The 115,343-nt window shown below is 40.5% G+C and carries 107 protein-coding genes, 1 tRNA gene and 1 pseudogene (2 of these 109 running past the window's edge); 82 read left to right on the top strand and 27 right to left on the bottom strand.

The genetic code is table 11. The features are described 5' to 3' along the window. The 10 genes from MKY15_RS02195 to MKY15_RS02150 all read left to right on the top strand — a co-directional run. Positions 1-1,379 carry the 3' portion of a peptide ABC transporter substrate-binding protein gene (locus MKY15_RS02195; protein WP_067211885.1) on the top strand. Its footprint begins 334 nt before the window's first position, so 1,379 of the gene's 1,713 nt are visible here — the last part of the coding sequence; its start codon lies beyond the left edge, outside the window; its stop codon occupies positions 1,377-1,379. A 170-nt stretch (positions 1,380-1,549) separates the two neighbouring features. Further along, positions 1,550-2,479, top strand: a complete 930-nt coding sequence (opp3b, locus tag MKY15_RS02190; RefSeq protein ID WP_067211883.1) for an oligopeptide ABC transporter permease — start codon at positions 1,550-1,552, stop codon at positions 2,477-2,479. Then, positions 2,479-3,498: an oligopeptide ABC transporter permease gene (opp3C, locus tag MKY15_RS02185; RefSeq protein WP_067211880.1), complete on the top strand. Its 1,020-nt coding sequence runs from the start codon at positions 2,479-2,481 to the stop codon at positions 3,496-3,498. Before opp3b ends, opp3C begins: the two co-directional genes overlap by 1 nt. A gap of 14 nt (positions 3,499-3,512) precedes the next feature. Beyond that, the gene (locus tag MKY15_RS02180) at positions 3,513-4,577 is read left to right on the top strand and encodes an ABC transporter ATP-binding protein (protein WP_067211878.1); all 1,065 of its coding nucleotides are present in this window, start codon (positions 3,513-3,515) and stop codon (positions 4,575-4,577) included. Further along, positions 4,577-5,500 (top strand): ATP-binding cassette domain-containing protein, encoded by a 924-nt coding sequence (locus tag MKY15_RS02175; protein WP_067211875.1) that lies wholly within the window; start codon positions 4,577-4,579, stop codon positions 5,498-5,500. The genes MKY15_RS02180 and MKY15_RS02175 overlap by 1 nt, the downstream gene beginning before the upstream one ends. Before the next feature lie 546 nt (positions 5,501-6,046). Further along, positions 6,047-6,442 (top strand): transcriptional regulator SpxA, encoded by a 396-nt coding sequence (gene spxA, locus MKY15_RS02170; protein ID WP_186669618.1) that lies wholly within the window; start codon positions 6,047-6,049, stop codon positions 6,440-6,442. 252 nt (positions 6,443-6,694) lie between these two features. After that, positions 6,695-7,363, top strand: coding sequence for an adaptor protein MecA (gene mecA, locus MKY15_RS02165; protein ID WP_067211867.1), 669 nt, complete (start codon positions 6,695-6,697; stop codon positions 7,361-7,363). 88 nt (positions 7,364-7,451) lie between these two features. Beyond that, a complete protein-coding gene (locus tag MKY15_RS02160) occupies positions 7,452-8,606 on the top strand; it encodes a competence protein CoiA family protein (RefSeq protein WP_342539693.1) in 1,155 nt (384 codons plus the stop codon). Between the two features lie 54 nt (positions 8,607-8,660). Continuing rightward, positions 8,661-10,478, top strand: coding sequence for an oligoendopeptidase F (gene pepF, locus MKY15_RS02155; protein WP_187045525.1), 1,818 nt, complete (start codon positions 8,661-8,663; stop codon positions 10,476-10,478). A 1,017-nt stretch (positions 10,479-11,495) separates the two neighbouring features. After that, complete coding sequence (locus MKY15_RS02150) at positions 11,496-12,317, top strand: nuclease-related domain-containing protein (RefSeq protein ID WP_342538834.1); 822 nt, start codon at positions 11,496-11,498, stop codon at positions 12,315-12,317. Positions 12,318-12,802: 485 nt separating this feature from the next. Here MKY15_RS02150 and MKY15_RS02145 read toward each other — a convergent pair whose 3' ends face one another. From MKY15_RS02145 to MKY15_RS02135, 3 genes are all read right to left on the bottom strand, one after another. After that, entirely contained in the window at positions 12,803-13,609 is an 807-nt protein-coding gene (locus MKY15_RS02145) for a DsbA family protein (RefSeq protein WP_338655632.1), read from the bottom strand. Beyond that, positions 13,606-13,998 (bottom strand): globin, encoded by a 393-nt coding sequence (locus tag MKY15_RS02140; protein ID WP_067211850.1) that lies wholly within the window; start codon positions 13,996-13,998, stop codon positions 13,606-13,608. The genes MKY15_RS02145 and MKY15_RS02140 overlap by 4 nt, the downstream gene beginning before the upstream one ends. 105 nt (positions 13,999-14,103) lie before the next feature. Next, positions 14,104-14,796 carry a lytic transglycosylase domain-containing protein gene (locus MKY15_RS02135; protein WP_067211849.1) on the bottom strand — a complete coding sequence of 231 codons (693 nt, stop codon included), beginning with the start codon at positions 14,794-14,796 and terminating at the stop codon, positions 14,104-14,106. 153 nt (positions 14,797-14,949) lie between these two features. On the opposite strand from MKY15_RS02135, the gene MKY15_RS02130 reads away from it, so the two are divergent. From MKY15_RS02130 to MKY15_RS02115, 4 genes are read left to right on the top strand one after another with little or no spacing between them, the layout of a single operon-like run. Next, positions 14,950-15,339 (top strand): hypothetical protein, encoded by a 390-nt coding sequence (locus MKY15_RS02130; RefSeq protein WP_342538833.1) that lies wholly within the window; start codon positions 14,950-14,952, stop codon positions 15,337-15,339. 18 nt (positions 15,340-15,357) lie between these two features. Further along, the gene (locus MKY15_RS02125) at positions 15,358-16,035 is read left to right on the top strand and encodes a GTP pyrophosphokinase family protein (RefSeq protein WP_338655637.1); all 678 of its coding nucleotides are present in this window, start codon (positions 15,358-15,360) and stop codon (positions 16,033-16,035) included. Continuing rightward, a complete protein-coding gene (locus MKY15_RS02120; RefSeq protein WP_067211841.1) occupies positions 16,032-16,832 on the top strand; it encodes an NAD kinase in 801 nt (266 codons plus the stop codon). The genes MKY15_RS02125 and MKY15_RS02120 overlap by 4 nt, the downstream gene beginning before the upstream one ends. Further along, positions 16,804-17,760, top strand: a complete 957-nt coding sequence (locus MKY15_RS02115; protein ID WP_342538832.1) for an RluA family pseudouridine synthase — start codon at positions 16,804-16,806, stop codon at positions 17,758-17,760. The genes MKY15_RS02120 and MKY15_RS02115 overlap by 29 nt, the downstream gene beginning before the upstream one ends. On the opposite strand, the gene prpE is transcribed toward MKY15_RS02115, so the two are convergent. After that, positions 17,744-18,484: a bis(5'-nucleosyl)-tetraphosphatase PrpE gene (gene prpE, locus MKY15_RS02110; RefSeq protein ID WP_338656793.1), complete on the bottom strand. Its 741-nt coding sequence runs from the start codon at positions 18,482-18,484 to the stop codon at positions 17,744-17,746. The genes MKY15_RS02115 and prpE overlap by 17 nt on opposite strands. 93 nt (positions 18,485-18,577) lie before the next feature. On the opposite strand from prpE, the gene mgtE reads away from it, so the two are divergent. Both mgtE and MKY15_RS02100 read left to right on the top strand, forming a co-directional pair. After that, positions 18,578-19,951, top strand: coding sequence for a magnesium transporter (mgtE, locus tag MKY15_RS02105; protein WP_231885702.1), 1,374 nt, complete (start codon positions 18,578-18,580; stop codon positions 19,949-19,951). 262 nt (positions 19,952-20,213) lie between these two features. Continuing rightward, a complete protein-coding gene (locus MKY15_RS02100) occupies positions 20,214-20,618 on the top strand; it encodes a hypothetical protein (RefSeq protein ID WP_340740483.1) in 405 nt (134 codons plus the stop codon). A gap of 218 nt (positions 20,619-20,836) precedes the next feature. Here MKY15_RS02100 and MKY15_RS02095 read toward each other — a convergent pair whose 3' ends face one another. Continuing rightward, positions 20,837-21,358, bottom strand: a complete 522-nt coding sequence (locus MKY15_RS02095) for a CotY/CotZ family spore coat protein (RefSeq protein ID WP_187045518.1) — start codon at positions 21,356-21,358, stop codon at positions 20,837-20,839. Between the two features lie 114 nt (positions 21,359-21,472). On the opposite strand from MKY15_RS02095, the gene MKY15_RS02090 reads away from it, so the two are divergent. The 7 genes from MKY15_RS02090 (at position 21,473) to MKY15_RS02060 (ending at position 24,583) form a co-directional block, all read left to right on the top strand. Further along, positions 21,473-21,880 (top strand): hypothetical protein, encoded by a 408-nt coding sequence (locus MKY15_RS02090; RefSeq protein WP_156476079.1) that lies wholly within the window; start codon positions 21,473-21,475, stop codon positions 21,878-21,880. Further along, on the top strand, positions 21,880-22,335 hold the full coding sequence (gene spoVAC / locus MKY15_RS02085) for a stage V sporulation protein AC (protein ID WP_067211830.1): 456 nt from the start codon (positions 21,880-21,882) through the stop codon (positions 22,333-22,335). Before MKY15_RS02090 ends, spoVAC begins: the two co-directional genes overlap by 1 nt. After that, entirely contained in the window at positions 22,329-23,330 is a 1,002-nt protein-coding gene (locus MKY15_RS02080) for a stage V sporulation protein AD (protein ID WP_187045516.1), read from the top strand. The genes spoVAC and MKY15_RS02080 overlap by 7 nt, the downstream gene beginning before the upstream one ends. Before the next feature lie 9 nt (positions 23,331-23,339). Then, a complete protein-coding gene (gene spoVAE / locus MKY15_RS02075; protein ID WP_067211825.1) occupies positions 23,340-23,702 on the top strand; it encodes a stage V sporulation protein AE in 363 nt (120 codons plus the stop codon). A 67-nt stretch (positions 23,703-23,769) separates the two neighbouring features. Beyond that, positions 23,770-23,922 carry a YjcZ family sporulation protein gene (locus MKY15_RS02070; RefSeq protein ID WP_082786662.1) on the top strand — a complete coding sequence of 51 codons (153 nt, stop codon included), beginning with the start codon at positions 23,770-23,772 and terminating at the stop codon, positions 23,920-23,922. 17 nt (positions 23,923-23,939) lie between these two features. Next, on the top strand, positions 23,940-24,194 hold the full coding sequence (locus tag MKY15_RS02065; RefSeq protein WP_067211824.1) for a stage VI sporulation protein F: 255 nt from the start codon (positions 23,940-23,942) through the stop codon (positions 24,192-24,194). An 89-nt stretch (positions 24,195-24,283) separates the two neighbouring features. Further along, positions 24,284-24,583, top strand: a complete 300-nt coding sequence (locus MKY15_RS02060; protein ID WP_338655648.1) for a hypothetical protein — start codon at positions 24,284-24,286, stop codon at positions 24,581-24,583. A gap of 183 nt (positions 24,584-24,766) precedes the next feature. Here MKY15_RS02060 and MKY15_RS02055 read toward each other — a convergent pair whose 3' ends face one another. The 3 genes from MKY15_RS02055 to MKY15_RS02045 form a co-directional block, all read right to left on the bottom strand. After that, positions 24,767-25,198, bottom strand: a complete 432-nt coding sequence (locus MKY15_RS02055; RefSeq protein ID WP_067211821.1) for a GNAT family N-acetyltransferase — start codon at positions 25,196-25,198, stop codon at positions 24,767-24,769. A gap of 3 nt (positions 25,199-25,201) precedes the next feature. Then, the gene (locus MKY15_RS02050) at positions 25,202-25,717 is read right to left on the bottom strand and encodes a YjcG family protein (RefSeq protein WP_067211818.1); all 516 of its coding nucleotides are present in this window, start codon (positions 25,715-25,717) and stop codon (positions 25,202-25,204) included. 84 nt (positions 25,718-25,801) lie between these two features. Next, the gene (locus tag MKY15_RS02045; RefSeq protein ID WP_082786660.1) at positions 25,802-26,524 is read right to left on the bottom strand and encodes an esterase family protein; all 723 of its coding nucleotides are present in this window, start codon (positions 26,522-26,524) and stop codon (positions 25,802-25,804) included. Between the two features lie 110 nt (positions 26,525-26,634). Between MKY15_RS02045 and MKY15_RS02040 the strand changes: the two genes are divergently transcribed. The 5 genes from MKY15_RS02040 to MKY15_RS02020 all read left to right on the top strand — a co-directional run bounded on the left by MKY15_RS02040 (position 26,635) and on the right by MKY15_RS02020 (position 32,122). Next, entirely contained in the window at positions 26,635-27,219 is a 585-nt protein-coding gene (locus MKY15_RS02040; protein ID WP_067211817.1) for a phosphatidylglycerophosphatase A, read from the top strand. A gap of 195 nt (positions 27,220-27,414) precedes the next feature. Beyond that, positions 27,415-28,410: a TAXI family TRAP transporter solute-binding subunit gene (locus tag MKY15_RS02035; RefSeq protein ID WP_187045513.1), complete on the top strand. Its 996-nt coding sequence runs from the start codon at positions 27,415-27,417 to the stop codon at positions 28,408-28,410. 96 nt (positions 28,411-28,506) lie between these two features. Further along, a complete protein-coding gene (locus MKY15_RS02030) occupies positions 28,507-29,046 on the top strand; it encodes a DUF1850 domain-containing protein (protein WP_338655653.1) in 540 nt (179 codons plus the stop codon). Positions 29,047-29,080: 34 nt separating this feature from the next. Next, complete coding sequence (locus MKY15_RS02025; protein WP_255428706.1) at positions 29,081-31,057, top strand: TRAP transporter permease; 1,977 nt, start codon at positions 29,081-29,083, stop codon at positions 31,055-31,057. A gap of 450 nt (positions 31,058-31,507) precedes the next feature. Beyond that, a complete protein-coding gene (locus tag MKY15_RS02020) occupies positions 31,508-32,122 on the top strand; it encodes an MEDS domain-containing protein (RefSeq protein WP_342538830.1) in 615 nt (204 codons plus the stop codon). 461 nt (positions 32,123-32,583) lie between these two features. Here the strand turns inward: MKY15_RS02020 and MKY15_RS02015 are convergent, their stop codons facing one another. Both MKY15_RS02015 and MKY15_RS02010 read right to left on the bottom strand, forming a co-directional pair. Beyond that, entirely contained in the window at positions 32,584-33,357 is a 774-nt protein-coding gene (locus tag MKY15_RS02015; RefSeq protein WP_067211806.1) for a YibE/F family protein, read from the bottom strand. Continuing rightward, positions 33,354-34,463 (bottom strand): YibE/F family protein, encoded by a 1,110-nt coding sequence (locus MKY15_RS02010; RefSeq protein ID WP_342539692.1) that lies wholly within the window; start codon positions 34,461-34,463, stop codon positions 33,354-33,356. The genes MKY15_RS02015 and MKY15_RS02010 overlap by 4 nt, the downstream gene beginning before the upstream one ends. Before the next feature lie 1,055 nt (positions 34,464-35,518). Between MKY15_RS02010 and MKY15_RS02005 the strand changes: the two genes are divergently transcribed. The 9 genes and pseudogenes from MKY15_RS02005 to MKY15_RS01965 all read left to right on the top strand — a co-directional run bounded on the left by MKY15_RS02005 (position 35,519) and on the right by MKY15_RS01965 (position 43,356). Further along, positions 35,519-36,166, top strand: coding sequence for an alpha/beta hydrolase (locus MKY15_RS02005; protein WP_342538829.1), 648 nt, complete (start codon positions 35,519-35,521; stop codon positions 36,164-36,166). A gap of 1,516 nt (positions 36,167-37,682) precedes the next feature. Beyond that, on the top strand, positions 37,683-38,108 hold the full coding sequence (gene fabZ / locus MKY15_RS02000; protein ID WP_342539691.1) for a 3-hydroxyacyl-ACP dehydratase FabZ: 426 nt from the start codon (positions 37,683-37,685) through the stop codon (positions 38,106-38,108). A 246-nt stretch (positions 38,109-38,354) separates the two neighbouring features. After that, positions 38,355-38,864, top strand: coding sequence for a sigma-70 family RNA polymerase sigma factor (locus MKY15_RS01995; protein ID WP_342538828.1), 510 nt, complete (start codon positions 38,355-38,357; stop codon positions 38,862-38,864). After that, positions 38,854-39,465: a zf-HC2 domain-containing protein gene (locus MKY15_RS01990; RefSeq protein ID WP_342538827.1), complete on the top strand. Its 612-nt coding sequence runs from the start codon at positions 38,854-38,856 to the stop codon at positions 39,463-39,465. The genes MKY15_RS01995 and MKY15_RS01990 overlap by 11 nt, the downstream gene beginning before the upstream one ends. Positions 39,466-39,765: 300 nt before the next feature. Further along, a pseudogene (locus MKY15_RS01985) lies at positions 39,766-40,967 on the top strand (IS110 family transposase). 363 nt (positions 40,968-41,330) lie between these two features. Further along, the gene (locus MKY15_RS01980; RefSeq protein ID WP_342538826.1) at positions 41,331-41,597 is read left to right on the top strand and encodes a hypothetical protein; all 267 of its coding nucleotides are present in this window, start codon (positions 41,331-41,333) and stop codon (positions 41,595-41,597) included. Positions 41,598-41,696: 99 nt separating this feature from the next. Further along, positions 41,697-42,341 (top strand): hypothetical protein, encoded by a 645-nt coding sequence (locus MKY15_RS01975; RefSeq protein ID WP_342538825.1) that lies wholly within the window; start codon positions 41,697-41,699, stop codon positions 42,339-42,341. 147 nt (positions 42,342-42,488) lie between these two features. Then, the gene (locus MKY15_RS01970) at positions 42,489-42,689 is read left to right on the top strand and encodes a hypothetical protein (protein ID WP_342538824.1); all 201 of its coding nucleotides are present in this window, start codon (positions 42,489-42,491) and stop codon (positions 42,687-42,689) included. Between the two features lie 145 nt (positions 42,690-42,834). Further along, on the top strand, positions 42,835-43,356 hold the full coding sequence (locus MKY15_RS01965; protein ID WP_342538823.1) for a hypothetical protein: 522 nt from the start codon (positions 42,835-42,837) through the stop codon (positions 43,354-43,356). A 265-nt stretch (positions 43,357-43,621) separates the two neighbouring features. Here the strand turns inward: MKY15_RS01965 and MKY15_RS01960 are convergent, their stop codons facing one another. Next, on the bottom strand, positions 43,622-43,681 hold the full coding sequence (locus tag MKY15_RS01960) for a hypothetical protein (protein WP_342539690.1): 60 nt from the start codon (positions 43,679-43,681) through the stop codon (positions 43,622-43,624). Between the two features lie 741 nt (positions 43,682-44,422). On the opposite strand from MKY15_RS01960, the gene MKY15_RS01955 reads away from it, so the two are divergent. The 5 genes from MKY15_RS01955 to MKY15_RS01935 all read left to right on the top strand — a co-directional run bounded on the left by MKY15_RS01955 (position 44,423) and on the right by MKY15_RS01935 (position 47,953). Continuing rightward, a complete protein-coding gene (locus MKY15_RS01955; RefSeq protein WP_067211747.1) occupies positions 44,423-44,917 on the top strand; it encodes an RNA polymerase sigma factor in 495 nt (164 codons plus the stop codon). Beyond that, a complete protein-coding gene (locus MKY15_RS01950) occupies positions 44,914-45,462 on the top strand; it encodes a zf-HC2 domain-containing protein (protein WP_342538822.1) in 549 nt (182 codons plus the stop codon). The genes MKY15_RS01955 and MKY15_RS01950 overlap by 4 nt, the downstream gene beginning before the upstream one ends. A 2-nt stretch (positions 45,463-45,464) precedes the next feature. After that, positions 45,465-46,148, top strand: a complete 684-nt coding sequence (locus tag MKY15_RS01945; protein WP_342538821.1) for a hypothetical protein — start codon at positions 45,465-45,467, stop codon at positions 46,146-46,148. A gap of 239 nt (positions 46,149-46,387) precedes the next feature. Further along, the gene (locus MKY15_RS01940) at positions 46,388-46,780 is read left to right on the top strand and encodes an RDD family protein (protein WP_187045498.1); all 393 of its coding nucleotides are present in this window, start codon (positions 46,388-46,390) and stop codon (positions 46,778-46,780) included. Between the two features lie 180 nt (positions 46,781-46,960). Further along, a complete protein-coding gene (locus MKY15_RS01935; protein WP_342538820.1) occupies positions 46,961-47,953 on the top strand; it encodes an S-layer homology domain-containing protein in 993 nt (330 codons plus the stop codon). Between the two features lie 508 nt (positions 47,954-48,461). Here the strand turns inward: MKY15_RS01935 and MKY15_RS01930 are convergent. Further along, positions 48,462-48,534 (bottom strand) — tRNA-Val (locus tag MKY15_RS01930). A 139-nt stretch (positions 48,535-48,673) separates the two neighbouring features. On the opposite strand from MKY15_RS01930, the gene MKY15_RS01925 reads away from it, so the two are divergent. Beyond that, positions 48,674-49,519, top strand: coding sequence for a DNA-3-methyladenine glycosylase (locus MKY15_RS01925; RefSeq protein ID WP_342539689.1), 846 nt, complete (start codon positions 48,674-48,676; stop codon positions 49,517-49,519). Positions 49,520-49,711: 192 nt separating this feature from the next. Here MKY15_RS01925 and MKY15_RS01920 read toward each other — a convergent pair whose 3' ends face one another. Next, complete coding sequence (locus tag MKY15_RS01920; protein ID WP_187045496.1) at positions 49,712-49,855, bottom strand: hypothetical protein; 144 nt, start codon at positions 49,853-49,855, stop codon at positions 49,712-49,714. Between the two features lie 144 nt (positions 49,856-49,999). On the opposite strand from MKY15_RS01920, the gene MKY15_RS01915 reads away from it, so the two are divergent. After that, the gene (locus MKY15_RS01915) at positions 50,000-50,938 is read left to right on the top strand and encodes a Gfo/Idh/MocA family oxidoreductase (protein WP_187045495.1); all 939 of its coding nucleotides are present in this window, start codon (positions 50,000-50,002) and stop codon (positions 50,936-50,938) included. 80 nt (positions 50,939-51,018) lie between these two features. Then, positions 51,019-52,407: an aldehyde dehydrogenase gene (locus MKY15_RS01910; protein WP_340740475.1), complete on the top strand. Its 1,389-nt coding sequence runs from the start codon at positions 51,019-51,021 to the stop codon at positions 52,405-52,407. A gap of 22 nt (positions 52,408-52,429) precedes the next feature. Here MKY15_RS01910 and MKY15_RS01905 read toward each other — a convergent pair whose 3' ends face one another. Next, on the bottom strand, positions 52,430-53,998 hold the full coding sequence (locus tag MKY15_RS01905) for an ATP-binding protein (protein ID WP_338655680.1): 1,569 nt from the start codon (positions 53,996-53,998) through the stop codon (positions 52,430-52,432). A 94-nt stretch (positions 53,999-54,092) separates the two neighbouring features. Here MKY15_RS01905 and MKY15_RS01900 point away from each other — a divergent pair, with 94 nt between their 5' ends. The 8 genes from MKY15_RS01900 to MKY15_RS01865 all read left to right on the top strand — a co-directional run bounded on the left by MKY15_RS01900 (position 54,093) and on the right by MKY15_RS01865 (position 66,348). Then, positions 54,093-55,145 (top strand): M42 family metallopeptidase, encoded by a 1,053-nt coding sequence (locus MKY15_RS01900; protein WP_187045492.1) that lies wholly within the window; start codon positions 54,093-54,095, stop codon positions 55,143-55,145. A gap of 13 nt (positions 55,146-55,158) precedes the next feature. Then, positions 55,159-56,649, top strand: a complete 1,491-nt coding sequence (locus MKY15_RS01895) for a UDP-N-acetylmuramoyl-L-alanyl-D-glutamate--2,6-diaminopimelate ligase (protein ID WP_067211703.1) — start codon at positions 55,159-55,161, stop codon at positions 56,647-56,649. Between the two features lie 199 nt (positions 56,650-56,848). Then, positions 56,849-58,423, top strand: coding sequence for a peptide chain release factor 3 (locus tag MKY15_RS01890; protein ID WP_067211702.1), 1,575 nt, complete (start codon positions 56,849-56,851; stop codon positions 58,421-58,423). Between the two features lie 385 nt (positions 58,424-58,808). Then, entirely contained in the window at positions 58,809-61,874 is a 3,066-nt protein-coding gene (locus tag MKY15_RS01885) for an efflux RND transporter permease subunit (protein WP_338655690.1), read from the top strand. A gap of 143 nt (positions 61,875-62,017) precedes the next feature. Continuing rightward, positions 62,018-62,311, top strand: a complete 294-nt coding sequence (locus tag MKY15_RS01880) for a hypothetical protein (protein ID WP_342538819.1) — start codon at positions 62,018-62,020, stop codon at positions 62,309-62,311. A 470-nt stretch (positions 62,312-62,781) separates the two neighbouring features. After that, a complete protein-coding gene (locus MKY15_RS01875; protein ID WP_342538818.1) occupies positions 62,782-63,870 on the top strand; it encodes an SDR family oxidoreductase in 1,089 nt (362 codons plus the stop codon). Positions 63,871-64,114: 244 nt separating this feature from the next. Continuing rightward, the gene (locus tag MKY15_RS01870; RefSeq protein ID WP_338655694.1) at positions 64,115-64,870 is read left to right on the top strand and encodes a TerC family protein; all 756 of its coding nucleotides are present in this window, start codon (positions 64,115-64,117) and stop codon (positions 64,868-64,870) included. A 128-nt stretch (positions 64,871-64,998) separates the two neighbouring features. Next, the gene (locus tag MKY15_RS01865) at positions 64,999-66,348 is read left to right on the top strand and encodes a potassium transporter TrkG (protein ID WP_067214027.1); all 1,350 of its coding nucleotides are present in this window, start codon (positions 64,999-65,001) and stop codon (positions 66,346-66,348) included. 314 nt (positions 66,349-66,662) lie between these two features. Here MKY15_RS01865 and MKY15_RS01860 read toward each other — a convergent pair whose 3' ends face one another. Continuing rightward, positions 66,663-68,423, bottom strand: a complete 1,761-nt coding sequence (locus tag MKY15_RS01860; RefSeq protein ID WP_340740470.1) for a radical SAM protein — start codon at positions 68,421-68,423, stop codon at positions 66,663-66,665. A gap of 192 nt (positions 68,424-68,615) precedes the next feature. Here MKY15_RS01860 and MKY15_RS01855 point away from each other — a divergent pair, with 192 nt between their 5' ends. Continuing rightward, positions 68,616-70,049: an ATP-binding protein gene (locus MKY15_RS01855; protein WP_067211685.1), complete on the top strand. Its 1,434-nt coding sequence runs from the start codon at positions 68,616-68,618 to the stop codon at positions 70,047-70,049. Positions 70,050-70,147: 98 nt separating this feature from the next. After that, the gene (locus MKY15_RS01850) at positions 70,148-70,591 is read left to right on the top strand and encodes a MarR family transcriptional regulator (RefSeq protein ID WP_067211682.1); all 444 of its coding nucleotides are present in this window, start codon (positions 70,148-70,150) and stop codon (positions 70,589-70,591) included. A gap of 868 nt (positions 70,592-71,459) precedes the next feature. Here MKY15_RS01850 and MKY15_RS01845 read toward each other — a convergent pair. Further along, a complete protein-coding gene (locus MKY15_RS01845) occupies positions 71,460-72,095 on the bottom strand; it encodes a hypothetical protein (RefSeq protein ID WP_342538817.1) in 636 nt (211 codons plus the stop codon). Between the two features lie 336 nt (positions 72,096-72,431). Here MKY15_RS01845 and MKY15_RS01840 point away from each other — a divergent pair, with 336 nt between their 5' ends. The 3 genes from MKY15_RS01840 to MKY15_RS01830 all read left to right on the top strand — a co-directional run bounded on the left by MKY15_RS01840 (position 72,432) and on the right by MKY15_RS01830 (position 74,450). After that, a complete protein-coding gene (locus MKY15_RS01840; RefSeq protein WP_082786654.1) occupies positions 72,432-72,584 on the top strand; it encodes an aspartyl-phosphate phosphatase Spo0E family protein in 153 nt (50 codons plus the stop codon). A gap of 358 nt (positions 72,585-72,942) precedes the next feature. Then, positions 72,943-73,806 (top strand): NAD(P)-dependent oxidoreductase, encoded by an 864-nt coding sequence (locus MKY15_RS01835; RefSeq protein WP_338655703.1) that lies wholly within the window; start codon positions 72,943-72,945, stop codon positions 73,804-73,806. Between the two features lie 185 nt (positions 73,807-73,991). Further along, positions 73,992-74,450, top strand: coding sequence for a chemotaxis protein CheW (locus tag MKY15_RS01830; RefSeq protein ID WP_067211674.1), 459 nt, complete (start codon positions 73,992-73,994; stop codon positions 74,448-74,450). Between the two features lie 233 nt (positions 74,451-74,683). Here MKY15_RS01830 and MKY15_RS01825 read toward each other — a convergent pair whose 3' ends face one another. Further along, positions 74,684-75,148: a YkyB family protein gene (locus MKY15_RS01825; RefSeq protein ID WP_082786653.1), complete on the bottom strand. Its 465-nt coding sequence runs from the start codon at positions 75,146-75,148 to the stop codon at positions 74,684-74,686. A gap of 283 nt (positions 75,149-75,431) precedes the next feature. Here MKY15_RS01825 and MKY15_RS01820 point away from each other — a divergent pair, with 283 nt between their 5' ends. The 14 genes from MKY15_RS01820 (at position 75,432) to MKY15_RS01755 (ending at position 94,215) form a co-directional block, all read left to right on the top strand. Further along, positions 75,432-77,474 (top strand): EAL domain-containing protein, encoded by a 2,043-nt coding sequence (locus MKY15_RS01820; protein ID WP_342538816.1) that lies wholly within the window; start codon positions 75,432-75,434, stop codon positions 77,472-77,474. A 667-nt stretch (positions 77,475-78,141) separates the two neighbouring features. Next, on the top strand, positions 78,142-78,900 hold the full coding sequence (gene fadH, locus MKY15_RS01815) for a 2,4-dienoyl-CoA reductase (protein ID WP_067211665.1): 759 nt from the start codon (positions 78,142-78,144) through the stop codon (positions 78,898-78,900). Positions 78,901-78,950: 50 nt separating this feature from the next. Then, on the top strand, positions 78,951-79,181 hold the full coding sequence (locus tag MKY15_RS01810) for a hypothetical protein (RefSeq protein ID WP_067211663.1): 231 nt from the start codon (positions 78,951-78,953) through the stop codon (positions 79,179-79,181). Positions 79,182-79,288: 107 nt separating this feature from the next. Further along, positions 79,289-79,729, top strand: coding sequence for a cyclic-di-AMP-binding protein CbpB (gene cbpB / locus MKY15_RS01805; protein WP_187045481.1), 441 nt, complete (start codon positions 79,289-79,291; stop codon positions 79,727-79,729). Positions 79,730-79,841: 112 nt separating this feature from the next. Further along, positions 79,842-81,287 (top strand): MDR family MFS transporter, encoded by a 1,446-nt coding sequence (locus MKY15_RS01800; protein WP_082786834.1) that lies wholly within the window; start codon positions 79,842-79,844, stop codon positions 81,285-81,287. After that, positions 81,268-82,161, top strand: coding sequence for a LysR family transcriptional regulator (locus MKY15_RS01795; RefSeq protein ID WP_067211655.1), 894 nt, complete (start codon positions 81,268-81,270; stop codon positions 82,159-82,161). The genes MKY15_RS01800 and MKY15_RS01795 overlap by 20 nt, the downstream gene beginning before the upstream one ends. A gap of 97 nt (positions 82,162-82,258) precedes the next feature. After that, positions 82,259-84,667, top strand: coding sequence for a hypothetical protein (locus MKY15_RS01790; RefSeq protein WP_342538815.1), 2,409 nt, complete (start codon positions 82,259-82,261; stop codon positions 84,665-84,667). Beyond that, positions 84,664-85,593, top strand: coding sequence for an ABC transporter ATP-binding protein (locus MKY15_RS01785; RefSeq protein ID WP_067211650.1), 930 nt, complete (start codon positions 84,664-84,666; stop codon positions 85,591-85,593). Before MKY15_RS01790 ends, MKY15_RS01785 begins: the two co-directional genes overlap by 4 nt. A gap of 1 nt (position 85,594) precedes the next feature. Beyond that, entirely contained in the window at positions 85,595-86,446 is an 852-nt protein-coding gene (locus tag MKY15_RS01780) for an ABC transporter permease subunit (protein WP_067211648.1), read from the top strand. A gap of 15 nt (positions 86,447-86,461) precedes the next feature. Beyond that, complete coding sequence (locus MKY15_RS01775) at positions 86,462-87,961, top strand: hypothetical protein (protein ID WP_342538814.1); 1,500 nt, start codon at positions 86,462-86,464, stop codon at positions 87,959-87,961. Between the two features lie 21 nt (positions 87,962-87,982). Continuing rightward, positions 87,983-88,990: a MoxR family ATPase gene (locus MKY15_RS01770; RefSeq protein ID WP_342538813.1), complete on the top strand. Its 1,008-nt coding sequence runs from the start codon at positions 87,983-87,985 to the stop codon at positions 88,988-88,990. Then, entirely contained in the window at positions 88,987-89,859 is an 873-nt protein-coding gene (locus tag MKY15_RS01765; RefSeq protein WP_187045477.1) for a DUF58 domain-containing protein, read from the top strand. The genes MKY15_RS01770 and MKY15_RS01765 overlap by 4 nt, the downstream gene beginning before the upstream one ends. 14 nt (positions 89,860-89,873) lie before the next feature. After that, positions 89,874-91,634 carry a BatA and WFA domain-containing protein gene (locus MKY15_RS01760; RefSeq protein WP_342538812.1) on the top strand — a complete coding sequence of 587 codons (1,761 nt, stop codon included), beginning with the start codon at positions 89,874-89,876 and terminating at the stop codon, positions 91,632-91,634. Further along, the gene (locus MKY15_RS01755; RefSeq protein ID WP_342538811.1) at positions 91,618-94,215 is read left to right on the top strand and encodes a VWA domain-containing protein; all 2,598 of its coding nucleotides are present in this window, start codon (positions 91,618-91,620) and stop codon (positions 94,213-94,215) included. Before MKY15_RS01760 ends, MKY15_RS01755 begins: the two co-directional genes overlap by 17 nt. 228 nt (positions 94,216-94,443) lie before the next feature. On the opposite strand, the gene MKY15_RS01750 is transcribed toward MKY15_RS01755, so the two are convergent. From MKY15_RS01750 to MKY15_RS01720, 7 genes are all read right to left on the bottom strand, one after another. Then, positions 94,444-95,637 (bottom strand): MFS transporter, encoded by a 1,194-nt coding sequence (locus MKY15_RS01750; RefSeq protein WP_187045474.1) that lies wholly within the window; start codon positions 95,635-95,637, stop codon positions 94,444-94,446. Positions 95,638-96,099: 462 nt separating this feature from the next. Continuing rightward, positions 96,100-97,173 carry an ABC transporter substrate-binding protein gene (locus tag MKY15_RS01745; RefSeq protein WP_342538810.1) on the bottom strand — a complete coding sequence of 358 codons (1,074 nt, stop codon included), beginning with the start codon at positions 97,171-97,173 and terminating at the stop codon, positions 96,100-96,102. Beyond that, a complete protein-coding gene (locus MKY15_RS01740; RefSeq protein ID WP_067211630.1) occupies positions 97,170-97,970 on the bottom strand; it encodes an ABC transporter permease in 801 nt (266 codons plus the stop codon). Before MKY15_RS01740 ends, MKY15_RS01745 begins: the two co-directional genes overlap by 4 nt. Then, a complete protein-coding gene (locus tag MKY15_RS01735; RefSeq protein ID WP_067211627.1) occupies positions 97,954-98,778 on the bottom strand; it encodes an ABC transporter permease in 825 nt (274 codons plus the stop codon). The genes MKY15_RS01740 and MKY15_RS01735 overlap by 17 nt, the downstream gene beginning before the upstream one ends. Then, positions 98,768-99,874, bottom strand: coding sequence for an ABC transporter ATP-binding protein (locus MKY15_RS01730; protein ID WP_342538809.1), 1,107 nt, complete (start codon positions 99,872-99,874; stop codon positions 98,768-98,770). The genes MKY15_RS01735 and MKY15_RS01730 overlap by 11 nt, the downstream gene beginning before the upstream one ends. 17 nt (positions 99,875-99,891) lie before the next feature. After that, complete coding sequence (locus MKY15_RS01725) at positions 99,892-100,434, bottom strand: XRE family transcriptional regulator (protein ID WP_067211624.1); 543 nt, start codon at positions 100,432-100,434, stop codon at positions 99,892-99,894. A 904-nt stretch (positions 100,435-101,338) separates the two neighbouring features. Beyond that, on the bottom strand, positions 101,339-102,796 hold the full coding sequence (locus MKY15_RS01720) for a hypothetical protein (RefSeq protein ID WP_342538808.1): 1,458 nt from the start codon (positions 102,794-102,796) through the stop codon (positions 101,339-101,341). Between the two features lie 72 nt (positions 102,797-102,868). On the opposite strand from MKY15_RS01720, the gene MKY15_RS01715 reads away from it, so the two are divergent. The 4 genes from MKY15_RS01715 (at position 102,869) to MKY15_RS01700 (ending at position 105,434) form a co-directional block, all read left to right on the top strand. Next, positions 102,869-103,192, top strand: coding sequence for a hypothetical protein (locus tag MKY15_RS01715; RefSeq protein WP_067211620.1), 324 nt, complete (start codon positions 102,869-102,871; stop codon positions 103,190-103,192). Positions 103,193-103,390: 198 nt separating this feature from the next. Beyond that, complete coding sequence (locus MKY15_RS01710; protein ID WP_067211617.1) at positions 103,391-103,933, top strand: peroxiredoxin; 543 nt, start codon at positions 103,391-103,393, stop codon at positions 103,931-103,933. 84 nt (positions 103,934-104,017) lie between these two features. Then, on the top strand, positions 104,018-104,470 hold the full coding sequence (locus MKY15_RS01705; protein ID WP_187045470.1) for a TlpA disulfide reductase family protein: 453 nt from the start codon (positions 104,018-104,020) through the stop codon (positions 104,468-104,470). 304 nt (positions 104,471-104,774) lie between these two features. Continuing rightward, a complete protein-coding gene (locus MKY15_RS01700) occupies positions 104,775-105,434 on the top strand; it encodes a TrkA family potassium uptake protein (RefSeq protein WP_067211613.1) in 660 nt (219 codons plus the stop codon). 752 nt (positions 105,435-106,186) lie between these two features. Here the strand turns inward: MKY15_RS01700 and MKY15_RS01695 are convergent. The 3 genes from MKY15_RS01695 to def form a co-directional block, all read right to left on the bottom strand. Next, positions 106,187-107,854 carry a ribonuclease J gene (locus MKY15_RS01695; RefSeq protein ID WP_187045469.1) on the bottom strand — a complete coding sequence of 556 codons (1,668 nt, stop codon included), beginning with the start codon at positions 107,852-107,854 and terminating at the stop codon, positions 106,187-106,189. 2 nt (positions 107,855-107,856) lie between these two features. Then, the gene (locus tag MKY15_RS01690; protein WP_067211608.1) at positions 107,857-108,066 is read right to left on the bottom strand and encodes a DNA-directed RNA polymerase subunit epsilon; all 210 of its coding nucleotides are present in this window, start codon (positions 108,064-108,066) and stop codon (positions 107,857-107,859) included. 462 nt (positions 108,067-108,528) lie between these two features. Beyond that, the gene (def, locus tag MKY15_RS01685; protein ID WP_067211605.1) at positions 108,529-109,086 is read right to left on the bottom strand and encodes a peptide deformylase; all 558 of its coding nucleotides are present in this window, start codon (positions 109,084-109,086) and stop codon (positions 108,529-108,531) included. Between the two features lie 136 nt (positions 109,087-109,222). Between def and MKY15_RS01680 the strand changes: the two genes are divergently transcribed. The 6 genes from MKY15_RS01680 to MKY15_RS01655 all read left to right on the top strand — a co-directional run. Beyond that, the gene (locus MKY15_RS01680) at positions 109,223-109,864 is read left to right on the top strand and encodes a YkyA family protein (protein WP_342538807.1); all 642 of its coding nucleotides are present in this window, start codon (positions 109,223-109,225) and stop codon (positions 109,862-109,864) included. 266 nt (positions 109,865-110,130) lie between these two features. Continuing rightward, positions 110,131-111,246: a pyruvate dehydrogenase (acetyl-transferring) E1 component subunit alpha gene (gene pdhA / locus MKY15_RS01675; protein ID WP_067211600.1), complete on the top strand. Its 1,116-nt coding sequence runs from the start codon at positions 110,131-110,133 to the stop codon at positions 111,244-111,246. 3 nt (positions 111,247-111,249) lie between these two features. After that, the gene (locus MKY15_RS01670) at positions 111,250-112,227 is read left to right on the top strand and encodes an alpha-ketoacid dehydrogenase subunit beta (RefSeq protein WP_187045468.1); all 978 of its coding nucleotides are present in this window, start codon (positions 111,250-111,252) and stop codon (positions 112,225-112,227) included. Between the two features lie 30 nt (positions 112,228-112,257). After that, positions 112,258-113,607: a dihydrolipoamide acetyltransferase family protein gene (locus tag MKY15_RS01665; RefSeq protein WP_342538806.1), complete on the top strand. Its 1,350-nt coding sequence runs from the start codon at positions 112,258-112,260 to the stop codon at positions 113,605-113,607. Positions 113,608-113,610: 3 nt separating this feature from the next. Continuing rightward, positions 113,611-115,023 (top strand): dihydrolipoyl dehydrogenase, encoded by a 1,413-nt coding sequence (lpdA, locus tag MKY15_RS01660; RefSeq protein WP_067211592.1) that lies wholly within the window; start codon positions 113,611-113,613, stop codon positions 115,021-115,023. A 191-nt stretch (positions 115,024-115,214) separates the two neighbouring features. Next, positions 115,215-115,343, top strand: partial view of a nitronate monooxygenase family protein gene (locus MKY15_RS01655; RefSeq protein WP_342538805.1) — the beginning only. The gene runs 828 nt beyond the window's last position; only the first 129 of its 957 coding nucleotides appear in the window; it begins with the start codon at positions 115,215-115,217; its stop codon lies off the right edge, out of view.

Raw genomic sequence — 115,343 nt, 5'->3', positions numbered from 1 at the left:
ATGGATTGACATACACATTCAAAATCCGTGATGCACAATGGTCTGATGGAACACCTGTAACTGCGCATGACTTTGTATATGCTTGGCAGCGCGCAGTCGATCCGGATACTGGTTCACCTTACGGACCATATTTGATGGCAGGCATGATTAAAAACGCAACTGAAATCGGTGAAGGAACTGCAGAAATTGCAGATCTTGGAATTAAAGCAGAAGACGATAAAACACTTATCGTTGAACTTGAACGTCCAGTTGCTTACTTCCTATCACTTATGTCTTTCGGTACATTCTACCCACTTAACGAAGAATTCGTAACTGCTCAGGGTGATAAATATGCAACTAACTCTGAAGCAATGATCTATAACGGTCCATTCTCATTAGCTGATTGGGATGGTACTGGTAACTGGAAATATGTTAAAAATGACAAGTATTGGGATGCTGATACTGTAAAACTTGAAGAAATCATTGTTGACGTCGTTAAAGAAACTGCAACAGGTGTAAAATTATATGAACAAGGCAAGAAAGACCGTGTACTACTTTCTGCTGAATATGCAATGCAATTTGCTGATGATCCAAATATCATCAATGAACTTGAAACATCTGTATTCTACTTTAAACTAAATCAAGAACGTAACGGTAAAGCTACACCACTTGCAAATGCTGACATTCGTAAAGCATTCGCAAGAGCCTTCAACAAAGAAGAGTTAGCAGATGCAATACTTGCTAATGGTTCTATTGCTGCTAACTTCCTAGTTGCAGATGACTTTACTTTTGATGCGGATGGTAAAGATTTCCGTGATTACAGCGGTGAATTCTCTGCATATAACGTTGAAGAAGCACAAGAATATTGGAAAAAAGGTCTGGCAGCACTTGGAACAGACAAAGTGGAAATTGAAATTCTCGGTGGCGACACTGAAAACGCTAAAAAACAACAAGAATGGTTCAAATCGGAATTTGAAAGAAACCTTCCAGGTTTGACAATCAAGCTGAAAGAAGTTCCTTTTGCTGTTCGTCTTGAACTTGATGATACAAGTGATTATGATGTTCAATCAGCAGGATGGGGCCCTGACTTCCAGGATCCAATCTCGTTCATGGAATTGTTCGTAACGGGAAGTCCACAAAACAAAATGAATTACTCTAACCCAGAGTATGACAAGCTTATTGAATCTACAAAAACTACAATTGCAACTGATCCAGTAGCTCGTTTTGAAGCATTTGCAAAAGCTGAAAAAATTCTTCTTGAAGATGATGCAGGTCTTGTACCTCAGTATCAACGCGGAAGAATGGTTCTTATGAACCCTGCTGTAAAAGGTCTTGCTACACATCCATTCGGTGGCGACTATAGCTACAAATGGACGTATATGGAAGCTGCAGAAAAGTAAGAAGTATAACTTGTTAGCTTAAAATCTTATAGAAAAGAGAGTATATGGGCATTTATGACCATGTACTCTCTTTTTCACTGAGGTTAAACTAACTAAAAATTCGTTGTATTATTTGCTAGAATTAATAGTTTTTTAATTAAATTCATCTATGAAATATAGGAGGTGCGAAAATGGCAAAGTATATCACTAAACGTGTGATTTATATGTTCCTATCACTATTCTTGATAGCATCGTTTACATTTGTTCTAATGAAACTGCTTCCAGGGTCCCCGTTAGCTTCCGCAGCAAAATTATCCGTTGAGCAAAGGGAAGTCGTTTATGAGAAGTATGGATTGAACGATCCGATTCCCGTACAGTACGCCCGCTATATGGGGAACCTTGCAAAAGGTGACTTTGGTGTATCGTTTCAATATAAAAATGCAGATGTCACAACACTTATTGTGAAAAAACTGAAATACTCGGCGATTTTAGGATCTCAGGCACTTATTTTCGGGACCTTAATTGGAATTATTCTCGGAATGATTGCCGCGTTGAAACAAAATACAGTTTGGGATTATGGTAGTACCATTATCGCAATTCTCGGTATCTCCATACCGTCCTTTGTTTTTGCAGTATTGCTGCAATATGTCTTTGCAGTATGGCTTGGAGTGCTACCAGTTGGCCTGTGGGAAGGTTGGAAGTCCAGTATACTACCTTCAATCGCACTTGCGATGGGACCTATTGCTATCGCGGCAAGATTCATCCGAACAGAAATGATAGAAGTATTAAGCTCAGACTATATTTTGCTAGCAAAAGCGAAAGGCGCAAATTGGTTTGAAATCGCTTTCAAACACGCATTCCGTAATGCGCTTATTCCGCTAATCACAGTCCTTGGACCAGTTGCAGCAGGACTATTAACAGGATCACTTGTAGTTGAGCAGATTTTCGCAATCCCAGGTATAGGTGAACAGTTCGTTAAATCAATTAACTCGAACGACTTCGCTGTCATCATGGGTACAACAATGTTCTTCTCGGTATTCCTAATTGTGATTATATTAATAGTGGATATTCTTTATGGGGTCATTGATCCGCGTATCCGTTTGTCTGGAGGTTCCAAGTAATGACTACTAACATGAAGAAACTACCAAAAGATTCGTTTGAGCGGATTACAATCGATAGCTCGCATGCCGAAAAAATATCGAAACCGAGTTTGAGTTTCTGGCAGGATGCTTGGCTTCGGATCCGTAAAAACAAAGCGGCTATCGTCAGTATGTTCATTCTTGTGTTTATTGTATTTATGGCATTTGCAGGTCCTTTCATGGTTGAACATGATCCAGAGGATGTAAAAGTTGCGCATGCAAGCTTACCGCCTAAAATTCCAGGGCTTGAAAAATTAGGTATTTTTGATGGCGAAGGTAAACTGGGTTCTAAAACAGTTAATCTGTATGAGTTAAAGAAAGTAGAAGTTAACTACTGGTTCGGAACGGACAGCTTAGGACGCGATTTGTTTTCACGTCTCTGGAAAGGAACGCAAATCTCACTGTTAATCGCATTCGTAGCCGCTATCATTGATGTTGTGATAGGCGTCATCTACGGCGGAATTTCCGGTTATTACGGAGGTCGAACCGATGATGTCATGCAACGAATTGTCGAAGTGCTAATTGGAGTTCCGACACTGGTCATCGTTATTCTTATGATTATGATCATGGATCCGGGCATATTGTCCATTATCATAGCCATATCGATAACAGGATGGATTGGAATGTCCCGTATTGTACGCGGACAAGTTCTTAAATACAAAACACAGGAATTCGTCTTGGCAGCTAAAACCTTAGGTGCAAGCGATACACGAATTATCAGCAAGCACTTACTGCCGAATATCATGGCGATTATTGTCATAAATATGATGTTCACAATTCCTACAGCAATTTTCTTTGAGGCATTTTTAAGCTTTATAGGACTTGGCCTTCAAGCGCCGAATGCTTCTCTTGGAACACTTATTAATGATGGTTATAAATTCATTGAGTATCAGCCACATATTTTGTTCTTCCCGGCGGTTGTCATAAGTTTACTTATGATTGCGTTCAACTTAATTGGGGATGGACTACGTGATGCACTTGATCCGAAAATGAAAGATTAAAGGAGGAAAGTGAAATGGAGAAAATTGTTGAAGTGAAAAACCTGGAGCTTTCCTTCCATACATTTGCAGGAGAAGTGAAAGCGATTCAAGGGGTTAATTTTGAAGTATTTAAAGGGGAGACGCTCGCTATAGTTGGTGAGTCAGGTTCAGGTAAATCGGTAACGACGAAATCGATTATGCGGCTCCTTCCGAAGTCTAGTACCGAGTACAAAAATGGTGAGATTTTATTCGGAGGAAGAGACCTTCTGAAGATTTCTGAAAAAGAAATGCAAAAAGTAAGAGGAAAAGACATTTCGATGATTTTCCAAGATCCGATGACTTCACTTAATCCGACAATGACGATTGGTAACCAGATTATGGAGCCACTGCTAAAACACCAAAAACTTAGTAAAACCGAAGCTCGGAAAAAGTCTATTGAATTGTTGACTCTGGTTGGGATGCCTAAGCCAGAAATGCGATTGAAACAATACCCTCACCAATTTTCTGGTGGACAGCGTCAACGTATCGTCATTGCTGTTGCCTTGGCATGTAATCCAAAGCTTCTCATTGCGGATGAGCCGACGACAGCCTTGGATGTTACAATTCAAGCGCAAATCTTAGAATTGATGAAAGACTTGCAAAAGAAAATTGATACGGCAATCATTTTCATCACACATGATCTTGGAGTCGTAGCAAACGTTGCAGACCGTGTTGCGGTCATGTACGGCGGCCGAATCGTCGAGGTGGGAACGGTTGATGAAGTCTTTTATAATCCGCAGCATCCGTATACGTGGGGGCTTCTAAGTTCAATGCCGTCACTGGATACATCTGAAGAGAAACTATATGCGATTCCAGGCACGCCACCCGATTTGTTGGATCCTCCGAAAGGAGATGCATTTGCACTGCGTAGTGAGTATGCGATGAAGATTGATTTGGAACAAGTTCCGCCACTCTTTAAAGTAAGTGAAACACATTATGCGGCGACGTGGCTACTCCATCCGGATGCACCTCAAGTGGATCCGCCGGTAGCGGTCATAGAGCGAATGAAGAGATTCCCTGGTAGCCGGTATTATGAAGGCAATGCAGGAGGTGTTCGATAATGGCTGAAAAATTACTTGAAATCAAAAACTTGAAACAGTATTTCAATGTGGGAACAAAGAATGAAGTGCGTGCTGTTGACGATATAACATTCGACATCTATAAAGGCGAAACGCTTGGTATTGTTGGTGAATCTGGTTGCGGTAAATCAACAACCGGTCGTACAATCATCCGTCTTTACGATGCGACAGGCGGGGAAGTCATTTATGATGGCGTCGATGTCCATGCGAAAAAATCGAAAAAAGAACTAAAAGCGTTCAACCGGAAAATGCAGATGATTTTCCAAGATCCATATGCATCATTAAATCCGCGTATGAAAGTGCTTGATATCATCGCTGAAGGCCTCGATATTCATGGTCTTGTTAAGAATACGAAAGAACGTACTGCACGTGTTCATGAGCTCCTTGAGACGGTAGGATTGAACCGTGAGCATGCTAATCGTTATCCGCATGAATTCTCTGGTGGTCAACGTCAGCGTCTTGGAATTGCACGTGCGCTTGCTGTAGAACCAGAATTCATTATCGCAGATGAACCGATTTCAGCTTTGGACGTATCTATTCAAGCGCAAGTCGTCAACTTGTTGAAAGAGCTTCAAGAAGAAAGAGGACTGACATATCTATTCATCGCACATGACTTGTCGATGGTGAAATATATCTCAGATCGAATTGGTGTTATGCATTTCGGTAAACTTGTCGAAATTGGACCAGCCGAAACGATCTATACGGCGCCTTTACATCCTTATACGCAATCGCTATTATCTGCGATTCCGTTGCCAGATCCAGCTTATGAGCGTAGCCGTGTACGAAAAAGCTACGATTCAACATCACATAAGTATCTTCAGGATGAAGAAGTAATCATGCGTGAAGTGACACCAGGGCATTTTGTCCTTTGCTCACAGCGCGAATTCGATTCTTTTGCAAAGTAAGTTTAAATAGAAGCAACTGGGCTGGTTTTCGATAAGAGAACCAGTCCTTTTGCGTGTTTGAATATAGATAATAGTAAGTATGCGGTGAAATTCATGGATTCAGGTAATAGGAATTCCCTAAATGTTAATTACAAACCAAAATAGATAAAGAATTTCAGTGGTGAGCCTTATGTTTCTGAATTTTTTTAAATTAATATGAAACCTTTGCCCGTATTTAGACGTACTATATAATGTAGACACTAAATTATTTTCAATTAGCAGCTACCCAAATGAGAAAGTTTTTTATTTGACAAAGCAGATGTTTAATTAATTCTTGCATCGGGTATAACAGTAGAGAGAACATGCACATACTGATGAAAGTCGCTTATGTTGCGGAACTGTGACAATAGTGTATGGGATAGCGAATAATTTTTAAAAAGTGTATTCATCGGTAATGAAAATGTGTATAATAGGGATTAGAAGCAGACAGTTTAAAATAATTCTAATCTAAACGTAAAAATATAAATCAAAACATTCGAGCCGACTGAAAGGGAGTGTCAGCATATGATGGTCACATTATTTACTTCACCTAGCTGTACATCATGCAGAAAAGCGAAAGCATGGTTAGAGGAACACGAGATTCCGTATACTGAACGTAACATTTTTTCGGAACCATTGAATATTGATGAAATAAAAGAAATACTTCGTATGACTGAAGATGGAACAGATGAAATTATTTCAACTCGTTCGAAAATATTCCAAAAATTAAACGTTGATGTGGAAAGCCTTCCATTACAACGCCTATATGAATTAATCCAAGAACATCCGGGTCTTTTAAGAAGACCAATTATTCTTGATGAGAAAAGACTTCAAGTGGGATACAATGAAGATGAAATTCGTCGATTCCTACCTAGAAAAGTAAGAGCCTATCAGCTGCTTGAAGCGCGGCGCATGGTAAACTAATCCGTAAAATAGTGTGAAGCTGATAGGGGTTGACATTGCAAAATGCCGTACACCTATCGGCTTTTTGTGTTTCTCTTGCTTTCCGGGTGGATGTTCTCTACAATGCTATTACTATCAAAATTATACGTCCTAAGGCGGAACCCTTTCAAAACGTAGAGGACGGTCATATAGTAAGTATAAGCATTGCAGGATTTTTTCACACATCGAAGGGAACCGGACAAATCCTGTTCCATAGGAAGGGAGAGAAAAGGGATGGAAATAGAGCGTATTAATGAAAATACAGTTAAGTTTTTTCTTTCATATATTGATATCGAAGAGCGTGGCTTCACTCGTGAGGAAGTTTGGTATAATCGCGACAAGAGCGAGGAACTCTTCTGGGAGATGATGGACGAAGTCAGTGACGAGTCTGAGTTTGAAGTCGAGGGGCCATTATGGATTCAAGTACATGCGATGAGCGGCGGCATTGAAGTGACGGTCACACGTGCGCAAATGTCTGAGGATGGTGAACCACTTGAATCACCATTCACTAACGATGATCCAAGAAAACTGTTCCAGCATGGCAAAATGTATGACGACGATGATGATGATGATGATACTATGCCAGGTATAGGGGATGCAGCATTTGAATGGCTTGACAATATGTTTGTCTTTAGCGAATTTGATGATCTTATTCCTCTAGCAGGGAAGATGAAAGATTATGAAGTGAAGACATCTCTATATTCATTTGAAAATAACTTTTATTTACACTTGTTATATGACGATGAAATTATGGATGATTCTCGCAAGACAGATCTGTTTAGCGTACTTTCAGAATTCGGTCAACCGTCAAACATGACGATTCATCGAATTGAAGAGTACGGCAAACTTATCATGGACTCAGATGTTTTCGTGACAATAGAGCGATACTTTGGGGCAAAATAAAGGACAGTAGAAACAGCTATCTTAAATGGTAGCTGTTTTTTTACTTGCTTTAGTATCTGAATATTTGTATTATTAATGCAGGGAGGAGCTGAATATTATTCTCACAGCAAAAACAGAGGAAGGAAAACTTGTTGTTCTTACACCGGAATTAGAAAGAGAACGGTTGCGCAAATGGCGAAAGTTGCGATCATTCTTTTGCCCACAATGTAATTTTCCGGTTCAGTTGAAAGTTGGAGATATTATCATCCCACATTTCGCACATTTGAAGGATTCTACCTGTCTTACTTTATTCTCTGAAGGTGAATCTTACAGCCATCTTCAAGGTAAGCAACAATTGTATGCTTTTTTTCAAAAACATGCCGAGCTTGTCGAACTTGAACCATTTTTAAGAATGTTATCTCAAAGACCTGATATCCTGATAACGACACAATCTGAATCGATAGCCGTAGAATTCCAGTGCAGTACGATTCCCATTACTGACGTAGAGGCTAGATCCGCAGGTTATCGTAGTATAGATATGAAACCCATCTGGATTTTGCATACCCCAGCAAAATTTAGTTCATTACCTGTAGGTGTCGGTACATTCGATTTTTCAAGATTCCACGAAAGCTTCTTGACACATACATCCCCTGAAGGCTATTTCTTACTCACATATAACCCCCAAACGGAACGATTCCATTATTTTACGAGTCTTATTCATGTCGCAGGTAAGCGCTATATTGGTATCCATCGTACTTTGCCATTATCGATGCAGATATTTCCATTTGCTCGGCCAAAAACCCCGACAGAGCAAGAAATTTACCGTTATGTAACCCTTTATTTATCCATACGCAATCAATTTATTCAATCCCGTATTTTATTGAATAAAAGGGGGGTGAACAATCCTTTTCTAAGAATGTGCTATGAACTGCGAGTGATGCCAACGAATCTTCCAAAATGGATTGGATTACCCGTCCTTTTCAGTGAGTCATTCCGCGAGCATGACTGTGAATGGCAATTAGCATTCCTTTATTATTTGAGAAGAAAGGGGATTAGTGTTAGAACTATATCCCGCAGTCAGGTTAGAAAATATGTCTCTCTGTTAGAAGAGCCATCGGAAGCAAAGGGAAAAGCGTGCATAGCATACCGCGATTTCCTTATTTCCGCGACTGTAGATTCTTGTCAAAACAGAACAGTTATTGACGAAGAAAAAATAATTCAACTAATTTCAGAAAGATTGCTTGCAAAGCGTTATGAAAATTGAGAAAATAGGATTGATTCGTTTCCCGAAGTAATGGGAGAAGGGGGATAAGTGACGATGGCTGAAACTAAGAACAAAGTATTAACTCGTGGTGAAGTAAAGGTAGAGGAGACTTGGCGTCTCGAAGACATATTTGCAACTGATGAAGCATGGGAAAAAGAATTCGCTGAAGTTGAGGAATTCTCCGGTAAAGCAGATTCTTACAAAGGGACACTTTCGGGTGGTGGAGATGCGCTTTACACTGCATTGACATACCGTGACACCCTCTCTGAAAGACTGCGCAGGCTTTACACGTATGCGCATTTGAAGACTGACCAGGATACGACAAACAGCTTCTATCAGGCGATGGATAGCCGTGTGAAATCACTTTACGTGAAAGTAGCAACTGCATTATCATTCTTCTTGCCAGAGCTTCTGGCTATTGATGAAACAGAATTGAACAAGCTGGTTACTGAGCATGAGGGACTAGCTCTTTATAAACAAGAATTCGAAGAAGTTAACACGCAGCGGCCACATGTGCTGCCTGCTGAACAAGAAGCTTTGCTTGCACAACTATCAGAAGTCACGGGCAATTCTTCAGAAACATTCAGTATGTTGAACAATGCTGATTTAACTTTCCCAATGGTGAAAGATGAAAAAGGTGAAGAAGTAGAATTATCACATGGCCGTTATGTAGGTTTTTTGGAAAGTGATGATCCGCGTGTTCGCGAGGATGCGTTCAAAGCAATGTATTCGAAATACAGCGAATTCCAAAATACTTTCGCATCCACGCTTTCAGGTAATGTAAAAGGCGATAACGTTAATGCACGTATCCGCAATTATTCATCTGCGCGCGAGGCTGCAATGTCAAATAATCATATCCCTGAACAGGTTTATGAAAATCTTGTTTCAACAATCAATAAAAACGTCCACTTGCTACAGCGCTATGTCGCGCTCCGTAAAAAAGTGTTCGGATTGGAAGAACTTCATATGTGGGATATGTATGCACCGCTTGTGAAAGATGCAGGCATGGAAGTTCCATATGACGAAGCTAAACAAACGATGCTTGATAGTTTCCACCCACTAGGTGAAGAGTATGTATCGATCGTAAAAGAGGGTCTTGAGAATCGTTGGGTAGACGTCCGTGAAAACAAAGGGAAGCGTTCAGGAGCTTATTCTTCAGGCGCCTATGGAACAAATCCATATGTCTTAATGAACTGGCAAGATAACGTCAGTAACTTGTTCACACTCGCGCATGAATTCGGCCATAGTGTTCATAGTTATTATTCACGGAAAAGCCAGCCATTCGTCTATAGCGGTTATTCCATTTTCGTAGCTGAAGTCGCGTCAACTGTGAATGAGGCTATTTTGAATGATCATCTTTTGAAAACGATTGATGATGAACAGAAACGAATTTATTTGCTGAATTATTGGCTTGACGGCTTCCGTGGTACTGTTTTCCGTCAAACCATGTTTGCTGAGTTCGAACACCTTATTCATCAGCTTGATCAGCAAGGTGTCGCGCTGACTGCTGAAAAATTGACAGAAGAGTACTATGCACTCAATAAGAAATATTTCGGTGAAGATCTAGTCGTCGACGAGGAAATAGGCTTGGAATGGGCAAGAATTCCACATTTCTACTATAACTATTATGTTTATCAGTATGCAACAGGTTATAGTGCAGCAGTCGCACTAAGCAATCAAATCTTGACAGAAGGAGAGCCGGCAGTTGAACGCTATGTGAATAACTTCTTGAAAGCCGGTTCTTCCGATTACCCAATCGAAGTACTGAAAAAAGCAGGCGTCGACATGACTAGTGCCGCTCCAATCGAAGAAGCATGCCGCGTCTTCGAAGAAAAACTGAACGAACTTGAATCACTTCTTTTGAAAAAATAAATTAAATTGACCTAGCAAAAAGCCTTATCCGCCATATTTCTGGTCGAGATAGGGCTTTTTCTTCTATACATATTACTATATAAATATAAAGTAAGGCGTATTGGTGAAATCATCATTGTGACAGTCATGTGAAAATCATTGTGAATTCTTGATGCTACTATTATTTTGTGATAAGGTAAGGATGTGAAATAAATCACATACCAAACATACACCCCTTTTGTTTGAACGTGAACATTTCTCCCATTCCCTTTGAATAAGAGCATTCCCTCCCCCCCAGGAGCGAATGCTCTTTTCTTTTGGTTTAACGGGGGAAAGCTGTGTGACGATTGTCATGGAAAAGTGCGGAACTGTCATGGCAAGTTGCGAAACTGTAAGGGGAAGCGAGTGAACTGTGATGACAATGCGTGAAACTGTGAGTGCATCCGCCGACTGTCATGGCAAGTTGCGAAACTGTAAGGGGAAGCGTGCGAACTGTGATGGCAATGCGTGAAACTGTGAGTGCATCCGCCGACTGTCATGGCAAGTTGCGAAACTGTAAGGGGAAGCGTGCGAACTGTGATGGCACCGCGTGAAACTGTGAGTGCATCGGAAACTGTCATGACAAGTTGCGGAACTGTGAGGGGAAGCGAGTGAACTGTGATGGCAATGTGTGAAACTGTGAGGGCACCGTAAAACTGTCATGGCAAGTTGCAGAATTGTGAGGGAAAGTGTGTGAACTGTGATGGCAATGCGTGAAACTGTGAGTGCAATTCGTAACTACCATTTCCAATGAGATAAAGGAAAGGTTGACAATAAGGCTATTGTCATATCTTCAACTATTCTGTATAATTAAATAGAATTATCAGATTAGTTGAAGGGGAGTGGAATCAAATACGCATTATTATTAATAGGAGTCAACCTGATTTGCTAGAGGGAATACCTCGTCTGATAGCCCGGTTACACCCTGACCATCGGAAATTACAGTTCTTAAAGGACTCTCTTTACCGAATAAGTGCTGGATATTCAGGTGAGTGTAATGTGGATACGTATATCGAGCGCACTCAAATAACCCATTTGACAAAGATATTTACCGATGTACATTTGCGAATTTCCCCGACATTCACATTTCAGATTGATACTTTGATTATTACGGAGCGCTATGTCTTAATTGTTGAAGTGAAAAATCTCAAAGATACAGTCCGTTTTGTGCAAAATCCCCCACATCTTGAGCAAATCTTTGAAACAGGTACAGAAGCAATCCTCGACTGCCCGATTCATCAAATTGAATCAAATAAATCGAATCTTGATGAATGGTTCCGTCAGCGTGGAATACATTTGAAGACATCTGGATTACTTGTTCTGGCTAACCAGAAGACAAAGGTGAAAGATGCACCTTCCGACTTTCCTATTATTTATAAGAAGCAAATCCCTTTCTATCTACAAAAACTACAGCCAGCTGAGACAATTCTTTCAACTGCACAAATACATGATTTAGCAAGAGAAATTCATGCTGAAAAGCAACACTTCAATCCATTTCCGTTATGTGCATACTATAATATCAATCACAGGGAGTTAAAGACAGGTTTGTTGTGCCGATATTGCAATAGGCAACTTCAGCGAGAAAATCGTGAGAAGTGGTCTTGTGAGCTTTGTGGGAAGAATACTGTTAACCCTTACAGCGATGGAATTAAAGATTGGTTCATGCTTGTTAAAAATTCAATTACAAACGAGGAATGCCGGAGTTTTTTAAAATTAAAAGGATCAAATGCAGCTCGTTACATTTTATCAAAATCGGGTCTTGTGAAAAAAGGAAGGTCCAAGGCGACGTTTTATATTTCGAGCAATAGAAAACAGAGATAATTCTGTGTTGGGTAGAGCCTTTCATAATAAGAAAGGCTCTTTTAATTGGAGTTTTAGGAAACTGTCATGGCAAGTTGCGAAACTGTAAGGGGAAGCGAGAGAACTGTGATGGCAACGCATGAAACTGTGAGTGCACCGGACAACTGTGATGGCAAGTTACAAAACTGTAAGGGGAAGTGTGTGAACTGTGATGGCAACGCGTGAAACTGTGAGTGCACCGGACAACTGTGATGGCAAGTTACAAAACTGTAAGGGGAAGTGTGCGAACTGTGATGGCAACGCATGAAACTGTGAGTGAACCGTAAAACTGTCATGGCAAGTTGTGGAACAGTAAGGGGAAACGTGCAAACTGTCATGGTAAAACGCACAAAACTGTAAGTGCAAACTACTGAACTATCATGGCTACATATACAACCCAAACCCCCTCAACAAAAAAAGCCACCTCACTCCCCGGAATCTCCAGGCAATGAAGTAGCTCACTTAATTCATATCATTTTTTTACGCCATAATGTCATGTCCTGGAAATGAATCCGTTCGACATGCTGTTGGAGAAGGCGTTTCTTGAGTTCGCGTTCTGCAGATTTTTCCGTGATGTTGTAGATACTAGCAATCTCTGTTGTGGAGAGTGTATCGAACCGTTGGAACAAATCCTCAAGTGGAGGGGGGATGTCCGGCAGAATCGGCCCGCCGACCAACTCTTCTAAAATTTGTTCGTAGACATCGTAGTCGTATAAGCCACTTACTTTTAATCCTTCATCTTCAATGTTTTCATTGAAAAAGACGAAAGTAGGTGCTTTGTCGACTTCCATTTCTTTGGCCATGTACAAATCGACTTGTAAAGAGCGCAAGACGTTTTTTGAAGAAAAGTCTCGGATAAATTCGTCGACATCAAGATTTAACTTTTTTGCGATTTCGACGAGTACGGAAAAAGACGATACATTCCTTGACTTCAAAAATGAATATTCAAGCATTTTTGATAAATATCGAAAACCGGCACGTTTGCCTTGAAACTCTGCAGTTTTAACAGCAATACTTGGGAAAGCTGGATGTGTTTTTTCACAAGCCAGCTCATCCTCATCTTTATGCAGACATTGAAGATTCATTTTAGGCAATGATGTGCGTAATGCAATGCGCAGTGTGAAATAGCGATCATATTCAACTTGTAATTTTCGGAGTAAAGGCGGGAGCGACGAACAATCTCCGCATAAAGGATCGATGAAAACATATAGCTCGATTGGCCTTATGCATGCGGAAGTACTGATTGGGTTCTCCAGTAATGTTTGTCGATTCACGTTTTCTCCTCCCCAGCCCTGTTCACCATATGATTGGCGGTCAAGACGAGGCGCTTATAATAGATATCACGTATATTTCCTTCAAGTTCGACTTCGTCCATTGCTTCTGCCATGCACGCTAGCCATGCTTCCGCTTGAACTGGTGTAATTGGGAATGGCATATGACGAGCTTTCATCATCGGATGACCATGTTCTTCAGTATATAAATTGGGACCACCTAAATATTGTGTTTGAAATTGTTTTTGTTTGCGTACTGTTTCTGTCAGGTCATCTGGGAAAATCGGATATAGGTCCGGGTGTACGGCCACTTTAGCGTAAAACAGGTCGATGAGTTCCGACAACTTTGTAGCACCGATCTCCTCATAAGGGATCAAAGGTTTTCGCATCATTATGTCAATCTCCTTTGCTCTGACTGTATTGATATTCTATCAACCCTGCACTCTTTTCACAAATAAAGCGCTCCGTTTATGAAACAGTAGGTTAGATTATCAATCTTATGCATTGAAATAGCCGAGCACTTTTTTTACGTATTGCTGTGTCTCTTTGAATGGGGGAATCCCATCATGTTTTTTTACGTTTCCGGGACCTGCATTATAAGCAGCAAGGGCAAGCTCGATATTACCGCCAAACTGATTAAGCATTTGTCTTAAGTATTTGGCTCCGCCCATCACGTTCTGGACAGGGTCGAAACTATCTTTTACGCCTAGGAACTTTGCCGTTCCGGGCATTAGCTGCATAAGGCCTTGTGCACCCGCGTGGCTGACAACACCGTTGTTGAAGTTCGATTCTTGTTTGATAACGGCAGAAATCAGTTTATCGGGCAAGTTATATTTGTTTGCAGCTTGGCTAATAATATCGCGATAGCTGTCATCCCCAATGGATGTATTTTTCATGGGAACAGTTGAACTTTGTTGCGCCGTGGAAAGGATAGCGCTGAGAGAAGAAGGTTCAAACACACCATTTTTTCCGTCATAGCGCAAGCTTTCTATATTATTGAGGCTTCCGAGTAGTGTAGATGAAACGGAAGATAAGGAATCCGTTATGGATGTGCCGCCTAACATCTCCTCTAATAGTGTGTTAAAGAGGGATGGGGATGTGTTATTTTGTTCAGTTTGTGTCTGAACAGCTCCGAGAGACTGGAGTGTATTTATTTCCATTAATGTACGAATTGTGTGCGTATCCATCATGATCTGTCCCTTCTGACGTTAAGCTGTTCGCTCGCGAAATAATAACTTAACATTAGTATACCAATTTATGTGGGGAAACGCATTTTCTAGACTGCAAGGCCGCGCAGCATATGATAGAATAAACGTAATGACGCATGAAGGGAAGAAGAAATTGTGAACATTAAAAATCGAATTGATAGTGGACTTCGAAATGATGAACAAATCCTCTTTTTAGCAGCAGAACAAGCAGGAAAGCCTCAAGGTATACCAGCTGGAAAGATGATAACAGATTCAGACAACTTGTCGTTTGTTTATCTTTTAGAAGTAGAAGCAGGGTACGAGCATCTTCATTTAACACAGGCTGTATGGCCACTTATGGTCGATGTATTGACGACGAATTTAGATCCGGTGCTTTCGTGGAAGGATGAAATAATTCCGCTTCCTGGATTCAAAGATGAACTGACAATGCTTATTTTTAATATTGAGGGTAATGATAATTACGGGGAAGCATTCTCCTCGGCAGTCGAGCAAGCATTCAGCTCGATACTTCAACATATGGAATAACAGCTGGGAGGGGTCCGGATGAGGCAGTGGAATCAATTTCTTGAACCTTATAAACAAGCAGTAGATGAACTGAAAGTGAAATTGAAGGGCTTGCGAGCTCAGTATGAATTGGAAGACGTACATACGCCCGTTGAATTCGTGACGGGCAGGGTGAAGCCGCTCGCGAGTATCTATGACAAAACACTTGAAAAAGGGATTCCATTCGAACCATCGGCAGAACTTGCCGCTGAACTGCCTGATATTGCGGGCCTTCGTCTGATGTGCCAGTTTGTCGATGATATTAGTACTGTTGTAGAAACGTTACGACAGCGGAATGACCTCGAAGTGATTGAAGAGCGCGACTATATCGCACATAATAAACCAAGTGGATACAGGTCTTATCACTTAATTATCAAATACCCTGTTCAGACGATTCATGGGGAGCAGACGATTTTTGCCGAGATTCAAATCCGTACGTTAGCAATGAATTTCTGGGCGTCGATTGAACACTCATTGAATTATAAATACGAAGGCGAAATGCCGGATGAAATTAGGCATCGACTAGAACGAGCAGCGGAAGCAGCCTTCCAGCTAGATGAAGAAATGTCGCAGATTCGTAATGAAATTCAGGATGCGCAACAATATTTCAGTGCATTCAAAGAAACAGCGACAAGACGCTATGGAGAGGCGAACGGGAAAGGAGGAGGGAAAATATGAAATTTGCAATACAGACACGAAACGATGCATTGTCGAACAAACTTATGGATGAAGCAAAGGAATATTTGACAGATTTCGGGCTTTTTTTCGATGAAGAAGAACCGGACATCGTTTTGTCAATTGGAGGAGATGGTACTTTACTCCACGCTTTTCATAAGTATAAGTACCGATTGAAAGATACAGCGTTTGTCGGAATTCATACAGGCCATCTAGGGTTTTACGCAGACTGGAAGCCGGCTGAAATTGAAAAGCTTGTTATTTCTATTGCTCGTAAAGAATTCGAAGTTTTCGAATACCCACTTCTTGATGTGAAGATTAACTACCGAAACGATAAGGATAGCGCATTGTACCTTGCACTGAATGAGTCGACGGTGAAATCTCCTGATGTGACGCTCGTCATGGATGTTGAACTGAATGGCAACCATTTTGAACGTTTTCGTGGCGACGGGTTATGTATGTCAACGCCTTCTGGGTCTACTGCATACAATAAGGCATTGGGCGGAGCAATTATTCATCCTTCTCTACCGTCCATGCAATTGACAGAAATGGCATCTATTAACAATCGGGTGTTCCGTACAGTTGGCGCACCACTAGTGCTACCCGCGCATCATAAATGTGCACTAACACCTGTAAAAGGACCAGATTTCATGGTAACAGTCGACCATTTGCAACTTCTACATAAAGATGTGAAGTCGATTGAATATCAAGTTTCAAAGGAAAAAGTACGTTTCGGAAGGTTCAGGCCGTTTCCATTTTGGAGACGTGTGCATGATTCATTCATTGACAGCGATGTCTAAGGGGGATGAGCTGGATCGCAGGTTTCGCCTCGTATTTCAGGTGGATGAAGGCGGTATACTGCTACGCGAATTCTTGCACGCAAAAGGGATATCTAAAAGAACGTTAACTGCGACTAAATATGATGGCGGAGATATCCGCGTGAATGGCTTTGAACGCAATGTGCGACATCCGTTGCAGTCAGGTGATGAAGTACTTATTATTTTTCCATCAGAAGAGCCAAGCCCAGGTTTACTTCCAGAAATAGGTGATTTAACAATTGTCTATGAAGACGAAGCGCTAATTATTGTCGATAAGCCAGCAGGGCAAAGTACTATCCCGTCGCGAGATCACCCCAATGGAACGATGGCGAATGCCGTTGCCGGAAAGTTTGCTAAGGAAAGACTTCCAGCCACAGTACATGTCGTCACGCGTCTTGACAAGGATACATCGGGTCTAATTTGTATTGCAAAAAACCGGCATATTCATCATCTGCTTAGTGAACAGATGACAAATTCCGGTTTTCATCGACAGTATATCGCCCTGGTTGAAGGACATGTTGAAAGGGACCAATTCAGCATTGTACAACCAATTGGTAGAAAAGATGGTAGCATTATTGAACGAATTGTGCGTGAAGATGGCCAATTCGCTCGGACAGATGTAGAAGTACTGGGTCGTTCGGACATAAAAGGTCAACAGTTAACAAAAATTGCACTAACCCTTTATACGGGCAGGACGCATCAAATACGTGTCCATATGAGGTGGGCAGGCCATCCGCTACATGGTGATGATTTATATGGCGGCTCCCATGGGGTGATTGGTCGGCAGGCTTTACACTGTGCGATGATTGGGTTTTTGCATCCACTTACAAGTGAAAAAGTTGAGTTTAGATGCGATATTCCGTTAGATATAAAGCGTCTAACCAACACTGATATCAAACAAACACAGTAAATTTCTCTGGCACAAATGGTTGTAAAGAAGGAACTGATACAATTTCCATTTCGGGATAGCGTAGGGCTGTAAGTTTACCGCCGAATACGCAACCTGTATCAACATTCGCAGAGTTATTTACAAAGCGTACTTCCTTTACAGGCGTATGACCATAGACTATGAAGGGAGTACCTTTGTAGTGCTTAGCCCAATCACGTCTAAGAGGTCTACCATCGGGTAACTTTTGGCCTGTGATATCTCCATAGAGAACGAATACCCGTATTTTTTCCGAATAGGGTGCACCAATCATTTCTTCACGGATGCCTGCGTGTGCAATGATAAGATTACCTTCATTAAGGGTATGGTATAACGGTAGAGCTTCGTAAAATTGACGGTATCTAGTCAAGAAGTGTTTACGCGCATCACTTGATAATGCATCGAGTTCAGCTACTGTTGTTTCAAGACCATGTGTGGGTTGAACCTGGTTACCCTTGGAGAAGCGATACAACTTATTGCAATGATTTCCCGGGGAATAATAAAGTGTATGCTCATCTTGGATTTTGAAAAGAAGATTCAACATTTTAATCGACTGAGGCCCTCTATCCATCGTATCTCCGACAAATACCAGACTTCTGCCATCGGGATGTAGGGGGATACCTGTAATCATCTCGTATCCTAATTTGTCAATCAAATGCATGAATTCATCATAACAACCGTGAATATCACCGACAATATCGTACTTCATATTTTCATCACCCTTTTTCACAATATGTATTCGTATATAATACCCTTATTCACTTTATTAATCCACGATAGAAGTAGAAAGGAAGGTGTAGCTGTGAACATAAAAGAAGAGCATAAAGAAGAAATTATTTTCGATGAAGAGAAGTTGAAAGAGACACTTATCCAGCACAACATTAAATCTTTCCGAAATGAGTACCTACGCCTTCATCCGTATGACAGAGCGATATTTTACGAGAAAATCGAACCGGAACTCCGGGAAATCATCTATCAATACTTATCACCAAAAGAACTTGCGGAAATATTTGAGACGAGTGAAATTAGCGACGATGAATACAAACAGTTCCTTCAGGAGATGGACACGACGTATGCGGCAGACATGATTTCGTTCATGTTTGTCGATAACGCGGTAGATGTCCTGAATGAACTCGACAAATCACAAGTTGTCAGCTATTTGACGCTAATGAATAAAGAAGCCGCTGCTGAGATCAAAGCATTACTTCATTATGAAGAATATACGGCCGGGTCGATCATGACAACGGAATTTGTTACAATTCCACAGAATTCGACAGTCCGTTCTGCGATGACAATTTTGCGCAATGAAGCACCGAAGGCAGAAACAATTTATTATATATTTGTCGTTGACGATAATAATCGCCTGACAGGTGTTATATCGCTACGCGATTTGATCATTGCACATGAAGATACACTGATTAGTTCTATAATGAGTGAACGAGTCGTAAGTGTTCTCGTTTCAGAAGATCAGGAAGATGTTGCCAAGATGATCAAGGACTATAATTTCCTTGCCGTCCCGGTTGTCGACTTCCAACAGCATATACTTGGGATTATTACAGTCGATGATATTATCGATGTACTCGATGAAGAAGCATCAGATGACTACTCCAAACTTGCTGGGGTTTCCAATATGGATACATTCGATAAAAACTCATTCTCAGCTATGAAAAAAAGACTTCCATGGTTGCTTATTTTATTAGTACTCGGAATGCTTACTGCTAATTTAATAGACTTATTTACAGAAACAATTTCGAAAGTGGCACTTCTAGCTGCATTCATTCCTCTTATTGCGGGTACTGCAGGGAATAGTGGAACGCAAGCACTTGCTGTCGCAGTGCGCGGTATTGCGACAGGAGATGTTGAGGACGAAAGTAAATTCAAGCTACTTATCCGTGAAGCAGGAACAGGATTGATGACAGGTTTTATCTGTGCACTATTTGTAGTTGGTCTAATTTACGTGTGGAAGAATGAATTCGTAATTGGTCTATTAGTAGGTGCTGCCATTTTTGTCTCAATTTTTGTCGCAACGATTTCAGGATCATTCATCCCATTGCTTATGCATAAGTTGAAAATCGACCCTGCAGTTGCGTCCGGTCCTTTCATCACAACATTAAATGATGTTATTAGCGTTATTATTTATCTTGGTCTTGCAACGGTTTTCATCAGTGATCTTTAGATCACTGGTGAAAACCTTTTTTATTTGGGTGGATGTCTAGACTCCAGGCGCCAGCCCCATGGGTCATAAGACGGTTTGCTGTAGAGGCTCTGTAGTACGCATCCTCGTGCCTGCAAGGATACAGGTAAGTAGTCGCTGCGACAGGACGTCGCGAATTTAGACTACCTTCCTTTTCATCTACGCCTGTCGGGGCTAATCAGCGTCATGCGCTTTTTTTTATGAACATCCGTAAAATGGGCGCATATACTGTGTTAAAAAGGATGTGCTTAACATTTATCAAAATAAACCGTTATTGTTTGTTGACGGGCCACCAGTCTTTATTAAAGTTGCGATTATAGTGGAGGAGAGCACGTCAGTATTTTTACTGAACAATGAAGAGGAATCGGTGGTGGAAAATGAGGAACAGATAAGTGTTACCGAAGTCGTGCCAGTGAATCCGGGCATTCAACGTAAAATTATTTACTTAAGTAATTCGTTCCGTCGCCAAGCTTATCAGCCACTTCAATTTGTTCTAGAGGAAGAAACACTATCTGGAACGATTGAGAAGATTGAAGAAGAAACAGTATGGATTGATCTGGAAGGTGTCAATCATGAAATAATAGCCGTGGAAATGGGGAAGATTGAAGAAGTATTATGGCGTGGTAAGCCGTTTGATGAAATTAAATAAGAAAACGGAGGTGCCTTTAACTTAAGGACTGAAGCGACTCAAGGGGCTAGGAGATGGAGTCTAGACACTGCTGCATGTGAAAAACCTATACTTTCTTATTATTGTAAAAAGGCAGGATGGGGAATCTCTCCGTCCTGCTTTTTTACAATGATGAAGAAAAATTAAAACAACCCAACAGATTGAAACTGTTGGGTTGTTTGGGCATTGCAGGGTATTAATTAATCTACGTCGCAAAAGTCGATAAACGTATCTTTGATACATTGGATTCCACAGAAACAAGTCAAGTCTACTGTGATGCATGAATCTGTCGCACCAAACCTAGTAACTTTACAAAGTTCTTCGAGATCTAGCTTGCCGTTTTTAATAATGTCCACCGGATTATTGTTACTGTCTAACGGTGCTAGTACTTGCAATGTTGCGCAGCAGCCGTCAAAGACGTTTTGGACTCTGAAAAAAGTAGAGAAGCAATTGTGTAGGTAATGTCTTCGGCTTTCCGGACGGAACATTGCTTTGAACGGATCACCATTCTTCGTCAATAGCATGAAAACGCGTGTATTAACACGGTTACGTGCAGGGCTGGATATGCTACCAAGCGGAGCCATGAAACAATCTGTTTCACATTCTACACAGTCATCGTCTGTTCCAGCATCCTGTAAACGTTTGATGAACCTGACAACCTCACATACACAGTCATCTTGGTGCTTTCTTTCATTATCTTCTTCATTTCTTCCACATCCCATTAATTCCACCTCCATTTCTCAATTCTTTATACTTTATGCGGCAAAGTTCATAGTGTTAGGGCGCTTAGGTGAATAATGAATAAAGTTTAGTATGAAAAGGCATACTGTATAAAAATGGAGGGGACGCGTATCCGTAAATTTAGCCTTGTGTTTTTCGCAGTTGTCTTACTATCCGGCTGTTCAGGTAGCGGATTCCGGATTGACAACAATTCCAGTGAGGATCATGCGAAAGCCGAAGAAGTATTGATAAATGACAAACGTCTCACATCAGCGGTCACTGTTTTTCATGAAAATGACTTGCTAACTGGCGTTACGCTTACAACCTTTTCGCGCTTCAAAAAAGAAAAGATTGAAAAGGAGCTCAAGAAAAAATTAGAAAATAGCTACCCAGAGTTGGACGTTACCGTTTCAGCAGACAGTAAAATATGGATGGAAACGAACAAGCTCATTGATTTGGATGACAAAAAGGATCAGGGGAAAAAGATTGAAAAATTGAAATCGCTTATAAAGGAAGAGACATGATGGACGAAAAAAAATATGCGAAGTTAGAGAAAGAGATTTCCCCTAAAACACCATTGATGCGGAATATCATTTTTGCATTTCTGACGGGAGGCACAATTTGTTTGGTAGGCCAATTTGTGTCGCTATTTTATATGACTTATTTTGATTTCACGGAACGGACGGCTAGTAACCCGACTGTTGCAACGATGATATTTTTTGCGATGCTGTTAACGGGTTTTGGATTGTATAAGAAAATTGCCCAATTTGGAGGAGCGGGGAGTGCGGTTCCAATTACAGGTTTCGGCAATGCTGTCATTTCTGCTGCAATTGAACACAAGACGGAAGGGTATGTTCTTGGAGTTGGCGGCAACATGTTCAAACTAGCGGGTTCAGTCATTCTCTTCGGCGTTTTTTCGGCATTTGTTGTTGCACTCATTAAGACGATACTTGTGAAATTTGGTGTCGTATCATGGTAGCGCGCGGACTGCTGACATTCAAAACGACCCCATCCATTGTGGCAACAGGTGTTACAGTTGGACCTTTGGAAAAGAAAAGTCTATTCGTCGATAAATTTGATAAAGTTTACGAGGATGAGCGCTGTGAAATGAAAACAAATGAGCATGGTCATGCAAAAATGATGGAAGATGCGTGCATGATTGCGTTAAGTAAAGTGGATTCTGTACCAAGCGACGCCGATTTCCTGTTAATTGGCGATCTTATTAACCAGATGACACCCTCAAATTTTGCGGCTACAACGGTTGGAATTCCCTATATTGGCCTATTTTCAGCTTGTGCAACGTCAGTATCTTCGCTTTTAATGGCTGCATTGCTGACAGAAACGGGCATGTCGACTTGCGCTATTGCTGGAGCATCTAGTCAGCATAATGCAGTTGAAAGACAATTCCGCTATCCGAATGAGTACGGTTCACAAAAGCCTGAGACATCTCAATGGACTGTCACAGCGGCGGGGGTAGCAGCTGTCGCACCTTATAAAAAAGGGTTTCCTTCTATAGAGTGTGGAACAATCGGATGCGCAATAGATCTCGGAATGACAGATCCACTGAATATGGGGGCGGCGATGGCACCGGCAGCGGCAGATACGCTTACCCGCCATTTAAAAGGTCACAATAAAGACGTGAAAGACTATGATGTGATCATGACAGGAGATCTTGGGAAAACTGGTTTTGAGTTATACAAAAAACTTGCGAGCAATCAAGGAATTGACGTGACTAAAAATTTCCGGGATGCAGGTAAAGAATTTTACGGTGCTGACGCATCATTTTTATCCGGGGCAAGTGGTGCAGGTTGTTCTGCCTCCGTTTTCTTCGCGGAAATAATTGATAAAATGAGCACGGGTGAATATAAACGGGTCCTTCTAATTGCGACGGGCGCGCTATTATCTCCGTTATCATTTCAACAAGGTGATACGATTCCGTGCATTGCGCATGCAATCGAATTAACAATGAAATGAGTGTGGATTATGGTTTCGATTTTCATTACAGCATTTATTGTAGGTGGTCTCATTTGCGTTGTGGGGCAGCTGTTGTTTGACGTAGCAAAACTGACACCGGCACATACATTGTGCATTTTGGTTGTTGCAGGTTCAGTGTTGGACGGGGTGGGTCTGTATGAGCCGTTTATCGATTTTGCTGGAGCGGGGGCAACGATACCAATTACTTCTTTCGGTAATGCCCTAACCCATGGTGCAATGGCAGAAGCCGAAAAACATGGACTGATTGGTGTTATGACAGGCATGTTTGAAGTGACTAGTTCAGGAATCAGTTCAGCGATCCTATTTGGATTCATTGCATCTGTTATTTTTAAATCGAAAGGAAAGGTTTAATAGTCATGCGCCCTCTTCCTTCTTCTCGTGTCTGCATAGGATACGAAGAAAGGAAGGGGGTATTATTATGTTTGGAGGATGTAATTCTTTCGGTGGCGGCGGATACGGCGGCGGAGGTTGTGGCGGTTATGAAAATGAAAAAGGCGGCGGTTCAACATTTTGCCTGATTGTGGTTCTATTCATCTTGCTTATCATTGTAGGCCGCACTTTTTGCGTATAAAAAGGGGGAGATAACAGATGAATGATTCATTTTTCCGGAAAATCGAATCAAAAACAGGCGTCCCGATGGAAGAAGTTTTTGCACTTGCAAATGCAATTCAATATGCAGATTTCAGTGATGAACGGCAAGTGAGGAAAATTATACGGAAAGTCGGAAGGCTCGCCAAAAAAGAAGTACCTCAACAGACGGAAGATGAGCTTGTTAACTCTATCGTCAAGAATGGCAAAGCGGTTAATATTAGTGATATTCAAGATATGCTTGGCCGACAATAAAATAAATTAATAAAAAAGCAGAATAATAGGTTTAATAATACTAACTTCTGGATATAGTAATAGTACTAGCAAAAATGGAGGTGTTAACGATGGGTTATATTTTACCAATTCAACCAATCCAATCTCAAATATATGCAAATCGATTGAGTATGGAAGCTTATAATTTTGCTTATATTGATCGGGTGAACAAAGTTAAGTTAAATTCAGACTTTTTGGATGAATTTAAAGAGTCCTCGCATCAAGAACGAGAAAGGGAGGAAGAAGAGGAGAAACCCATTGTAGCAGCACCTTTGGCATATCAAGGATTTGTCCGTCCCAATCCAGTTAATCTATCACCGGTGATCGCCAGAGTAGTAGGGAAAGGTATCGCGATAAATGCTTATGTCTAACTGATAATAAGAAAAAGGTTCGCATTGCTGTTATAAAGCAATGCGAACCTTTTTTATTTTAAAAAAGAAAGAATAAGTTTTTCTACTTAGGTAGGTGTCTAGCTCTAGGTGCCAACTGCTAGGAGGCCCACTGGATGTGGGGTCACGTAGCCATTGCCGCAGGACACGGCGTACTTAGGCTTTTCATATCATCCTTTTTTCCATTGCGCGATGCGGGATATCCGCATCCATAAATTCGGGTGAAGTAATGACATAGCCTAATTTTTCATAGAAAGGGACAGCATATGATTGTGCATTTAAAATAATCTTGTTCATACCCGTTGTTTTAGCATGTTCTTCAAGTGCATGCATGATAAGGTTTCCGAGATGTTTCCCGCGAAATTCCCCTAAAATGCAGACACGTTCAACTTTTCCGATTCCGTCGTTGATTTCCCTGATACGGCCTGCGCCGATTGGAGATTCTGATGAATAGACGACGAAATGTGCTGCAGTTTTATCGAAATGATCTAGTTCAAGGTCAAGTGGCACACCTTGTTCTTCCACGAACACTTTTCTTCTGACAGAAAATGCATCTTCTTGTTCAAGGTCAGAAGTTGCGAATCTTACTTCAAACAATTTTCAGTTATCCTCGTCAAGGCGGAATGTTTCATATACCGTCCATGAGCCGTCTTCAAGTTGATAAGTAAGGTGCAAACGATCAATTGTTTCAGTATGATCGACACCAATCATTTTCAGTTGACCAATGATATCATCGTGTTCGCCAGAAGAAAGTTTTTGAGCAATCGTCACGTGGGGAACGAATGCAAACTCAGGTTTTTCACCGAAGAAATCGTTGTTCAAGTCTTTATGCAAAGCAGCTAATTCATCGTTAAGGGTAGCCTTAAAATAAATTGTATTTGTGATAGGAGCGAATGTGCCCACTTTTGACACGTTTAATTCAAATGGTGTGTGTTTTTTAGTTACTTCTTTAATTGCCTTTGCAACTTCTTCAATTTCTTGATCGTTCGCTTCGAATACACCTTTAACCGTCAAATGCGGCGTGATTTGTGCATAATGCGGATCATATCTCTTTCTGTAAGCGTTTGCCAAGTCCTGAAGTTTCTTTGATGGGAAAGCAACGACACCGTATTTCATAATAAAAACCTCCTAGAATAATTGTTTTAGCTTTATAAATTTGATTATAGCAGAATACTTGAAAATATGTCCGTTTTGTCTGAATTAGTGACCAAAAACCATTTGAATGGCGCGGCGGACATCGGGTTGCCAATGCTTCCAGGTATGGTCTCCATTGAATTCATCATAGAAATAAGGGAAGCCTTTTCTTTCAAGTAATTCGTTTAATGTTCTGTTTGGCGTAAGGAAGTCTTGAACACCATCAACTTGCGTATTTACTTGGGTTTCTTCCTTTCCAATTACATGATAAATGGAGAATCGGGAAGGATCTTGTGAAGCTTCCACTTTTTCAAGCACAAAATCATTGACATAAGGGGAATGCAGAATCACTTTCCCGAATATATTGGGATACTTCGATGCAGTTAGAAGAGAAATCGTCGCCGCTAAGGAATCGCCGATAAGAGCCCTGCCTGCCCCAATCTGATATGTTGGATAATTGTCGTCGATATACGGAACAAGTTCATGAGCAAGGAAGCGGGTGTAGGCTTCACGTCGGTCCCCATCGGGATGATACATGCGCCTGCGTTCTTTGACACTCTTATAAGGAACACCAACTACAATGACGTTTTCAATTTCTTCGGCATCAATTAATTCGTCAACGACCCGTCCTATACGGCCGAACTGAAAATAATCTTTCCCATCAGATGCAATCAGCACTGAATATTTATAGAGAGGTGAAAAGTTGTGGGGCAAATGAATGAGCAACTGCATTTCCTCATCAAGTGCTTTACTGTAAATTGATATATCTTCTATTTTTCCGTATTTCACTCTGGTTGCCTCCTCAAATTGCGTGTATATTGAAATTGTATCATATCGTTAAGGTCAGGTATAATAGTTGTGTTCTGTTTATATACTAACTATAAAAGGGGTTGGCAGGAATGCATGATGATACAAAAATTGTACATTCAAAAGTTGTGACTGAAGCAACGAAAGCGGCTTTGAAACGGCGCGGTGTGACGTTGGAAGCAATCGCTGAAATCGTCTATGAACTACAATATCCGTATAATAATGGTCTTACAATGGCCCACTGCATTGAATCTATCGAAGGAGTCCTTCGAAAACGGGAACTTCAGCATGCGATCCTTGTGGGAATTGAATTAGATGAACTGGCAGAACAGGGAAAACTGTCCGCCCCATTACAACAAATCGTTGAGTCTGATGAAGGTCTATTCGGGGTTGATGAAACAATAGCACTGGGTGCCGTGTTTACATATGGTTCCATTGCAGTAACAACATTTGGTCATCTCGATAAAAATAAAATGGGCATCATTAACGAACTAGACACGAAAAAAGGTCAAGCTATTCATACATTTTTAGACGATCTCGTTGCCAGTGTTGCTGCTTGTGCAGCTTCAAGAATCGCACATAGAACTCGCGATCTTCAAGAAGCGGGCGAAACGTTTGAAGATATTACACCTGAGGAAACGATGCCTGAAACGAAAGTGAAAGGTGCACAAATTTAGTGAATAACTGCAAACACCTGAAAGGATTCTCCCTTTTAGGTGTTTTTTGAATTTGGTGAATAGTGTGTGAGAAAGCGCGTGTAAACGCTTGCAAAAAACTGATTAATTTTAAAGTTTATTGACAAAATAGAGAGACTTCATGGTAAGATGTATTTTAGGATTATGGAGAATTATTACACTTAAGGGGATGAAGGAATGAAGAAAAAGCGATTGCGATTGTTTACATTTATTATGATGATTGCATTACTAGTTCTATCAGCATGTAACTCAGGAGATACAGGGACATCGGAGAAAGATTCAGATGCTGGTAAAAGTAAAGAAGATTATAAGTTTCTAAGTATTTTAACTGGAGGAACACAAGGGACTTATTATCCACTCGGGGGATCATTCGCAGATTATATTTCAGAAGCGACTGGTATTAAAACAACAGCAGAAGTATCACAAGCATCTGCTGCGAATATGACATCACTTCAAGACGGTGATGCTGACATTGCATTCGTTCAAACAGATATTGCTTACTACGCATCTAAAGGTGAGCTTATGTTTGATGGCGATGTAATTGATAATGTTTCAGCTATTGGTGCATTATACCCTGAAACGGTTCAATTGATTACACTTGAAAAGAACGGTATTAAAACATATGAAGATTTGAAAGGGAAGAAAGTTTCCGTTGGTGCACCAGGTTCTGGAACGTATGCGAACGCGGAACAATTGCTAGAAATACATGGACTAACAATGGATGATATAAAGCCACAAAGTCTAGATTTTGGTGAATCACAAGAAAGTCTACAAGCGGGTCAAATTGATGCTGCATTCATCACAGCTGGTACACCTACGGGAGCGGTTGAAGGCTTGAACGCAGTTGCGTCAGTATTTGTTGTTCCAGTTGAAGATGCAAAAGCAGACGAATTGATCAAAAAGTATCCTTACTACGCTAAAGAAATGATTCCTTCAGGCACATATGGAATGGCAAATGAAACACCAGCAGTTTCCGTTGGGGCGATGCTTGTTATCCAAAATGAAGTTCCTGAAGAATTAGGCTATGAAATTACAAAAGCAATTTACGACAATGCGTCTAAATTGCAACATGCAAAAGGGAAATTGATACAAGCTGAAAAAGGTCTTGATGGAATCGGAATTCCGGTTCACCCAGGTGCACAGAAATACTTTGATGAAGTAATCAAAAAATAAGATGTAATGTTAGCGGGGCGGTGAAGCGTTGTTAAGCTTTAGCCGTCCCATTTTTGAAATTAATCTAATGAATTAGAAACGGAAGGAAGAGGCGAGATGTGTCACAAAAAAGCCGTTCCGTTTATTACTTTTTTCATTTGTTCAGTTGCTATTCTTTTTTTTATCCCAATAAAACCAGCGTTTACGTTTACTGAACATCGTGTGGAAAACCCTGACGTCTATTATGTCCCTTTAAAAAATACTAACAGCTTTCAAATCAGATACGTTCACTCCATTCATTTGACAGATGTCATTGAATTCTATGAAGTGACTGCTGATCGAAAAATACGTCTGTTATCGATGCAGTACGAGGATCTTGCAATTGGTTTGCCTGGCTATGCAGAAGAAGGAGAAACCCTAACTGTGCAGGATGGGGTGTATACGCTTACATATGATGATAATGTTATAGATTCATTTGTCATGCTGGTTGGAGATGTAGATGCAGAATTAGCTTTTCGATACTTAAGAAACGAACTAAATTTAAAGAAACAGTTGATAAGGGGAAAATCGTACACATTTCGTGTTGTGAACCTATCCTTCTATCAAATGCTGAAAGGAGTTCATATGAATGGGGAAAAAAACAAAGCGGAACGATGAGCTAGAGCTGGAAACGCAAACAGAAGAGTTTAAAATGTTGTCAGAAGAAGAACAACTGGAAATACTTCAAAAATATGACCCCGAATCGAATACACGTGATGTTACAGGCATATTTAAGAAAATTGTATTTTTTGGTTTACTAGCGTTTTCCATATTTCAATTATATACAGCAATTGGAACTCCTTTTACGGCGTACATTCAACGTTCAATTCACTTAGGATTTGCATTATCTTTAATTTTCATCCTGTTTCCGGCTAGGAAAAAAAGTAAGAGAGAACGAAATAAGGTACCATTTTACGATATGATTTTGGCGCTTCTGGCTATAGGGGTCGGACTTTATTGGCCGCTTCTAATCGGAGATCTTGTGTTACGTGTTGGTCGTGTATCAATACTTGATATAATCGTTGGGGTCCTAGCCATCCTCTTAACGATGGAGGCCGCGAGACGAGCGGTTGGTATGCCGATTACAATTATTTCGGCTGTGTTTTTAGTCTATGCATTTTTCGGACCATATTTCCCAGGATTCCTTGCACACCGTGGACAAGATCTGAAAAGTGTTGTTCAATTGATGTTTTTCACGACAGATGGAATTTTAGGTACGCCAATTAGTGTATCTTCCACATTCATTTTCGTGTTCCTGTTATTCGGAGCATTCCTTGTCAAAACGGGGGTCGGAGCTTATTTCAACGATCTTGCGGTTGTATTGGCGGGCCGTTTAGTCGGTGGACCGGCTAAGGTTGCCATCTTCTCAAGTGCTTTACAAGGTACAATTTCGGGAAGTTCGGTTGCCAACGTTGTTGGATCGGGTTCGTATACAATTCCGATGATGAAAAAACTTGGTTATAAAAAGGAATTTGCTGGCGGCGTTGAAGCGGCAGCGTCGACGGGCGGGCAAATTATGCCACCGATTATGGGAGCAGCCGCATTCCTTATGGTTGAATTCATAGGCGGCGTTACCTATTGGCAAATTGCAAAAGCCGCAGCGATTCCAGCACTCCTTTATTTCACTGGAGTTTGGATTATGACACACTTTGAAGCGAAGCGTGTCGGTCTAAAAGGAATGACGGAAGACCAAATTCCTGACCGTAAAAAGACATTAAAGAAAATATATTTACTCTTACCGATTATCGGTATTATCGTCTTTTTATTAATTGGTATTCCTACGATGAAAGCAGCATTGTTGGGAATCGTCTTAACGATTATTGTCAGCTCATTCGATAAGTCAACGCGTCTTGGATTTAAAGATATGATTGAAGCATTGGTTGATGGTGCGCGTACAGCGCTTGGTGTCGCGGCAGCGACAGCATGTGCCGGTATTATCGTAGGGGTTGTTGTGAAGACAGGTTTAGGCCTAAGTCTTGCGACTGGATTGATTTCAGCTGCAGGTGGAAACATCTTCCTCACACTGTTCTTTACAATGCTTGCTGCAATTGTTTTGGGCATGGGTTCACCGACAACAGCGAACTATGTCATAACGTCAACAATCGCTGCTCCTGCGATTATCACGCTTCTTATGCTTGATAACCCAGGCGCAACTGTTCCAATTGTTGTGGCTGTGTCCGCACATCTATTTGTATTCTATTTTGGTATTATCGCAGACATCACACCACCTGTTGCCCTTGCAGCATTCGCTGCAGCTGGTATCTCAGGCGGAGATCCTATTAAAACAGGTGTCGTTTCTGCGAAGCTCGCTGTTGCGGCATTTATCATACCGTACATGTTTGTATTCAATCCTGCGATGCTCATGATGGGAGCCTCTGTCCCAGAGATTTTATGGGTCGTTTTCACTGCCATTATTGGGATGATTGCGATTGGTGCAGGAATGATTGGCTTCTGGTATCGAAAATGTAATTGGATTGAGCGCCTGTTCGCTTTAGCGACAGGGATGCTTCTCATATACCCAGAAACTATTACTGACATTATCGGACTGGTTCTGTTCGCGGCAATGGTCGCACTCCAGTGGATGACACGGGAGAAAGAAGACGATAGCAAGGAAGTCACAGTAGCTTAATAGAATATGGAGATCCCTTTGCTATGAGTTTTCATATGCGAAGGGATTTTTAGTTTGGGGAATAGTCGCTTGATCATATCTCGTGGCTGACCGACCATATTATATCTGAACGTATTTAAAATCACCTCACCATTTATTACTCACTGTTCGAATATCTGTAACAATTTTAGAAGAGAGGGGAGGATGAAGTCTTATGAAGTATATAAAAATGAAGGGATGGATATTGTCGTTAGTAGCCTTATTACAATTTGGTGCACTTGTTTGTGTATCATAACAATAAGAGTTGATGATTTAAATTGAATTGAACTAATCGGTACGCCGTATGCATCGACAGCCGCACGTGTAGAGTAGGAAGGGGAATTTGGAGGATAACCTCAAAAGCTTACCTGTCTGTATAAAGAAGGAATTATCGGATTCTATGTCGAATTAATAATAAAGGAGGTAGTTACTGTGGTTGAAATTTCAAATGGTATTGCAAAAAGAGAAATGAAAAGAAAAATGAATCAGTTGTTCGAGGACGAAAAGAATGGTCACCTTCATGTACTATATAAGTATAATGGGATTGAAAATTACATTATACAGGTTTTGAGTTATGTACAAGATGGTATTGCAGCGGGAGATTACGTGATTCTCATTGAGAATTCTCGTCTTTATCCTATTATTCGCAAAGAACTAAGTACACGTTTAACGAAAGATCAAATGGAATTCATACACTATGTAAATAGCCTCGAATTCTATTGGTCAAGTGGCAGTTATCATCCACCTTCAATCGCTGATTACTTCAGTAAGACAATTCAGCCCTATGTCGAAAATAAAATCTCTTTCCGAGCATGGGCACATGTCGAGTGGGCTACAATGGAAGAGCCACTGCATCTTATAAAAGATTTAGAGGTAATAGTAGACGAAGCTGTAAATCTGCTGTCGTTTCCATTAATTTGTGCATACGAAGGAAATAAAATGCCCGACTACCTCAAAACGAGTTTGATGGAAACACATCCTTATGTTCTACTGGAAGATGATTTTATCGTCTCGGAAGAATACCAGTCATCGAATGTAGTAAAATGATATTTATTATTTAACAAACAGGCGCGTTCGTATTAGTTTAACAGCAGGAAATCATTTATTGACGGTTGTTTTTGAACAGAGGGCTTGTAAAATTAAAGGCGACCTATCGTTAATCATTAGACGGGTCATCTTTTTTTATTTAAAAAAATAACCAATAATAACGTGTCATTCGATGACTACTAATAATAAAAAACACAACCCAATAAAGGGTTGTGTTACTCTGTAACCCCTTATGCACAAGGGGTTAACGATATAGTCCCGACTGGAATCAATCCAGTCCTCTCCATGTCGATTTTGTAACCCCTAGATTATCAAGGGGTAGAACGTACTTTATCATACTGTGGACATTTAGTTGGTCGATTTTAGTTAGCCAATAGGCAATCGCTTTTCAAATTCTGATGATTGCCAAATCAAAAACCTTCCTAGTAAAGGGGCGCATCTAGACTTTGCTAGTTAGGTTCCTATTTAACTTTCTTTTTTTCCCTTGTCCTCACTAAATAATATGCATTAATCCAGGAAGCAATTGGTACAATCAGTGCGATACCAATACCCGCACTAAATATTGTAATCATTTCACTACCGAAAATCTTTGAATTTACGATTTCTCCTATAGAATAAGATAAGTCTTTAAACCACAAAAGCAATGCCATATAACCCCCAAAAAAGGCGAAAAACAACGTATTTGTATTTGACCCTAGAATATCCTTTCCAATATTTATCCCAGATTTGAATAAGTCTCTTCTACTAATAGTTGGATGTTGGTTAAATATCTCAAGCATAGGGGAAGTAATCGAAATGGCTACGTCCGTAATAGCTCCGATTGTACTCATAATAATGACTGAAGCTGCAATTTTAACAAAATCCACACCAATATAAAGAGAAAATATGGTCAGTTCATCGATTTCTTCTTCGCCAAACCCTTGAATCATCGTTAATTTCGTCACTTGATTGATAAAAATCAATAAAATGACAATTGTGATGGCAGTAGAAAGGAATGCAGTTTTTGTTTTACTGTTCACTTTATTGATGAAAAAAAGGTTAATACAACTAATGATCGTGCACCCAATAATCGTCAGGATAATTGGGTTTGCATTCGGATCTGCCATGATCAATGTGATAAGAAGGATGACACCAAAGTTTAAGAATAAGGAAATGAAGGACCGTGCTCCTTTTTTTCCGCCAATGACGATCATCAATATAAACAAAATGGCTGCTAGCCACACCAATACATTCATAATTTATGCCTCTTTCGATTCACAAAGAAGATAGAAGTGTATAAACCAATCGGAATTGCCAGTACAATCCCAATGCCACCTGCCAACGCTCGCGCTAATTCCAAAGAAAGGTTCATAGAAAGGGCAAATGACAGTGAAGTGTGGTTTTTTATATATAAAATAAGGACTGGAATGGATCCGCTAATGTACGCAAAGAACAAAATGTTAGTCATGGTACCCATAATGTCTTTTCCAATTTCTAAACCGGATTTCTTCAATGCTTTTGTCGATATATGATTGTCTTTCTCGTAAAGCCCGAAGATAGAGGAAGACATTGTAATGGCGACATCCATCACTGCACCTAAAGAACCGACGAAGAGACCAGCCATGAAAACCATTTCATAAGGGCGTGTCAGAAAGCTCATCTCCTCATATCGTAACCCGCTTCCAGCAGTGATCCATATGACCAGATAAGCAATCAGTAAGGAGAAAAATGTTCCTAAAAGTGTTGCGACAATCGCAGCATATGCTTTTTCGTTAAAACCGTTCACGAGTAACAAAGAGGTGACGGTAAATAAAATAACGGTTATCCCGCATATCCAAAGTAAACTGATAGATGAATTGTTTACATAAACATCTAGTGCAAAAGATAATAAGAGGGCATTGACTGCTAAACTGACGATCGAAAAAAATCCTTGTTTTTTCCCAATTAGAAGCAAAACAAATATAAACACCCACATGATCATAACAATGTATTTATCACGTTTAATATCTTTTATACTTCCGGTTAAATCGCCTGATGCCTTTGTTTGCTCATCAATTGAAACAAATAAATCGTTTCCTACTCGATATGCATGATCATAAGCACCTGAAGTTGAATACTCGTTCGTTATATGGATTTGTTGTCCTTTTTCTTGTCCATTTTTAATCTCGGCGATGATTTGCTGTGTGAACAACTGATCGCGATTGTTATACATATCAACAACTTGAACTGAATCTTCGAGATTGGTCTCGATAATTTTAGCAATTGGTCGATCGTAAAAAGAATAATTGTATTGAACAAACAGTATAGAACCAACAAAACAAACTGCTATAATGCTGTACAAAACAATATTTTTGAGTAGCATTTTTTTAAATTTGTTTATGACAACATTCAAAGAAAAACCTCCGACTAATAGTTAGTATCTATTGCATATAACAACAGTATACGGTCAATTGTATAGTGAGAAATAAAAGTAAAGTGTTATGAAACAAAAAAGTAAATAACGTTAAACTTAAATTTCAACAAAAAAGACTTGCCTGTCTCCCGGAATTTCTCTGCTTTAGTGTGTAGAATCAAATGCAGTGGAGGTCAAAAGGAATGCTAAGGATGTCTGAAGTCAATTGTATCAAATTAATGAGGAATCAAAAATCATTAACTACCAATAAAATCAAAAAACGTTAGGAATTAATTAGAGAACGGCAAAATAAGATACAGACGCAGAACAAATCCCTGCTGAGAATGAAAGAAAAAGTTCAGGGATGCGGCGTATTCAATCACTTGCCAGAAAAGAATCAGGAAAATCATTTACTCGGGATGAAAATGATATTCAATTAGTTAATTGGGTTCCGAAAAAAATGAAGAGACTGTATTCACTAATGAAATAGAACTATTATTGCAATGTATCTTAAGTCAAAGGGGATTAAGTTTTAAGGGTTTGAGGTTAGGTCTATTATTTACTGTTTTACATGCTTAAAAAAGACGCTATTATAGCAAATAATTGGTTGCTTTTAAATCCTGTTGGTGGCTATATTCTAGGAGCGATATTGCTAGGAGAACCTATATAAAAATCTCTATAATTGGAACAATACCGGTTTTATTCGGCCTAAATTTGTCAGAGGATTTTAGTGTAAAACCTTCTACAGCAGTAGTTACACAAGTTGCTAAAATGAGTAGTGAGTAATACAAGATGTAGTCTGAAAAATAGTATTGTACCAACGGTCAGTTTAGTTCAATAATGAATGGATGTTATACTTTAAAGGAATTATAAAAATTCGATGTTCTGTTATTTAATTAAATTCTGAGAATATGTTAGTGAGGTATTCAAAATAATGATGAAAATAGTACCCCCTAAGCCTTTTCTATAAAGGTGGAGAGAAAGCCGTTTTACTATTACATTCTTTTACAAGTAATACGATTGATATGAAAAAGTTAGGAAGGTATTTGCAAAAGAACAATTATTCTTGCTATGCACCATTATACAGTGGACATGATTTAACAGCAGAAGAACTACTCACACATAGACCGTCAGATTGGTGGCAAGATGTACTAAACGGTTACAAGTTGTTGAAGGACAAAGGTTTTGAAAAAATAGCTGTGATTGGTCTTTCTCTTGGTGGTGTGTTTGCATTAAAAGTTGGTCAAGAGTTGGAGATAAATGGTGTTGTGACAATGTCAGTTCCAATACATAGGGAAGCAACTTTTCTACAAAAACGTGTCTTTCATTATGCAAAAGGATACAAACAACTGGAAGGAAAAAATGAAGAACAAATAAATGTAGAAATGAAACGTCTTCAAAATATTTCTATCGATTCATTAGTTGAGTTCCAACAGGTAATTGATATAACGATGGATAAATTAGCACTTTTAACATCACCAATTCGCATATTATATGGTGAATTAGATGAGCCATTGTATAAAGAAAGTGCAGAGGTAATTTTTCAAAGCGTTGCGACGAATCAAAAAACAATGAAGGGGTATCCGAACTCTAAACATTTAATGACATTAGGAACGGATATGAATGACGTGAACAAAGATATACTTACATTTTTAAATGAATTAACTTGGTAATTTTAATGAATCTTCAACTAACAGTAGCTTTACTTCAAGAAGGAGTAAAGCTGTTTCCTTATTCAACTCCCCCCAATTACAAAAAAACAATAAAAAAAAGACCTCCAAGCACAAGGCCTGAACGTCTTTTTTATGGAAAAACCTTTGTTCCTAAAGGTTTTCTTCGGGTTTGGCACCCAATGGTCCCGACCGGGCTCGAACCAGCGACCCCTACCTTGTCGATTTTGTATCCCTTAGTTAAACTGGTTAAGCTGAATTAGTTGAGGTTAAATAAGTTTGATTTAATAAGGTTTTAGTGAACAGGTAAATCAATTCAGTAAAATAAGTTCGGTACAGGAAATTAATTATGCGGACAAATTGCGGACAAGAAAGTAAGCAGGTGGTCTGTATTACTTTTTTGAATAATTATTTATACTACAACAGTTTTCTTATTAGAAAATGTTACTCGTAATCCGGGTAGGGAATGATATTTCACATTACCAAATATGTTTAGACATTACGGGAATGTCGTAACTTAGAAAAACGGATTCACATGCTAATTATGGGCAATTCACTGGGGACGAAAAATCACGGCCAGAAAATATCTTCCCACCTCCGCTATGAATTTCCATGGAGGGTTTTCGACTGCTTCTTGTTGAGGTCAATCTGCATAATTATCCATGTAGACAGGCCTGGCGCTCACCAGAAAGCCCGTTAGTGGATTCAAGCATAAATAAAGTAAGGGGTCATAGAAGGGGAACTGAGGTGTTACAAGGGGTTACCTGTTGGAAACAACTGCCGAGAACCGGTGTTATGTCTACTAAAGATGCATGGCCTATACAAGCTTGTTTAGCGATCGAATTCCTTGTTCAACTAACTGGCAGGTTAGTTAAGTAAATAAATGGTATAATTTTTTTAGAGGGGTTCTTTAGTGAAAAATTATGGCCTACCTAGGTCAGCTTTTTTCCTTCTTGAACTAACGGGCCATTTTATCGAATATTATTTTTTTACAAATTTACTTAGCTAACGATCAGGTTTTGCAATAAAGTGATTAAACGATTTGGAGGTATTTGCATTGATAATATAATATTTATGGGAGCAGGGAATTTGTTAGGGATACTTTCCCTAGTACTGATTGTACTTTGCTTTTATTTCAGTCTGTCCTTCTTTCATTACTTAAAATTAGGCGATGAACGGCTTATTAAACAGTCTAAATTTGCAGCAATCTTATGTCTCGCCCTGAGTTTGTTAATACCTGCAATATTTAATTTTTATGTCAATTATCGAATGATGAAATAATACCCGTTAACATTTAAGATTTTCCATAATCGGGCGCGATTGTTTAATAAGCGTCTCTGTTCTTATTAAAATAACGAATACTTTAGTTGAACAATCGGCTGCCTTTCATGACAGCTTTTCCTATTGAACTAAAGGGGCAGGTTAGTTGAAGAAGATTTTTTTAGTATCAACTATTAAAACCAGATGATAAAATTAGTGAATAGGATTTTAATAAAATTTTTATGGGGGGGCAATAATGATTTTAGATACTCAAAAAATTAAGGAAATAATTAGACATCGTTATCCATTTCTTTTAGTGGATAAGATTTTGGAATTAGAAGAAGGAAAAAGAGCAATTGGTATTAAAAATGTGACTGCAAATGAGGATTTTTTTAACGGGCACTTCCCCAATTACCCAGTTATGCCAGGTGTATTAATTGTGGAGGCATTAGCTCAAGTAAGTGCTGTTGTGATGTTAACTAAAGAAGGAAACCAAGGACGATTAGGGCTATTAGCAGGTATAGATAATTGTCGTTTTAAACAGCAAGTAAAACCCGGAGACCAGCTCCGTCTTGAAGTTGAAATCACTCGATTAAAAGGTCCTATTGGGAAAGGCAAAGGTTTAGCTACTGTTGATGGGAAATTAGTTTGCGAAGTAGAAATAATATTTGCTTTTGGTGATTAAAAGAAAATATTAAAAATGTTACTCAAAATCTCTAACGAAAGGTTGTCTTATGCAGCTAACGGGTGCTTTAGTAAAAAATAGACAGGAAAAAATGAGCTTGGAAATGCTTCTCCAAGCTCATTTTTCTATACGAAATCAACAACCAACTTAAACATAGCCAATAAAAATTAAAATTCTTGTAACGAATAACACTTTAAAGCTATATATAAGTATCCATGCAAAAAAATGGTGGGAAGGAGGGAAAAGGTGGAGGATTTAAATGACATCTACGAATCTTATGCAGACGAAGTCAAACGTTTTCTTATTTGTTTAACGTCAAACGTAGATGTAGCTGAAGAGCTAACCCAAGAAACTTTTTATCAGGCGGTAAAGTCTATTCATCGATATAACGGTGAATGTAAAATGTCTGTATGGTTATGTCAGATTGCAAAACATACATACTATAATTACTTAAAAAAGGAGAGCCATTCTACTCATCTGAGTGTAGAAAACATTGTGCAAATGGGGATGGATATCACATCTCCAGAACAGCAGCCAGATGTTAAGCTTGTCAATCGCAATACACTTATTTCGATACATAAAGAAATACATCTGCTAAATGAACCTTATCGTGAACTATTTTTATTAAGAACATCCATTGATCTCAGCTTTAGAGAGATTGGCGAGATATTTGGTAAAAGTGAAAACTGGGCGAGGGTAACCTATTACCGTGCGAAATTAAAACTATCGGAAAGGATTGATCCATATGAATTGTAATATTATTAAAGATTTATTGCCATCATATATTGATGGTATTTGTAGCGAAGATACTGCAAAACTAGTTGAAGACCATTTAGAGCATTGTGAAGAGTGTAAGGCGTGTGTCAACAGTATGGAACGGCAAATTGCATATGTTCAACAAAATCCAAAAGAAGTTGTGAAAGCTATTGCACCTTTTAAAAAAATCAATAAAAAACGACGTATCCAAGTCATTACAGCTATTGTTATGACCATTTTTATCTTGACGGTAGGTTCTCTAGTTTATCAGAACGTAGGTGTTGTTCATTATTACTTTTCCCCAAAGGTGACCGCAATTGTGGTTGTAGAAGATACTTCGGAAGAGTGGCAAAGCATAAGTTTTAACGACAAAAATTATCTAATATATGATCGTATTTTCTGGAAGAAGATTATCGTAAATGACGCAAATAGTGAAAGTGATGTACTTCTAAGGGTAAAAGATGTAAATGGTAAAGTAGTAGTCGATGAAATTCGGGTAAAACCTGGAACAAACGTGAAATTGGATAGCTTAAAAAAGAACGAAAAATATTTCTTTGAAATAAAAGCATCACAAGGGAGATTTTTCATTAATGCGGTATGAGAATAATGGAGACCTAGATAGTTGCCAGTAGTATTTTATTGCACTAACGGGTGCTTCGTATTATAAGGTTAACCAGTTTTTACTGGTTGACCTTTTTTTAATTGGATTTAATATATCAGTAGCCAGGGTAGGACGTACGGGTGCGTGGGGCATTGATCCCGTCAAGTAAACTGTCCACCCCCTACTTGTAGAAACATGTTTGAGGCTGGTTGGGACGTAGATCTCGTATAACAAGCGAAGCTATGACACTACAAGAAGGATTAGGGGTACTGGCAAGTAGAAATTAGAGGAGGAATAAAAATGAATCCAGTAGTTGGCCTGGATGTGGCAAAAGGAGAAAGCCAAGTTCAGGCATTCTTAGATAAATCAAAACCGTTTGGAAAGAGCTTTTCTGTGAAGCATACCAGAGAGGAATTACATCGCTTTATTGGATTTTTAAAAGAGATAGAAAAGATGACAGGACAAATGCCTATGGTCATTCTAGAATCCACTGGTCATTATCATACCCCGTTGTTCAATTCATGGAGGAACATGATGTTATATATATCTTGCTTAACCCTATAATTTCTTATCAGGCTAAGAAGTCCAGTTTAAGAAAGGTGAAAACGGACGCAATCGATGCGTATCAGTTGTGTGTACTTTATTACAAAGAAGATTTTGAACCTCATAAAAACAGAGGGCTTCAGCTTTTAGACCTTCGAAATCTTTCAAGACAACAGGAGATCGTTACGAATATGTATGTAGAAGCAAAACTTCAGTTTCATACTATTTTAGATCAAGTATTTCCTGAATATCGGAAGGTTTTTGGTGATCTATATTCAAAGGTTTCTTTATTGATGTTAGAGGAATTTCCGACTTCAGAAGCCGTCTTATCAGCTGGGGAAAGTCAAATAGCCGTGCGTGTTGCAGAGTTCTGCCCTAGTCGTTCTGTCCAATGGGCAAGAGAAAAGGCAAAAAAAATAATGGATGCCGCAATGCGAAATCCATTTCAAAAAGTCGTGTATCAAAGTCACTTAATCAATCTTCAAATGTATATTGAGATGCTTTTTCAGTACCAAGGACACCTTTCAATTTTAGAGAATCGTATTGTGACCTTGGCAAATGAGCTAGAAGACTACAAGATTGTCCAATCGATTCCTGGAATAGGAGAAAAAATCGCTGCAACGATTATCTCCGAAATTGGTGAAATCGATCGGTTTAGTCATCCGAAAAAACTGGTTGCCTTTGCAGGAGTAGATCCCAGAGTTTACTCATCAGGAAAGTTCACAGCAACAACCAACCGTATTACTAAAAGAGGTTCAAGCAGACTGCGTCACGCCTTGTATCTAGCAGTATTATGTGGAATAAGAAGTTCAAGGAACAAAAAGCTTAAAGAATTCTATGATAAGAAAAAGTCAGAAGGAAAGCCTGCCAAAGTAGCGATTGTAGCCTGTATTAATAAATTACTTCATTGGATTTATGCATTATTAAACAGAAAAGAATCTTTCCTTGATATAGCTTAATTAACAGTTTTAATAATGAGAGAGAAAATCTTCCAAAAGGTTTTTGGAGGGCTGTTTGGCATGCTCAAAATAGTATAACATAGGGTTAATAATTATTTTAGAGAAAAATATTGACATCCTATTAGCTGGTTTAGTTGAACAATCGGCTGCCTTCACAGGGTGGCTTTTCTTATTGCGTAATGAAGGTAACTACTGCCGTGAACTGGGGTTATGTCAACTTGGTGTCTAAGTGCATACAAGCCTGTTCAGGTTTGATTCCATGAAGCTATTCCAATTTATTATTCAACTAAAGGGGCAGGTTAGTTCAATAAGGAAAAGACTAAATAGTGTGAAGAAATAGATGGAATAGAATGGGGCGAAAAAATGGAAAGGAAGTTTAGTAAGTATTCCATCATTTTAGTTGTCGTTGGAATTTTTGTTGCATATATGGCTTTTCCACCGATTAATATTACTATTTTGGGTTGGTGGGGAATATTCATTGGATTTGGTGTCTATTTAACAGGCATAATACTTGGTATCGTTTCTTTCTTTAAGAAAGAAAAAGGGTTTATGAAGTATATCTCGTTACTTTCCATTTCATTAGGTGTTTTATTTATTGCATTTCTCTATGCAATCGTCGGTAGAATTTAACGAAATTAATTTTATGACATAATTATACTAACGAAGCAGATTACTTCAATAAAGATCTTACGTTTTTATGGAGAATTTATAAGGGAAAGAGGGGAATTTGTGAACAAATTTTTAAAAGTTACACTTATTGTTGTCGGAGTGATTATATTAGGAATAGCTATACTTGTATTTTCTTTTCTTCAGAGTATGAAGCCAGATAAAGAAAAGGAAGAAAAGGTAAAAATCCAAGCGGAGGAATATTTAGAAGATAAATTTAATGATAACTTCGAGATATATGACATTTTGCATGGTTCTATGGAGCACTTTAATTTTGAATACGGTGCCAAGGTACGGGATAAGAAAAATAATATAACGTTTTATGTTTACTATAGCGAAGCTAAAGATAAAATGGTTGACACTTACACCGCTAATAAATGGGCAGGTGATTTAGAAAATGAAATACGCCCTTATATTAAAGGGAATTTCGGAGAAATCACTGACTTTGACGTCATTTATGATGACACAATAGGAGAAGAATTGGGTATTGAATCTGCTAATCCAGGGAGTTATAAAGATTTTAACGTTGCACCTATTATTCGTTTTAATATTCCCCGAAAAAAGAGAGAGGAAGATGAAAAACTCTTTAATGAGTTCATATCTTTTTTGAAAAGTGAAGACAAACTGGAACAGGGTACTGTTATTGTCGGTTATGTCGCTGAAAATGGTGTATGGCTGGAGGATGATGAGTGGAGTAGAGAATTTTAATAAGTAGTTGATTGAGATTACTCAACTAACGCTTGCTTTAGTTAAAGATCATGGGGGTGCTTGGGCAGCTCTTTTATCTTATTCAACTAAAAGGGCAGGTTAGTGAAAGAAGGTTATAAAGAAATAATTAATTGGGGGTAGAGATAAATGTTATGGGGAACTATTTTACTTTGGATTGTTGGATTATTAATTTTGTACGTAGTAATCTTTGCAGCAGTAAAGGATGGGATTGATAGGTCAGAGGTTGGTCAGTTAATAAAAACGAAGTATGGGGTTAGTGCTGAAATTGTTTCGGTTAGTGATGATGAGATTGAAAAGGAATTGGAAGACGAATTTAATAAAAAATAGTGGATGATAAATAGGTTTGAAAAAAGTAATTCAGTAAAACTAGTTGAACTAACGGGGCAGTTTAGTTGAAGAAGTGCTTGTAAAATCCTGATGTTAATCTAAGGATTTATCTGTTGAAGTTTGTTTTTTTGAGGGACATAAAATAGTGGAAATCTCATTTATAAATGTAAGCGAGGACTATGAAGAGGAAGTAAATTTAGGTATTAAAGCAAAGGAAATGCCTATAAGTATTTTCGAAATAAAGTGCGAGGACATTGAGCAGTACCATTACATTTTTAGAGGTGTAATATCCATTCTCGCTGATTATTCAACTAGGCTAATTACAATCATATCGGAACCTGTTCCATTAAAAATCCCCTTTGATTATAAGCAGACTGTTTTAAAAGGAAAAAAGATGATTCAAACTGACTTCATAGATTCCTCAGCAATTGGTTTTCTTGAAGTTTATTTTTCAGAAAGTGAGTATCGAAATTCTGATGATTTTCTTTGCATAGGTGAAGTCCAGTCATGGGAAGTAAAACCTAGACCTGAATTTACCCCACTATCTTTTATAGATTTAAAAGGATTATTTGCCTTTTCTGAAGACCTAAAAATAATTCAGTGTGTAGTATTTGAAGCAGGATTTCAAACTGGGTTTTTAGCGAAATTGAAAGATATCAAGTCCTAATACTTATTCAACTAACAGGTGCGTTAGTTGAGCATGAAGGCCGATCCTTTTATCGGCTTTTTTTACACCATAGCAGTGTCATAACCTTTAGGTTCTGACACTCTAAATTGATGGTACAAGAGAATGGGTTCCTAGGGTGTCATTTATTAGGATCATAAATATAGAAGCCGTTGAATTGGCAAGAGTGTATATTGTTTAATGCGAGCATTCTAGAAAGGATGCTCTTTTGAATTACCTGGATTGATTTTTAAAATCATGCCACAGATTATAAATCTGCTTTTATCGTATAAATTGTATTCCTCGAAATGCCAACTTCACGATGTATATCTACGATGTTCTTACTTTCAGAAAGTAGTTGGACAACCCGTTCATAAATAACTTTATCTTTTCCAGTAGCAGCTGTATGATATCTTTTCTTACCCTCCCCCGATACTTCCCTTGTTGCTTAGCGATCGCAATTCCTTCTTGTTGTGCAGTGCGGATTCGTTGGCGATCATCATCCACCATACATGAGAGTAGCGTAAAGACGATATCTGAAAACGGAAAAAGACAGAGTTAGAAGATTATTAACTTCAATTACCCATGTTCAAAATAGTCTCTTAAGAGAAAGAATACTTCAGGAGTTATAGGTAGAGAAGGAACTTACCAAAGGGTTTCTTCTTTTCTTTTAGTAACAGATAAAAGTAATAATAATTTCAAATAAATTATTCGTGAATGAATGAGTACCCTATAAAAATTACATACCTAGCTTTCTACCTTGTTTATTTCACTCCGAGTGAGTTGTTCGAAAGCCTTGTATTTCCTCGTCATTTCCCGCTTAAAATCGGTCTCTTTTGCGGTGGCCGCCTTCAGCGTACTTCATAAATGATAAAGAATCTCCTCATTTTCATTATCGATACTTGCCTTTGTCGGTTAAGCTTAGCAAATCGTGGATATTAAAATCGTGTAAGCAAAATAACAACAAGAATCATTTTGCCTTGGAAAATTTATATATATTTTTTGAAAAGTTGTAACGGAATTTGCGGTCAAGGTATTAATACTAAGAACAGTGAGAGTGAGGGCCGTCATGAATAAGCTTGAAGATGAATATGAAGAGATCCAACCGAAAATATATGCGTTTTTTTATGCCAAGACAGGAAATCGGGCGACCTCTCAGGATCTCTGTCACGATACCTTTTATGAAGCGTGTAAAAATATTGCATCTTTTAATGGCCATTCCACCTTGTCGACGTGGATGTTCTCAATTGCCAACAACTTATTAAAAAAGTATTACCGCAAAAATAAATATCAACAGAGCTTAATGGAAAAGCTCGCAATAATTCCGGAAGCTGAAATACAGTCAATAGAAGAGTTAACGGAAGTCAATGAAGATACAAAAATGCTGTTGCACCATATCTCGAAAATGGAGGATGCTGCGAGGGAAATTGTATTACTGCGCATATACGGCGAGCTGAGTTTTGCAGAAATCGGCGTGTTGATCGGTAAATCGGAAAACTACGCACGCGTAACTTTTCACCGGTTGAAATTAAGAATTCAAAAAGCGATGGAGGTGACTTTATGAATAAAGAATGTGCCATTGTACAAGATTTATTGCCTTTATATGAAGAAGAGTTATTGCAGGAGGAAACCAAACGATTTGTTGAAGAGCATCTGCAAAGCTGCCCAAAATGCCGCCATATCGCAGAACAGTCACAAATTCCGCTGCCTGTACAAGTAAAGCCGGGGAGTTCTTCTAAAAAAATGATCCGGAAAATAACCGTGCGTTTGACAACGATACAGATTTTCTTTGTGGCCATTGCCTTTATATTAGCAATGAGCACCACCATTATGAATGACAACAAGACCTTTATCCTGACCTATGCCATTTTAGGGGCCGTCACCTACCTGTTTTATCGTTCGGTCCTCGTTGCTGTATTGCTCGCTGGTGTACCGAACTTCATTTGGAATTGCCTGCTATATATGACAGATTGGTTCGGGGAATTTTATGCTGAAAGTTTTTCTGAAGCTCTTCAATTATCGTTGTTTTCCTTAATTGTCCACCTGCTGTTTACATTTATCGGAATTGTCATCGGCTTTTGCATTCTTAAAATAATGGAGGAAAATTAATCATGAAAAAGAAAATAATATACAGTGTAATTGCAATTTTATTAATTGCCGCCGTCGTGTTCGCTTACATACAAATGAGCGGAAATCCAATTGAGAAAAACAGGGCAAAAGAGAGCCTGGAAGCGTTTTTAGAACAAACTTATCCGGACATGGACTATGAGATCAAGCGGTCGGCAGAGTATGGATGGATCGATGGCACTTTTCGTTTTAAAGTAGTGGAAAAGGAACCGATAGGAGTTGAAACCACCTATATGTTCGATGTCTCCGCTTTCGAACCGTACGAAATTCTTGGCGATACAATCCACGTATCCAAAATCGACAAAGCGGCCTCAAAAAAATTAAATGCAGAGGCGGAGCAATATATTCTAGCGCTTCTACAGAAAAGAGTTCCAGAAATCAATGGAGTGTCCACAGATGTAGAAGTATACAGCAACGAAGTCGCGGAATGGACGCCCCAGCTGAAAACACCAAAGCCCATGCTCATTATGACGGAAATTGAAAAAGGCGACTTGACCAAAGAGCAAATGCTGCAGCAGAGCAAGGCGATCCAACAGCAGCTGAACGGCGAATCCATTGATTATTATATGGCTGAAGTCGGATACCACAGCATTGTAGACGGGGAAGAAATTTATGATTATGTGAGTTTTACGCCAAAACAAGAACTGACGATAGATGATGTGAATTAAAAATGAAGATACTTTATACAGTTTTATTTTGAATAGTTGAGAAAGAAAGATTTTCCGCTTCGGAGCAAAACCAATAAAAAAGAGCCTTTGAGGATCTTGAATAAAAATATACCAGCAAGGTTGTATGCTACATCACTTTGGTAGACATTACACCCGATATTTCCCACTTATCTATGAAACTCTTCTCGTTTCCATTCGTATATGTATCATTAAGAAAAAATAGAAAAGAGGGAATATTAATGAAATCCATTACGAAAAAACGTACAAAAGCGATTCTGATTGACCTTGCAATTTCAAAGGCTGTAACAGCATGTGTTGAGTATTTCTTGCGGAAAAAGGTGAAAAATGAAGCTTTTCATGCTCTAGTGACACCAACTCTCGTCGTCATGTGGTCATTGGAATATGCACAGCTGCGTAAATATGGTCAGACAATCGGTTATAAAACAATGGGACTAACCCTAGAAAATCAAGATGGCTCAGAACTAACATCTAATCAAATCATTAAACGGTTGGCTTATCGAGATACTTTGAGTACGCTTGATTACTTAAAAAATCGGCAAGCGTTTGAAGTACAAGATGGGGCAATTCTTCCTCATGACCAGGTTTCGGGTACGGTTGTTAGAGAGGTTTAACATGAAGTAAAAGGATGGTTTACAAGAGCAGGGCACCTAAGGAATTTCAATTCACATCGAAATCCCGATTGTTAAACTAAAGCACCCATTATTTTGAGCGAGATTATTCAGAACACTTTATGTTCATACCCAATTATTAATGTTACGATAAATTATGGAAATATATTTAGGAGGATTATCATGAGAAAAGTATTATCTATTTTGTTGACATTCGTATTATTGCTTTCACTAGCTCCGCAGACAAAGGCTAACAATGTTGGTTTTAAAGACGTGCCTAAAAGCCATCCGAATTACACAGAAATTATGTATCTACTGGAAAAGGGGGTTATTGAGCCTGCTGAAAAGTTTGGAGTTAATCAAAAAGTCACACGAGAAGAAGTTGCAATAACGGTTGCTAAGGCAATTGGACTTGATGGAAAGAAAACCAAAACGAAGTTTAAAGACGTACCGGAGAGTAGGCATTCTTCGGGTTATATTAATTCAGCAGTCAGGGCTGGAATTATTAATGGATATCCAGACGGTACATTTAAACCGACACAACAAGTAACAAGAGGTCATATGGCAGCCTTTATAGCAAATGCCTTTAAATTGACCAATCAAGCAGATATAAAATTTAAAGATGTTCCTAAAGGATTAACTTCATATGTTGCTGTCAGGAAGTTAGCAGCAGCCAATATAACCTCGGGCTATCCGGATGGTACATTTAAACCGAATGAGGGTCTATCTAGAGCACATATATCTGCATTTCTTGCGAGAGCGATGAATCCGGCTTTTCGCCGTGCTTCAGAGTCGTACTATGGTGAGTGGATTATTAATCAAGTTCAAGCTTATGGAGTAGGTACTTATAGTAGTGAGGATGCTGAAAGTTTATTAGGGAAAAGTTTAACTTTTACAGCTAATAAAGCAAGTTGTTTTGGAGATAAACCTTCAGATATAGTAAAGGTGGCTACCAATCCTATTTACACCGAAACGATTATTCCAGCAAGTGATTTCGTAGAAAAACATCGTATCCCTTTTGATCTTTTAGGTCTTAAAGCACCTATTACAGAAATTAATGTTTCGGATTCAAAAGGCCATGTTTCTACATTCTTCATAAAAGATGATAATACATTAATTATATCCGGTGGTGGCACATATTTTGAGCTTATTAGGAAAGTCTCAAAGAATAAGTAGGTAATGTGGTAGATTCTAAGAACAAAACAATTACAATAAATTAGGTAGAACTGTTTTTCTCAACAGATGAAAAGAGACTCAATGAGATAGGCATGAAAAGTGAAGATTTAACAACAGGTTTTTATATTTATAACGAAGATGAAATTGTGAAATTCTAGCTTATGATGATGCTATGCCTATGACACACTGCGAAGCAGTCGGAATCATGGCAATTTGGAATGAAGAGTTATGTGCAGAGTGTATGTGGCAACACAAGAGTTGTTGGTGGGTTTAATTAAAAATAGCTCGGTTCCTATTTTAGTGGAACCGAGCCTATTTTACTCATTAATCTTTTACTGTTGCTTATTTACTAATGGAAAGGATTGAGAATCTTCCTGAAGCTGCGGACAAATGGCGGACATTAGGTGTAAAAATCCAAAGAAAAAAAGACCTCCAAGCACAAGGCCTGAACGTCTTTTTTATGGAAAAACCTTTGTTCCTAAAGGTTTTCTTCGGGTTTGGCACCCAATGGTCCCGACTGGGCTCGAACCAGCGACCCCTACCTTGTCGAGGTAGTGCTCTCCCAGCTGAGCTACGGAACCGGGAATTAAATTGTGTTTCTGCTTACTGCACATTTATTATTATAGCGGGTCTGTAATAGAAGTCAACACCTTTAGGAAAAGTTTTTTAAAAAAGAGTATAATAGACACTAGAATGCTGTAAAAAAAGGGGGTGTTTCTTATCGACGTTCAATTTTCATTGCCTTATGTCTATGATTTCGATCGGGCAATTATTCGGTTGGCAGGGGACCCGGTGAATTCTGTGGATTTGCAAAGCCGCATAGTGCGCATTCCTATGGAAGAGGGAAATAATATCATGTTGCAAAGTACAGGCACGAAACAACTACCTGCATTTATAGTGGGAAATGCAATTGATGATAGTCAAATTGAAACGGTTAAATCAATCTTTCATTTTGATAAACCGTTGGATGCAATCGGGTTACATTTTGCGGGAACAGATCTTAGGCCGCTATTTCTTGAGTATGAAGGAACCCCGCTTGTTAAAAGTTTTTCATTATATGGAACACTAATGAAAAGCATCATTCACCAGCAGCTCAATTTGTCGTTCTCACATACGTTGACGCAACGTTTTGTAGAATCATTTGGGGAGATGGTCGATGACGTCTGGCGTTATCCATCCCCTGAGCGTATTGCGTCGCTTGACGTCTCAGTACTTCGAGACCTGCAGTTTAGCACGCGTAAGGCTGAATATGTCATTGGCTTGTCGCAATCGATTGCAGAGGGGACGCTTGACCTTGAGCAGTTCAGGAAAATGGATGACGATGAAGTAACTTCAAAACTTGTTGCTTACCGTGGTGTAGGACCTTGGACTGCACAAGGTTTCCTAATGTCTGGGCTCGGACGTCCAAATTTATTCCCACTGGCGGATATTGGTTTGCAAAACGCATTGAAGCAGGTGTGGAAGATGGATCGTAAGCCCACGCAAGATGAAATGCTTGCCCGTTTTCCAGAGTGGTCACCGTACTTAAGTTATGCAGCACATTATCTGTGGCACAGTATTGAGTGACATATATGGAAACTAAACAACGCTTGCCTAGAACTGCACAACATAAGCCTAAAACTAAACAACACACACTCAAAAGATCAACTCACCATTCGTACACATAAAAAAACAGCTTTCCCATTTTAAATACATGGAAAGGCTGTTTTTATGGTCCGTTGGAAATTGGTATCGTTGACAAGTTAGTTACAATAATTATCAGTGTGTAGGCACCTGTAGTTGCTTCTCTTCATCAAAATAAAGGAAATTTTCTTCTTCAAGTTCTACAAGACGTTCTTTATTAATCCCCAATGAAAGATTTCCTTCAAAGATCGTTTCCCACCAAGTATCAGTTGTTGTCATGTCCATTTCCTCCTTTAAATTCTTTGTTATTTGAACATTCTATTCCCTTCAATGCTATAATACAAAACGTCAAAGGGTGAAAAGGAATCGTTAGACCTATCCTTTTCCCTTTCATACAATTATTCGTGAAAAGGGGTTATTTCTATGAAGAAAACTACATTTGCCCTCGTTGGTACAGGTATTGTTGGCGAGCGAATCATCAATCAATTACGCAATAACGAATCTGCAACAATTATTGCCTTGTTTGATGAAAATGATGAACGACTTTCTGAAATGGCGGATACATACGGATTATTTGCGGCATCCTCTTATGAGGAGGTTTTGGCGATGAAACCTGACTGGATCTATATTGGAACTCCACCCGTATCGCATGCTGCGCTGAGTACGGCAGCGATTTCAAAAGGCTTGAATGTGCTTTGTGAAAAACCACTTGCACACGATGTGACAGATGGATTAGTTATGGCTTCGGCTGCAGAGAACAGTAAAATTCAAACGGCAATGCATTTTCCGCTCATGTATAGTTCGTCCGTTCGTCATATGATGAAACTTGTTAATGAAGGTGAAATTGGTCAAATCATTCGAATTGAACTACAAACTTATTTCCCGCATTGGCCACGTTTATGGCAACAAAATCCGTGGATCGCTTCGCGAAAACAAGGCGGCTTTACACGAGAAGTATTCCCGCATTACCTTCAACTTATGTACAGGATGTTTGGTCAACTTGCGATTACTTCCCACCAAACCGTTTATCCTGAAGATGAAACGCTTGCGGAAACGAGTGTCCTTACAATCGGAAAAACCGCGGATGACATTCCGGTCTTCTTGAATGGTGTTTCGGGAATCGGTCAACAAGAAGAACTGTCCTATACAGTATATGGAGATGAAGGTGTTCTGAAACTGCGCAATTGGTCGGAACTTAGCATGGCACAAAAAGACAGTCCTTTTGAGATATTGACTTCCTTCGATACAGTGAAAACGCTTACGGATGAGTGCATTGCGGCAGCTAACGGTGAAACTGCGCTACTTGTGTCATTTGATGAAGGACTTGAAATACAAAAATTGATTGATCACCTTTTGACCTGATAATGGAATAAAGTGCTAACTTTTGCATCCCGCAACAATTCTAACTATGATTGAAGGTATAAAGGGATGGAGGGAATAAGTTGAACTTTACTGCACAAGACGTGGAATCGATGATTGCTTCCCAACACGCATATTATTTTTCAGGCCAAACAAGGAGTTTTGCATTCCGTAAAGAAATGCTTTTGACATTGAAAGACGCAATTGTTGCGAATGAAGCTGAAATTACGGAAGCGTTACATAAAGATCTGCGTAAAAGTCCTTTCGAGTCTTATGTGACGGAAATCGGTTTCGTCCTTTCAAGCATTTCTTACATGATTAAGCATCTTGAAGGCTGGATGGAGGATGAGACGGTGAAGACACCTGTTCATCTACAACCTGCGAAAAGTTTCATTGTTCGTGAACCATACGGATCCGTATTAATCATTGGTCCATTTAACTATCCGTTTCAACTTGTGATGGAACCGCTTGTTGGAGCGATTGCAGGTGGAAATTGCGCAATTGTCAAACCGTCCGAGGTAGCTGCCCACACGGCACATATTATTAAAAAAATAGTGAAAGAAACATTCTCGCCAGACTATATCCGAGTCGTAGAAGGGGAGCGTGAAGAAACTTCCGCACTCATCCACGCTTCCTTCGATTATATATTTTTCACAGGCAGTGTAGCAGTTGGGAAAGTTATTATGAAGGCAGCAGCTGAACGGCTGACACCAATTACGCTTGAACTTGGCGGGAAAAGTCCTGCCCTTGTAGACCAGTCTGCCAATATTAAAAAAGCAGCTGAACGCATTGTCTGGGGGAAATTTGTTAATACAGGACAGACATGTGTCGCGCCGGATTATATACTTGTTCATGATTCTGTCAAAGAGAAACTTGTCAAAGAAATGCTTACTGCAATCCGTAAATTTTACGGGAAAGATGTTTCAAAAAGTCCGGACTACGGTAGAATTATCAGTGACAAACATTTCAATCGTCTAGTTGACATCATCAATAAAGACTGTGCACATGTGATAAGTGGTGGTGGTTCTGACCGCTCAGATTTATTCATTGAACCGACAGTGCTTGATACTATTTCATGGAATAGTGCTTCAATGGAAGAGGAGATATTCGGTCCAATCCTACCGGTTATGACGTATGAGAATCTCGGTGAAGCGATTCAAAGTATTCGTAAATTGCCAAAACCGCTCGCGGCGTATATGTTTACTGAAAACGGGCAAGCCGCGGATTATTTCATTGAAAACGTGCAGTTTGGCGGGGGATGTATTAACGATACAATTGCGCATGTTGGTAACGTTAATTTACCGTTTGGCGGAGTCGGTTCATCAGGTATGAGTGCATACCATGGAAAAGCAAGTTTCGATACGTTCACACATGCAAAATCCATGATGAAAAAAAGTACGTCCATTCCAATGACACTTGCATTTCCGCCATACGGCAATAAATTAAAAATAGTAAAACCGCTCATCCGTTAATGGGTGGCGGTTTTCTTTTCGTTTAAACTAGTGGAAGTATAATCGTTGTTTCGGTTCCATGATTTATTTTGCTGGTCACGGTTATCGTTCCGCCTTGATCGACGATGATTTTTTTTGTAATTAGCATGCCAAGGCCGGTACCTTCTGCTTTAGTCGTGTAAAATGGTTCAAATAGATTATCAATTGTTTCGGTATTCATCCCGGGACCGTTATCGCGGATGAAGATAGTAACTCTTTCGTCTTGGAATTTGACAACGATAGTGATTATGCCGTTTTTTACAAGCGCTTCACACGAATTTTTAAATAAGTTAATGAAGACTTGTTTCATACCATCTTCATTACCTCTAATGATTGCATTATTTTTAGGAATCTGAACATCGCAAAAAATTGACCGATTACTAAATTCCGTTTCGAATATCGATACTACATCTAAAAGTGACTTTTCAATGTAGAAATCAGTGAATTTTTTTAAATTCGGTTTTGATAGGACGAGAAACTCGCTGACTATCAAATCAATACGGTTTATTTCTGTATACATAATTTCGGTGTATGCGCGATATGGATTAGCGGGATCGTTGTTCATCATCTGTACGAATCCTGAAATGGATGTCATAGGATTACGTACTTCGTGGGCGACACTTGCTGCAATCTCACCGATTACTTTTAGTTTTTCTGTATCGATTTTTAGTTGTTCAGCTTGTAGCTTAAGTGTAATGTCGCGTGCAATGAATGACGTGGCGACTAACTTTTTTTCAGAATCGTAGATAGGGGCTAATGTCAGTTCAGCATCAAACACGGTACCATCTTTCCTCATCTCTTTGGTTAGCAGAAAATGATAACTTTCCCCGTTCAATAATTTTTTTGTCCTCTCTGCAATCGTTGCATCCTCGGACAAAGGGAAGAGTCGTGGCGAACGTCCCATGCATTCCTCGCGCTTCCAGCCGTATGTTTTTTCAAATGCGGGATTCATTGCGACAATGTTCTGATCTAAGTCGAACACAACAATTGCGTCTTCCGTATGTTCAAAAAAGAGATCGAGATAGCTTTCTCTGGATGTAAGTAAAACATCCAACTTCTTGTTTTCCTTGAAGATATTGTTCCATTCCGGTGTGATTCTGAAAGTGTACAGTACGCAAAGGAACACCGCCAAGCTGAAAATGAAAGCTATATTGGGGAGTAATTGAGTTTCATCCACTGATTTATAAATTGGACTGAATAAGTAAAATAAAACAAACACTTCTATACCCGTGATGGCCATAATCAGTATGTTTAACCAAGTGATATTGTAGATTGCCACTAAGGCGATAGGGAAGATAAGATAAAATAAGTGTACTAAATCAGGATTTACTAAGTTTGAAATAAGTATATATAAAAAGTACCCAATTATTAGGGGAATTCGAAAAGTAAGAGAATTCATCCCCGATTTATAAAGGACAAACAGTACAGTAACGATGAACAATCCGATAAAGCCTGAAATCATTGCGCTATGAAAATCTAAAAGAAGTGACGTGAAAATATGTACGGTGACGCTAGAGGCAAAAAAAAGTATAATAAACATATTGCGTGAATGGACGATTGTCGAATCTTTCATTGGGCACCTCACAACATTACTTTATACTTATCATACATGATTCGACATTGGGATTGAATTACATATTTCGACGCGAGAGAGAGGAGAAATAGAAATGACTACAACATTTGATGAAAAACGTATTGTTAAACTGCTAAAAAGGCTTGTAGAAACACCAAGTCCGTCAGGTTATACGGAAAAAGTGATGAAGTTAATAGCAAAGGAACTTGACGAAATTGGGGTAACACATAAGAAAACAAACAAAGGGGCAATCATTGCAACGATTGAAGGAGTGGATTCAACGCGACATCGTCTGCTTACAGCGCATACCGATACACTTGGGGCGATGGTGAAAGAAGTGAAAAGCAATGGTCGCCTGAAGTTGACAATGATTGGTGGTTTCAATTGGAACGCGGTTGAAGGAGAATACTGCCTCATTCATACGGCGTCAGGGAAAGAAGTCCGAGGAACAATTCTTATGCATCAGACTACAGTTCATGTTTATAAAAACGCAGGGACTGCAGAACGAAGCGTGGAAAATATCGAAGTGCGTATTGACGAGAAAGTAACTGATGCAGCTGGAACACGTGCACTAGGTATTGAAGTGGGCGATTTTGTATCATTTGATCCTCGTTTTGAAGCGACGGACAGCGGTTTCATTAAGTCACGTCATCTTGATGATAAAGCGAGTACTGCGCTGTTGCTTGAACTGATTCGTTCATTGAAAGAAGAAGGAGTCAAACTTCCGCATACGACGCATTTCTATATTTCTAACAATGAAGAAATCGGTTATGGTGGTAACTCTAATATTCCAGTTGAGACTGTTGAGTATATCGCGGTCGATATGGGAGCGATTGGTGACGGGCAAACTTCGGACGAATATACAGTGTCGATTTGTGCCAAAGATTCAAGCGGGCCATATCATTATGCGTTGACACAACATTTGACGGGCCTTTGCAAAGAAGGGTACATTCCGTTCAAACTTGATATTTACCCGTTTTACGGTTCAGATGCATCTGCTGCAATTCGAGCGGGCTTTGACGTGAAACATGCATTGTTTGGTCCAGGCATCGAATCATCGCATGCATTGGAACGGACACATATCGATTCGCTAAAAGCATCAGCACAGCTGCTTCGTGCATATGTAACTTCAGCAATGATGGACTGAACGGAGGGGTTTAATGGAAACGGAAAAGTTACTTTCAATGTTACCTGTCAAACGGGTAGCAGGAGCGGTTCCGCCGACTGTGACGGATATCGCGATTGATTCGCGCGCGGTCAATGCAGGAGGAATTTTCGTCTGTATCGAAGGATTTACGGTAGATGGCCATAATTACGTTGGGAAAGCCGTGGACAATGGAGCAAGGGTGATTGTTGCTTCGAAGCAAGTCGATGTCGATTTGGAAAAAGTCGCGGTGGTAATGGTTGAAAATACGTCACGGGCTATCAGCTTGTTGGCGTCCCGTTTTTACGATTATCCATCGAAGCGGATGACGATGATTGGGGTAACGGGTACGAACGGCAAGACGAGTGTCAGTGGCATCATCCAAGCGATTCTTCAGCGGGCGGGTGAGAAATCCGCCGTTACTGGAACAATCGGTTTCGATTTGGATGGAACCCTTTATGAGACTGAGAACACGACGGCTGATGTATTGACGACACAAGGGATGATTGCCCGTGCAGCGGATGAAGGATGTACAACAATGACGATGGAAGTATCGTCACATGGTCTAGTGGAAGGTCGTTTGGCTGGTACGGAATTTGACATCGCTGTTTTTACAAATCTAACGCATGATCATCTCGATTACCATGGGACAATGGACAATTATGGTCAGGCGAAAGGATTGTTGTTTTCTCAGCTAGGACAAGACTTGGAAAAGCGTAAATTTGCCGTTGTCAATGCAGACGATGAATGGAGCAACAAGCTACTGGAAATGACTTCTTATCCAGTTTTGACATACGGTATCCAAAATGAAGCCGTTTTTCGTGGATCGGATATTGAGCTACGGGCAAATGGTACGACATTCAGGCTTACTGCGCCCGATGGTGAATTCCGAGTTGACATGAGCCTCATTGGTGAATTTAGTGTCTATAATGCGCTCGCGGTCATCGCTACTTTGTATGCCAAAGGAATGATGACTGAAGATGTTATTAACTATCTAGGGAAGATTTCAGCCGTCAAAGGGCGTATGGAACAAGTACCGACAGAATTGCCGATTACAATGTATGTCGATTATGCGCATTCACCTGATGCCATTGAAAAAGCGATTGATGCAGTTCTTCCTTATAAGAAGGAAGGAAGTCGTCTAATATTCGTCATTGGTACGGGTGGCAACCGTGATCGGATAAAACGTCCGATTATGGCAGATAAAGCATCCGTCGCAGATTATGTAATCTTAACGACGGACGATCCGCGGGACGAGCCATATGAATCGATACTTGCAGAGTTGGAAGCGGGAATGAAGCATAATCAGTATGCATGTATTGGTGACCGGCCGGAAGCAGTGCGCCATGCGATAGCGGTTGCAGAGCGTGATGACATTATCATTTTCGCTGGTAAAGGGCATGAGGATTATCAAATTATCGGCTCTACGAAATACCCACACTCAGACGCGGAGATTGCGCTGGTAGAGGCAGAGAAGAAATTTGGTACAGGATTAGTTGGAAAATGAGTAGAGAGAGTTGTCCTGATTTTGGGATAGCTCTTTTTTTTGTGGAATGGATGACATCGTGGTTTTGCTGTTGTTGAAGAGTTTTGGGAATCTGACGTTCAGTTTTACCTGTGCTTCACTAATTCCGATAAAAAATTGTTGAAATCATCCTCCAATGTGTCTATGCTAAGGAAAGCAGAGCAGAAGGAGACAATATACAATGGACAAACCAATACATGAAGAAATTGCATCCCGCCGGACGTTTGCAATTATTTCTCACCCGGATGCCGGGAAAACGACAATCACAGAAAAACTACTCTATTTCGGTGGTGCAATCCGCGATGCCGGAACAGTAAAAGGTAAGAAATCAGGGAAATTCGCAACTTCTGACTGGATGGAAATTGAGAAGCAACGTGGAATTTCGGTAACATCATCCGTCATGCAATTCGATTACGATGGTAAGCGCGTTAACATCTTGGATACACCGGGACACGAAGATTTCAGTGAAGACACATATCGTACACTTATGGCCGTCGATGCGGCTGTCATGATGGTCGATTCAGCAAAAGGAATCGAGCCACAGACGATTAAATTATTCAAAGTATGCCGTATGCGTGGGATTCCAATCTTCACGTTCATTAATAAAATGGACCGTCAAGGGAAAGAACCGCTTGAACTGATGGAAGAATTGGAAGAAGTGCTTGGTATCCAGTCTTACGCGATGAACTGGCCAATTGGAATGGGTAAAGAGTTCCTTGGTATTTACGATCGTTTTAACAACCGTGTTGAACAGGTACGGGTCGACGATGACAAGCGTTTTCTTGCGATCAATGAAGACGGAGGGCTTGCAGAACCACATCCAATGATGGAAACATCATATTATAAGCAAGCACTTGAAGACGTTCTACTTCTTAACGAAGCAGGCAATGATTTTGATGAAGAGAAAATAGCAATAGGTGAACTGACACCTGTATTTTTCGGCAGTGCATTGACAAACTTTGGTGTGCAGACATTTTTGGAAACGTTTTTACAGTTTTCACCACCACCACAACCACGAATAACAAAAGATAAAACAGAAATCGATCCGTATTCGGAAGAGTTTTCAGGTTTTATCTTCAAAATTCAAGCGAATATGAATCCGATGCACCGTGATAGAATCGCATTCGTTCGTATTGTTTCAGGTGCATTCGAACGTGGAATGACTGTAACGGTTCCGCGTATTTCCAGGACATTCAAACTGACACAGACAACGCAGTTCCTTGCGGATGATCGTGAAATAGTGGAGGAAGCGGTAGCTGGTGATATTATTGGACTTCACGATACAGGTAACTACCAAATCGGGGATACAGTAATCGGTGGTAAATCAAACTTCCTATTCGATGCGTTACCACAGTTTACACCGGAACTCTTTGTTCGGGTAACAGCGAAAAACGTTATGAAGTCTAAACATTTCCATAAAGGAATTCTTCAGCTTGTGCAAGAGGGAGCAATTCAATATTACCGGACGCTCCATACTGAGGAAGTACTTTTAGGTGCAGTTGGTCAACTTCAATTTGAAGTGTTCGAGCACCGAATGAAGAATGAGTATAACGTCGAAGTGCGCATGGAGCACGTCGGTTCGAAAGTTGCGCGCTGGATTGTCAACGAAGGTGACGTCAAAGAATCGATGGCAGGGCAACGAGCAATGCTTGTAAAAGATCGCCACGACAAACGTGTATTCTTATTTGAAAACGATTTTGCAATGCGTTGGTTCCATGATAAGTATCCGGAAATCGAATTATATAGCCAATTATAATTTAAAAACCCGGCAAGACGGTCTATCCGTCCTGTCGGGTTTTCTTATCATTTACGAACAGTTGAAGGATATTAATTAAGTCCGTTACCAAAGCTTTAGGCGCTCCCGTTTGAAGTCGACACCATGTTTCATTATGATTAATGGAGTGAAGCTTTTTTAAAAGATAAGAAAATACCGATTTTTTCTACTTTGGTCGTTGTCTAGACTCCAGGCGCCAACCACTCGGAGGCTTACAGGATGTGAGTTACGCAGCGGGGAGGGATTGAACTACATACCTCCTTGTTGCGACAGGACGTCGCGTTCTTAGACTGACTTCCTTTATCACTTATGCCTGTCGGGGCTAGGCGGCGCCTTCCGCTTTTCCAATAAAGAAAGGAACGTGTCCATGAAAATTAGTGATTTTTCTATAAAAAGGCCCGTATTTACGATTGTCATTATGTTTCTTATCATCATTTTAGGGGCGGTATCATTCTTTCGTATTCCAGTGACGCTAATACCAGAATTGAACCCGCCGATTGCTGTCGTTGTGACAAGTTATCCAGGTGCATCTCCGGCAGAAGTGAGCGAGAAAATAACAAAACCACTCGAAGCGAGTCTTTCGACTGCGCCTGGATTGAAATCAATGCAATCCACCTCGCAGGAGGGCGCCAATTTCATCTTACTTATGTTTGACTGGTCAACGAAAATCGATGATGTCCAGCTCGATATTATGCAAAGGGTAGATCAAATTCCAGTCCCAGAAGGTGCCACAAAACCACGTTTTATGAAATTTGATCCGTCCCAGTTCCCGGTTATTCAATTGTCACTGCGTGCAACTGCGGATGATACAGATATCCGGAAAATTGCGGATCAGCTAGAAACTGAATTACGCCGGACGAAAGGCGTAGCAAGTGTTTCCGTTTCGGGTCAATTGATAGAAGAAGTACAAATCATTATGGATCAGAACAAACTCGTAGCGAATGGCCTTGAACAAGCCGATATCGTCAAGATGATTCAAGCAAACAATGTGTCTATGCCCGGTGAACCAATTAAAACGGTGGATGGCAAGCAACTTACAACCCGTATTGTCAGTACATTAACGACCATCTCCGACATTCGGAGTATCGCGATTGGTGCGAATCCGTTAAATGGCGCTACAGTAACAATTGCAGATGTGGCGGATGTTGCACTTGTCGAAGCAGAGTCTGCCACAGAAACGCGTGCAAATGACCAGCAGGCTGTTCTGATGTCCGTGTTGCAAGAATCTGGTGCAAATACAGCGGATGTGTCGACCGCCTTCAAAGAGGCTCTTGACAATCTGTTGGAAAAAGAAGAATTCAAAGGTGTCGAGTCAGATATTTTATTTGACCAAGGGGATTATGTAAAACTCGCCATAGGAAATATTGGACAGTCGCTTATTTTAGGCGGTATTTTCGCAATGCTTGTATTGTTCTTTTTCCTGCGTGGCATAAAAAGTCCAATTATTATTGGTATTGCCATTCCATATTCGGTCATTGTGACATTTGTTCTCATGTATTTTGCTGATTTCTCGCTTAATATTATGACTCTTGGTGCGCTTGCGCTTGGTATAGGGATGCTAGTTGATAACTCGATTGTCGTCATTGAAAATATTGAACGACATCTTGCTATGGGGAAGGATCCGCAAATTGCAGCCTCTGAAGGTTCGAAGGAAATTGGCGGTGCCATTATTGCGTCAACGTTAACAACGCTTGCCGTTTTTGTCCCAGTTATTTTCATCAGCGGATTAATCGGGCAGATTTTCACGGAATTTGCCTTGACAATTTCCTTTAGTTTATTCGCATCACTCGTTGTTGCATTGACGGTTGTACCCATGATGGCGAGTCGTATGCTAAAGAAACCGACGAAAAATATAGCAGCTAGGAGACGCCGCTCAAAAGGATTGAATAACTTTGAAAGATCGGTGAAGTGGGCACTGAAACATCGTTCTGTTGTCCTGTTAACTACACTAATTGTGCTGGTGTTAAGTAGTTTTGCTTTAACTAAGGTCGGAACCGAATTCTTGCCAGCGACTGATGAGGGATTTGTCAGCATTACAGTGAAGTTACCAAACGGTTCATCTTCAGATGCGACAGATGAAGTAGTAAAACGAATTGAAGCGCAATTGAAAGATGAGCATGATGTGGAAGTATACGTTAGTCTTGTTGGTGGAACGCAACAGGATATCGCGCAAGGTACATCTAAAGCTAATATTGCAGAAATATCCGTCAAACTTGTACCGCTTGCGGAAAGGGAACGCTCGATCTTTAAATTCGTAGATGATGTGCAACCCAAAGTATTGAAAACTGTAGGTGACGCTGCCAAAATAGGCTTCGTGATGCAGACTGCAGCGGGTTCAAGTCCGAATACGTTGACATTCTCATTGAAGGATACAGACGAAGAACGTCTGAACGAAGCAGTTACAAACTTGAACAATGAACTGGTTGAACTTGATTCCGTAACGGAAGTGACAAATAATCTTCAAAATACTGTTCAAGAAATCCAAATTGAAGTGGACCGCCAAAAAGCATCTAACAATGGACTGGCGCCTTATCAAATTGCACAAACAGTAAACAGTGTGACTCGTGGTTCATTAGCCACGCAGATTATCGGAAAAAACGACGAAGTGTTCGGTGTCTATGTGAAATACGATAAGAAGTTCCGTAACAGTATGGACCAGTTGAAAAAATTGGAACTCCGTACTCCAACAGGTACATTTGTGAGACTTGGGGAAGTTGCTAAAATCGAAATTGCGGAAGGACCCGTTTCTATCCAACGAGTCGATCAAGCACACTCGGTAACATTTACTATGAAGTATGAATCGTCTCAATCACTTGGTGATATGACGGCTAAAGTGAATGATACAATTGATAGGCTTAAGTTGCCGGAAGAAATTGACCTAACATTTGGCGGTGACAGAGAGTTATTCGAAAGTGCGATTGATGATATGGTCATGGCGATACTACTAGCCGTTGTACTTGTCTACATTGTCATGGCGGCACAGTTCGAATCATTTAAATACCCATTTGTCATTATGTTCTCTGTGCCCCTTATGATCATTGGAGTAGGGCTAGGCCTCTTCCTGACAAGTACGCCAATCAGTGTCACAGCAATAATCGGGATTCTCGTCCTCGTTGGTATCGTGGTCAACAACGGGATTGTCCTGGTTGATTATATTAATCAGCGAAAAGAAGCGGGGCTCAGCTCATATGATGCTATTATTGCCTCGGCCAGGGATCGTTTACGTCCGATCCTGATGACTGCACTGACGACTATTCTTGGCTTATTACCTCTTGCGCTGGGTATTGGTGAAGGAACAGAGATGAATCAGCCGATGGGAATTGCAGTTATCGGTGGATTACTTAGTTCGACCTTGTTCACGTTGTATATTGTACCAATCATTTATAGCTTATTTGATCGACAAACGAGAAAACGTGCAGTCGAAAGTAAATAACCGTAGAGCCTCCCTTTATTGGGAGGTTCTTTTAATTGTTGAGTTTTTCATGACGGTAATAAACTCAAAGTTAACAATCATAACACATGTGTTGATTAACCAAAAACAACCAGTAAATAACTTAATCAAACAGCAGGCGCTTCGTGTACAGTATATTTGGATTGCTTGGATTGAACGACCTCTATACGATTACCGAGATGTCTTTATGTGTAGGAATGCGACTTCGTCGCATCACAACACATTTTTTCGGTAATCGTATGGTGCTTATTCATCCGTCGCTATCCAAATGGATACGTACACAAAGTGCTAAAGCTTTTCGGGACGAAAAAATAGCGGGGCTGCTTATCTGGATAATAGCCGCCAAAGATGCAATTTTGGCGACTGAAGTCTTCTCCATAGTCTTGTCTTTTTTAGTTAAGGAAGAGTCACTTTCTTAAAGTTCATCGCATGATATGACGCGTACACTTTACTCAAAGTAAGCAAGAACACATTGTACAACGTGCAAGAGTGCCCGAAATTGTATCTTCGGGCACTTATAACCTTATAAAAGTCATCTATTCTTTTTTTCTAAAACAGCTGTATTTTTCACTTGAACGTTGTAGGAACGCCACAGGCAACTAGTCGTAACAGGATTACTGAAAAGAGTGTGGGTAGGAATGACGAAGTCATTTCTAACCACACTTGCCCCTCGGTAAAGTTGTCATGAATAGTTCGCCAAAAGCGGACTGGAAATGATCCGGTGAAACGGTGTTCTTCAAGCATTTCTTACCTGCTCTTTATGCAAGAAAATGGTTAATCAACAGACGTGCAATCATAACTATTCTAAGGGAACCAGTCGGGCAGTAAACAGAATATTCTTCTAACAGTCTAATTCAAATGTTATACTACAAAATAAGGGGGGGATTATATGCGAACTCATTTCTTTACCGGCTTTCCTGGATTTATAGCTACGCAATTGATAAAAGAATTGGTACGTGTTGGAGAAGTGAAGAAGGTTTACGTAGTCGTTCAATCTAGCCAAGCTGGTCTCGCAAAGGAAAAAGCTACATCTATTATGAGAGAAATGAATGTTACTTTTCCGTTTGAAATTTTGGTCGGGGATATTACGCAACCAGGACTTGGGATGGCGCAGCAGACGATTAATGATTTACGCGAGGAAAAGTTAACTGTGTGGCATCTCGCCGCCATATATGATCTCGCGGTAAAAGCTGAAATTGCTTGGAAGGTAAATGTTGAGGGGACGAGACAAGTTATTGAATTTGTCCGTACTCATCCTTCTATTGAGCGGATCGTGTATTTTAGTACAGCGTATGTTGCAGGAAAACGAGAGGGTAAGTTGCTTGAAACTGAGCTGATTCGTCCGACTTCTTTTAAAAATCATTATGAAGAAACCAAATTTGAAGCGGAACTACTTGTGGAAGAACTGAAGAAGGATGCAGCCGTGACTATTATCCGACCTGGAATTGTACGAGGCCACTCGAAAACTGGGGAGACAATTAAGTTTGACGGGCCATATTTCTTTATGAATATGATCGATAAATTGCGATGGATGCCAATTATTCCTTACGTGGGGAAAACGCAGGCATGCATAAATGTTGTGCCGATTGATTATATAATCGAGGCTTCAGTGTATTTATCTAATCACATAGGAGCTACTGGTAAAACGGTTCATTTAACGGATCCTACACCGCACCCGATTGAAGAGATTTACTGCGCAATGGTCGTTGAATTGACAGGCAAAAAGCCTAAGGGAAGATTGCCGCGGCTTCTTGCAGAAAGAGGCCTTGCCTCAATCCGCTTACAGCGTAGACTAGGCGTTGAGGCGGAAACACTGGATTATATGATGTGGGATGCCATATTCGATACGACAGTTGCAGAGGAGCTACTGCAAGGAAGCGGCATACACTGTGCTGATTTCCTAGCCTCGATTCCATCCATGACAGCATTTTATGAAAAGAATAAGAAAAATAGCGATTATCATATAAAAATCGGGTAATAATATTTACTTTTTGACCAACTATGGTATAATCAAACAAAAGAACCCGAACTTAATAACTTTTGACTTTATGTCAAGGGGGAGTAGCTATAGGGAAACCTATTTCATAGTCGTCAATACATGGCTTTTGCCATCGGTTATGATAGCTGGATTTTTGCAAAACTAAAATTCCGACTTAGCGAGACCTTTGCCTTTTATTAGGTGAGGGTCTCTTTTATTTTGCAAAAAAATAGGGGGAATCGATTTGGAAGCAATATTATTGGAATACGCATGGGTACTCGTTGTACTTATCGTGCTAGAAGGATTACTGGCAGCAGATAATGCCGTTGTTATGGCGGTCATGGTCAAGCATTTACCGCGTGAACAGCAAAGGAAAGCACTTTTTTACGGTTTATTAGGAGCGTTTGTCTTCCGCTTTGCAGCTTTGTTCATGATCACGTTCCTAGTGAATATTTGGCAAATTCAAGCGCTCGGAGCAATCTACTTATTGTTCATTTCCATTAAGAATATTATGGATCAGCGAAAAGGTGAGGATACACATCCTGATGCTAAAAAACGTAAGCAGTCTGGTTTTTGGATGACTGTTGTGAAAGTCGAACTTGCGGATATTGCATTTGCGCTCGATTCGATGTTGGCGGCGGTTGCACTTGCTGTAACGTTGCCTAAGCTTGGTAACTTCGATATAGGTGGCATTAACGGTGGACAATTCATCGTCATGTTATTGGGTGGTATTATTGGCTTAGTGATCATGCGATTTGCTGCACGTCAATTCGTTGTTCTTTTGCAAAAGTTTCCTACCTTGGAAACAGCAGCATTTCTTATTGTTGGATGGGTCGGTGTCAAATTGGCTGTGCTTACACTGTCACATCCAGGCTTGGGAATCCTCGATGAAAGCTTCCCACATTCAACTTTATGGCAAGTGACATTCTGGATTGTTCTTGTTGGAATAGCGCTAAGTGGCTACTTGGCTGGGGTTAGAAATAACAAAAAGAAAGCATAATATGAAAAGCAGCCATGTGATTGCATGGCTGCTTTTCTATTTTTATCAAATTCGTCCTTTCCTTTTTCATGCGACTTCTCTAAAATAGGTACGACACCATATTATTGGTGAAAGGAACGGTGAACTGGTTGAAATTCAATCGTGAGAATTTACGCAGGTTCACACCTGCACAAGTTATAGTGTTTTATTATTTTCTGGCCATCGCCTTTTCATTACTACTGATGAATTTGCCTGGAGTATACTTGCCTGGAGTAAAGATAAGTTTCATTGACAGCTTGTTTACAGCCGTAAGTGCCGTAAGTGTTACTGGACTGGCGCCCATCAGCATCGGAAGTACTTATTCGGTTTTTGGTATTTGTATGCTTATGCTTGTTTTGCAAATTGGTGGAATTGGAATTATGTCGATAGGGACATTTTTTTGGCTCCTCGTTAAGAAGCGAATTGGTTTGCGAGAAAGGCAACTAATCATGGTCGAACATAATCAATATAACCTTGCAGGGCTTGTTCATCTAATCAAGGAAATCATTAAAATAATATTATTAATTGAAATTATCGGTGGGCTTATATTTACAGCTTATATTATGCGGTTTTATGATACATTTAGCGAAGCACTTCTTAACGGGATGTTCATGTCTGTATCTGCGACAACGAACGCGGGCTTTACTATTGCAGAAACTTCACTCGCGCAGTATTTCAATGATTACTTCGTTCAGACATTAACGATGATTCTAATTATTCTCGGTGCCATCGGTTTTCCGGTTCTTATCGAAGTGAAAAGTTATTTTTCAAAAAAAGTGCCTCATTTTCGTTTTTCTTTATTCACAAAAATAACGACAGCGACATTTGGATTTTTACTTGTTTTCGGGGCAGTTATGATTTTCATTTTGGAATCTATGCATTCGTTCAAAGGGATGGCATGGCATGAGAAACTATTTACGGCGTTATTCCATTCAGTGTCATCCAGATCAGGAGGACTAACAACGTATGATGTGACGAAATTTAGCGAAGCGACGGACATTTTCATCAGTTCGCTGATGTTTATAGGTGCATCGCCAAGTTCGGTAGGCGGCGGAATTCGGACGACGACATTCGCGATTGCAGTGCTGTTTCTTATAAACTTTGCTCGCGGTAATCAAGTCATTAATGTCTTTAAAAGGCAAATAAAACTGATAGATGTGTTCCGTTCTTATGCTGTCATTATTTTGGCGTTGGTGATGGTTATGACCGCACTCCTTATTCTACTTATTACAGAACCTGGTGTGCCGGTCATTGCACTGCTGTTTGAAATAACATCAGCTTTCGGGACATGTGGTATGTCACTTGGTATCACATCGGATCTTTCTGTAACTGGGAAAGTGATTATTATGTTACTAATGTTCATTGGACGGGTCGGGCTTATTTCGTTCCTCTTTACATTAGGAGGAAAAACAAAGAAATTGAAATATCATTACCCGAAAGAAAGGGTTATTATTGGTTAATAAAAAGGCTGTCCCAAGTTTAAATTGGGACAGCCTTTTTCAAAAGATAAGAAAGTATATTTTTTTGACTTAGAATAGTGTCTAGACTCCAGCGCCTAGCCCCTCGAGTCGCTTCAGTCCTGAAGTTAAAGGCAAAGTACGCCTTTATCTTCAGGCCCTCCAGCGCTTTTCGGGTCTACCAGTCGCTTGCGCTTTTCTTATTGTCTAGCTCCAGGCGCCAGCCGCTCGGGTCATAAGCAATCCAGCTATGCGGCAACGACTGCATGTCGCGATCTTAGACTGCCTTCCCTTAGATCAACTTATGCCTGTCGCGTCTAGAAGGCGCCTTGCGCTTTTCCTGATTGTTCTAGGAACATAAAGAACGGGGTATCATCATGTCTGAAGACGGTGATAAGATAGCCAGCAGCCTTTTGTACAATACCAATTTCTACATCTTCAGGTTGAACAGCAATCGGTGTGATGAACGTTTGCTTACGGATATTTCGGTTATTCAAACGTAAAGAACTGAAACGTTCTCCTAATAAAGTTGGGTTTTCGAGCAATGCCTGTTCGATAGTAGAGCGTTCTTCAACTGGCATATCCTCAATCCACCAAACTTTGCGCGGTTGGAACTTATGGTGTGCAAGGTAATCAATTTTTAGTAGACTGCGTGTGATATCCATATCGGCACGTCCATCTTTCATTAGGAAGTCATTCAAGCGTATGAATAAGTCTTCCAACTGATGTCCGATTCTGGACCAACCTTGATTCTCCCAGTAGGAGCCGAATTGTTGGAAGAAATCGAATGGCGTTTCAAAGACTTCTGATACAAGATATTCCACCGTTCGCGGTAATCGGTTGTCGTTCCAATACTTTTCTAGAACATCCTCGGTCTGTTTGATTCGCAGGATATCATCAAACGTCAATACGTTATTTGAAAATATTTCATAAGGTGCTTCGTCGATAAACTGATAGCCATATTGTTCGGCTTGTATACGTAAGCCAGTTCCACGGAGTAACTTAAGGAAGCCTAGCTGCATCTCTTCTGGCCTCATTGCAAAAACCTCATTGAATGTTTTTCGGAAAGAATTATAATCTTCTTCGGGTAGGCCAGCAATCAAGTCCAAATGTTGGTCAATCTTCCCACCTTCTTTCACCATCATTACGGTACGGGAAAGTTTTTCGAAATTTTGGCGGCGCTGGACTAATTCATTTGTTAAATCGTTTGTTGATTGAACTCCAATTTCAAATCTGAATAGTCCTGCTGGCGCATTATCATTTAGAAATTGGATGACTTCAGGACGCATAATATCTCCCGTTATTTCAAACTGGAACACAGTGCCTGATACATGTTCATCAATCAAGAATTGGAACATTTCCATCGCATAGCTTCTGCTAATATTGAATGTGCGATCGACAAACTTGATTGTTTTTGCACCGTTGGCCATCAAATACCGGATATCCTCCTTAATGGCATCCCGGTTGAAATAGCGGACGCCTACTTCGATAGAGGATAGACAGAATTGACAGGAAAAAGGACAGCCGCGGCTTGTTTCAATATAGGTCACTCTTTTGCCCAGCTCGGGTATGTCCTCTGCAAATTGGAAAGGGGAAGGAAGTTCCCGTAAATCTAGTTTTGGCCCAGGCGCCGTAATCTTCAGTTGTTCCCTTTCTCTATAGGCAATCCCTTGGACAGCCGCTATGTCTTCCTTCCCCGCATAGACGTCAAGTAGATGTTTAAATGTTCGTTCTCCTTCTCCGATCACAATGACATCAATTTCGGGTACACGTTCTAACCAGTAATCGTAATCGTATGTTACTTCGGGGCCACCGGCGATAATTTTCACGTCAGGTTTTACTTTTTTTAGCATACGCATCACTTTTATTGTTTCTTCAATGTTCCAAATATATAAACTAAAACCGACAACATTCGGCATTTTTTGATATAAATCTGATACAATATTCATGGTCGGATCTTTAATTGTGTACTCTGCAATGACCGGACTGTACTCTGGCATTGCATAAGTTTTTAAGCAGCGAATGGCTAAATTTGTATGGATATATTTTGCGTTTAATGTTGATAGTACAATGTTCATAGCTCTACCCCTTTTCTCTCTAACGTTATTATCAAGTCAAGCATTCATCTTATTTAGGTAAAAAGGACCATTCCTATCACACCGTAAATATGGAATAATTTGAATAAGCTTATTATTGTATGAATTTAATCTTTCTGCATGAATCAGTGTTATTTTTCATATTGTTTAAAAATGGGATGTGGAGGAATACACTTGAAATATAAAAATATAAAGGTAATGAAGCATATCACTTTTCTACTGGATGATACAATCAGACCCGGTGCCGTTTTTGATCTTGACGGCAGTCTTTTACATGTAAATAATTCATTTTGCGAAGAATTTGTCAATGATGGAGAAGAAAATATTAAAGAATTTTTCATTAATCCTACTGTTAATCATTGGGACAATGTCTTTAGTAATCTTGGGGAAACTGAGAATAAAACGTTCGAAGTGCATATTCGGCTGTTTGGAAACAGAGTAGAAATTGTTAAGATGCATCTTGAGTATTTTGATGATGTTCAACAGGTGATTGCACTATTTGATGTTCCACAAAGTATTGTGGACAAGTCGGATAAAACCTATATACACGCTTTTCGTAATTCAGATAGCTTCATGGTTGTTATTGATCGTGATGGGATAATCTACGATGTCAATGATTTGCATACTTCCTTTTTTAACTTGCCGAAAGACTATTTTATTGGCAAAACAGTGGGAGCAATCGTTAAATTGTTTCCGGACAACTCTGAGTTAATATTTAATTATTTTAAAGACGTAAATCTGTATGGATTTGCTGAAATAACAACCAAGTATATAAGAAATGTGAATGATGTTAATTACTATCAGATAACAACACTATACGATAGCGAGTCACAAACGTACTTGGTAAGAATGAATGATCGAACAGAAGAAATGGCCATGGAAAAGCGTTTGGCCCATTCAAACTCATTATCGACGATTGGTGAACTGGCAGCAAGTATAGCGCATGAAATTAGAAATCCCATGACTACTTTGAAAGGGTTTGTCCAATTACTTAAGATTTCCGCAACTGCGGATACGATGAAATACCTTTCCGTTATTGATGAAGAAATCGATAGGATGGAGGCTATATTAAGCGAAATGCTTATCCTATCAAAGCCTGGATTGAATGAAAAAACGACATTCTCCTTGGGGGTGCTGGTTGCAGATATGATTCAGGTTGTCTATCCGAAAGCCTTGATGGATGGAATCACTATTACACAAAAAGAAAATATACTTAAAGATTCATTGATTGTCGGTGATTCTGATAAAATTAAACAAGTTCTTCTCAATCTGTTCAAAAATGCAATGGAAGCAATGACTCCTGGAGGGAATCTTTCAATTTTTGTAAATTTGGACAGCCCTGGAAAAGTTATTTTGGGGGTTTCAGATACCGGTAAAGGAATGGATAAACGTCAATTAAAGCAAGTCTTTTTGCCATTCTTCACCACCAAGTCAGACGGGTCGGGACTCGGATTACCATTTGTTTTGAAAAACATAGAAGAACATGGTGGAACGGTTATAGTTGAGAGTGAAGTCGGCATTGGAACAACCTTCATCGTAACATTTCCATCGGCATTGGGGCATGCCACGATGAAAGATACAGCTGAAAAAAGAGTGCTCTCTCTGTAAGTAAAGGTACGAAACGTCTTCTTGGTTTTTTGACATGAAGACGTGTTTGCCGTTATAATGAGGGCGACTATTGAGCGTAATTATAGAAGGGGCACTGCATTATGACAAAAGATACAGAACGGGCACTGAAATTATTTATTGTTCTTTCAAGGGCGAGTAAGGTGATTTTGGAGGAAGCGCATAAAACGAGTGAAAAGCATGGGCTTAATCCAACTGAATTCGCCGTTCTTGAATTGCTTCACCACAGGGGGAGACAGCCCATCCAGAAGATTGGGCAGAAAATCTTACTTCGAAGTGGTTCGATGACTTACGTTGTCGATAAGCTTGAAAAAAGAGGGTTATTGGAACGCGTCTTTTGTGAAGAAGATAAGCGGGTGACATATATGTCGATTACTCAGGACGGCGTCAATTTAATGACATCTATCTTCCCGGAGCATGCGAATAATATCGAATCTATCATGTCCTCCCTTTCCACTGAAGAACAAGACCAGGCAATTGAATTAGTACGGAAATTGGGGCTTTCGGTAAAGAACTTATCGTAAAACGCAGTAACTCGTCATACGAGTGCTGCGTTTTTTTAGTGCGTAGTAATATATATAATACTTTACCTTTGCATGTTGAATTAAAGAATCCCATTGAATGTACTGTGGACCTCAATAATGCAAGAGCTGTTATTCGGGTTGTGGATTGTAGATCGCTTGGCGCTTTGGGGATTCCTCTCATCGTTAGCCTAGATTAGCGCTTCGCGTCCAGTCTTACGGCTTCGGCGACCCCTTTGCCGCGCCTGCGCTAGGTTATTCATTATCAAGAGAAAAGTGATTTTGAGATGTATATGGCGAGATTGTAAGGTGATTACTAGTTGAACCTATATAAATTGAAATAAAGAATTCCATTGAACCGCTATGGCGCTAGGGGATGCCTCCCGCATAAGCCAGATGAGGTATTCTTTAACCTATCGGGAACAACCTCTTGACATTAACTGTATAATTTCTGCAAAGAACACAGAAATTATACAAACCGAACTCTTCGTTGTTCGGTTGGCTACCCCTGTTAAGGCGCCTTCGCTTAGTATATATACCGGATTCAACATATATAATCATAGTCAAGAAATCCGCAATCCAGGTTGCAGATTTCATCCCAGGTAATGAAATGCTCTTTCTGGCTTATCGCGGGAGGCATCCACAAAGCGTCGAAGCGGTATTGGTAGCAGCTCTGTTTCATTCCAAGTATCGAGACTTTTTCAGTGACTTCCCAAAAGCCCTTGTAAGCGCCTACGACGTATTCATTTGTTCAACATATATATGAATTGCCTTTGAAAGGCGATTCCCCTCCGCTGAGACTCGAACGCTTTTGTTACAATTAAAAAGAGCCAAACGGATGGTTATCCATTTGACTCTTGATAGTCGTCCATTATTTAGGAACTATTGTTTCAGCCATACGAAGGAATTGCTCGAAATATTCTTCTTTTGGAGAATCGTAGATTGTAAGTTTAACCACCATATTGTCACGTTCGAAAATAATTCCCGTAATAGATGCAGTTTCAGCTTTTATGGCCAGAACTTTTGCATTTTCAATGCCTTCAGCTGTAGGGATTGACTTCTCATCTAGTACTTCAATTGGCGCGCTACCATCCCCTGATGCTTCAAGTACAGCAATCATGTTTTCGGCTAAGTAGTCATATGTGCCGTCTTCCTTAGCTACCGTCTCGATGCGCATAAACACTGCTTCATTGTCTGCTGAAATTAGGCTGTCCTTACCGGGTTCTTCGCTTGATAATGAAAAGTCAGGCAGTACAGAAATAGCGTAACTTTGTTCATCGCTTTCCTTCAGGTCTGCATTTTTCATTATGTCCTCTTGAACCTCATCAACCTCATCAACTTCTGTATCCGGTTCCTTGCCTTCAGTGACTGTTTCTTTGTCTACGTTTTCAACCACATCCGCTGATCCATTTGTACTTTCTGGTTCCTTGTCGGTACTTGTACCACAAGCGGTAAGTAATAAAGTGGTCGCGATTGCTGCGTATAAAAGACTCCATCTGCTTTTCATCGTAAACCCCTCCTTGGTTAAATTTGACGTCTGAGACGCCGTAATGTTTCATTATATATAAGTTGAATAAATGAATACCTATATAAACTGAGTGAAGGCGCCTTACAAGCGATAGCCTGTTGCCGTAGCCAATTCAATGGGATTCTTTATTACAACAGATATAGAACTTAGTTTATTGAATCTTTTATAGTGTGCCTTAAAATTAGTATAACGTAAAGTCTTTTCTATTGCTGACCATTTGAAGTTGTCGGAATATGTCGTAAGTTAAACCACTTATTATGAGAGTATTCCTGTATAATAAAAGTTAGCTATGTGTTAATCCATGGAGGGATTATCTTGGAGTGGACTTTAGAAGAAGAAATTGAATTATTACGCGAAGAGATGATGAAAGCAGCGACTGAAAAAGGACTGACTGCTGCTGAAACGATAGAATTCAGCAGAAGGCTTGATAATCTCATGGATCAATACGCAGGGCTAAAAAAAGGCTGATAACGAAGTAATAGGGTATTGCTCCTATTACTATCTTTGAAGAAGGAAGCCACTTATAGAATTGCTCAAAAAAACAAGGGAAAATATTTTGCGAACAATGTTTAATAATCAAGAAAAGAGGGGAAATTAAGATAGAACACAGCAACATTCTCATTTCCCCCTTTTGAGGGCGGATCCCTATCACGGGGTTCCGTCCTCCTTTTTTTGATCAAAAATAGAAATGAATGATGGAAAAATACAAATACTTTGGTAGGATAAAAGATAATACGATTTTCAACCTCATTCAGCTGGGGCTAAGCCCTGCCGGATGAAGGCAATTTAAGTACGCCGATGTGCATTTGATAAAGGGGGAATTGAAATGGAAGTCAAAAAGATCGCATTTCTTGGGACAGGTGTTATGGGTGTAAGCGTCGTTAACCATCTTTTAGACAGTAATTATGAAGTGGCCATATATACACGCACAAAAGAAAAGGCAAGGTCTCTAATAGATGCAGGTGCTGTTTGGATGGATACAGTTGCTGCAGCGGTGAAGGATGCGGAATTAGTTTTCACGATGCTAGGTTATCCGGGGGATGTCGAAGAAGTTTACTTTGGAGAGGGTGGTATTTTCTCAACTGGTAAGGCAGGTCAGATTCTCATTGATATGACGACTTCTAGCCCAGCACTGGCGATACGTATTGCGAATGCTGGTGCTAAGTTGCAGATGGCGACAATTGACGCACCCGTTTCTGGGGGAGACATTGGCGCGAAGAATGGGACGTTGTCAATTATGTGTGGCGGGGAAGAAGAAGTATTCAATGCCATTACACCGGTTTTAGCGGTTTTTGGAAAACAAATTGTTTATCAGGGTCTGGCAGGCTCCGGGCAGCATGCAAAAATGTGCAATCAAATTGCCATCGCGACGAATATGATTGGGGTTTGCGAAGCGCTGGTCTATGCTGAAAAAGCAGGGTTGGATCCTGAAACTGTGCTGAAGTCTATATCGACAGGTGCGGCAGGCTCATGGTCATTGTCGAATTTGGCACCGCGAATGTTAGACGGGGATTTTGAACCTGGATTTTATGTTAAGCATTTCATGAAAGATATAAACATCGCGCTGGCAGAAGCTGAAGCGATGAATCTATCACTTCCAGGTCTGCAACTTGCAAGTGAAATGTATAAGAAACTTGTTGAAAAAGGATTTAGCGACCAAGGGACACAAGTCCTATATAAAAGTTATTAATAAAGCTAAATAATTATAGAAATAAGCCGAAAATAGAAGTAAGTGTTCAATTAAATTAATTAAGTGCTATATATGTTGACCAGGTGAATACTAAGTAAACCGAGCGAAGGCACCTTACGAAGGGTAGCCGAAGTGGATTCAATGGGATATCTATATACTATTATTAACATCTAGGAGCTGAGTAGGTGAATACAATCAAATCGGATGTAGTAACATATGAAGTCTTTGAATTTGTAGAGTTTCAAGTAGGAAATAGTAATTTTGGACTAGGCATTCAGCATGTACGTGAAATTATTCAACCCGTTCCGGTTACTGTATTACCGCATTCACACCCGTATATTGAGGGAATCATACAATTACGAGGAGAAGTACTTCCTGTCATCGATTTGAAGAAAGTAACAGGAAATGCAACTAATAATAATAGTGATGAATCCAAATATATCGTCGCTGAATTCGACGGGACAACAGTGGTCTTAGATGTGACGGCTGTTACCCAAATCCAGCGTATCAATTTTACGGATATTGAACCTGCTTCCGATATGTATACGGGAAATAAAGTACCTGTTTCGGGAGTTATCAAGCGTGATAACGGAATGATCCTTCTCGTTGATTTTGAAAAAGTAATCGCGGAGCAAATTAAGTAATAGAAGAAAAAACGGGCTATTCCCGCTGGTAGCCAGCAGGAATAGCCCGTTTTTAAAAAATAAGAAAGTATAAGTTTTTCACCAAGAGCAGCGGTACTCGAGCGACTTTCTTATTGTCTAGACTCCAGCGCCTAGCCCCTCGAGTCGCTTCAGTCCTTAAGTTAAAGGCAAAGTGCGCCTTTATCTTAAGGCCCTCCAGCGCTTGTCGGGTCTACCAAGGCGCTTGCGCTTTTCTATTTACCATCCAAATAAGATGAACGGAAGTTTTGTGAATCCTGAATGCTATGAATAGACTTTTTTGGTAGTGTTTTTTTCTTCTCGGGTATTATCGGGTGGGTGGGCCCCACATATTTAGAGAGAAGCTCGCGCGCAGTTTTCAAGCTCATCCGTTCTTGAGGGTTGCGAGAAGCTGGATCTTGTTGTCCGAGGTGTGGAAGAGTATTAAAGTCTTCTTTTTCTGGGATTGTATGAAAGAGGAATTCGTCACATCGGACGAGGACCGTGGAGTGTTGCTTGCTGAATTTTGGATTGTCGACAAAATGCAATCCGATTTTTTCGGCAATGCCCGAACTAAGCAACTTGTCTATCGCCATCTTTTTTAAGGCGTAAAGTTGTCTATTGTCAGGAGCTGTTTTGGCATGTCGATTTACCGTGTAGATGGCAATTGCCAATTGACGGATGGAATGCTTGTTTTTCAAAATTGGCCTCCTTCATTGGCAGATTGAATGGTTACATATATTTCATATAATACCAAGAATGAAAGAATTGTACAACTTCAGATCTAAAAGGTAGTGAAAACACTGATTCTTCCGAAGATGCATTATGCTGATATAATAATTATATTTATTTATTCGATACATACTTTTTCGATATAAGTACAATCTATTTATGATTAACTATAAAGTACTCGGGCGATTGATTCATATTTACCTGGATTAATCGATAAAAGTTTGGATAAATGCATAACAAACGGAGGCACACATGAGAAACGTTAAGATTAAAGACCGTTTAGAAAAAATTGTAGAATCATATATTTTGAACCACTCCTTTAAGATGACCATATTTGTTGAGAAAAATGAGCAAGGTAAATTTGATGTGCTTTACGCTAACTCATTGGCGACAAAATACTTTTCGACTGAAATCGAACAATCGGCTGCTTGTTTTTTTGGTGATTTATGGATTCCCATTAAGCGCAGGATGCGGAAATTACAAAATCAATCTGATTTTACAACTGAAATCCAATCGATACGAGGTGGGGCAGGCGTATTATTCGAATTGGATTTTCAACGTCATACCGAAGAGTTTGAACGAGAAATTATCATCATTGAATTGCGTGAACGGCTAGATACCGTAACTGTAAGGAAGTCGCAGTCGGAGTTACAACATAAATATAATTCCGTCATTGAACATAATCTTGACCCAATCATAACCATCGATCAAAACTTTAAAATTATTTACGCGAATCGAGCCGTTCATTTAGGTTTCGGCTATCGATTCAAAGAACTCTCTGGCCGTTCAATTTTGAATCTTTCCGGGGAGGATAACATAAAAGCATTTAAGCTCTTCTTGTCCCGGGCACTTGCAGGGGAATCCATTGAGATGGAAGATTCAACTATTTTTCATAAAAAAGGATATTTATTACCCGCGTATTTGAAGGCAATTCCCGTCTTGATTGATGGAGAGGTAGAAGAAGTTCAACTAATTGTACGGGATACATCTATTCATCAGAAAAATAATGAAAAACTTCTATTCCTGTCATATCATGATCATTTGACGGGTTTGTGGAATCGTCAGGCGATGAAAGAACACTTTACGGAGGATTCTCTAAACGCCTTGCGAAGAGAAACAAGACTGTCTTTCGTTCATTTAGGACTTGATCGATTCAAATTAATAAATGAATCACTTGGCCATAATGGTGCGGACGAAATATTAAAAATGGTTGCGGAACGATTAAAAATAATCTGTCCTGCATCCGCCAGGTTGTATCGTAATGGCAGCGATGAATTTATCGTCTCATTGCAAAATCATTCTGTGCTGAAGACAGAGAAGTTTGCACAACAGTTATTGAATGATTTTGGAAAACCATTTTATCATAATCATCAGGAGTATTTCATTTCTGCATCCATCGGAATTGCTGTTTATCCTGAAGATGGAAAAACACTTGAGAATCTACTAAGGAAGTCGGAACAAGCGCTAACCTTTGTGAAAGATCGTGGCCGCTCGCATTATCGTTTCTATCAAGAAGCGATGAATTCTACCTTCCCGGATGAAGCACTGATGGAATCGCATTTACGCAGGGCGATTGAGTTAAATGAATTGACGATTCACTATCAACCGCAAGTCGATTTGAAAACCGGGCATATTAGTAGTTTCGAAGCGCTTCTTAGATGGAATAATGGAAAATTTGGGTTTGTATCACCGGCGCAATTCATCCCCATTGCTGAAGATTCAGGGCTTATTCATGGAATTGGTGATTGGGTATTAAACCAAGTATGTAAACAGTTGAAAGAGTGGCAGGATAAGCAGTTCAAAGCTGTTAGGATAGCTGTGAATATATCGCCAAAGCAATTTAGAATGGAAAACTTTGTCGATAAATTGAAAGAGAAGATTTCTTACTACGACATCTTACCGTCTTCCCTTGAAGTGGAAATTACGGAGGGAGCATTGACGATAATAGATGAAACTTTAGCAACATTAAATGAACTAAAGAAAATCGGGATTTTCATCTCCGTCGATGATTTTGGAACGGGTTATTCATCACTTAGTTATTTGAAGCAATATCCAATCGATATCATTAAAATCGATCGTTCATTTATAAAAGATATTGAATTTGATGTGAAAAACAAAGCAATAGCGAAGACAATTATTAATCTAGCCCACAGTCTTGGGATGGAAGTAATTGCTGAAGGTGTAGAGAAGGATTTACAAGCTATGATTCTACTTGAAGCTAAATGCCAGAAGGCGCAAGGCTTTTTGTACAGTAAGGCAGTTCCTGTAGAGGAAATTGTAGAAAAGTATTTATGAAGTCAAGTCTCTTGATTAACCATTTTATTATATGAAGCGCCTGTAGGAAATGCATACAAGTTTACACACATGTACATTTCCGGCTCGCTTTGGACGAAATGATCACACCACATTCTTTGAGGAGGAATTGCTATTCATTCCTCCTTGGTCATCCTGTTACGACGATCTATCCGCCGCGTACCTACAGTGTTCAAGTGGAAAATGCAACTATATATTCGGCACTGCTTATTTGGGGTTAACTAGGTGGTGCGCCTCGCCTATAACGGACAAGTCTAGCGACAAAGCGGTGTTAGAAGAACAATCCATTTGTTTAGTGCCGACTATACACTTTGGAAAAATAAAGGAATATCACCTTTAATAAAGCCTTCTATACTTATTTTAGCAAAGACTTTACACAGCAAGAAATCCCGATAATTGTATAGTATTTGTTCGGTCCAAAGCGATCCGATGGTATCTGTACATAGAACGTCTAATGAATAGTAAGTAGTCATATTTGGGTTTACTTTGGTTAATTAAAACATGTGTTATTAAATAATCGTATAAACGGACAACTGAAAAAGTTCGGTGTCCGTTTTTCGTTGTGAGGTTACTTTTGTTCTCGTAACGAACTTGATAACATGTTACAATTATGAGTGAATATTCATTCATTATAAGAGGGGGAATTGTTGTGTTTGAGGGAAAAGTCATAATTGTAACAGGTGGATCGAATGGGATGGGGAAATACATGGCGAAGAAATTTGCCGATGAAGGTGCACAAGTCGTAATTACGGGTAGAGATATAGATAGGTTAAATGTGGCTCAAGAAGAAATTGGGGATCATGCACATCCATTCCAGATGGATGTGAGGAATGTTGAATCAGTTGCAGCGTTAGTCGCTTTCACGGATGAAAAGTTTGGCCGAATTGATGGATTAGTAAATAATGCGGCTGGAAATTTCATCGTTAAAGCAGAAGATTTATCACCAAACGGCTGGAAGTCTGTTATCGATATTGTACTAAATGGCACATTTTATTGCTCCAGCGCAGTTGGAAAGTACTGGATTGAGAAAGGTCAAAAAGGATCGATATTGAATATGCTTGCAACGTATGCATGGGATGCAGGCGCGGGTGTCATTCATTCCGCGGCAGCTAAAGCAGGTGTTATGTCGTTAACTCGAACTTTAGCAGTTGAATGGGGAAGTCAATATGGAATCCGTGTGAATGGTATTGCGCCGGGTCCGATTGAACGTACAGGCGGCGCAGAAAAGTTATGGGAGTCTAATGAAGCAGCTAAGCGCACACTTGAATCGATTCCTTTGGGTCGTCTTGGGAAGCCGGAAGAGATTGCAGAACTGGCGGCATTCATTATGTCAGATAAGGCGTCCTACATGAATGGAGAAATTGTGACGCTCGACGGCGGACAATGGCTTAATAAATCCCCGTTTTAAGGATAAATGTTGTCGTTTTGCACATCCTACTCTCAAAAGGAGAGATAAGTTTGGATGTATGGACAGTTCCATTTATTATCGTTGTTTTGGTCATTTGTATAATCAGCTTTATCGCCGTAAAGAAATGGAACAAGGTGACCGTTGTTGTTGATGGACAGGATGATCAGATTTCGGGTCCGATTGAAGAGCACCCATTTACATTGAATCCGATTATTTGGATTGTCCTTGTAGCTGTATTTTTCATTGGAATTGTCATTTTTTATTACGCTGCCTCTTCTTAACAGAAGGGGTTTTCTTTTTCATTTTCAAGGATAGAAAGTCCTTCTTATGATATGATAGATATGTAGTTTTAAGGTGAAAAGCATAGCTACAGAAGGAGTAGATTTACATGATTTCTATAAACAATAGGGATTTTCTTTTCACACCGATAGCGGATTTTATCATTTCGTCTGAAAAAGTTGCGCATGTTCAGGTTGGAAATAATGCAGAGCACGCCCTCCTTGTACTAACAAAAACAGGTTATTCAGCTATACCGGTCCTTGATGCGAAATATCGTTTAAAAGGGTTGCTCAGTATGGGGATGATTACTGATTCTATTTTGGGACTTGAACGTATTGAATATGAACGTCTTGACGATTTAAAAGTTGATGAAATTATGCAAACTGATTTGCCATCCATAAAAACGACGGATCGATTCCAAAAAGGGCTCGATTTATTAATTGACCATACATTTCTTTGTGTGACGGAAGAAGACGGCACATTTGCAGGCATATTAACACGAAGAGTAATAATGAAACAATTTAAAAGATATATTTACTCGGTTGAATAATTGTTTTGGTTAAATTGTGGGCTCCTAAATGGGGCCCTTTTCTGTTTAAAGGAGAATCTAGACTGTGAAAAATAATAAAATTACGAATCGCCCACTTGTGCTCATTTCTGTCATGTTGGCAATGTTTGTTGGTGCGGTGGAAGCGACGATTGTGACTACAGCAATGCCCTCAATTGCTTCGGACCTTGGTGGTTTTTCAAGATATAGTTGGATTTTTTCTTCTTATTTACTGATGAGTACAGTTACTGTACTCATTTATGGGAAATTGGCGGACTTATTTGGCCGAAAACCAATTTTGTTTATTGGATTGACGATATTTCTTATTGGGTCTATATTATGTGGTTTTGCAGTTTCGATGGAGCAGTTAATTGTATTTAGGTTACTTCAAGGCCTCGGTGCGGGTGCCGTAATGCCAATTGCTACTACGATTGTAGGCGATATATATACGACGGAAGAACGGGCGAAAGTCCAAGGGTATTTATCTAGTGTATGGGGAATTTCAGCTGTATCAGGTCCCGTTATTGGTGGGCTGATTGTTCACTATATGAATTGGAAGTTTGTTTTCTGGGTGAATGTGCCGCTTGGAATACTTGCAATGGTCGGTATCTATCTGTTTCTACATGAACCAAAGCGGGAGAAAAAGGTTTCGATTGATTATAAAGGTGCCTTCCTACTTACGTTATCGTTATCCACTATTTTATACTGGCTTGTTGAAGGTGGTCAGGCATTCGGTCGCTTGTCGTTTTACAGTATCACCCTCGTTATTGTAGGACTCGGGTCGTTAGCGTTATTTGTTAGGGTCGAACGACAAGCAATAGATCCAGTAATGCCATTTGCATTGTGGAAAACCCCCGTTATATTGTATGCGAATCTTGTTTCGTTAACGACAGGGGTCATATTGATTGGAGTTTCCTCTTATTTGCCGACATTCGTTACAGGTGTTATGGAACAGCCGGCGATAATTGCTGGATTCACCCTGACAGCAATGTCTATCGGATGGCCGATTGCATCCTCTGTTGCAGGTCATTTGTTAATCCGCTACGGTACGTTTCATGTATCTTTTGCAGGTGGGTTATCACTCATATTTGGAACAACCTTATTTGTCATGATGGACGCTGGGTCAGGACCTTGGTGGGCTGCGATTGCAAGCTTTTTTGTGGGCGTTGGCATGGGACTGACAAGTACATCGTTCACCGTCACAATCCAAGGGGCGGTTCCAAGAGAGAAGCGAGGATCAGCGACGGCTGCCAATATGTTCATGCGGAATTTCGGGAATACGGTAGGGGCGGCATTATTTGGCGCGATTTTAAATGGCATGTTAATGGCCCGGTTCAAAAAGGATGATTTGAATTATAGTTTAGATGATGTCAATTTACTTCTGACGGATGAAATGAGAAAAACGATACCTGCAACAAAAGTACAGCTGTTACAAAATGCGCTCGATGGCTCGTTGCAATGGGTGTATATTACTGTAGCCATTTTTGCTGTTATCAGCTTGCTCTTTATATTAAAAATTCCACGTGGAAAGGGGTATTTGAATGACAACGACAGAACTTGAAATCATTAAAGCATTAGCAGAAGAAGGGAATATGCGAAAAGCTGCAGAGCGACTTTTTTTATCGCAACCGGCACTTTCTCAGCGGCTACAATCAATTGAAAAGGAATGGGGAACGTTATTGTTCATCCGCTCGCAGAAAGGTCTTGAGCCGACGCCAGCGGGAGAATTGATCATCGGCTATGCACGTGAAGCGATTATAAAACGTGAAGAAACGTTTGAAATGATTGCATCGATGGCGGACAAAGTGCACGGCACATTGAAAATTGCATGTGCATCCATCGTAGGGCAGACGTGGTTGCCTCAAGTATTGAAAGAGTATGTTGAAATGTATCCAGATGCCAAAATATCGCTGATAACGGGATGGAGTTCAGAAATTGTCAAAGCACTATATGAAGGAGAAGCTCATGTTGGAATTGTTCGGGGCCAGGTAGATTGGAAGAGTAAAAAAACGTATTTATTCCGAGACCATCTCTATTTAGTAGACCGTGAAATTACGTCAATCGAAGAATTGAAAGATACGACTCGTCCATTTATTCAATTCAAGAGTGACTCGAATTACCATATGGAAATTCAGCGTTGGTGGCAGCGTCATTTCGACCAAAATCCGGGGCGTCAAATTACAGTCGATCAGATTGAGACTTGTAAGCAACTGGCGTTAAATGGGATTGGTTATGCGATATTACCGTCAATTACGTTGACCGGTGATGAAGATGTCAATAAAATGCCGCTTTTGAACAATGAAGAAGAATTTGAGTTGACCCGAGATACATGGTTAATCGGCTATGAATCTTCGTTTGCACTAAAACAAGTGGATGCATTTACACAAATTGTCCAAAGTCATGCTGAAAGATTACAAAAAGATTACAATTATTGAGAAATAAAGGAACTTTAGGTTGTCTCGTTCGTACTAATAGATGAGAACAATTAGTCTACTGATAGATTTCTATTCAGCATGACAGGAGGAAATTAGTATGTGGAAAAAGTTCGGGGTAGTGTTGGTTTTGTTTGTTGGAATGATTGTCTTCATTCCAGCTGTCAATGCTCTTGCAGCTCCAAATCTGAAAGTGAGTGTTTCGGCAGGCATCGACGGTAAAGCAAAGGAAGGAAAAGGTGCTCCAGTAGTAATTGTGATTGAGAACAGTGGAACTGCATTTAGCGGGGATCTTGTAATCGACGTTCCGAGTTACTTTACGACAGGAAGTGGGGAAGCTATCCCTGTTGATATCGGTGCAGGGGAGACCAAAACGATTTCGCTTGTCATCCCGAGTATGACTGATATGAACAATATGTATGGGGGAATGTCGAACACGAAAACAATTTACCTATACGAGGGCGGATGGGAAAAAGGGAAAGAAGTTGTACATAAAGGAGCACAAACATTAACGACGACCATGTTTTACGATGATTCGAAATTCATCGTAACGTTTACGGATAATCCGGATCGTCTTGGCGCTTTGAAAACTAGCCGAATTTTGAATGCTTCTACTAGCCAAATCATTAGTGCGTCGAAAATGGGTGAACCAAATTTCCCGGAAGAAGCGGCAGGATGGGGAGCGGCTGATTTTATCATCATCGATGAGTATCCGCTTGCCGATTTATCTGAAAAGAAACAGAATGCGTTGATAGGATGGGTTCGTTCAGGAGGCATCTTAGTAATCGGAGGTTCTGATAACGTGAAAGCGGAGACGGGTGTCTTTTCAGATCATTTGCCTTTGACGTTGAAAGCAAGTTCTAAAGCGAATCCTGAAGTTTTGAATAAGTGGGCGGGAACAAAAGGATTTGAAGGCACAATCCCTTCCTATTTAACAGCATTAAATCCGGGTGCATCGTCTCTACTTGAAGATGAAGGAAATGTCCTCGTTGCCTATTCCAAGTTGGGCAGGGGGCAAATCGTCCAAACGGCTTTTTCAGTCGGCGATGACCCAATTGCTAAAATGGTTGGAATGCCGGCGTTCTGGGGGACATTATTCGATGCGACGGGACATTCAAATCAATGGGGACAGAATCCTTATGACAGTCCGAATAATGCAATTGTCCATACGGTAGCTAGCACCAATGAATTGTTTCCTTCATTCAAAGTATCTACGCCATTAATTTTTGGAATAATTATATTTTATATTATTCTTATTATACCAGTGCTTTACTTTATCCTTAAACGGAAAGACAAACGAGAATATGCGTGGTGGATTATTCCATCCATTGCGATACTGGCGTCCATTGCCATATTTGCATACGGAGCGAAAGATCGAATTGGAAGAGCACAAATTCAACATTCCGCAATATTAAATGTTGAACAGGATGGTAGTTTGACAGGGTATTATGTGGAGTCAATCCTAACCAATAAAGCTGGGAACTTTACATTTACTGCACCTGTTGAAACAACGCTTGGTGCTTCGTTGCCAAATAATGATCCTTTCAGGTCTTCTCAAGCGACTATCCATAAACAAGCAATTGTTGAAAAGGACGCAGCAGGTACGACAATGCATCTTCGAAATATTGGCTATTGGAATGTAGGGACAGTGTACGGAGAAACCAGGATCGAAAAGCAAGGGAATTACGAAATCCAATTAAATGTAACGGATAAAAAATTGACGGGTTCAGTGACAAATGGATTTCCGTTTGCATTGAAGGATGTATCGATTTGGTCGGGAACAAAACTGATTCCAATCGGTGATCTTGGACCGGGGGAAACTGCCCAAGTGGATGAAACGCTAAAAACCTCTACGTTGCTTCCGAGAAAATCGATGTTCAATTCGTATATGAATCCTACACCAGTCAATATGGATGATTTAACGAAGATGAGGAAAGATAGCGTTCTCTCATTTGCCGGTGATTATATGAACAAGACTTCGAGTCCAGCCGTAATTGGTTATACAGATACACAGATTGTTCCTATTGAACTTCTTAAAGTAAAACCTTCAGTGTCAGCATTGACGATGCTCGTTCAAACAGCAATGGTAGACGTGACGTTGACTGATGTGTTTACAGTTGAACCAGAGATGATGGAGATGTCGATGCTGTCAGAGGATGGACAGTTTCAGCCTGATTCACAGGGATATGGTACGGATGAATATTACTTTAATGAGGCCGTGTACAATCAAACATGGCAATTACCAGCAGGGTTAATCGGAAAGAACATGAAATGGACATCGCTGGAACTATCGAAAATACAAAAAAAACTATATGATGTCAGCATATTAAATGTGCGATCGGGTCAATACGAGCAGTCAGAGTCTGGGAAATTGGTGAAGACGGAAAATGTAAACAACTATATAACGCCTGATGGAAAAATTGTTGTCCGAATCATTTTTCATGATGAAAAGAATGGTAATCAAGGCCGTGCTCCTATGCTGAAGCTGAATGGGGAGGTGTCGCAATGATAGAGATAAAAGGACTTACAAAGAAGTACGGCCAATTCAAAGCGCTTGATAATTTGAATTTGACGTTGAGTGAAGGAACAGTTTTTGGGTTTGTTGGTGCGAACGGCGCTGGGAAATCGACGACATTCCTCATTCTTGCGACCTTATTACAACCGACTGCGGGGGACGTTTTCATCGACGGAGTGAATATCCGGAAGAATCCGGAGGCAGTTCGTAAAATGATTGGCTATATGCCTGACTTTTTTGGTGTCTACGATCAGCTAAAGGCGGACGAGTACCTGGACTTTTACGGTGCGAGCTATGGCATTCCTGAAGCGGAGCGGCAAAAGCTTATTCCGCAATTGTTGGAACTCGTCAACCTGTCACATAAGCGTCATGCGTACGTAGATCTTTTGTCGCGGGGGATGAAGCAGCGGCTTTGCTTGGCGCGCAGTCTTATCCATGATCCTAAAGTGCTTATTCTTGACGAACCTGCATCTGGACTGGATCCGCGTGCACGTGTTGAGATGAGAGACATTCTAAAAACATTGAAAAAGATGGGCAAGACGATTTTAATTTCATCACATATTTTGCCTGAACTGGCGGAAATGTGTGATGAAATTGGGGTAATTGATAATGGTCGTCTCATCGCACACGGCTCTGTTGCCGAAATTCAAGATAAGCTGCGCGGAGAAAGAGTTATTACAGTCCGTTTGGCTGGATCGCTCGATAGCACAATCGCATTTTTCGAAGAAGATCCGTACGTGTCAAATATCGAACAGTTGGATGCTAATGATGGCGTCAGATTTTCATATAAAGGGACGGAAGAAGACCAGGTCCAATTGTTGAAGCAAGCGATCACGAATAATGTTCCAATCCTTTCATTCATGGAGCACGTGACCAATCTGGAGGATGTGTTCATGGAAATTACGAAAGGAGCCGATTAATATGAAGATGAATTTCAATAATCCGGTTCTCTTTAAAGAATTGAAACTAAGGTTCCGCTCACCAAAAAGTTTCGTTGGTATCCTATTCTACTTGATAGCAATGTGTATTTTTGTTTTTGGTTTCATCTTTGCGACAATGACGATGTCAGGGACGTCTTATTTCAGACCTAGTGAAAGTTTCATCTTGTTTGGGTTGTTAGCATTTATCCAACTAGGACTTGTGTTATTCATCACTCCGGGTTTGACGGCTGGAGCAATTAGTTCGGAAAGGGAAAAACAAACGCTGTCAATTTTATTGACGACATCACAAAGTTCATTTCAAATTATTTCAGGAAAGTTGTCGTCATCAATCGCATTCCTGTTGCTGCTCATTGTGGCGGGATTACCGGTCTATAGTTTAGTATTCCTATTCGGCGGTATCTCTCCATTGGACTTTGTTAAAGTGTTCTTTTTCTTATTTGTAACGCTTCTTGCAATCGGCAGTGTAGGTGTTATGTTCTCCACGCTTATTCGCCGGACGATTGTTTCGATGATTGCAACGTATGGAACAATGCTGTTTCTATCGGTCGTCACTGGGTTCATATTCTTGATTGTTATGCAAATGATAGAGTTCAATCACATGGGAACAGGTACGCCGCCAACTTCAATGCTTGGGCATATTCTGGCGTCAATTAATCCTGCAATCCTCTTCGCATCATTCCTTTCGACAGGAATGGGGGATAGCATTTCGGAAATGACGCAAGTGAAATTTCCGATTTGGATAGGCTATCTTATTTTCTATTTGTCACTAACGGTTATTTCACTATTTATTTCAGTAAAGAAATTGCGTGTTAATATGAAACGTTCAAAATAATAGGGAGGTGGGCGAATGGAAAAGAAATCAGTATTAAAGAAATATGTGCTGGCTACTCTGTACCGGCTACGTTTTGAAAAAGCCATCTATACGGTGCAGACTGGAATGTTTGCTGCCGCCCTTTTCGCGGTCCTTTTAGTTGTCGCTTCTCGACTATTTGTCCTTCCTTATTATGGACGTATCGCGCTTATCGGTGCAGTATTGCTACTCATTGCGACAATCGTTTTCATTATCTACAAAAGATATAACAACGCTGAAGCGGTAAGGCAGCTTGATGAATTTATGCCAGATAATCTTCTTATAACAGCGATGGATATCAAGGTCAATGAAACTCATCTTGCTCCTGCTATTATCATTGCAGCCGAGTCGAAAGTGGCGGTTGCTTTTGAGCAATTTAAAAAAAGGGAGAAACGGTATGTAAATCCAAAGATGCTAGGTGGATTCATTATTATATCTGCTTGTCTTGCCCTATTAATCACGTTTCCCTCTGAAGCGCAGTTAGAAGCGGGAGCGATTGAACAGGAAAAAAAGATTATTGAAGAGATGCAAAAAGATGTGCAGGAATTGATTAAAAAAGAAGAATTACCCGAAGTGAAAAAGGAATTGCAGGAACTCGCTGAAAAGCTTTTGGAAGCGGAAACGTCGGAAGAAGCGTTGAAAGAACTTGTTAAGAAACAGAAGGAATTACGATTAAAAGAACAGCGTCTAGCAGACAAAAAAGAGTTAGCTAAGACATCTGGTGATCCAACCAAATCGTTAAGCGAGGCGGAAGAAAAAGAACTTAGTGAGCTTATGGAACTTACGGATAAACTTGCGCAAAATGCAGGTGAAGCACATAGTGCGTTGAATGAAATCGGTAAAGCACCTGCATTACCCGCCCTTGCAAGCTCAGGGAGTAGCTCTTCAGCAACAGAGGGTGATACTAAAACTGGGACATCAGAAGGTGAAGGCCAAGGGGAAGGTCAAGGCGAAAGTGAAAGTGAAGGCGAGGGCGAAGGGGAAGGTCAAGGTCAAGGCCAAGGTCAAGGTCAAGGTCAAGGTCAAGGTCAAGGTCAAGGTCAAGGTCAAGGTCAAGGTCAAGGTCAAGGTCAAGGTCAAGGTCAAGGTCAAGGTCAAGGTCAAGGTCAAGGTCAAGGTCAAGGTCAAGGCCAAGGTCAAGGTCAAGGTCAAGGTCAAGGCCAAGGTCAAGGTCAAGGTCAAGGCCAAGGTCAAGGTCAAGGACAGGGCCAAGGAGGAACCGGTGCTGGCCAAGGTTCGGGAGGAAGGAGTCTTCTTTCAATCCCGAATGACCGTGTAGGGGAAAAAGGGAATTCGTCCGTTGTTGGAGGGGACCTTGGTGAAGGGAGTTTCATCGAGGAGCGAGAAACAGAAGGTCCAGTTGAAAAAGGAACAATTCGACCTTATAAAGAAGTTGTTGGAGATTATAAAGATTCTTACCTGAAGAGTACGGATAAGATGAAGTTGCCGCCAGATTTGCAGCACATCCTCTCTGATTACTTTTCCTCAATCGAATGAAGACAGAATGGGAGTGTACGTATGCCATTTACACCAGAGCAGTTTGAAGAAATGAGTGGGAAACTAGGATTAGTTAAAGAGGAAATCGGTAAATTCATCGTCGGACAACAGGAAGCGGTCGAGTTTTCTATCTATTCGATTTTGGCAGATGGGCACGCACTATTGGAAGGGTTGCCCGGACTTGGGAAGACAATGCTAATTAGAACGATTTCAGAAGTGCTCGATTTGTCATTTTCACGGATTCAATTTACGCCTGATTTAATGCCGGCCGATATAACGGGGACAAGCATTTTGGAACGAAATGAAGAAGGAATGCAGCGCTTCGCTTTTAAAGAAGGTCCGATTTTTAGCCAGATGGTATTGGCGGATGAAATTAACCGAGCTACTCCGAAAACACAAAGTGCCTTGCTTGAAGCGATGGGCGAAAAAACGGTGACGGTACTTGGAGAGACGAGACAAATGGCACGTCCGTTTTTCGTTCTTGCAACGCAGAATCCGATTGAGATGGAAGGAACTTATCCATTGCCGGAAGCACAGATGGACCGTTTTCTTTGTAAAATAATTTTACCGTATCCAGCGAAATCAGAACTGAAGGAAATTATTCTGCGTACAACGGGACCGCGACTTATCGAAATTCAAAAAGTAATGGATGCGGAAGAAATCGTAATGGCGCAAGAAATGGTCAAAGAAGTTGTTATTGCGGATGAAATGATTAATTACGCGGTCGATTTGGTTTCAGCAACCCACAACAACAACAACAACAACAACGGTTCAACCGATGACTGGGCAAAATATGTTCAGTACGGAAGCGGACCAAGGGGACTTCAGTCAATTATTAGACTCGCCAAAGCGCGTGCGCTTGTGTCAGGTCGTTATCATGTATCCATTGCGGATATTAAAACAGTTGCTAAACCTGCGTTACGTCATCGTATTCTCATCAATTATGAAGGGGAAGCAGAGGGCATTGACGTTGACGGACTGATCGTTAAATTGCTTGAAGAAGTACGTCAAGGAGCATCGGTGCAATGAACGGTGAACTGTTTCCTAATGGGTTAGCGAAAAGGCTTGGTGCATTGTCAATTGTTTCTCGGTCGGGCCGTCTAGGACATCATAAAGGGACGCATCGTTCAAGGAAGACCGGTTCTTCCCTTGATTTCTCTGATTTCAGGGAATACCATCCCGGTGATGATTTGCGCCATATCGACTGGAATGTCTATGCACGAACGGACAAGCCTTACATTAAGCAGTTTCTTGATGAACAAGAGATGCGTATCCATATTTTACTCGATCCGACGAAGTCAATGGGGGCAGATGGAAAGTGGAATTATGCCCGTCAGCTGGCAATTGCGCTCGGGCAATTAGCGCTTAAAAGTGGAGATACACTATCGTTTTCCACGTGGACTGATGAGCAGGATACCTTTTTTAGAAAGAAAGGCGCTGCGCATCGTGCTTCAGTGACGAAATTCATTTCAGCGATTGAGGATCCGGGATCAACAGAAAATTTCACGGACCGAGCACTTGCGTCTATTCCAAAAGCAGTAACGGTGTTGTTCATCCTGACAGATGGACTTGAAGAGGTCGAAAAGTGGGAACATCTTTTCCGCCGTCTGCCAGGAATTTGCGGTGACGTACGTGTTGTAACGATTCATTCGAAAGTGGAAGAAGCTCCAAATTACGAGGGGGATATTCGATTTGTCGACATCGAGAGTGGTGACGGCATCGAAGTGACTATGACGAGGCGTACGGTTCAAGATTACCTGGAAAAGAAATCGGTACATGAAGCACAAATGATAGCGCTTGCCCGCAAATTCGGTATTCAACTTATTCGTGCAGAAGTTGCTGAAGGGGTCATGGAAACCGTAACTAAAAAAATGCGCCATGCAGGATGGGTGCGATAGATGGAGGCGGCTAAGTGGGATTTGATAAGTTAGTGAATGGTTGGACGGTGGTTTTTCCTTTGGCCGTCCTTCTCTATTACTTTTTCCGAAAACGCTACGAAACGACAACGATATCATCGACATTGTTCTGGGAACAATCGATGCGGGAAACAAGGGTGTCTCCTTACTTGAAAAACTTGCAGCGGAATGCCTTGTTTTATCTGCAAATGGCGGCACTTCTGCTAATAGTATTTATTTTACTAGGGCCTTATCTTACTAAAGAAGAGGCGGTCGGTGGTCATACTATTCTTATTGTGGACACGTCTGCGACTATGCTAGCTAGCAATGAAGGAACTTCACTATTTGCGCGAAATCAGGAAGCAATGAAGGAACTAGTCGCGAGTCGTCCGGGAGAACCAATCACAATTATGACGACTGGGAAAGAGCCCATTGTCGTCATACGGGAGGAAACAGACGGCGAAGCAATCATGACCGCTATCGATAAATTAACCGTTACATACGAACACGAATATATGGAACGGGCCATTGAGTTTGCAAAGTCAATCACTACAACAGGTGCTGCTATTCATATTTATACGGATTCGCTAGATCAAGCAACTTTTTCTGAAGGAGAAAGTGCCATCGCGTGGACGATTCATGGGGATGAAAATCCTAAAATCAATGTCTCCATCGATAAATTCGGAGCGGTCAAGACACCTGAAGGAACGGAAGCTATTATAAGAATTACCAATGATTCAGATGATACTCAAATCGGAGCCGTACATATTAAAGATCTACTAACCGGTAACTTATTGATAGCTGAAACTTTTTCTATTGAAGGCGAGGAAGAAGTACTTTTATCGTTCAAGGAATTACCCGAAAGTAAATTATTACGTGCCGAAATCGTTGTAGAGGACGATTATGAAGTCGATAATACGGCCTACATATTGTTAGGTAATGAGACGGGGGAGGCTGTTGTCGACGGGCACTTGCATGAGTTGGTCAAGAGAGCATTTGAAGCTGTCGGATTAACCGTTACGACCGGTTCCACGACTGAAATGCTTGCTGCGCAGGAAGAGTCCATTATCGTGACAAATGATGTTTCATTCCTGAAAAAAGGAACGAAGCCGGTGATAATTGTCGGAAGGAACGATAAATCCACTGAACCAGTTGCAGGCGCTGTACAAAACACCTCAGATCCATTGTTTACGGTTGCAAATATTAGTGACGTCTACGTAAGTGCCTTGTATCCGTCGTTTAAATCGTATACGACAATCGCGACTGTGGGCGATAAGCCGTTCATCCAAAAATCGAAGCGCGGCGACATTGTCATACTTGCAGATATTGAGCTGACTGATTGGCCACTTCATCCGTCCTTCCCACTATTTGTTTGGAGTACAGTTGAATTGTTGCGTTCTGAAACGGATTCTTTAGGGTTATTTGTACCGAATGAGCGCAAAGCGGTTCTTTCGGGTAGAACAGAGAATGGACTGGAAATCTACACGATAGATGATGAATATGTCACAACAATTACGGATGGTTCGAGTTTCATCGCGCCAACACGTCCAGGTATTTATAAAGCATTGGACGGAGGAGTAGAAAAGATGTTTGCTGTTCAGCTTGAGAAATCTGAAAAAGAGCTTGTACAGGGTTCATCGTACCAAATCGGGCATTCTGAAAATGTGAAAGGGAATGAAGAAGGGAAAAATAGGATTGGCTGGCTATTCCTCGTGCCACTTTTGCTTCTTCTACTTATTGAATGGGAGGTGCAAAGAAGACGTGGATATCCGAATTGATCAGCCTGTATGGCTTTTATTGTTCATTCCAATTGCGCTTTATATGGGGTATACATGGAAATCATCGGGCATGCGGCTTATTGGAAAAGGAACCATTCTATTTGTTCTAAGATGTACTGCGATTGCTGCTCTCATCTTTGCACTGGCAACTCCTTTTATAACGCTGCGAGCTGATAAAGAACAAATATTGTTTGTTGTAGACCGCTCTGTTTCAATTGAAAGTGCCGGAAATTCAGCGGATAAATGGATTGCAGAAAGTCTGAAAGGCCGTCAAGTGAATCAGTCAGTGGGTATGTATTCATTCGCAGAGACGTTCCGAACAGATTCACAGTTGACAGATGCAGACGTAGAGCTTCCGATAATTGGGCAGATGGAATCAAGAGATGCAACCGATATTGCGAAAGCGATTGACCTTGCTGCAGCAGTGGCTAAAAATGATAGTGCGACACGGATCGTATTACTGTCTGATGGTTTGGAAACAGTGGGCAAGGTTGAAGAATTATTGCCTAAATATAGTGAAGGCCGTATGATCATTGACACTGTTTTACTTGAACGACCAGGAAGTGCGGACGCTTCGATCTCGATTTTTGATACGCCTCTGACTGCTTACGAAGGCGAGAAGCAGTTGCTACAAGTTGAAGTGGAATCATCTACTCGAACTACTGGTGAACTGCTCATTTATCAAAATGATAAGGAAATCATCAAAGAGCCGGTGAAACTTGAGCCAGGTAAGAACACTTTTTCATTTCGGACATCGGCAACTGGAGGCGGGTTGCTGAAATACGAAGCTAAACTCCTTGTATCGGATGACAGCTTTTTAGAAAACAACCGAATGCTGTCCGTCACAATGATGGAACGTTCCCCGAGTGTGCTCGTTGTTCAGACGAGCCGTAATCCATCAGCAATCCCAGCACTGCTGGATAAAAACGTGATGAGCGTAGATGTTGTTGATGCGGAACAATTACCAGAAACGCTGTCGGGTTATTTAGGCTACGGTGCTATCATTTTTGATAATGTGCCAGGGCACGTCGTTGGTGAGGATAAGATGACGGTCATTGAACAGGCTGTGAAAAACTTTGGTACAGGTTTCATGATGGTCGGAGGGGACGAAAGTTTCGGGCTTGGCGGATACTTCAAGTCTCCGATTGAACGGCTTCTTCCAGTTGAGATGGAAGTGAAAGGAAAAGAATCGCTTCCTTCGCTCGGGCTAATGATTGTTATGGACAGATCGGGAAGTATGTCCGGTTCGAAAATCATCTTGGCAAGAGAAGCAGCTGCCCGATCGGTAGAGCTTCTCCGTGATGATGACACGTTTGGTTTTACTGCATTTGATGATCAAGTATGGGAAGTCATTCCAATCGGTAAGCTAGAAGATAAGAAGGACGCAGTCGAACAAATCCTTTCCGTTCCGGCAGGCGGGGGGACGGATATTTTTCCGGGCATGCAAAAAGCCTATGATGATCTTGCGGATTTGAAGCTACAAAGAAAACATATTATTTTGATGACAGATGGCCAATCACCGATGCCTTCGGATTACGAAGAAGTGATTGCGGAAGGTAGAAAAAATAACATTACGATGTCGACGGTTGCTATCGGTTCAGATGCCGACTGGTCGCTTTTAGAAGATCTTGCGGAGAATGGTGGCGGACGGTTTTACGATGTCGTCGATGAGTCGACAGTACCGGCAATACTGGCCCGAGAAACGTCGATGATGACGCGAACATATATCGAGGATAATCCATTTTATATGACGCTAGGCGGTGTTCCTGAATGGTCGTCTTTGTTTAGAGAAGGGGTTCCGCAAATGAATGCCTATATTGCAACGACAGCGAAAACTACAGCGACGATTGCAGGGATTAGCCATAAAGAAGACCCAGTCATTGCTGAATGGATGTATGGACTCGGAAGGACTGTTGCATTCACATCTGACTCAACAGGGAAGTGGACGGGTGATTTAGCAAGATGGGACGGTTACCCAGAGTTTTGGAATACTGCAGTGGCACGATTGCTGCCGTCATATGAAGAAGTCCCTTACATCATCACCCATGAACGAGGTGGCACCTATACGGTAACAGATAGTTCTCGTAAGGCGGCATTCCTCGACATAGCCGTCGTGGATGAAGCAGGACAAGAAGTACCATTCACCTCAGAGCCACTTGCTCCCGGTAAAGTACGGGTAACTGTAGATGCCAAACCGGGTCTTGTATTTTTCGGTGTATCGGATGATAAAGGTGGATTGTTCGAAGCTGGCCTTTCAGTACCGTATAGCGATGAATATAAACCGGCAGTACCGAACGCAGCACTGATGACTAAAATTGCCGAACGGACAGGCGGAAAAGTGTTAGAAGAACCGACAGAGGCATTCCGTGATCACCCCTTTAAAAGTGGTGAAAAGATACGGATTGCAGAATGGCTAATCTTAGTAGCGATGATTTTGTTCTTTATCGATATTACGTTGCGTCGTTTCGGTATGTTCAAAGGGCTTACGAAGAAACCTCTAGTACGCGAACCAGTTGTCAAGGAGACATCGACAGCAGGGGAGAGTATTGCTGAATTATTGAAGGCGAAGAAGAAACGATGATTTGAAAGATTCCAAACCTGTAGAGGCTGTTATCTGCAAAGATTTTTACCGGTGGCGGTCATAATCTAAGTCATGCCGGTCATAACAAGTCTCATGGCGGTCATAACTGCATCCATGGCGAGCATAACAAGCTGCATGGCGGTTATAACGTAAAGGCCGGTTATTGTTACATGAAGAAGCCCCATCACACTGGAATCTTTCAAGTGTGATGGGGCTTCTTTCATATGTTTATAGACCTGTAAGTAAATCTCCGTTTCGTTTTGCCCAATAGGATGCAATGACAAAACAGACCAGTAGGATGACTGTACCGATAATATATGGGTAAATAATATTGATATCAAACAGGATACCCGCAAGTGCAGGTCCAACCATGTTACCTAGAGACATGTATGCAGTCATCATACCAGCTGCAAAACCTTGTTCTTCGCCCGCCAGCTTCGAAATAAGTGTGTTAACGGCAGGTCGAAGGAGAGATGTAGCAGTGAAGAAAATCGTTGCTACGAAAAGAATCATAAAGAAAGAATTGACGAATACAATGCCAATCATTGCAAAAGCCGCGATGATAAGATTGACTTGAATGACGCGCATTTCCCCAAATCGATTGAACAGTTTGTTGATGACAAATGTCTGAGCGATGACTCCGACAAATCCTCCAACTGTAATGATGACGGCGATTTGGGCAGGTGTATAGCCGTATTTATGGTCTACATAAAGTGAAATTGTAGATTGGAAATTAGCCAAACCGAATGAAAAGACAAACATGACAATTAGCATGACGAAGTAAGGGGTTGTAGTTGAGCGCTTCATCTGCATGACAAGATTTTCCCTCTTTTTTTCAATTCCAGGATTGTCTGCACTACGAGGCGCCGGATTTGGTAAAGCAAAAATGGAAATAACCGCTGCCGTTAAGGCTGCTGCTGTCGCGATGTAAAAAGGGAATTGTAAGCTAACTTTTGCAAGGAATCCGCCGATTGCAGGTCCAATCATGAATCCTAGCGACATGGAAGCACCGAGAAGGCCCATTCCTCTGCCTCGCTGTTCGTATGTTGTGATATCAGCAACAAATGCCATCATAGGCGGTATGAGGAATGCAGAGCCAAGGCCAGAAAAGAATCGTGAGGCATACAGCATCCATAATTGGGTTGAGGTTCCGAATGCAAGTTGCGATAGACCAAAAATAATCAATCCTATAATAATCAGCTTTTTCCGTCCGTGCTTATCAGATAGATCGCCGGCAATCGGAGAAAAGATAAATTGTGAAAATGAGAACATGGCAACTAGAAAACCAAGAGCTTGACCAGCAACGCCAAACGTGCCCAGGTATTCAGGCATAATTGGGATTATAAGACCGATGCCTGCCATGGCGATGAACATATTGAACATTAAAACGTATAAGGCAAAATTATTAGATTTGACTGCCATAATTACCCCAACTTTCCAAACTGTTTCGTGTCACTAAAGTATAATACCATAAATCGCATGGGAATAGCTTTTAATGAGACTTCTGTACAGAAAGTAAAGACGCCCTTCGTGTGTATGAAGGGCGTCTTTATCATATCTATATAGGTTGAAATAAAGAAACCCATTGAATTAGCTACGGCGCTAGGGGATGCCTTCCGCCATAAGCTAGCCTAGTTATGCGGAAAAGAACGCCGCTGGGCCTGCAGGGTGTAGGTCATGCAACTAGGAGGGATTGTGAACTACATCCCTCCTAGTTGCGACAGGGCGTCGCGAACTTAGACTGCCTTCCTCATTTCGTTACATTGTCTAGTCTCAGGCGGCCAGATGCTCGGGTCATAAGCCAGCCTGGCTATGCGGAAAAGAACGCCGCTCCGCCATTCTGTCTTATGCCTGTCGCATCTAAACGGCCGCATCGACATTTCGTTACTTCATATCCATTTTGAATTCCAGGAACAATTCATTATAATGGCCCAGCATTTCAAGACCGAGATTTCTATATACTTCAAGATGATCACGTGTTTCTTCATCGGGATAGAAACGTTCATCTTCTGTCACTTCAGCATCCATCAGGTCGAGAGCTGCCAAATTTGGTGTGGAATAGCCGACGTAATCGGCATTTTGTGCGGCAACTTCGGCATCGAGCATGAAGTTGATAAACGCATGTGCACCATCGATATTTCGTGAAGTTCGGGGAATAACCATATTATCGAACCAAAGATTGGAGCCTTCTTCAGGGACGATATAATCGATATCCTCGTTCTCATACATCATATCGGCGGCTTGGCCGGACCAAGTAAGTGAGATAGCAGCTTCTCCATTAATCATCAGTTGTGTCACTTCATCCCCGATGACGGCTTTGATATTAGGGCTAAGTGTTTTTAACTTATCTGTCGCTTCACGCAATTCGTCCATATCGGTAGAGTTCAATGAATAACCTAATGAGTTTAGCCCCATTCCGATTGTTTCACGCGCGCTATCGACAAGAATAACTTGCTGTGTAAGAGTGGGGTTCCATAAATCATCCCATTCTTCAAATGTCTGTCCCTCTAAAAGTGAAGAATTGTATGCAATGCCGACCGTCCCCCAAAAGTAGGGTAGCGAATAGTTATTGTCAGGATCGAAAGGTAAATCGAGAAAATAGGAATCGATATTTTTGATGTTTGGAATCTTACTGTAGTCGAGTGGCAACAGTAAATCTTTTTCCTTCATCATTTCAATCATATATTCAGAAGGCATTGTAATGTCGTAGGATGTTCCACCCTGTTCAATTTTCCCCATCATTCCTTCATTTGAATCAAACGTTTCGTACGTAACCTTAATGCCTGTTTCTTTCTCGAACTGTTTAAGTAAATCGGGGTCGATGTATTCGCCCCAGTTATACACAGTAATGGAATCCTTGCTGGCACTTCCTCCGCTTTCATTTAACTTGCTATTGATGAGTAGTAAAATAGCGGAAATAATAATAATCACTACCGCACCACGTAAAATATCTTTCATTTTTTCACCCCCGAAAGCGGTGTTTTGGTTTTGCGGCTAACAGCGTAATAGCCTAAAACAAGTACAACCGTCACTAAGAAAATAAGTCCCGATAATGCATTGATTGTCAACGTAATACCAGCGCGTGCCATTGAATAGATTTCAACAGACAGCGTGGAGAATCCGTTTCCAGTGACGAAGAATGTTACGGCAAAATCATCGAGAGAATACGTCAATGCGAGGAAGAATCCTGCAAGTATTCCCGGTTTAATAAATGGAATAATAACGCGTGTCAAGACATCGCGTTTTGAAGCCCCAAGATCGAGTGCGGCATCGATTAGCGTTGGACTCATTTCCTGTAGCTTAGGCAGTACCATAATGACAACGATCGGGATACTGAATGCGATATGCGAAATAAGTACGGAAGCGAATCCAAGCTTGACGCCAATCATTGTGAATAAAATAAGGAAAGATGCACCGATGATAACGTCCGGGCTGACAATCAAGATGTTATTGAGTGACAACACGGCATTGCGCATCGCTTTATTGCGCATGAAAACAATAGACAATGCACCGAGCACACCGATTGCAGTAGAAACGAGTGCAGACAATAACGCGACGACAATTGTATTGATTAAAATGACAATCAGCCGAGTATCTTCAAAAACTGCAGAGTAGTGTTCAAGCGTAAACGACTCAAAATTAGACATGTTGCCGCCTGAATTGAACGAGTAAAAAATCAAGTAGAAGATCGGAGCATATAAAATAATGAATACGACTACCAAATAGATTTTAGGAAGCTTACTTAACTTTTCCATTGATTGTCGTCCCCCTATCGCTACTGCTCGTAATCAACATGATGATAAACATAAATAAAATTAGGAATACGGCGATGGTTGAACCCATTCCCCAGTTTTGCGTGACAAGAAACTGTTGTTCAATTGCGGTTCCAAGTGTAATGACTTTGTTACCTGCAATCAGTCGAGTAATCATGAACAGCGATAGGGCAGGGATGAAAACAACTTGAATTCCCGATTTAACACCGTTTAATGTTAAAGGCCATATGACACGCCTGAATGTCGTCCATGAATTAGCACCTAGATCACGTGACGCGTCGATAAGCGCCGGATTTAGTTTATCAAGTGAATTGAAAATCGGTAAGATCATGAACGGGATGAAAATATAAACGGATACGAAAACGAAACTAAAATCAGTGAATAGAATTTGCTGACTGCCAATACCAACCGTTTCTAACAATGCATTTATTGGACCATAAAGTCCGAAAAGGCCAATGAAAGCATATGTTTTTAGAAGAAGATTAATCCAAGATGGAATAATAATGAGCAAAAGCCAAAGTTGCTTATGCTTCGTTTTCGTCAGGAAATAAGCAGTTGGATAGGCAAACAGTAACGTGAACAATGTAATGAGAAACGCATACCAGAATGAACTGATAGTCAGTTTCAAATAGACAGAAGAGAAAAAGTTTATATAGTTGTCAAAAGTGAAATGACCTGCTAAGTCAAAAAATGAATAGTAAATGATAAGTGCAATCGGCGCTATGACAAAAAGTAGAATCCAAGCTGTATACGGAATCGTGTACAACGGGCGTAGTGGTTTATTGTTCATTATCCGCTACCCCGTATGCCTCAAGTCTTGCATCGAATTCCTCTTCAGATTCGTTTAAGCGCATGACATGAATGTCTTCCGGATCAAAATCAAGTCCGACCGTTACACCGACTTCCGCTTTTTTAGTTGAATGCACAAGCCATTCATTGCCATCAGCATCATAAGTAGAAAGCTCATAGTGAACGCCGCGGAATAATTGTGTATCTACTGTCACGTTCAATTTCCCTTTATCGACAGTTGTGAGTTCCAAATCTTCCGGACGAATGACGATATCAACTTTCTCATTTGGATTTAACCCTTTGTCTACACATTCAAATGTCTTACCAGTAAATTGAACTACAAAATCTTCAATCATCATGCCTGGAACGATATTAGATTCGCCAATGAAATCAGCGACAAACCGGTTGATAGGTTCATCATAAATATCGAGTGGAGTTCCTGATTGTTGAATTTCTCCTGCATCCAAGACAAAAATTTCATCGGACATCGCGAGTGCTTCTTCTTGGTCATGTGTAACGAATACGAAAGTTTTACCTAATCGTTGCTGTAATTCCCGGAGTTCGTATTGCATTTCAGAACGCAGTTTCAAATCGAGTGCTGATAGCGGTTCGTCGAGTAATATAACTTCTGGGTCGTTGATGATTGCACGTGCGATGGCGACACGTTGACGTTGCCCACCGGACATTTCTGCGATTTCCCGATTTTCATAGCCTTCCAAGTTGACGAATTTCAGTGCTTCAATAACGCGACGTTTGACTTCGACTTGTTTCACTTTCTTAATACGTAGCCCAAATGCAACATTTTCAAAAACATTCAAATGCGGAAACAACGCATAATCTTGAAAAACCGTGTTTACTTGTCGTTCATTGGCAGGTACGTTGTTGATCTTTTTCCCATTGAAGAAAATTGTCCCATCCGTGGGTTCGATAAAACCTGCGATGAGACGAAGAATTGTCGTTTTGCCGCAACCTGATGGACCAAGTAATGTGTAAAACTTTCCACGTTCCATTTCAAAGGAAACACTGTTCAATACAGTTGTATCGTGGTTATATTTTTTTGTAACATTTTCGAATCGAATAATTGGCTGAGTCGTCATGCTGACACTCCTTTTCTTTATAAGTAAGATTCTGTCGCGACGAGCAGTATTTCGCTCGTTCCGTTAGATGCATTTGATAAACAGTGATGCTCGGATGCATCATAGTAGACTGCATCTCCTTTTGAAGCGATGTGTTGTGTATTCCCAATGATCACGGCGACTTTTCCTTTCAAAACATATATAAATGTTTCTGCAAGAGATGGCTCGAATTTTTTAAATTCGCCCTGTGCGTGAAATGTGATGTGGACAGGTTCCATATCATTCTCATTTGATCTGGGCACTAACCACCGAATACTATATTTCATTTCATCATCGCTGTAGATCGTCTGATTATCAGTCGAGTAGACAACTTGTACATTTTTCTTGGGTTCGTCAAAAAAGTCTTTAGGTGTCGTTCCTAACACTTCTAATAATGCAAAAAGCGTTTCAATCGAAGGGGAATTCAAATTTCGTTCCAACTGTGAAATATGCCCTTTCGTTAAATCAGTCCGTTCTCCAAGTTCTTCCTGAGTGAGCCCCTTTTTTAAGCGTAGGCTTTTAATCCTGCTTCCAATCTCCATGGACATCCCCCTAATCGTAATGGAGTTTAGTAATACTATACTTGAAGTTTACTGAAAACCCTTCTAATTATACAAAATATCAAGCGAAAATCAAGGGTTACTTTAATATAACTCAGCAGAAGTATCTCGCTTCTATAAATGACATGATTGATAATACATGTGTTGGTTAATCAAACAAACTTAAATAAACACAATGGAGGGCACTGAAAAAGTACGATTTCCTTCAATCCCGTTGATTTCCGTTCCGAGCGGACTCTTTCCGCGGGCACGGCTTCAGCCTCCTCGTCACTGCGTTCCTGCGGGGTCTTCAGCTCGCGCTGTTCCCGCTGGAGTTGCCGCTCTTCACTACAATCAACTAGTTCTTACTATCAAAAAAGAACTTTTTCAGTGGCTTCACATAAAGCGCTAAAGTTTTTGGGAACGAGTAAATAACCAGTTACTTATCCATCAAAGGGCAGCCAAAGATGCAATTTTGGCTGCTTACTCCTTCTTTATAGCATTTCCTTTTCGAATGTAAGGCAGTGTCACTTTCTATATAGCGTCACACTGTTACTTGTATGATCTTTGCTAAAATAAGCAAAGAGACTTTATTAAAAGCGATGGAGTGCCCGAAATTTTATCTTCGGGCACTTGCAACCTTTATAGAAAGGTAGTTATTCTTTAATCTTCCAAAGTAGTTGCATTTTTCACTTGAACATTGTGGTTGCGCGGCGGCCACATCTAACCCGCGGTAAAGGTATTGTGATCATTTCGTCCAAAGCGAGTCGGAAATGTACACGTGTAAATGTGAATTTTTATGCTTTTCTGAAAGATGATTCATGTGAGAAAATGGTTAATCAACAAACTTGGATTGATAATAAATAAAACCGGATTAGCCTCCTGTTAAGAAAAGAGGGTCCGGTCATTATTTCATACGGGAATTTGATTTCTTTCGGCGCAGTTTACTCATCATCATTTTGCCAAATGTAGTAACAACTAAATAAGCAGAAAGACCAATGCCACTCAGTGCAGTGACAAGTGAGATCCATTCAAAAAACGTGTAGCTGGAAAATTGCCTCCAGCCAAAAGGGGATTCCCAGTCTTCAATTACGAGATTCATACCATAAATTCCTGAAATGACGGTGAAAATAGTGAGAATGAAAAGAAGCATGTTCATCTTGTCGGAAGCTTGATTTTCTTGGCTTTTGTACAGTTCGTGCAAAGTTGTATTCACTTCTTTGTAAAGACAATCAATATTGAATGCTTGTCGGAACATAAGCGAGAGCTCTTTTCCTTCCGAACGTGTACTTACTTCCTGAGAATAATAGCCGGCTGAAAATAGCGTGATGAACTTAATCAGTGATTTTACATACTCCTCATCTTTTTCCCATTCGATTTGACTATATTCGAAAGACATTCGAAGTAACATTATCTTATAAAAGTAATGGAGAAGAAAGTTATAATAATGAGTACCCATGTATTGTGAAAGTTCCCTGCTCATATCCTTAGGAAGGCAGTTTGTAACAGTTACAAATGCATGCTCAGTTGTAACTGTATACGTGTTTGGGGCCCATCTATCATGAAGTGACTGATTCAGAGAACGCTGAATATAGTTTGGATTATTAGCGGATATGAATAGCTGGCCATTAGGTAATCTACCGTCCAAAGCACCCATTCGATACAATTGATCATCTGTGATGAGAGAATCTTGCTGGCAGAAAAGGAAAGCGGTTGTATACATCCTCTCATCTTCAAAGTAAGGCAGAGAGCCGGAATAGCCGTTCGACTTATCATCATGCAATATGAATTTTTCCAAAAAAGGACATAGATATTCAAAAAGTAGATGTCGAATAGATAAGTGATTTCCATTTTCGGGGCAGATAATTACCATCCCTTGTTCCTCTACTAACTGAGGTTCGACTGCTCTGAAATGATGCATGAAATCAAGAACGTCTGCTAGTTCATGGTCCTGGTTATCTAATTGAACTTTGACAGTTAAAAAAGCAATGTCGAAAGGGCCGAGTATTATATCGACGCTTTGGATAACGAAAGACATATTTATAGTTCTAAGTTTGTATTCAAAGCGTTTCATGATAGACTTTGTAAATCTGTGAAATCCATTTTCGTCTAACGAAGTGGGAAAGAGTTTGTCTTCGATATAGGGTAGAAAATACTGTTTAAGTTCTTTGCCAGTAACAGAGATTTCATCTTCGTTAACGCTACCTTCACTTAAAGACTTGTCTATCTGAAAAAAAGCGTAGTCATTTGCCTTAAGTGTTAGCGCAAGGTCATCCTTTCCCATACTGTCATATCTTATAGGAAGAGTAAATGACATATGCGAATGATGAATATCCAGTTTATTAATTGGAATTGTTAACTGCATTTTCACTCATCCTTCATCAATTGAAATTTTGGCTTTTCATGGTACAATATAGCGAATAAAGGAGGGCTTTGATTGGGAAAAAAGAAAGTAATTTATTTGGACCCGGATGACCGTAAATGGACAATGGAAGACCTCGGACTTAGTTGGGAATCGATTGGTAATCTGTTGGAAGATAAAAAAGAAATCGAAGGCATCTTTCTTATGAAAAATGGAAAGATCCGCAATATAGTAGAACTGCCCAATCACTGCAAAATCTGCCTTGATCCATTAGATTATAATGACGAACACGATTCCATATTTTGCCCATCGTGCGACGAATGGCGTGAGAGCTCTTGTAGTGATCCAACTTGTGAATATTGCCTAGCACGGCCTGCGAAACCGTCTAATTGTAAATAACACTTACAACTCTTTTCCCTCAATTGGGAGAAGAGTAAACATAATGACTGTATATACGTCATGGAATTGCCACATATTGAATAGGGCGCTGTTTGGACAAGGCGCTCCGTTTGAAATAGGGCGATTTTTTTGTTAGTCTTGATAAGGATTGTGCAGGCGGTTGTCCTGGCACAAAAGAATTAGTGGAGGGGTTATTTAATGATTAACCGTATGGTAGGTAAGCAAGCACCAGATTTCGCATTGGATGCGGTACTAGCAGATAAGTCTTTTGGAAAAGTAAGCCTTCAAGAAAATATGAAAAACGATAAATGGACAGTATTATTCTTTTATCCAATGGACTTCACATTCGTGTGTCCAACGGAAATTACAGCAATGTCTGATCGTTATGATGAATTCGAAGATTTGGATACAGAAATTATCGGTCTATCTACGGATACAATCCACACGCACCTTGCGTGGATCAACACAGACCGTAAAGATAATGGCTTAGAGCAGTTGAAATATCCACTAGCAGCAGATACTAACCACCAAGTTTCACGCGACTATGGTGTGTTGATTGAAGAAGAAGGTATCGCACTACGCGGCCTGTTCATCATCAACCCTGAAGGTGAACTTCAATACCAAACAGTATTCCACAACAATATTGGCCGTGATGTTGACGAAACATTGCGTGTGCTTCAAGCTCTTCAAACTGGCGGACTTTGCCCGGCTAACTGGAGACCTGGTCAGAAGACACTATAAGTAACAGTTGAATTTTTACCAAATGAAGTCCCCGTGCATATATTAGCAGTGGGGATTTTTTTGAAAAACGAAGGAGGAAAAAGCATGAAACTACGTGATCAATTACCTGAACTTACAGGTGCAACAGCATGGTTGAATGGAGAAAGAACAAAAGAGGAATTGGTCGGTGAAAAACCAACTCTAATCCATTTCTGGTCTGTTAGCTGTCACTTATGTAAGGAAGCAATGCCTGAAGTCAATGAATTTAGAGACAAATACAAAGAAGATTTAAACGTCATCGCAGTTCATATGCCACGTTCTGAAGACGATTTAGATCTAGTTGAAATCAAATCAGTAGCAGCTGAACACGACATTACTCAACCGATTTTTGTCGATAGTGAAGCGACACTAACGGATAAATTCGATAACCAATATGTTCCGGCTTATTATGTGTTTGATAAAGACGGCCAGTTACGTCACTTCCAAGCAGGCGGCGGGGGCATGAAAATGCTTGAAAAGCGCGTTAACCGCGTACTAGATGAAATGAAAAAAGAGTAAAGAATCAGCCCGATTGCGCATTCGCGACATCGGGCATTTTTAATTGTTTAGGAAATAGTAAAACCACGTACTGTTGTAGATAAGTTGTATTATAGAGATTTTACATCTAGGCCCAAGACCCACACGATGTTGGTCATGCAGTGGGGAGGGATTGAATAGCATCTCTTCCTTATTGCGACAGGATGTACTAGTGAGGACGTCGCCACAGGACGTGGCGCCTTTAGACGATAGATGGATATTTGAGCGTGCTAATTCAGTGTGATACACTAATCGAATCCAGTAAGTGGATAGGGGAGGGTGCTCTATGAAAAAGGAATTTGCGGTAATTGGCTTGGGTCGTTTTGGTGGGAGTATTGTAAGAGAACTAATTGAGCTCGATGCTGATGTTATGGCTATCGATATTTCATCAGAAAGAGTGGATGAGTATGCTCACATTGCTACACAAGCTGTAGCGGCCGATACGACTGATGAGTCTGTTCTCAGGTCAATAGGCATCCGCAACTTCGAACATGTAGTCGTTGCAATTGGAGAAAATATCCAAGCAAGTATTTTGACAACACTTATGTTGAAGGAAATTGGTGTGAAAAAAATAACAGTGAAAGCTCAAAATGATTCCCATGAAAAAGTGTTGCGTAAAATTGGGGCAGACCAGGTAGTACACCCTGAACGCGATATGGGGATTAGAATTGCGAACAATATGGTATCGAATAATATACTCGATTATCTTGAACTGTCAGATGAGTATTCCATTGCGGAAATAAAGGCGAATGATAAACTCGTTGGATCAACATTAATAGATTTGGACATTAGGGCCAAATATGGTGTCAATATTGTTGCCATCAAACGAGGTAAGCATATACTTGTATCTCCTCAAGCAATTGAAAAAATCCGACTTGAAGATATCCTGATTGTCATTGGATCGGATGAGGAAATCCATAAGTTTGAAAAGAAAGCACTGCATTAATGAATCACGTCTGTTGATTAATCATTTACTTGCATGAAATACTGGTGAGTAGGGCTTGAAGACCTTCATTTTCACTGCACTATTTTCGGCCCGCTTTCGACTAACTATTCATGATAGATTTACTGAGGGGTCCGAGTGTGGTAGAAGTGACTTCGTCACTTCTACCACACTCTTTTCAGTAATACTATTGGGAATAGTTGCCTGTCGCGTACCTACAATGTTCAAGTGAAAAATGCAGTCGTTTGGAAGAAAAGAATAGATTATATTCTATGGAGAGTGTCAGTGCCCGGAGATGCAATTTCGGGCACTCTATTACGTTGTACAATGCGTTCCTTGCTTACTTTTAGCAAAGAGTATGCATGTAATCATGTGAACCTTTATAGAAAGTATCAGCCGCCAAAATTGCATCTTTGGCGGCTTTTATCCAGCTAAGAAGCACAAGCTATTCTTTCGTCCCAAAAAGCTTCAGCAATACGTGTACTTATCCATTTGGAGCGCGACGGATGAAGGACCACCATACGATTACCGAAAAGACTGTGTAGGGATGCGACAAAGTCGCATCCCTACACAGTCAGACATCCCGTTAATTGTTTAGAAGTCATTCAATCCAAAGCAATCGGAAAATGCAACTATACACGTAGCGCCCAGTAGGTAATCATGTTATTCACTAGTTACTATTAGGTTTATCAACAGATGTGTTAATGAATAAAAAAACCGTAAACGCTTATAGGCGTTTACGGTTTTTAGCTTTGTTAAACTTCCATGATAACAGGAAGCACCATTGGTTTACGTTTCGTTTTATCGTATAAATACGGTCCGAGAACATCAATGATTTCACTTTTCAATGCATCGAAATCTGAGGGCGAGCTTGCAAGCTTGCGCTGCATCTGTTTGGATAACATCTGTTGTGCTTCGTGAATCATTGCACCAGATTCACGCATATAAACGAATCCACGAGAAATGATATCTGGTCCTGAAACGACACGATTGCGTTTTAGATCTACAGTTGCTACAACAATTACAAGACCATCTTCAGACAAAATTCTGCGATCACGCAGAACGACGCTGCCGATATCCCCGATTCCGCTTCCGTCAATATAGACATCACCAGAAGGAATCCGACCAGCAAGGTGCGCTTCATCTTGTGTAAGAGCGAGTACATCGCCATTCCCCATGATGAATGTGTTCTCTCGAGGAACATCACAAGAGACAGCAAGATCAGTATGGATTTTCAACATTCTATACTCACCGTGAATCGGCATGAAGAATTTTGGTTTGATCAATCTGATCATCAATTTTTGTTCTTCCTGCGAACCGTGACCGGAAGTATGGATATTATTTAAAGAACCATGGAGCACATCAGCACCTGCACGGAATAGTGCATTAATAGCTTTATTGATGCTAAGTGTATTGCCTGGAATCGGTGAAGACGAGAAAATTACCGTATCGCCAGGATGGATTTGAACTTGTCTATGCGTACCGTTTGCAATACGAGAAAGTGCAGCCATCGGTTCACCTTGACTACCTGTACAAAGAATTAATACTTTGTTGGCCGGCAGCTTATTCAATGATTGGGTATCGACAAATAATTCTTTCGGTGCATCGATGTAACCAAGTTCTCGACCGATTGTAATGGCATTGTCCATACTGCGGCCAAATACCGCAATTTTACGACCCAATACCTGGGCAGACTCAATTACTTGTTGCAGTCTATGAATATTTGATGCGAATGTCGCGAATATAATACGGCCTTCAACTTTTCTGAAAATCTCATTCAAGCTGTCGCCGACTTTTCGTTCAGACATTGTGAAGTTAGGGATTTCAGCATTTGTACTATCTGATAACAGACAAAGTACGCCTTCGCTACCGATTTTCGCCATCTTCGTCAAGTTTGCTGGTTCCCCAACTGGTGTGAAGTCGAATTTGAAGTCACCCGTGTGAACAATATTACCGGAAGGTGTTTTAACTACAACACCGAATGCATCTGGAATACTATGTGTAGTCCGGAAAAATGATACCGCTGTCTTACGAAACTTGAAAACGTCATCTTCACCAAAAGGAATCAACTTCGTAGTCCGTAACAGACCATGCTCTTCTAGTTTGTTACGCAAAAGTCCAAGTGCAAGTTTTCCGCCATATACTGGCACGTTAATTTTACGAAGAAGATAAGGAATACCACCAATATGATCCTCATGGCCATGTGTAATGAATAGGCCTTTAATCTTGTCCACATTACGTTCAAGGTATGTGTAATCTGGAATGACATAGTCGATACCGAGTAATGCGTCATCAGGGAACTTAATACCAGCATCAATTAGAATAATTTCGTCTTGAAATTGTACACCATATGTGTTTTTACCGATTTCACCTAGTCCGCCTAAAGCGAAAACGGCAGTTTCATTGTTTTTGATAGATTTCATACTTAAACCTCTTCAAGCTCGAAATAGGGTGCAGCCTGTTCGTATTCAAGATGAACACCTTCAAGAAGTTGGATAAATTCGATGTTAAAAGCACGATCTTTCAACTTCGCACGGACTGACCTTTCCGAGTCCGCCTCGATGTACATGCTTTTCGTATTTTCACGGACTGGTATTTGAAGCAAGTTATCTTGATAATAGATTTTATAAATCATCGTTTGCTCTCCTTTTTACGTTCGTTTGAACTGATTCTCTTTATATTAGCATGACACCTCTTTAAAATAAAGAAAAGCCCACCAATTTGATGGCGGACTTAACATAATTAAGCGATAGTTTTTTTTCCGAGTATGCCATTTAGCCGTTTCAACCATTTTCGTTTTAGGCGTTTGTACATGGCGACATCACTCCTCGAAATCATTATACTATATTCAGAACATTGTGTCAAGCGGGATTTTCGGCATAGCCGAAATATCCATCCGTTATTTAAAAGCGTAGTCGAAAGATCCAAGTAATCACCAGTAACATGGGGGGAGGGGGTTGTATCAGCTACTGCCCTTCAAATTGAGACAGTAGCTGGTACCACACACTTGGCACCATACTACAAACTGAACAAACTCTAGGAGCATGTAGGATATAAAGATTCCGTTCAACTTCGCTCTGTTTACACAGAAAACATTTCAATCGCGAACAAGTGGGGTGGCACCGGGAATATCCTTAAAAGGTACTTCTTTATCAATATGGTCATAGAACATGACACCATTCAAGTGATCAAGTTCGTGTTGAAAAGCAATAGCGGCAAGTCCTTTCAATCTTTTTTTGAATTCATGGCCATCGGGATCATAGGCTTTAATTGTAATCCGTGCATAACGAGGTACATATCCTTCTACATCGCGATCTACTGACAGGCAGCCTTCACCTGAAGGAAGATAGGTTTTTTCGATAGAGTGACTGACGATTTTTGGATTAACAGCAATAAAACTAATTGCTTGTTGAACATCATCTGTAATATGGAGTGCAAATATTCTTTTCGATTTATCCAATTGTGGTGCGGCTAGGCCGATTCCAGGGCGGAGGTCGAACTTTTCACTCAGTTCGGAATCTTGACTATTTATAACGTACCCCATCAAATCCTCGCAAAGTTTCCGGTCAACATCGGACAATGGGAAACTTAATTCTTCGGCTCGTTTGCGGAGAGCAGGGTGTCCTTCCCTAACAATATGTTCCATTAAAATCATCGTGCAATCTTCCTTTCGGTTTTACTCTATTCAATAGTATAAACGAATGTGAATAGGGGTGGAAGAAATTGAACGCGAAGTTGAATAGTGAAATATAAAACGTTATAGTGTAGAGGGAAATTGGAGGTCGGCAATTTTGAAGAAATCTATCATTGGATACATATTAGCGGTAACTTTGGTGCTCTCAGGGTGTAGTTCTGACTCGACGATTAAAACGCAACTGTCAGCTACTATAACAAAGATGAATAATGCCGAACAAGCATATAAGGATGCGCAAGCTGAATTGACGGAGCTTGAAAAATCGGAACAGGAATTATTCAATCAGACGATGGAGTTGACGCACCAACAGTTAGGTGAGCTGAAAATAAAGGTAGCTGAGCTTGAAGAATTGCTGGGACAACGACTTACTCATATAGAAGGAGAAGAAAAGTCCATAAGTAAAGCAAGCAAATCCGTGGACGAACTCGATGCAATCATTGAACAAACAGATGGAACTGTTGAAAAAAGTATAGAAGAACTGAAAGAAGCTGTAACTAACCGATATGAGCTCCATTCAGCCTTTGTTGTTGAATATAAAAAACTTACCAGTCTTCAAGAGGAGTTATACGGAATGCTTGTTGCTGAGGAAGTTGAACTAAAGGAACTTAAGGATAAGGTCGGCGAAGTGAATGAACAGAATGAGTTAGTCCATACAGCAGTTATCTCTTTTAATGATGCGACGGTCAAAGTGAATGTGTTAAAGGACGACACTTTCTCTAATTTACAGAAAGAAGAATAAGCAGTAGTGAGGCAGTAGAGTTAATTCTATGCTTTTTTCTATAAATATAAAGTGCGGGAAAATGGTATTCTATTATAATACAGACGTCTTATTGTGCTAATACAGTTTGGTAATGACAATCAATTCTAATAGCTATTATCTGCAAAGGTACATGCGATTACTATGTTTGACCATTCAGTTCTGATTAGATATACTGTGAAGGGAATAGATTGTACCAATCAATACACTAATGGTTCATAATACAGTTATAAAGGAGAGTTGCCGAAATGGCTGCCAAAAAAGACAAGCAGTTCGATCCGGTGGAAACACTTCACGCGATTGAAGAAAAGTTTGAAATGTTCCAGATCTTGAACGAAGAAGGCGAAATCGTTAATAAGGATGCAGATCCGAATTTATCCGATGAAGAACTCATTGAGTTAATGACTCGTATGGTATATACACGTATTTTGGATCAACGTTCAATTTCGTTGAACCGTCAAGGACGTCTAGGATTCTATGCACCGACAGCGGGGCAGGAAGCTTCACAACTTGCTTCACAATTTGCACTTGAGAAAGAGGATTTCATCCTTCCAGGTTATCGTGACGTTCCACAAATGTTATTCCACGGATTACCGTTATCAACGGCATTTTTATGGTCACGCGGCCATTTCCAAGGTGGTAATATTCCAGAAGGCGTCAACGTATTCCCGCCACAAATCATTATCGGTGCACAATATATTCAAGCAGCAGGCATTGCACTTGGCTTCCAAAAACGAGGAACGAAAGCAGTTGCTATGACATACACAGGTGACGGTGGTACATCGCAGGGTGACTTCTATGAAGGGATTAACTTTGCAGGAGCATATCGTTCTCCAGCAATCTTCATCATTCAGAATAACCAATTTGCTATTTCGACTCCACGTGACATGCAAACAGCTGCAAAAACGCTTGCACAAAAAGGTATTGCAGCAGGTATACCAAGTGTTCTTGTTGACGGTATGGACCCTCTTGCGGTGTATGCGGTTACACGTGACGCACGCGAGCGCGCAATCAATGGCGATGGACCAACACTAATCGAGGCGCTTTGCTACCGCTACGGGCCACATACTATGGCAGGAGACGATCCTACGCGTTACCGTACTTCAGAAACAGACAGCGAGTGGGAAAAACGCGATCCGTTAATCCGTTTCCGTACATACCTAGAAGCAAAAGGTATCTGGAATGAAGAACAAGAAAACGTAGTAATTGAACGCGCTAAAGAAGAAATTAAAGAAGCAATCAAAATAGCTGATGCAGCTCCTAAACAAAAAGTAAGCGATTTTATCAACATCATGTACAAAGGCGACCTGCCATACAACTTGCAGGAACAGCTAGCCATTTACACAGAGAAGGAGTCGAAGTAACCGATGGCACAAATGACGATGATTCAAGCAATAACTGATGCTCTACGTACGGAGCTGAAAAATGATGAAAACGTCCTCGTCTTCGGTGAAGACGTTGGAAATAACGGAGGAGTCTTCCGTGCAACTGAAGGCTTGCAAAAAGAATTTGGCGAAGTGCGTGTATTCGATACACCGCTTGCAGAATCTGGTATTGGTGGACTAGCAATCGGGTTGGCATTCACAGGCTACCGTCCAGTTATGGAAATTCAGTTCTTTGGTTTCCTTTATGAAGTAATTGACTCAGTTAGTGGTCAACTTGCGCGCATGAGTTTCCGTAGTGCAGGTCGTTTCAATGCACCTGTTACAATCCGCTCACCATTCGGAGGCGGCGTAGCAACACCTGAGATGCACGCTGATAGCCTTGAAGGTCTCGTAGCTTCACAGCCTGGTTTGAAAGTAGTTATCCCTTCAACTCCATATGACGCGAAAGGGTTACTGATTTCTGCAATCCGCGACGACAATCCGGTCATCTTCCTTGAACATATGAAACTGTACCGTTCATTCAGACAAGAAGTTCCTGAAGAAGAGTACACGATTCCACTTGGGAAAGCGGATGTGAAACGTGAAGGGAAAGACCTTTCAATTATCACGTACGGCGCAATGGTTCACGAAAGCTTGAAAGCGGCTGAAGAGCTTGAAAAAGAAGGCTTCTCTGTAGAAGTTATCGACTTGCGTACAATTCAACCAATGGATATCGAAACAATCATTGCATCTGTTGAAAAAACAAACCGTGCAATCGTTGTACAAGAAGCGCAGAAACAAGCAGGAATCGCTGCGAATATCGTAGCTGAAATTACAGAACGCGCAATTCTAAGCCTTGAAGCACCTGTTCTTCGCGTAACTGCACCGGATACTATTTATCCATTTGCGCAAGGTGAAAATGCTTGGCTTCCGAATGCGAAAGATATTATTGAAACAGCTAAAAAAGTATTGACGTTCTAAAAAGGTATCAATTAAGAAAGGGTGAATCACGTGGCATTTGAATTCCGTTTACCAGATATCGGAGAAGGAATCCATGAAGGTGAAGTCGTAAAATGGTTCGTCGCTAAAGGCGATAAGATCAATGAAGATGACATACTTCTTGAAATCCAAAACGATAAAGCAGTTGTGGAAATTCCATCACCGGTTACGGGTACTGTTGAAGAAATACTCGTTTCCGAAGGAACAGTTTCAGTCGTAGGGGATGTATTGATTCGCTTCGATGCACCTGGTTATGAAAATGTGAAATCTGAAGAGGATGACAACGCAGAAACTGAAGCACAAGTTCAAGCAACAGCTGAAGCGAGTCAACCGATTGAAAAAGAAGAGGCGCCTAAGGAAGAAGCAACTACAAAAGTAGCTGCCCCGACTGCAAGTGTGCAAGCACAAACAGACGTCGATCCGAATCGCCGCATTATTGCAATGCCTTCCGTGCGTAAATTTGCGCGTGAGCAAGGTGTCGAAATTCAGCAAGTTGCAGGATCAGGCAAAAACGGCCGCATCTTGAAAGAAGATATCGAGTCATTCAAGAATGGTGGACAAACACAAGCGGCAACTCCAGCAGTGGCGGATCAAGATGGTCAAGCTGAAAGCGTTGCACAAGAAACTTCAGCTCCGGCTCCAGTTCATCTTGAAGGCGATTTCCCTGAAACACGCGAAAAAATGTCTGGAATCCGAAAAGCAATTGCAAAAGCGATGGTCAATTCAAAACACACTGCTCCGCATGTTACGTTGCTTGACGAAGTGGATGTTACCGAACTCGTTGCACATCGCAAAAAGTTCAAAGACATTGCTGCAGAAAAAGATATCAAACTGACGTATTTGCCTTATGTTGTAAAAGCACTTGTTTCGACATTGCGTGAATTCCCAGCGTTCAATAGCTCACTCGATGATGCTACACAAGAAATTGTTCAGAAGCATTATTACAATATTGGTATCGCTGCGGACACTGACCGTGGACTTCTTGTTCCGGTTATCAAGCATGCAGACCGTAAATCAATCTTCGCAATTTCTGATGAAATCAATAGCCTTGCAGTAAAAGCACGCGATGGTAAATTATCACCTGCTGAAATGAAGGGTGCTTCTTGTTCCATCACGAATATTGGGTCTGCAGGAGGGCAATGGTTTACACCTATCATTAATCATCCTGAGGTTGCAATTCTTGGGATTGGTCGTATCGCAGAAAAGCCAGTTGTGAAAAATGGTGAAATTGTAGCGGCACCTATGTTAGCATTGTCATTGGTATTCGATCACCGGATGATCGACGGCGCTACTGCACAACACGCGCTGAATCACCTTAAGAGATTGCTCGCAAATCCGGAACTTTTATTAATGGAGGCGTAAACAATGGTAGTAGGAGACTTTCCAATCGAAGTAGATACACTTGTCGTAGGTTCTGGACCGGGAGGGTATGTCGCAGCAATCCGTGCGGCACAATTGGGCCAAAAAGTAATCGTTGTTGAAAAAGGCGATATTGGTGGCGTGTGCTTGAACGTAGGATGTATTCCTTCTAAAGCGCTAATTGCTGTTGGACATCGTTATGCCAATGCAAAAAATTCCGATTCAATGGGAATTACAGCAACAGAAGTGAAACTAGATTTCACTAAAGCGCAAGCGTTCAAAGATAGCGTAGTCAGCAAGTTGACTGGCGGAGTTGCAGGACTTCTTAAAGGCAACAAGGTTGATTATGTTCAAGGTGAAGCTTATTTCGTCGATAGCAACACAGTACGTGTGATGGACGAAAGTTCTGCGCAAACATATAAATTCAAAAATGCAATCATTGCAACGGGTTCACGTCCGATTGAAATCCCGACATTCAAATTTACGAAACGCGTTATCAATTCAACAGGTGCTTTGAGTCTTACAGAATTACCGGGTAAACTTGTCGTTATCGGTGGCGGTTATATCGGTACTGAGCTAGGATCTTCATATGCAAATCTTGGATCTGAAGTAACGATTATTGAAGGCGGCAATGACATTCTTGCAGGTTTTGAAAAACAAATGACACAAATCGTTAAAAAAGGCTTGAAGAAAAAAGGCGTCGAAGTTGTTGTTAAAGCGTCTGCAAAAGGCGTTGAAGAGACAGCTACTGGCGTTACAGTTACATACGAAGTAGGCGGAGAAGAGAAGAAAGTCGAAGCTGATTACGTACTTGTTACTGTAGGTCGTCGTCCAAATACGGATGAAATCGGATTAGAAGAGATGGGCATCAAGTTCCTTGAGCGTGGTCTTATCGAAGTCGACAAACAATGCCGTACAAGCATTCCAAATATCTATGCAATCGGTGATATCGTTCCAGGACTTCAGCTTGCACACAAAGCTTCTTATGAAGCTAAAATTGCAGCAGAAGCAATTTCAGGCGAGAAGTCTGAAGTTGACTACTTGGCGATTCCTGCCGTTTGTTTCACTGATCCTGAACTTGCAGCTGTTGGCTTGAACGAGCAACAGGCAAAAGAAGAAGGTTATGAAACAGTAGTAGGGAAATTCCCGTTTGCAGCTAATGGACGTGCACTTGCACTTGATGCTTCTGAAGGTTTCGTCAAACTTGTATCACGTAAAGAAGACGGGCTTCTACTTGGAGCACAAATTGTGGGTGAAAGTGCATCAGATATGATCGCTGAACTTGCACTTGCAATCGAAGCAGGAATGACGCTTGAAGATGTTGCAATGACAATTCATGCTCACCCAACATTGAGTGAAATTTCAATGGAAGCGGCTGAAGTCGCTTTAGGTAAACCAATTCATATGATTACGAAATAATTTTCTAGAGTCAGTGATTAAGACCGTCTATGAGGTAGCAAGATATCCTCGTAGATGGTTTTTTTAGTTTGAATCGGACTATGAAACAGGTATGTGGATCCGTGTGACCTAGCTTTTTCTGCCTTTTGTTTGCAGGTTTAGTAGATGGGGATGAAGAAGAGTGTCAGTGGAGTAACGGGGGAGGCATTCAAATGGAATGGAAAACAAAAATAACGGAACTGCTCGATATCAATTATCCAATCATTCAAGGGGGACTCGCTTACTTGGCTTATGCCCAACTTGCTGCTGCCGTCTCGGAAGCAGGTGGACTTGGACAAATT

Source organism: Sporosarcina sp. FSL K6-1540, from assembly GCF_038620285.1.
Taxonomy (GTDB): Bacteria; Bacillota; Bacilli; order Bacillales_A; family Planococcaceae; genus Sporosarcina; species Sporosarcina psychrophila.
This window is presented reverse-complemented; position numbering and strand designations above follow the sequence as displayed.

Bases quoted from the DNA above. Each gene is read 5' to 3' on its own strand.
- MKY15_RS01785 (WP_067211650.1), top strand. From the start codon at position 84,664: ATGATAGAGATAAAAGGACTTACAAAGAAGTACGGCCAATTCAAAGCG.
- MKY15_RS01990 (WP_342538827.1), top strand. From the start codon at position 38,854: ATGAATTGTAATATTATTAAAGATTTATTGCCATCATATATTGATGGT.
- MKY15_RS01750 (WP_187045474.1), bottom strand. From the start codon at position 95,637: ATGGCAGTCAAATCTAATAATTTTGCCTTATACGTTTTAATGTTCAAT.
- MKY15_RS02035 (WP_187045513.1), top strand. From the start codon at position 27,415: ATGAAGAAAAAGCGATTGCGATTGTTTACATTTATTATGATGATTGCA.
- MKY15_RS01775 (WP_342538814.1), top strand. From the start codon at position 86,462: ATGGAAAAGAAATCAGTATTAAAGAAATATGTGCTGGCTACTCTGTAC.
- MKY15_RS02065 (WP_067211824.1), top strand. From the start codon at position 23,940: ATGAATGATTCATTTTTCCGGAAAATCGAATCAAAAACAGGCGTCCCG.
- MKY15_RS01885 (WP_338655690.1), top strand. From the start codon at position 58,809: ATGAAAATTAGTGATTTTTCTATAAAAAGGCCCGTATTTACGATTGTC.
- MKY15_RS01695 (WP_187045469.1), bottom strand. From the start codon at position 107,854: ATGAAATCTATCAAAAACAATGAAACTGCCGTTTTCGCTTTAGGCGGA.
- MKY15_RS01895 (WP_067211703.1), top strand. From the start codon at position 55,159: ATGGAAACGGAAAAGTTACTTTCAATGTTACCTGTCAAACGGGTAGCA.
- MKY15_RS02015 (WP_067211806.1), bottom strand. From the start codon at position 33,357: ATGAATGTATTGGTGTGGCTAGCAGCCATTTTGTTTATATTGATGATC.
- spoVAE (WP_067211825.1), top strand. From the start codon at position 23,340: ATGGTTTCGATTTTCATTACAGCATTTATTGTAGGTGGTCTCATTTGC.
- lpdA (WP_067211592.1), top strand. From the start codon at position 113,611: ATGGTAGTAGGAGACTTTCCAATCGAAGTAGATACACTTGTCGTAGGT.
- MKY15_RS02175 (WP_067211875.1), top strand. From the start codon at position 4,577: ATGGCTGAAAAATTACTTGAAATCAAAAACTTGAAACAGTATTTCAAT.
- MKY15_RS01700 (WP_067211613.1), top strand. From the start codon at position 104,775: ATGAAAAAGGAATTTGCGGTAATTGGCTTGGGTCGTTTTGGTGGGAGT.
- MKY15_RS02025 (WP_255428706.1), top strand. From the start codon at position 29,081: ATGTTGTCAGAAGAAGAACAACTGGAAATACTTCAAAAATATGACCCC.
- MKY15_RS01980 (WP_342538826.1), top strand. From the start codon at position 41,331: ATGGAAAGGAAGTTTAGTAAGTATTCCATCATTTTAGTTGTCGTTGGA.
- def (WP_067211605.1), bottom strand. From the start codon at position 109,086: ATGATTTTAATGGAACATATTGTTAGGGAAGGACACCCTGCTCTCCGC.
- MKY15_RS01920 (WP_187045496.1), bottom strand. From the start codon at position 49,855: ATGACAACAACTGATACTTGGTGGGAAACGATCTTTGAAGGAAATCTT.
- MKY15_RS01690 (WP_067211608.1), bottom strand. From the start codon at position 108,066: ATGATTTATAAAATCTATTATCAAGATAACTTGCTTCAAATACCAGTC.
- MKY15_RS02090 (WP_156476079.1), top strand. From the start codon at position 21,473: ATGGAGGGGACGCGTATCCGTAAATTTAGCCTTGTGTTTTTCGCAGTT.
- MKY15_RS02180 (WP_067211878.1), top strand. From the start codon at position 3,513: ATGGAGAAAATTGTTGAAGTGAAAAACCTGGAGCTTTCCTTCCATACA.
- MKY15_RS01875 (WP_342538818.1), top strand. From the start codon at position 62,782: ATGCGAACTCATTTCTTTACCGGCTTTCCTGGATTTATAGCTACGCAA.
- MKY15_RS01705 (WP_187045470.1), top strand. From the start codon at position 104,018: ATGAAACTACGTGATCAATTACCTGAACTTACAGGTGCAACAGCATGG.
- MKY15_RS01730 (WP_342538809.1), bottom strand. From the start codon at position 99,874: ATGACGACTCAGCCAATTATTCGATTCGAAAATGTTACAAAAAAATAT.
- MKY15_RS02095 (WP_187045518.1), bottom strand. From the start codon at position 21,358: ATGGGATGTGGAAGAAATGAAGAAGATAATGAAAGAAAGCACCAAGAT.
- opp3C (WP_067211880.1), top strand. From the start codon at position 2,479: ATGACTACTAACATGAAGAAACTACCAAAAGATTCGTTTGAGCGGATT.
- MKY15_RS01820 (WP_342538816.1), top strand. From the start codon at position 75,432: ATGAGAAACGTTAAGATTAAAGACCGTTTAGAAAAAATTGTAGAATCA.
- MKY15_RS01740 (WP_067211630.1), bottom strand. From the start codon at position 97,970: ATGGAAAAGTTAAGTAAGCTTCCTAAAATCTATTTGGTAGTCGTATTC.
- MKY15_RS01835 (WP_338655703.1), top strand. From the start codon at position 72,943: ATGGAAGTCAAAAAGATCGCATTTCTTGGGACAGGTGTTATGGGTGTA.
- MKY15_RS02010 (WP_342539692.1), bottom strand. From the start codon at position 34,463: ATGCTACTCAAAAATATTGTTTTGTACAGCATTATAGCAGTTTGTTTT.
- MKY15_RS02030 (WP_338655653.1), top strand. From the start codon at position 28,507: ATGTGTCACAAAAAAGCCGTTCCGTTTATTACTTTTTTCATTTGTTCA.
- MKY15_RS02005 (WP_342538829.1), top strand. From the start codon at position 35,519: ATGAAAAAGTTAGGAAGGTATTTGCAAAAGAACAATTATTCTTGCTAT.
- spxA (WP_186669618.1), top strand. From the start codon at position 6,047: ATGGTCACATTATTTACTTCACCTAGCTGTACATCATGCAGAAAAGCG.
- MKY15_RS02140 (WP_067211850.1), bottom strand. From the start codon at position 13,998: ATGATGCGAAAACCTTTGATCCCTTATGAGGAGATCGGTGCTACAAAG.
- MKY15_RS02135 (WP_067211849.1), bottom strand. From the start codon at position 14,796: ATGATGGATACGCACACAATTCGTACATTAATGGAAATAAATACACTC.
- MKY15_RS02120 (WP_067211841.1), top strand. From the start codon at position 16,032: ATGAAATTTGCAATACAGACACGAAACGATGCATTGTCGAACAAACTT.
- MKY15_RS01670 (WP_187045468.1), top strand. From the start codon at position 111,250: ATGGCACAAATGACGATGATTCAAGCAATAACTGATGCTCTACGTACG.
- opp3b (WP_067211883.1), top strand. From the start codon at position 1,550: ATGGCAAAGTATATCACTAAACGTGTGATTTATATGTTCCTATCACTA.
- MKY15_RS01710 (WP_067211617.1), top strand. From the start codon at position 103,391: ATGATTAACCGTATGGTAGGTAAGCAAGCACCAGATTTCGCATTGGAT.
- pdhA (WP_067211600.1), top strand. From the start codon at position 110,131: ATGGCTGCCAAAAAAGACAAGCAGTTCGATCCGGTGGAAACACTTCAC.
- MKY15_RS02125 (WP_338655637.1), top strand. From the start codon at position 15,358: ATGAGGCAGTGGAATCAATTTCTTGAACCTTATAAACAAGCAGTAGAT.
- MKY15_RS01800 (WP_082786834.1), top strand. From the start codon at position 79,842: ATGTTGGCAATGTTTGTTGGTGCGGTGGAAGCGACGATTGTGACTACA.
- prpE (WP_338656793.1), bottom strand. From the start codon at position 18,484: ATGAAGTACGATATTGTCGGTGATATTCACGGTTGTTATGATGAATTC.
- MKY15_RS01725 (WP_067211624.1), bottom strand. From the start codon at position 100,434: ATGGAGATTGGAAGCAGGATTAAAAGCCTACGCTTAAAAAAGGGGCTC.
- MKY15_RS01955 (WP_067211747.1), top strand. From the start codon at position 44,423: ATGAATAAGCTTGAAGATGAATATGAAGAGATCCAACCGAAAATATAT.
- MKY15_RS01790 (WP_342538815.1), top strand. From the start codon at position 82,259: ATGTGGAAAAAGTTCGGGGTAGTGTTGGTTTTGTTTGTTGGAATGATT.
- MKY15_RS01735 (WP_067211627.1), bottom strand. From the start codon at position 98,778: ATGAACAATAAACCACTACGCCCGTTGTACACGATTCCGTATACAGCT.
- MKY15_RS01900 (WP_187045492.1), top strand. From the start codon at position 54,093: ATGACTACAACATTTGATGAAAAACGTATTGTTAAACTGCTAAAAAGG.
- pepF (WP_187045525.1), top strand. From the start codon at position 8,661: ATGGCTGAAACTAAGAACAAAGTATTAACTCGTGGTGAAGTAAAGGTA.
- MKY15_RS01950 (WP_342538822.1), top strand. From the start codon at position 44,914: ATGAATAAAGAATGTGCCATTGTACAAGATTTATTGCCTTTATATGAA.
- cbpB (WP_187045481.1), top strand. From the start codon at position 79,289: ATGATTTCTATAAACAATAGGGATTTTCTTTTCACACCGATAGCGGAT.
- MKY15_RS01970 (WP_342538824.1), top strand. From the start codon at position 42,489: ATGTTATGGGGAACTATTTTACTTTGGATTGTTGGATTATTAATTTTG.
- MKY15_RS01915 (WP_187045495.1), top strand. From the start codon at position 50,000: ATGAAGAAAACTACATTTGCCCTCGTTGGTACAGGTATTGTTGGCGAG.
- MKY15_RS01745 (WP_342538810.1), bottom strand. From the start codon at position 97,173: ATGAAAGATATTTTACGTGGTGCGGTAGTGATTATTATTATTTCCGCT.
- MKY15_RS01845 (WP_342538817.1), bottom strand. From the start codon at position 72,095: ATGAAAAGCAGATGGAGTCTTTTATACGCAGCAATCGCGACCACTTTA.
- mecA (WP_067211867.1), top strand. From the start codon at position 6,695: ATGGAAATAGAGCGTATTAATGAAAATACAGTTAAGTTTTTTCTTTCA.
- MKY15_RS01765 (WP_187045477.1), top strand. From the start codon at position 88,987: ATGAACGGTGAACTGTTTCCTAATGGGTTAGCGAAAAGGCTTGGTGCA.
- MKY15_RS01780 (WP_067211648.1), top strand. From the start codon at position 85,595: ATGAAGATGAATTTCAATAATCCGGTTCTCTTTAAAGAATTGAAACTA.
- MKY15_RS01890 (WP_067211702.1), top strand. From the start codon at position 56,849: ATGGACAAACCAATACATGAAGAAATTGCATCCCGCCGGACGTTTGCA.
- MKY15_RS01770 (WP_342538813.1), top strand. From the start codon at position 87,983: ATGCCATTTACACCAGAGCAGTTTGAAGAAATGAGTGGGAAACTAGGA.
- MKY15_RS02070 (WP_082786662.1), top strand. From the start codon at position 23,770: ATGTTTGGAGGATGTAATTCTTTCGGTGGCGGCGGATACGGCGGCGGA.
- MKY15_RS02050 (WP_067211818.1), bottom strand. From the start codon at position 25,717: ATGAAATACGGTGTCGTTGCTTTCCCATCAAAGAAACTTCAGGACTTG.
- MKY15_RS01945 (WP_342538821.1), top strand. From the start codon at position 45,465: ATGAAAAAGAAAATAATATACAGTGTAATTGCAATTTTATTAATTGCC.
- spoVAC (WP_067211830.1), top strand. From the start codon at position 21,880: ATGGACGAAAAAAAATATGCGAAGTTAGAGAAAGAGATTTCCCCTAAA.
- MKY15_RS01720 (WP_342538808.1), bottom strand. From the start codon at position 102,796: ATGCAGTTAACAATTCCAATTAATAAACTGGATATTCATCATTCGCAT.
- MKY15_RS01795 (WP_067211655.1), top strand. From the start codon at position 81,268: ATGACAACGACAGAACTTGAAATCATTAAAGCATTAGCAGAAGAAGGG.
- MKY15_RS02080 (WP_187045516.1), top strand. From the start codon at position 22,329: ATGGTAGCGCGCGGACTGCTGACATTCAAAACGACCCCATCCATTGTG.
- MKY15_RS01905 (WP_338655680.1), bottom strand. From the start codon at position 53,998: ATGAAAGATTCGACAATCGTCCATTCACGCAATATGTTTATTATACTT.
- MKY15_RS01935 (WP_342538820.1), top strand. From the start codon at position 46,961: ATGAGAAAAGTATTATCTATTTTGTTGACATTCGTATTATTGCTTTCA.
- MKY15_RS01860 (WP_340740470.1), bottom strand. From the start codon at position 68,423: ATGAACATTGTACTATCAACATTAAACGCAAAATATATCCATACAAAT.
- MKY15_RS02040 (WP_067211817.1), top strand. From the start codon at position 26,635: ATGCATGATGATACAAAAATTGTACATTCAAAAGTTGTGACTGAAGCA.
- MKY15_RS01940 (WP_187045498.1), top strand. From the start codon at position 46,388: ATGAAATCCATTACGAAAAAACGTACAAAAGCGATTCTGATTGACCTT.
- MKY15_RS02060 (WP_338655648.1), top strand. From the start codon at position 24,284: ATGGGTTATATTTTACCAATTCAACCAATCCAATCTCAAATATATGCA.
- MKY15_RS02115 (WP_342538832.1), top strand. From the start codon at position 16,804: ATGATTCATTCATTGACAGCGATGTCTAAGGGGGATGAGCTGGATCGC.